Raw genomic sequence first — 83,976 nt, 5'->3', positions numbered from 1 at the left:
CTGAATAACCGGCCACGGGTAGTGCTCGACGGGTTAACTCCCCGGGAGGTAATCTCTGGTGTTATCCATGATGCAATGACCGCCTGACCCTACCGTCCGAAAAATGGCTTGAAAGTGTCATAAACTCACACAGTTTCACATCTGCAGCCCATAATTCTTGGAGTTGTCAGTTCTTGCGGCTAAGTAGCAAAAAATGTGCCCGCCAGCGATACGCCAAGCGGACACAATTTTGCTGCCTTCCCCACCCTGCCCCCCCCTGCTCAGGAACTTCCTGATCTTACGGTTTGTCTACTCCTTGCGCTTCTTGTTCTGGTAGACGATTGCGCCGGCAATGCCGATAAACACGGCGACCACTGCTACAACGGTGCCAATGACCAACGGGCTCATGCCCTCATCTTCCATGTCCGACGAGGATGCGGATGCCTGAGAATCCGTATCCGAGGAGTCAGATTCATTCGACGCATCTTCTGACGAGTCCTTTGACGTTTCCTGTTCCGACTCTCCCTTGGCCAGAATCGGCTTATCGGATGGAGTCGGGCCGTTCTTGTCAGTCGGTCGCCAGTCAGGCCCCTTAGTTGGCTTGTTGTCCAGGAGGAATGCGAGCTGGAACGGCTGATCGATGCCACTGACCTCTTCATCCGGGCGATAGTTAGCCATTCGGACAGTCGCGTAGTAGTAGCCGGCGTTGGCTACAGGTCGTCCTCCAACATTAGATTCTCGGTTGTTGTATTCGACCGGACGATCTGTTGACAAGTTCAGGTCCTCGGAATCCTGATAAAAGTGCATTGTTCCATCCGCAACGGAAACCTCGAACGGATTCAGCAGGGCAACTCCCATGGAATCGGCATTATCGCGCTCCGAATTTCCAGTGCGGGCAGCAATCACTGGTCGCTGACCCCACTCGACAGGGATCTTGTAGAACTTCTGTTCACCGGGCACGATTGTGTCAGAGATGGTATCCCCAGATTTAACTCCCGGCGCTTGGGCTGCGTTATTGCCACCGTTTACGGGCTTGGCCTCTCCAAAAGTGGCCTTTTTGTAGGCTTTGTCGCCGGTCGAAGAAGACCGCCCCTCATTTAGTTTGTCAGCATCCTGCTTCTTCAGGACTGGCTCAAACTGGACGCTAACCTCGACCTTCACCGGTTCATCACGATAGTCCGCTACTGAATCACCGTCATAGACCCACACGTTATTTGCGACGAGCCACTTGGTTTGATCGCAACTGGATTCGATGCGGTCACTATCCCATGCAAGAACGCTTGCATCGGCCGAAGTTGGAGTCCACGAATCGGCACTAGCTTCGGCGCCAGTCAGCGACCCCATACGACCGTCGTCCTGGCATTTTCCGCCAGTTTCATTGATGATTTCGTCAACTTCAGTTCGGACATCCTGCTGGCCCTTACCCTCAGCATCGATATTCGCTAACACCTTTGAGGTAACAATCGCGTTGTGTCCCTTCGGCACTGCGATTCGGTAGTAGAGCGGGGTGCGATCGTGCTGGGCAACCTCTGGCACCAGCGTCGTCTGGTACTTGCCCTCGCCGAGCCATTTCGCGCCTTCCTTAGTCTCGGAGAACTCGAAAGGAGTACCCGTGGTTTCGTAGCCCTGCACTGACCGCTGAGTCAAGAACTTCATGTGGTCTGCAAGCTGGGTAGCATCGTCCGCAGTCATGCTCTGTCCACCGGATACCTGCGCAACACACTCCAGCTCAGCGCGAGCTTCTTCATCGACCTTGAAGCCCACTGTGTGAATCGTCAGGCCAACACCCTGCCCTGCCAGTTCCTTCGCAACCTCACACACCGGTGGCGGCGCGCAGGTGTCGATACCGTCAGAGACCAAAATAATTGACCGCTCACCGTCTGGGCCAAGCTCATCAGCCGCCTTACGCAGTGCATTGCCGATCGGCGTGTAGCCCTGAGCTTCCAACCCGGCAATCCTGCTCTTCAGGCCTTCTTTGTCGACCTTTTGGACAGGCGACAGCACCTCGATGTCCTGGCAACCACGTTCGCGGTTGGATTCATCACTGGATTCGCGCTGGCCATAAACCAGCATGCCAAGCAGCGCATCATCCGGGAGGGAGTCAATCAGCTCCGTGGATGCGCGCTTTGCCGCATCGAGGCGGGTGCCTCCGGCGTCGTCGGCAAGCATCGAACCAGACAGATCCATGATTAGCTCTGCTTTTGCTTCGCCCGTACCCCCTTCGCCCGTAGGAGCGGGCTGTTCCATCCCGGACGGCGAAGGCGAATCTTGGGCTGCCGCCACCGGAGCCGGAATCGCACTAAACCCAATCGTCCACGCAGCCAACAACAGAGTGACAACGATGGTTACCCTTAGGCGCTTTGAACTACTTGACGAAAAACTATCTTTAAAAAAGTCTTGAACTACCACCATCACAGCGCCTCAAACTGTTTTCCCAACTACAAAAATCAATCGTGTTGGTAGTTTTTCACAGTGACCCCGGTCACGCTAGAGGTGTTTTTAACGACTAAACAAATGCCGTCTGAACAATTCATGAACCATGAGAAAATCGCACAGCCGTTGGGGAGCCAGCAAAGCAAAAACGCAGCCCCTGACCAGCGAATACTAAACAGGGGCTGCGAAAGTACTAATTCTAGTAACCACTATTAAATTTTTCTTAGCCGACCTACGCCGAAACTAAGCCTCAACGAGCTTGTAAATCCAACCGTGGGTATCCTCAACCTCGCCGTGCTGGATACCGGTCAGGCGCTCGCGCAGCTTCATAGTCCACTCGCCCGTCTCGCCGCCGTTGACCTCAAACTCGCCCTCAGCGGACTTCACAAAACCGACCGGGGTGATGACTGCAGCGGTACCGCAGGCGAATGCCTCGCTCATAACACCGGAGGTGGCATCATTCTTCCATTCCTCGGTGGAAATGCGACGCTCCTCGACATTCATGCCCAGATCCTGAGCAGCCTGCAGCAGCGATGCCCGAGTAATGCCCGGCAGCAGCGAACCAGACAGCTCTGGAGTCACCAGCCGAACACCCGCGTCAGCATTCTCATCCGGGTAGATGAACGCCAGGTTCATGCCGCCCATCTCCTCGATGTACTTGCGCTCGACAGCGTCCAGCCACACAACCTGGTCGCAGCCCTTTTCCTCTGCCTGCTGCTGAGCCGCCAGCGAAGCTGCGTAGTTACCTGCGAACTTCGCAGCACCGGTACCGCCCGGCGCGGCACGCACGTACTCGTGGGAGATCCACACGGTCACCGGGTTAATACCACCGGAGAAGTACGCGCCAGCAGGTGAAGCGATGAGCAGGAAGGTGTAAGAGTTCGACGGGTGCACGCCCAGGGTGCTCTCGGTGGAGAACATGATTGGACGCAGGTACAGGGATTCTTCGCCACCAGCTGGCGGCACCCATGCTGCATCGGCTTCAACCAGCAGGCGGATTGCCTCGAGGAAGGTCTCCTCCGGCAGCTGCGGCATTGCAATGCGGTCAGCGGAGCGCTGGAAGCGACGAGCGTTCTGCTCCGGGCGGAAAGTAACAATGGAACCATCCGGCATGCGATACGCCTTCAGTCCCTCAAAAATCGACTGCCCGTAATGCAGGACCGAAGAAGACGGCTGCATTTCAATCGAACCGTATGCCTGCAGCTTGGCGCCATGCCAGCCTTTGTCTGCAGTCCAGTCAATTCGGACCATGTGGTCGGTGAAGTGCTTACCGAAACCAGGGTTGGCCAAAATCTCCTCGCGCTCGGCATCAGAGAGTGGATTCGGGTTACGTTCGATTGCAAATTCCAAAGCAGACATGTCTTTCATCCTAAACCGTCGAGGATCGAGTCGTATCAATACTCGCCCCCGAAAGACCGTGTTAGTCAGGGCAATGTCAGCGTCGCGGGCACTAGGCGCGGGTACATTCCAATAGTCGTGGCGCTGGCTCGTCAGTCCGCTGTCCAGGGGTGAAGGACACGAACCGGCAAATAGGGATACGGTGGTGTACCACATAGTACGACTACAAGGAGATGCAACTACATGTCAGTCCCCGCTAACAATGATTCGGCACAGCTCGGCGCCTCTCGCAACGCCGCTGTTTTGTCCAATTACCTGCCGGCTATCGGCACTCGCGTGGTCATCGCTGCCGACAACTCTCTGCCCGCGGACGCCGACGCGGTTCTCGTCGCGCTTATCGACGGCGAGGATGGCCTCGAGCTGGTCGCACCCGAGGCCATCGGTTCGGTTGCAGAGCAGCTGCTCGCCTCCTTTGAGGCAGTCTCCGCCAGCGCTAAGGCCGAGTCCGTGACCACCATCCCGGCTCCTGCTGGCCTGGATGTCGACAGTGTCACGGGCGTTGGCGTGGGTTCTGAGGACCTGGATGCCGAGGACATCCGCCGTGCCTGCGGCGCCGCTGCGCGCCGTATGACCAAGGCCAAGGTGGTCTTTAACACTCTCGGCGCCATCGATCCGCAGGCTGCAGCCGAGGGCTTTGCGCTGGGCGCTTACGCTTACTCCGGTCAGAAGAGCGACGAAGAAAGCAACGAGGCCACCCAGAAGGTGGTTGTGTTGGGCGCTGATGACGACGTCGTAAAGCGCGCTGCAGCGATTGTGGATGCCGTTGCCACCGCGCGTGACTTCGTCAATACAGCATCGTCGCACCTCTACCCCGAGACGTTTGCTGACGCTGCTGCAGCGCTAGGCCGTGACGCGGGGCTCGAGGTCGAGGTGCTTGACGACGACGCTCTGCGCGCCGGCGGTTTCGGAGGCCTCAATGCCGTGGGTGGTGGATCCTCGCGCGGGCCGCGCCTGGTGCGCCTGATTTGGAAGGGCGATGAGTCGGCAGAGAATTCGCTGGGCCTGGTCGGTAAGGGCATCACCTTTGATACTGGCGGTATTTCGCTGAAGCCGGGCGCCAGCATGGAGAACATGATCTCCGATATGGGCGGCGCTGCGGCTGTTATTGCCACAGTCGTCCTGGCTGCTCGCCTAGGCGTATCCACCCCAGTGACCGCAACTGTTCCAATGGCGGAGAACATGCCGGGTGGTAAGGCGTACCGTCCGGGCGATGTCATTACGCAGTACGGCGGTAAGACCATTGAGATTCTGAATACCGACGCTGAGGGCCGCCTCGTACTCGCAGACGCCATTGTCCGCGCCTGCGAAGACAAGCCGACTCACCTGATTGACACCGCTACCCTGACCGGTGCGCAGCTGGTCGCTCTTGGCGAGCGCACCCCGGGCGTCCTGGGTAACGACGAGTTCCGTGACCGTGTTGCAGAGCTGTCTCAGAGCATTGGTGAAAATGGTTGGGCAATGCCGATTCCAGTTGAGCTAGCAGAGGCGCTGAAGTCGCCGGTGGCTGACCTGCGGAATGTCACGAACTCTCGCTTTGGCGGTATGAGTGTTGCAGCTGCATACCTGCGCGAATTCGTTGGCGAGGATGTTGAATGGGTTCACATCGACGTTGCCGGTCCGGCCTTCAACACCACCGGGGAGTATGGTTATACCCCGAAGCGGGGCACTGGTGTTCCGGTTCGGACGATGTTCTCTGTGATTGAGGATTTGGCAACGAAGTAGCCGGTCATCCGACTGCGTCCCGCCCGGCTGGAATCATGGCTGGAATGAGCTATTCCAAGCACCAGTCGAAAGCGGGCGCAGCCCACGGGGCAAGCAGAGTTTTCAACCTGTAAGCTAATTTGTAATAACCGTCTTAAAACGAGATTTCTTAACTTTTCGAGGAGTGCACAAACATGGCGACCTCTATTGAGATGCCGGAGCTCGGTGAATCAGTTACCGAAGGCACCATTACCACCTGGCTGAAGAAGGTCGGCGACACCGTCGAGGTCGACGAACCGTTGCTCGAGGTTTCCACCGACAAGGTCGACACCGAAATTCCATCTCCGGTCGCCGGTGTTCTCACCGAGATTCTCTTTGAAGAAGACGACACCGTCGATGTTGGCGAGGTCATCGCAAAGGTCGGCGAGCCGGGCGAAGAGCCGGAAGGCGCTGACGATTCCGCTGAGGAGACCGAGGAAGAGGCTCCGAAGGAAGACGCTGAAGAGCCAAAGAAGGAAGCACCGAAGGCCGCCTCCGGTTCCGCTACTGACGTTGAGATGCCGGAGCTTGGCGAATCCGTCACCGAAGGCACCATCACCACCTGGCTGAAGAAGGTCGGCGACACCGTCGAGGTCGACGAACCGTTGCTCGAGGTTTCCACCGACAAGGTCGACACCGAAATTCCTTCCCCAGTCGCAGGCACCCTGCTCGAGGTCCTCTACGACGAAGACGACACCGTTGACGTCGGCGAAGTCATCGCTCGCGTTGGCGATGCAGACGCTGCTCCGGCTGCCAAGGAAGAGGCTGAAGAGGCATCTGCCGCAGTCGAGAAGGACGAGGAGCCAGTAAAGGCTAACGAGGAGACTGAGGAAGACTCCACTGACGTTGACGCTGGCGACGCTACTGACGTTGAGATGCCGGAGCTCGGCGAATCCGTCACCGAAGGCACCATCACCACCTGGCTGAAGAAGGTCGGCGACACCGTCGAGGTCGACGAGCCACTGCTCGAGGTTTCCACCGACAAGGTCGACACCGAAATTCCTTCCCCAGTCGCAGGCACCCTGCTCGAGGTCCTCTACGACGAAGACGACACCGTTGACGTCGGCGAGGTCATCGCTCGCGTTGGCAGTGGCCAGCCAAAGAAGGCTGCACCGAAGAAGGAAGCTCCAAAGGCTGAATCCAAGCCGGAGCCAAAGAAGGAAGCTCCAAAGGCAGAGTCCAAGCCGGAGCCAAAGAAGGAAGAGCCGAAGAAGGAGACTCCGAAGGCTGAGGCTCCGAAGGCTGAATCCAAGCCTTCCGCTAACAAGGACGTTCCTTACGTCACCCCGCTGGTCCGCAAGCTGGCTGACAAGCACGGCGTTGACCTGACTAAGGTCGAGGGCTCTGGAATCGGCGGCCGCATTCGTAAGCAGGATGTTCTGCGCGCTGCCGAGGGCGGCCAGGAGACTACTGCTGAGTCCGGCTCCAACTGGTCCACCAAGGGCGTTCGCCCTGAGCTCGCTGAGCTGCGCGGCACCACCCAGCGTGTCAACCGCATCCGCGAGATTACCGCTGCCAAGACCCTCGAGTCTCTGCAGACTTCCGCACAGCTGACCCAGGTCCACGAGGCCGATATGACTGCCATCTGGGATTTGCGCGCTACTAAGAAGGCTGAGTTCGAGAAGAAGCACGGCGCAAAGCTGACCTTCCTGCCATTCTTTGCAAAGGCAATCGTTGAGGCTCTGGTCAGCCACCCGAACGTCAACGCTTCCTGGAACGAAGAGACCAAGGAGATTACCTACCACGAGCAGGTCAACCTGGGTATCGCTGTCGATACCGAGCGTGGTTTGCTCTCCCCGGTCATCCACAACGCTCAGGATATGTCCCTGCCGGAGCTGGCTGCTGCTATTGCGGACATCGCAGACCGCGCTCGCAACAACAAGCTGACCCCGAACGACCTGTCCGGCGGCACCTTCACCATTACCAACATCGGCTCCGAGGGCGCTCTGACCGACACTCCGATTCTGGTTCCGCCGCAGGCCGCAATGGTCGGCACCGGCGCGATTAAGAAGCGCGCAGTAGTCGTCACCGAGAATGAGGCAGATGCCATTGGTATTCGCGCCATGGTCTTCCTGCCAATTACCTACGATCACCGCCTGATCGACGGCGCTGATGCAGGTCGCTTCATGACGACCGTTGTTGATCGCCTCGAGGTTGCTAACTTCGAATCGGATTTGCAGCTCTAAGCAGCTTGCTCCCGTCCTGGGGTAGTAGCGCCGCGGGAAGCTAGCTGGCTTGCTAGCAGGAGGTTCTACCTCTTCCCTGCCCGCGTTAGTCGCACTTTGCGGCTGACGCGGGTATTTCTTTTGCCGCATTCGTCCCGCAGTTGAACCTAATCAGCGATTCCTTCAAATGCGCAGGCCCCCTATTCTTGGCTAGTGCTCAGATTTCACGTAGCCACACATAGCTAGCAAAGGCTCCATCGGCACAAAGAATTAACGTGCTGTTATTGCGCCGTTAAGCCATTAGCAGACAGCGGGAGGGTCGAACCGAAAGCAAAGCTGCAAGTAGCAAATGCGCATACTTTTTGTCCTGCCGAAATGCGAGAACACCACACACCCCCGCACACAGTTCCGGCTATCGCTTTCAGCTACACCGACGAGAGCTGAAGATAGCGATAATTAAATTCATTATTTGTTAACCTCGCCGTCACCTAGTTAGCAATTAGCCTTTACCAATCTAAGAAATCATTAGACAGCAGGCTTCTTTGGCGTGCCTATTTTTGCTCTCTGTACGTAACTTAGAAAGGTGGAGCATGTCCTCGGCTCCAGCGAATACTAGTTCGTCGACCGGGACCACATCATCTGAGCAATCGAGCTCCTCAGATAAGTGGTGGCACCTCTTCTTCGGCGGGCTTCTCGCAATCAACATCGTAATTTTTGTCTTCTGGGCTTATGACTTTGTGGGCCCGCAGGCAAATACGGCAATCCTTCTGATTACCATCGCGTTCGCCGTCTTCATGGCGTTCAACATCGGCGGTAACGACGTTGCTAACTCCTTCGGTACTTCAGTCGGTGCCGGCACCCTGAGCATGAAGCAGGCGCTTGTTGTCGCTTCAGTCTTTGAGGTTTCGGGCGCCGTCCTCGCTGGTGGCGAGGTTACTGACACCGTCCGTTCCGGCATTGTGGACCTGAACGCAATCCACGGTTTGGACCCGATGGAGTTCGCCTTCATCATGATGTCCGCGCTTCTCGGCGCGGCAGTGTGGCTCCTCGTTGCCACCCGCATGGGTTGGCCAGTCTCCACTACCCACTCCATCGTCGGCGGTATCGTCGGTGCCGCACTGACGGTCGGTTTCATCACCGGCAAGGGTGGCTGGAGCATGGTCCAGTGGAATCAGATTGGTCAGATCGCCGTTTCCTGGGTCCTCTCTCCGCTCCTCGGCGGTTTGGTCGCGTTCCTCCTGTTCGGCGGCATTAAGAACTCGATTCTCGTCTACAACGACAAGGCTTCCAAGCAGCTGCAGGCCATCCACCAGGAAAAGGCGGACCTCAAGGCGCAGCACCGCGACGACTTCGAAAAGCTCCCTGAGCACGATCAGATCTCGTACACCAACGCGATGCTTCGCGACGCGACGACGATGCGTGACAACGACTGGACTCCGGATGACCTGGAGTCTGAGTACTTCCGCAAGCTCGTCCACATCGAATCCAAGGTTGATGATGTCCGCGCTCACCGTGCGCTGGAAGCTTGGGTTCCGGGTCTAGCAGCCCTGGGCTCTATCGTCATCTCCGCGATGATGCTGTTCAAGGGTCTGAAGAACCTTCACCTAGGGCTTTCCAGCCTGGACAACTTTCTGATTATGGGCATGATCGCCACCGCAGTGTGGCTTGCCGTTTACATCTTCGCGCGTACTTTGAAGCGTCAGGATTTGGATCGTTCCACCTTCCTGCTGTTCAGCTGGATGCAGGTCTTCACCGCTGCTGCGTTCGCTTTCTCCCACGGCTCGAACGACATCGCTAACGCGCTTGGCCCGTTCGTGGCAATTCTGGATGTTCTCCGTACCAACGAGATCTCTTCCGAGTCTGGTGTTCCGCTGGCAGTCATGACCACCATGGGTGTCGCTCTCATCTCCGGTCTGTGGTTTATCGGCCGCTTCGTTATCAAGACCGTCGGTTCCGGCCTGACTGAGATCCACCCAGCATCGGGTTTTGCCGCAGAGCTTTCCGCTGCTGTGGTCGTTATGATTGCTTCCCTGCTGGGTCTGCCGGTTTCTTCCACCCACATTCTGATTGGTGCCGTTCTCGGTGTCGGTATCGTTAACCGTGCCGCTAACTGGAACCTGATGAAGCCGATTGGTTTGGCCTGGGTTATTACCCTTCCGGCCGCTGCAGGTATCTCGGCAATTACCGTTTCCATCCTCCGCGTCGTCTTCGGCTAAGCCCACAAAAGCACGCCACTTTTACCCCGGCGGTCACTTTCTAGTGACCACCGGGGTATTTTTACGTCTGGTGCTATCCAAGTAAGTCTGGCGCTATCCAAGTAACAAGGATTCTGAGGCTCACAGAATTTCGGCGTATCCTATAGGCCACCATGACTGCCCCAAGAAAACCTTTTACTCGCGCAGATAAATCCATTCGGGAATCAAGCTCCGACATCGAGATTCAACATCTCGGCCTTGTCGACTACGAAGAGACCTGGCACCTACAGGCAGACCTTGCTGCCAAGCGTGCGAAAGACCTAATTCCAGATCAGGTTCTCGTGCTTGAGCACCCGAGTCTTTACACAGCAGGAAAGCGCACCCAGCCGGAGGACCGTCCTACCAATGGGTTGCCGGTCGTCGATGTCGACCGCGGTGGCCGCATCACCTGGCACGGCCCGGGCCAGCTTGTGATGTATCCCATCATCAAGCTCGCTCAGCCGGTCGATGTGGTGGACTACGTCCGCAGACTGGAAGAAGCCCTCATTCAAACCGTTCGCCGAGCTGGCATCGCGGCTGCTGGCCGCATCGATGGCCGCTCGGGGGTATGGGTTCCCGCATCAAACGGACTGAGCGACCGAAAGATTGCGGCACTGGGAATCCGCGTGACCCATGGTGTAACCATGCACGGACTCAGTCTGAACTGCGACAACTCTATGGAGTTCTACAACTACATCATCCCGTGTGGCATCTCCGATGCTGGAGTGACCACCCTATCCCGGGAGCTTGACCGAGATGTTAGCGTGTCAGAGATGACAGAGCCGCTTCTGGCAGATTTGCAAGATGCTTTGGAAGGCCGTTTGACCGTTGCCGACCATTCCTTCGGCTCCGCGCCCGACCCCACGAAGGACCTGCCACACCGGGTGAAGCACAACTCCACCACCGGCATATTCGAGTACTCATCAACAAAAGAGTAGGATGAAACTGTGACTGTTAAGCCAGAAGGACGTAAGTTACTGCGCGTCGAGGCACGAAATGCCGAGACCCCTATCGAGAACAAGCCCCGGTGGATTCGCAACCAGGTTCGTCCGGGCCCCAGCTACAAGGACATGAAAAACCGTGTCTCGGGTGCCTCTTTGCACACGGTCTGTCAGGAGGCTGGCTGCCCGAACATTCACGAATGTTGGGAAGACCGCGAGGCCACCTTCCTCATCGGCGGCGATAAGTGCACCCGCCGCTGCGACTTCTGCCAGATTAACTCAGCCAAGCCCGACCCATTGGATAAGGATGAGCCGCGTCGTGTTGCGGAATCCGTCCGCGAGATGGGTCTTCGTTACGCCACTATCACCGGTGTCGCCCGCGACGATCTGCCCGACGGTGCATCCTGGCTCTACGCTGAGACCTGCCGCCAGATCCACGAACTCAACCCGAATACCGGAGTCGAGCTCCTTGTCGATGACTTCCGTGGCGACGAATCTGCAGCACAGCAGGTCTTCGATGCCAAGCCTGAGGTTTTCGCCCACAACGTGGAGACGGTGCCTCGTATCTTCAAGCGCATCCGCCCCGCATTCCGCTACGAGCGTTCCTTGGAACTCATCACTCGCGCTCGCGAAGCTGGACTGGTTACCAAGTCCAACCTCATCCTGGGCATGGGCGAAACCTATGACGAGATCATCTCCGCTATGCAGGATTTGCACGATGCCGGCTGCGATATTCTGACGATTACTCAATACCTCCGCCCCACTCCACTGCACCATCCAATTGAACGTTGGGTTAAGCCGGAGGAGTTCGTCAAGCTCTCCAAGACCGCTGAAGAGATGGGCTTTGCCGGCGTCATGTCCGGCCCGCTGGTCCGCTCTTCCTACCGCGCTGGACGGCTCTACGCCCGCGCACTGGCGCACCGCGGTCAGGAACTGCCGGCGCATCTGTCCGCGCTTGCCGACGACAACGACAACAACCTCGCGCTTCAGGAAGCCTCGACTCTGCTCGACCGCTATGGCGCATCGGAGGATACGCCAGTCACTTCGGCTATTCCGGCTTCCTAGAGGCTGACGGCCGCAGCGCCGTCGTAAAGCGAAACGGCGCTACGGCGCGGTCTATTGCCTAAAACTACATCGCATGCCCTAAAGTTGGTGATTATGGCGACCAATGATGCGAAAGAAATGAAGAAGGCGAACCGCGCCGCCAAGCGCGCTCAGCGTAAGCAGACTCGTAGCCAGATGTGGCAGGCGTTTAAGCTGCAGCGCTCGCGGGACAACAAGCTCGTGCCTTACATGGCGCTGGGCTTCTTCGGTCCAATTATCCTGCTGTTACTGCTTGGTCTGCTCATTGGTGGAGTCTGGCCCTGGGTTCTGACGATTATTGGTATCTCGATCGGCTTTATGGTCGCGATGTACATCTTCTCTAAGCGTCTTGAGGCGTCCTTCTACACAGAGGCGGAAGGCCAGGCCGGCGCTGCGGCGTGGACGCTGGACAATATGCGTCAGGGCGTTGGCTATGTCTGGCACGTCAAGACCGGTGTTGTCGCTAATCAGCACATGGATGCTGTTCACCGTGTTATTGGTAACGCCGGTGTTGTGCTGGTCGGTGAAGGTGATCCGAACCGCGTCAAGCAGATGATTGCTCGTGAAAAGAAGTCGCTGGCACGCATTGCGGGCGAAGCTCCGATTTACGACATGATTGCTGGTAGCGACGAGGGCCAGGTCCCGCCGAAGAAGCTGCAGCGCGAACTCATGCGTTTGCCGCGCAACCTGAATAAGGATCAGGCTAACGCTCTGAATGAGCGCATCCAGTCGATGGACCGTATTCGCGATGCGCGCGCGAACATGCCCAAGGGTCCAATGCCGAAGGGCGCTAACCCACAGGCCGGCATGAACCGTCGTGCGCGCCGTGCCGCCAATCGCGGCAAGAAGCACTAGAGGTTTTAGCTAGGTTTCACCAGGGTCGGTTGCTCGGGCAACCCACCGAGGGGCAATCTAGGTTGAAGCAGAAAAAAGGGGCTTTCGGGCCCCCTTTTTTTGTGCTTTAAAGCTTTAAAACGATGCCTAAAGCCATGTCTTCACACACAGTTATTGATGTCTTGTTGAAGTGATTGCTCTCACTTATCACGCTGTCAGCAAAGGTCGTATCCTTGCTGGAAACAATGCTTAATGAAGATTACTGCTAGTTGTGCCACCATGGGATATGTGCAACTCTTGGCTGAAAATGAACTCTTAGCGCTTCTAGTGATTTTGTTTCTTGGCCTGGCAATTGGCCAGATCAAGATCTTCGGCTTCAAGCTTGGCGTGGCTGCCGTCCTTTTCGTCGGCCTTATCCTCGCGACTATTGAGCCGGAAATTCAAATCTCCCCGTTGATTTACATCGTGGGCCTGGCATTATTCGTCTACACCATCGGGCTGGAGGCGGGCCCCGAGTTCTTCAGCTCGTTACGCTCGCGCGGCATCAAGCACAACCTGTTCGGCATTGGTGTGCTCGCAGTTGTCACCATCGAGTCTTTCCTGCTGATCAAGTTTTTGCCTATCGATCCGGTGGAAGGCGCAGGCGCCTTCACAGGCGCCCTGACCAACACCCCGGCTATGGCAGCAATCGTCGATGCTCTTCCTAGCCTCATTTCGGATAAGGGCGAGCTGGCCGCTGCGCACGATATGCCGGTGATTGGTTACTCCCTGGCCTACCCAATCGGCGTGCTGGCAGTGATTGCTTCTATCGGTATTATGTCGAAGGTCTTCCGCGTCGATCACGACCAGGAAGCTATTGACGCAGGTGTTGCCGCGCTTCCGCTGCATACTCGGGACATCAAGATTCTCAAGGACGACCTGCCTTCCATCACTGACCTTCCGTCGAAGTTCGGTTTGGACATTACGGTTTCACGCATTGAGTACAAGGGCCACCTCTACATTCCATCACCGGGTGACACTGTCTCCGTCGGCGATATTATTTCCGTCGTCGGTACAGAGGAAGAAATTGCTCGTGCCGCCGAGTACCTTGGCGAGCTTATGCCAGGCGATCCGACACACGACGGTCGCCTGGACTTCCGTCGCATCTTCGTCTCTGCATCTGACGTGGTCGGTGTCCCCATTGCGGAACTTCAGACTCGCATGGACGGCATGATCATTACGCGTATTCGCCGCGGCGACCACGACATCGTCGCAGAGCCAAACATGCGCCTAGAGCTTGGTGATCGCGTCCGCGTAGTTGCACCGCCAGAGAAAATCAAGGACGCAACAAAGTTCTTCGGCGACTCTTACAAGAAGCTTTCCGACGTCAACCTCTTGCCCCTCACCCTTGGGCTTACGCTGGGTGTCTTGGTGGGTCTCATCAAGATTCCGCTTCCGGGCGGCAGCTCGCTCGCCCTGGGGTCCGCTGGTGGTCCACTGGTTGTGGCGCTGATTCTGGGTGCTGTCGGTCGCACTGGCCCGTTGGTTTGGCCTATCCCCTACTCGGCCAACCTGGCGTTCCGCACCATGGGTCTAGCACTGTTCCTGGCTGGTATCGGCACCACTGCCGGTAAGGGATTCCAGGCTGCGTTGTCTGACCCGGCATCACTGACAGTTCTGGGGCTTGCCGCCATCATCGCGTTTAGCTCCGCACTGTTGACCCTCATTGTCGGTCACCGTGTGCTGAAGATTCCATTCGGCCAAACTGCGGGTATCCTCTCGGGCTTGCAGACTCACCCGGCAGTGCTCTCATACGTCAACGACCAGGCCAAGAACGAGTTGCCGGCAATGGGATACACAACGGTGTATCCAATGGCCATGATCATGAAGATTATTCTCGCCCAGGTCCTGGTCGTGTTGGTGCTATAGCGCTAACCCAAAATGACGGCCGTGCCAGTGGCACGGTCGTGCATGCCGCGCATATCCGAGTCGGTGATTGCTGGCGGCAGCAAGAAAAGAGTAAGCAAGCTGCGGAAGAAGGCACGAACAAAGCCAACTCGCTCGCTGGGCTTGTCCACGCGAGCGACACCCATCTTCATCATCCACTGGCCCGGAGTGCGGGCGAACAGCCAAACCGACACCGTGCCAATAATGAGGAAGACAACTGGCGAATAGGTCGCAAGGAATGACTGCCAGGCGATAAACGAATCCCCGAACTGGTCAATCTGCGCCTCGCTCGGGCCGAAGAACATCGAAAAAGCGCCGGCAATCATCAAGGAAATAATCCAGTCAATGAGAATGCCGCCGACGCGACGCATCAACGTCGCTTGCGATCCTGGGCCATCGGGGGCAAGACCCAATGCCTGGCCGGGATAGTCCGAGAGCTTGTCCGGATTATCGAACTCTCCCGGAATCTGAGGGCCATCTAGCCAACTGTGCTTTTCTTCCATGGGTTCATAGTCTAATGCAGCAATCCGGCTATCAAATCACGGGCTGGGACAGCCATTCAGCGCGTGCGGGGGTAATCCGGGGGCGATGTTGCGTCGCCTTTTCCATTTTCTTATCAGCATGGGAGCTAAAGGCGCGTCGTAAAGCGTGTGTGACGCGAATGCGCAGGATATTGCCGTGTTTCCACAAACAGATAACTTACTCCCTATTTGCGTAACCCATTCCGTATTGGCGAATTCCTCACGCGCCATGCCAGAAATTCGTGGTTCTAATTCCAGAATGAATGCGTGGTTCGTTAAGCTTGAAGGCGTCAACCGGCCAGTCCTTGACAGCGCGGCAGGTGCACGAAACAGCGTGCAAGAATTCCCTGCTGCGTACTAAACAAGGCCAACTAAGGAGACCGCACATGTCCTTCAAAACTCCCGAGGAAGTAGTCGCGTATATCAAGGAAGAGGGCGTCGAGTTCGTAGACGTCCGCTTCACGGATGTTCCCGGCATCGAGCAGCACTTCACCATCCCGGCATCCGCATTTGACGAGGACGCGATGGCCGAAGGCCTGGCATTCGACGGTTCCTCGATTCGTGGTTTCACTTCCATCGACGAGTCCGACATGGCACTGCTGCCCGACCTGAGCACCGCGCGCATTGACCCGTTCCGCAAGGCAAAGACTCTGAACGTCAAGTTCTTCGTCCACGATCCGTTTACCCTCGAGCCGTTCTCCCGCGACCCGCGTAACGTCGCGAAGAAGGCGGAGGAATACCTCATCTCTACCGGCATCGCCGACACCTGCTTCTTCGGCGCTGAGGCGGAGTTTTACATCTTCGACAACGTCAAGTTCGAGACCGACACCAACCGCGGCTTCTACGAAGTTGATTCCATCGAAGGCTGGTGGAACCGCGGCAAGGACCAGAACCCGGACGGCTCTGCAAACCTGGGTTACAAGACCCGTCTGAAGGGCGGCTACTTCCCTACCGCTCCGTACGACCACTACCAGGACCTGCGCGACAAGATGTGCCTGAAGCTCGCTGACGCCGGCTTCGACCTGGAGCGCGCCCACCACGAGGTCGGCACTGGTGGCCAGCAGGAGATCAACTACAAGTTCAACACGATGTTGCACGCTGCAGACGACCTGCAGACCTTCAAGTACATCATCAAGAACACCGCCTGGGAAGAGGGCAAGTCCGTCACCTTTATGCCGAAGCCGCTGGCTGGCGACAACGGCTCGGGCATGCACGCTCACCAGTCGCTGTGGAAGGACGGCAAGCCGCTGTTCCACGATGAGGCCGGCTACGCAGGCCTGTCGGACATCGCTCGCTGGTACATCGGCGGCATCCTGCACCACGCAGGTGCGGTACTGGCCTTCACCAACCCGACCCTGAACTCCTACCACCGCCTGGTCAAGGGCTTCGAGGCTCCGATTAACCTGGTCTACTCGCAGCGCAATCGCTCTGCCGCTGTTCGCATTCCGATCACCGGCTCCAACCCGAAGGCAAAGCGCATCGAGTTCCGCGCCCCGGACCCGTCGGGCAACCCGTACCTTGGCTTCGCTGCCATGATGATGGCCGGACTGGACGGCGTGAAGAACCGCATCGAGCCGCACGCTCCGGTCGACAAGGATCTCTACGAGCTCCCGCCGGAGGAAGCCGCCGACATCCCGCAGGCTCCGACCTCTCTCGAGGCCGCACTCGAGGCCCTGCGCAACGACCACGAGTTCCTGCTCGAGGGCGATGTCTTCACCGAGGACCTCATCCAGACCTACATCGACTACAAGTACGAAAACGAGATCGAGCCGGTTCGCCTGCGCCCCACTCCGCAGGAATACGAAATGTACTACGACTGCTAAAGTTTTCGCTTCACGACGGCCACAGCAAGCAGCCCCCATTGCTCCTAGTGGCCGCCCAACAAGCTTGGTAGATACCGCCTGACCACAGTAAATGTGGCCAGGCGGTTTTTCGTTGCGGCCATGCTGACTGCGGGTGCCTGGGCCCGCATACGCGCGCGTATGTGAGCACGAATTTGTGCGCGGTTCCGGGCCACTCCCCTGAACAGGGCCATACACCACCACAAAAGGGCCGCGACTCCTGCACGAGTAGAGTTGCACGCTCTCCGCCCCAGTCTTATCGATGCAATATTCACTTGTCGATGCGCTATAGCGTGGCCATAAGTGAACAGCGCATCGACAAGTGACAGGGTGGGGAGGATACCGTGCGCATAAGTGCCGGACAGCCGTCGACAAGTGAAGGAAAATCATCGATAGGTGCCAGAAAATTGGCCATACGTGCGAGGGTGGCGCTAGGGACAACGCAAGGGGCGGATGCGAGGGACACCGCAAGGGTCGGCCACCAAGGGTGGATGGGACACACTGCGAAGGTAGGATGCCAGGCAATCACGCCCGTTGAACCAGAAATGTGTCGCAGATTAATGACATGTGACAAAGTTCATAAACATTGATGCGTGGGAGGATAATTCACTCATCTGTAATCGTTCTCAAAAAGTATCAATTGTGCATGTCGAAGTAGTTATTACGGGCAACTTATTGACGGAAATTGGGCTCTGTCGCTGTGACCGTCGTAAAGCGGGAATGTCGTGCTGAAAACTGCGTAAACGCTCCCTACGCTGTGGTTTTTCCGTATGGTGGTACGACATACCCCTCGGAAATGGCGCCTCGAGAGCCCGCGCCGAAGCGTTTTGATTGATTCTGGAGAGCATGCATCTGGAATAACTTAAGCCCAGCCGCCGCATAGGGTGGCCGATGAACATTAAGAAGGATTTGAGCATTCTTGACTAACGAAAACGCTGCCAACCCAGAAAACTCAACTCGCATTGATTTTCTCTACCTCAGCGAACCTGACATGGTTGAAGCTGGTGTCACGGATTTCGCCAAGTGTGTTGAGACCATGGAAGAAACCCTGATTCTGCTGGCCGACGGCGACTACCGGATGGCCGGCGCTTCCGCTAACTCCCACGGTGCCCAGATCAACTTCCCGGATAACCCAATCCATGAGGGTATGCCGGCAAATGGCCCTGACCGTCGTTTCATGGCAATGCCCGCTTACCTCGGTGGTCGCTTCAACGGCGCAGGTGTGAAGTGGTACGGCTCCAATGCCGATAACCGCCAGAACGACCTGCCACGTTCGATCCACCTGTTCATTCTCAACGATGCAATTACGGGTGCCCCGAAGGCTGTCATGTCGGCAAACCTCCTGTCGGCATACCGCACTGGCGCTGTTCCGGGTGTCGGCGTCAAGCACCTTGCCGTCGAAGACGCCGAGGTCGTTGGCATCATTGGCCCGGGTGTTATGAGCCGCACCATTCTCGGCTCTGCCATGTCGCAGCGTCCGGGCATCAAGAAGGTCAAGGTCAAGGGCCGCTCCCAGGCTTCGACCCAGAAGGCTGTCGATTGGATTAAGGACGAGTTCCCACAGCTTGAAGAGGTCCGTATCGTCGAGACCGAAGAAGAGGCCATCCGCGACTCCGACATCCTCATCGCCGGCACCTCGACTTCCTCCGATGGCCCGTCCGGTTTCCCGTACTTCAAGAAGGAGTATCTGAAGCCCGGCGCGCTACTGCTCATGCCGGCCGCTGCACGCCTCGACGACGACTTCGTGCGTTCCGACGACTGCAACCTCGTCGTTGACTACACCGGCCTGTACGAAGAGTGGTTCAACGAGAACGGCCCAGACGTGACCTATGAGCGCTTGCTCGGTATTCCGGGTAACCGCTGGTGGGATATGAAGGAAAAGGGCACTCTTCCCGCCGAGAAGCTTGTCAACATTGGTGATATCGCTTCCGGTAAGGCCCCGGGTCGCCAGAACGACGAGGAAATCTTCTGCTACTCCATCGGAGGCATGCCAGTCGAGGACGTCGCCTGGGCCACCGATGTCTACGACAACGCCCTGGCAAAGGGCATCGGCACCAAGCTGAACCTGTGGCATGTTCCGCTGCTGAAGTAGTAGTGACCAGCAAGTTCGATAACACGATTAGTAAGCTCAACAAGCTAGACGCGAAGTAGGCGAGTTTTACCAATGGGTAAGTTCAAACCCAGCAGTGACCAGACAACTCCGGAAGGAATCCAACGATACATCCGGGACAATGACATTCGCTGGGTAGACGTCCAGTTCACCGACGTTCCCGGCATCGAACAGCACCTAACCGTTCCGGTATCCGAGTTTGATGAGGACTCAGCCTATGAGGGCCTCGCCTTCGACGGATCGTCCATTGCGGGTTACACCTCGGTGGATAACTCCGACATGATGCTGCTGCCCGACCTGGACACGGCTTTCATCGACCCGTTCCGTAAGTCGAAGACGCTGAACATGAAGTTCTTCGTCCATGACCCGCACACCCGCGAGCCATTTAGCCGCGACCCGCGCAATATTGCCCGTAAGGCCGAGAACTACCTGAACGAACTGGGCTTCGCCGATACCTGTAATTTTGGCGCTGAGGCAGAGTTCTACATCTTCGACTCCGTCCGCTACGACTCCAGTTCAAACAAGTCATTCCACGAGGTGGACTCGGTTGAGGGCTGGTGGAACTCCGGTGTGAAGGTAAACCCGGACGGATCGCGCAACCTCGGCCACAAGGTGCGCACCAAAGGCGGCTACTTCCCTACTGCTCCGTATGACCACATGCAGGATCTTCGTGACGAAATCGGCGAGCACCTGCAGGATGTTGGCTTCCATGTTGAGCGCTCCCACCACGAGATGGGCTCCGGCGGTCAGCAGGAGATTAACTATCGTTTCAATACCCTGCTGCACGCCGCCGATGACATGCAGACTTTCAAGTACGTGGTGAAGAACACCGCCAAGTTCAACCAGAAGTCCGCTACCTTCATGCCGAAGCCGTTGGCCGGCGATGGCGGCTCTGGTATGCACATCCACCAGTCACTGTGGAAGGATGGCAAGCCACTATTCCACGATGAAAACGGTTACGGCGGCCTGTCCGACATGGCGCGCTACTACATTGGCGGCATCCTGAAGCACGCCGGTGCAGTCCTGGCTTTCACCAACCCGACGATGAACAGCTACCACCGCCTGGTTCCGGGATTCGAGGCTCCCGTCAACTTGGTCTACAGCCAGGAGAACCGCTCGGCCGCCATCCGAATCCCGATTACCGGCGCAAACCCGAAGGCCAAGCGCATCGAGTTCCGCGCTCCGGACCCGTCGGGCAACCCGTACTTGGCTTTCACCGCCGCAATGATGGCTGGTCTCGACGGCATCAAGAACCGCATCGAGCCTGGCAAGCCGATTGACAAGGATCTCTACGAGCTGCCACCAGAGGAACTCAAAGACGTCCCCACCGTCCCGCATTCGCTGGAGGGTGCGCTGAAGGCGCTGGAAGAGGACCACGAGTTCCTGCTTGCCGGCGATGTCTTCACACAGGATCTCATCGACGCGCATATCCGCTACAAGTTCGAGCAGGAGATTATGCCGGCACGTCTGCGCCCGACGACGCAGGAGTTCGAGCTCTACTACGACTGCTAGCATTCGCCCCGTAAAGCTCGCTTGACGACGCCCACACCGCTACCCCACCTAACTGTCTTGGGGTAGCGGTGTTTTTAGCTGGGACACGCTGTTTTTAGTCGGCACATTTAGTAGAGCTAGCACCAATGCGAACTAAACGGATTGGGGCTACCCTTGATTGTTATGAACAACAAGTCACTGACCCGTTCCACCAATAACAAAATGGTTGCCGGTGTGCTCGGTGGGTTCGCTGAGTATTTCAACTGGGATGCGACTTTGCTGCGCGTTATATTTGTCGCGTCTTTCCTGATGCCTGGTCCGCAGTTTCTTCTCTATCTCGCAGCATGGATCATCATGCCGAAGGAAACTTACGTATAAGCGCGATCTACCGAAATATACTTAAATAGCCATACCTTGGAGTATTTATCTAATGAGCGACGCCGCTCCCGAAAAATCCACCAAGAAGATTTACCGCTCGCGTAATGACCGCCTCCTCGGTGGCGTCCTCGCAGGAATCGCGGAAAGCCAAGGCTGGGATATCACTTTCACACGAATGGTCTACATCATCCTTCCCTGCGTTGGATCGATGCTTGGCTGGAAGATTGGCGCTGGGTTCCTAGCTCTTTACCTCTTGGCCTGGTTCGTCCTGCCAGATGGCGAGTACACGCTTGACGACGATGCCCGCGGCTCCAACCACGCAGAGAAAGAAAATAAGCAATAAACGTCAAGCTTAATAAGATTGATACCTTTCCGTTACTCACAACGCCCTCACCAGCACTATTCCAATTTCGCAATCACGCAAATTCGGTAACAAATAGAGCATAGAGTGCACAGATTCGCGCCATTTGACTTGCACAGGCCCCAGAATTACCTAGTGTTCTTTCTGTACGGCTTTGAAGCCACACCATCTTCGAATGTCCGATATTCAAAAGAATTGTCAATTTCTCTTTGAATTTAATTCGGACAAATAGTGGAAGATGCCAATAATTGAATAGGTAACTTAGTTAGCTCTCAAGAAAGTGGTTTTGAAATGCAGAACAAGAAGATGACCCGTATCGCTACCGCAATCGTTGGCTCCGCCGCTCTTCTCGGCGGCCTGGCTGCATGTTCTTCCGATGACGCACAGGATGCTGCTAACAACGCCAAGGATCAGGCGGGCCAGGTAGCAACCGACGCCACTGATAAGGCTGGCGACGCTATGGACGGAGCTAAGGACAAGGCTGGCGAGGCTGCTGATGGCGCTAAGGACAAGGCTGGCGAGGCTGCTGATGGCGCTAAGGACAAGGCTAACGAGGCTATGAACGGTCTGGGGCTGGGCGACGCTGCTGGCGAGGATGTGGCAGAGGCTGACCTGCCTGAGTCCATCACCGAGGCAGCTTCTTCCTTCACCTCCCCGTACGATTCTGAGGCTGGCGAGTTCAAGTCCGCTAAGAAGGTCGGCGACGCGGTTGCCGCTGAATACGAGAACGTCACCTTCGTTGAGTCCCCAGAGACTAATGGTGCACAGCCGCTGATCGGTAAGATTCGCGAGACCTGGGTTGCCAACGGTGCACTGGAAAACGAGATTGGTCTGCCGACCGCACCGGAGTCGGAGATTGAAAACGGCTGGGAGCAGCCGTTCACTAAGGACACCATGAAGTGGACCTCTGAGGACGGCCAGAACTACTCCGACTCCTACGAGAACAAGTAGTTCTACACGAACCGAAAGATTTTGAGCGTGCCGGGTGGCACGCTCTTTTCTTTCCACTAGTCAAAAACGCCAGAGGCACCGCGCCGATGTGCGCCAACAATGTTGATATCGACAATCCCCACGGCAGCCATTGATGCAAAGACCGTGGTGGGGCCTACGAACTTAAAACCAGCTTTCTTCAATGCCTTGGCAAGCGCCTTGGACTCCTCGGAGTAGCTGGGCACCTCTTCGATTGAACGTGGCTCGGGAGACTTCTCCGGTTTAAACGACCACATCAACTCGGCTAAGCCGCCGTTTTCACGCAGAGCAATCGTCGCCGCGGCGTTATTGATTACCGCGGTAATCTTCCTGTGATTCCGAATGATTCGTTCATCATTCATCAATCTTTCGACATCTTCGTCATCGAAATCAGCAACCGCATCGGGGTCGAAGTTCGCGAAGGCTTCCTGAAACGCGGGCCGCTTCTTCAGCACTGTCTCCCACGACAACCCCGCCTGAAATACCTCCAGGCTGAGCCGTTCGAATAGTCCTTGCTCATCGCGCACCGGCATCCCCCACTCGGTGTCGTAGTACTCTCTCAGCAGCTCACTGTGAGCAGCCCATGCCGGTCGAGCCAACCCATCCTCACCGATGATGAGCCCATTGTTTTCCGTGTAGTCCGATCCAATTTTCATCAGTCTTTCCAATCCCCCAATTCCGGTTTGACTTAGCTGAGCACCACAGCTCTTAATTCTTATGCTTGTGTTGACGCCCAACCAGAGCGCCATACACCAGATCCAGCGTCGGCGTTTCCACTTTCGCCTTCTGCCCCATCCGGCGGATTGCGCCAATCTGGGCATCGAGCTCATTGGTAAGTCCCGCGGTGTAGTCGCGCTGCATCGACGAGGTGTTGTCGTACCCTTGATCATCAGTAAAGGCCAAGGTCCGCGACACGATGTCCTCTGGCAGCGCAACGCCGCAGGCTCGACCGACTGCCTCGGTTTCTTCAAACATCCGCGTCAAGCTGTCGCGCATTTCCGAACGCAAGTAACCAATCGGACTATCAGCCAGGGCACCTAGGGCACCGAGGTTAGCCACGAACATCGCTTTTGCCCAGATATCGCCCCAGATATCCGGGAGCTGTTCGCCACCGAGCCCAGCCGTGTGCAATGCCTCGATAACTTCCCCGACCAGGTCATTAGTAGAGCCATCGAATGTGCCGATGTTCAGGCTCATCGGTCCTGGTCGGAAGGTGACTTCTGCCGGGCCAGTGTGGATAAAGAAACCGCGGATCACACCCGGGAACACCTTGTCCTCACCGAACCGCCCCGCTGCCAAATAAGGGATTTCCACCGAGTTATGGGTGGTCACCACTGCTGCACCAGCCGGAACTTGTGGGAAAGGATCGTTGCCCCGCAGCGCCTTGGTTGCCGCGATCACAACATCGACATCGACTCCATCGGCAGTGAGTTCACCCCAATTGTCGGCTGCTTTGACGGGGATAATGCTGCGTTCCCCGTGCTCGTCGATAAGCGTGAGCCCCACCTCACGAAGACGTGTCAGGGTCTCGCCGCGGGCGAGAAAGACGACATCATAACCCGCTTGCACGAGGCGACCGCCAAACCAGCCGCCGACAGCTCCTACACCTAAAACTCCAATCCTCATAGCTGCCACCTTACGACTTCCGCACTGAGCGCGAAATAGGTTGCATGCGGTTGTCCACAGGCAATCCAGGCTATCCCCAAATGTGAAATTTGAGCTTGAATTACTACCTTGTCAAAACTATGTAAAGCGGAGTAGGGTCGAAGTTAATAGATATCAACCCAGGGTTGTTACTCTTTTGAGGCAAGACCTGAGGCTCACAGTTTGTGGCGCCTCGGGTCTTTTTGCGTTTAACGGCCCTGCTTACTGTGAAGGAAGGTCACGATGGGGTCGTCAAAAGATTCCAGCGCGAGGGCAATAGTTGAAAACCTCGGTGGACCCGGAAACATCACAAGCATGACGCACTGTGCGACGCGTCTGCGTTTTGAACTCGGTGATGTCTCCAAGATCAACGAGGACAAGATTGACAAGGTGCCGGGCGTACTCGGTGTCGTTCACCAGGGCGATAACCGCTACCAGGTCATCTGTGGCGGTGGCGTCGAATCGATGTACACGGCAATTAAGCATCTACCGGAAATGAAGGGTGCCGGCGCAGTCGCCACTAAGTCCGACGCAGACGTTAAGGCAGAAGCTCGCTCGAAGGCACGCGGCAAGTACTCCTGGCTGGACAATTTCTTCGAGTACCTCTCGGATTCCTTCCGCCCAATCCTGGGCGTGCTGTTGGGTGCATCGCTGATTATCGCGATTGCGGCTGTACTCGACGGCCTGAACATCGTCGACTTCCGCGCTGAGGATAAGTCCGCCACCTGGATTTTCGTCGATGCCATGTGGCGCAGCGTCTTCTACTTCCTGCCAATCATGGTCGCCTACAACGCAGCGAAGAAGCTGCGGGTAGATCCATGGCTGGGCGCAGCCATCATGGCTGCCCTAATGACGCCGGAGTTTATGAGTCTGCAGGATACCGATCGCTTCTCGGACACCATCAAGACAGTCAACGAGGAACTCGGTACCGAAACTTTCACCGCCAACATCTTCGGCCTGCCAATGCAGCTCAATGACTACGGCGGACAGGTCTTTGTACCGCTGATCATGGTCGCCATCCTGGCAGTGGTCTACCACGGTTTGAAGAAGATCTTCCCGGAGAATGTGCAGATGGTCTTCGTTCCGTTTATCTCCATGTTGATCATGATTCCGCTGACGGCTTTCCTCATTGGCCCGCTGGGTATCTGGCTGGGTAACGGAATTGGCTCCGGCCTGGCATGGATGAACTCGAACGCACCGTTTGTGTTCGCAATTCTCATCCCGATGCTCTACCCGTTCCTGGTACCGCTGGGTCTGCACTGGCCGCTGAATGCCTTGATGCTGGTCAATATCCAGACTCTCGGCTACGACTTCATCCAAGGCCCGATGGGTGCCTGGAACTTCGCCTGCTTCGGAGCAACTGCCGGTGTGCTGGTTCTTTCCATGCGCGACCACGACACTCAGATGCGCCAAACTGCAACGGGTGCACTCGCTGCCGGTCTCTTCGGTGGTATCTCCGAGCCGTCCCTCTACGGTATTCACCTGCGCTTCAAGCGGATTTACCCGCGCATGCTGCTCGGCTGTTTCGCCGGCGGTCTGACTATCGCCATCCTGTCGGCTCCGTTCGGTGGTGTGACAACCAACGCCTTCGTCTTCACCTCCCTCATCACCACTGTCGTGTTCAAACCGATGTGGGTCTACCTGATTTCCGTCGCCGTGGCATTCTTCGTCGCCATGTTCGCCATCATTCTCACCGACTACCGCACGCCGGAAGAGAAGGCTGAGGCCGAGGCCGCACGCGCCGCAGAGCTTGACGACGAACCCAGCGACGCCACCCCACACGCTGCCACCAGTGGCTCCGATTCGGCTCCAGCTGAGGCTTCCGGTGACGCTGGTACCAACGCCGAGGCTGCCGCACCGGCTGCTGCGGCAGCTGGCGCCGGTGGTGTCGCAACTGCCGTTGATACCAAGCCTGTACAGGTGCAGGCCCCGGTTGCCGGTGAGGTTGTCAGCCTTGCTGAGGCCGGCGACGCGGTCTTTGCCTCCGGTGCTCTCGGTGACGGTGTCGGTATCAAGCCAACCAGTTCTACCGTGGTCGCACCCGTATCGGGCACGTTGATGACTGTGGCAAAGACCGGTCACGCCTTCGGTATTAAGACCGATGACGGTGTAGAGGTACTCGTCCACGTCGGTATCGACACAGTCAAGATGGCCGGTGAAGGCTTCGATGTCCAGGTTTCCAAGAAGCAGCACGTCGAGGCCGGCGATGTACTTGCCGAGGTCGATTTCGACAAGGTCAAGGAAGCTGGTTACCCAACCACGACACTGATGACCATCACCAATACCAAGAAGCTAACCAAGGTTTCCCCGGTCACCGGCATCTCTGTCCAAGCCGGCGACATGGTCATCGAAGTTCAGCCATAATTGATTTCTAGAAGGCATACCGGCCTGAAATCCCTCAACTTATGGAGGAGTTCACGGTTACCGACATGGAAATCCTGAGAGTATTCAATAACAACGTGGTCCTGGCCAAGGACGCGACCGGTGAAAAAATCATCACCGGCCGCGGCATTGGGTTCAAGGCTCGCCCGGGACAGCCGGTTGATTCGAGCAAAGTAGTCCGAATCTTCGTCCCGGCAGAAGGCCGCGATCCGGACCATATTGCCACGATGCTCACAGAAATTCCGCTGGCTCACATGACTCTTGTGACCGATGCGGTAACCGCAGCCGGCCTGCCGGAATCAATGACGAAGAACGCTTCCCTCCTTGTGGCGTTGGCCGATCACATTGGTTTCGCCATCATGAGGGCAGCTAACGGGCAGCGAGCCGATTACCCGCTGCTCGCGGAGGTCAGCCAACTTTATAGTGAAGAATACGCGCAGGCGCAGGCGATTTTGTCGCATATCAATCGCGCCCTCAATGACCGTCGTATAGCGCCATTGCCCCGTTCCGAAGCAGTGGCTATTACGTTGCACCTGGTCAACGCCGGGTTTGCCACGGGTGATTTGAGCTTCACCTACACCATGACGGGCGTCCTGCAGCAGCTGCTCACAATCATTGAAAGTGATTTTGGCATCACGCTGGAGCCAGAGACTGTCAATGTAGGGCGCTTCATCACGCACCTGCGCTACTTGTTCGTCCGGATTGCCAAGCATGAGCAGTTGAAAGATCACTCCTCCGCTATTGGCCAGGCCATCCGTGACTCCGCCCCAGAGGCGTTTCGCTGCGCACAGCGTATCTCCGCAGTCATTGAACTGCGTCTGGGGACGGGGTTGACGGAAGACGAAGTTTCCTACCTCACCCTGCACATTGCACGCATTGTGCAGGCAGCGGCTGTATCTCCCACCGCCTCCAGGGCTTCCCGGAGCGTGCGCGACGTTGATGCTAAGCAAGCACCAGCGGGCGGCGCACCCGCGGTGGGGTGTACAGGCACTGTGCCTGAGTCAGAAAATTTCACATATTCGACCCGAAAGGATTCAACCATGATTACTCGTACCGCTACCATCGGTTCCTCCGTAGGCCTGCACGCTCGCCCGGCTTCCCTGTTCACTCAGGCTGCTGCTGAGTACGACTACGACATTGTCATTTCCCTTGACGACGAAGAGGCCGATGCCGCCTCGATCCTGGAGGTCATGACCCTCGGCGCTAAGCACGGCGACGAAGTCACGCTGAGCTGCGAGGACGACTCCGCAGCTGCAGCTCTGGACGAGCTTGCAGCCATGCTCGAGCGCGACATTGATGCCGAGTAAGCCCAGCTAGAACGCTCCTGGATAACACCACGGCACACCACGACCGACGAGTATCCCCGCAGAGGTCCCGAAAAGGAGATCGGAAGCAATGAACGAGCAGCACACTGTCATCTATGGCATCGGTGTCTCGACCGGTACGGCCAGCGCTGAAGTAGTAAAGGTACTCCCCGCCCCGGGAGTTGATACTCAAGAACCGTCGTCGACCGATCCCGTCGCCGATGGTGAGCGCGTCCGCGAAGCGATGGCCAACGTCGCAGAGTCGCTGAAGAAGCAGGCTGAGCACTCCAGCCCGCAGGCACGTCCGATTCTGGAGGCCACTGCGCAACTGGCTTCCGATAGGGCGCTCGCCAAGGCCGTGGTGAAGAAACTCAAGGCAGGCTCCGGCGTCACCCAGGCCGTTCACGATGCCGTTGAGGACTACGCGCAGCTCCTAACCAGTCTCGGTGGCTACATGGCTGAACGTGTCACCGACCTCTACGATGTTCGCGACCGCACAATTTGCGAGCTGCGTGGCCTGCCAAAACCGGGCGTCCCGGATGTCTCCACCCCAACTATTCTGCTTGCCGACGATCTCGCGCCCGCCGAAACCGTGGGTCTTGACCCCGAGTTGGTCGTAGGCATTGCCACCGCTGGTGGCGGGCCGACCAGTCACACGGCTATCCTCGCAGCACAGCTGGGCATTCCAGCCGTCGTTAAGGCGAAGGGCGTCATGGAACTCGAGGCCGGAACCTTCGTCGCCATTGACGGCGGCGCCGGTGAGGTGATTGCGAATCCGACCGCCGATGAGGTCGCCGCGTTGGAAGAGCGCGCTCGACGCCGGGAAGCAGCCCTAGCGCAGTCTGTGGGCGCAGGCAAGACCGCTGATGGTTACCCGGTGAATCTGCTGGCCAACATTGGTACCGCGGAAGATGGTGAGTCTGCGGCAGCGCAGGATAATGAGGGCACCGGCCTGTTCCGTACTGAGTTCCTTTTCCTCGACCGCGACAAGGCTCCGAGTTTGGAAGAACAAACGGAAACCTACACTCGTGTGCTGAAGGCATTCGGTGAGCGACGCGTGGTTGTGCGCACGCTGGATGCGGGTGCGGATAAGCCGCTGAGCTTTGCCGACCTAGGCGAGGAAGAAAACCCGGCGCTGGGTCGCCGCGGACTGCGCCTGTCGCAGGCTCGGGAAGATTTGCTGGATACGCAGCTGGATGCACTCGCCGCTGCGTTTGACGCCACCGGGCGCAAGGCTGACCTACGGGTTATGGCTCCGATGATCGCAACGGTCGAAGAAACAAAGTGGTTTGCGGACAAAGCGCGTGAGCGTGGCCTGCCGAAGGTCGGCATCATGATTGAGGTCCCCGCAGCAGCGATTCGTGCGAAGCAGCTGCTGTCCATTGTGGACTTTGCCTCCATTGGTACTAACGACTTGTCGCAGTACACTATGGCGGCCGACCGTATGCAGGGGGCTCTGGCGGATCTCCTATCTCCATGGCAGCCGGCTGTGCTGCAAATGATTAAGTCCGCATGCAAGGGCGGCAATGCTACCGGCAAGCCCATTAGTGTCTGCGGTGAAGCCGGCGGTGACCCGCTGCTGGCACTGGTCCTGGTGGGCCTCGGCGTGAGCTCGCTGTCCATGGCTTCCAAGAAGGTGCCGGCCGTCCGCGCCGCTCTCCGCCTCCACGACCGCGCTACCTGCCAGCAGATGGCAGCATACGCTGTCGATGCCGAAACTGCGGCCGATGCGAAGGCCGCAGTGACCGCGCTGGTGGATCCGAAGGTGAAGGATCTGCTGTAGAGCGACGGAATTAGCACTAAGCCTGGCGTACACACGCTGTCAGCGTAAACGTGTGCGCCAGGCTCTTTCTCTTATGTTCGCTGCTCCATCACAGGCAGCAAATTTTCTGGGAAATTTCTTGATTTTCCCTCTCTCGAACGCCCCATTAGGATAAATAGAGTGCCTTCGTCGGCACCACCAACGCCGTCGAAGCCCCTTAATAATTCAAATAAAGACGGATCATACAAGCCGCAACTTAATTCACGCATCAGGCTCCACCCAGCCCGTGAAAATTCACAATTTCACATTAAGAGTGTCAGTTTTCGACATCGTGGCCTTTCATCTACATGGGCACACGAACTGCAATTGCGCTGCTGTAACGGGCGTTTGCGCCACCGCAGCACCGGCAACAATGGCATCGCCACAGCAGCTTGCAGCATCGCCCTTGACCTTACGGGCGACACTAATTTAGAAAGAACACAATTCTCATGACCAAGTCGAGCGGAGTGGAGTCCCCGAAGTCTTTCGCTTCCATTATCGTTGTTACAGCTCTCATGCTGTTTTCGATGTTCTTCGGCGCGGGCAACCTCATCTTCCCGCCGAAGCTCGGAGTGGATTCCGGTACCAATTTTGGCCCCTCAATCACCGGCTTCCTGCTCACCGGTGTGGCGTTGCCAGTTCTGGCCATCATCGCTATCGCCATTTCAGGCAACAACCTGCGTGACCTAGCGTTCCGCGCGGGCCGCATCTTTTCCTTGGGCTTCCCGGTAATCGCATACCTTTCCATCGGTGCTTTCTACGCTCTGCCGCGTACCGGTGCCGTGTCGTACGAAACCGGTGTCCAGCCGATTTTCGGCAGTGATTCACTGGCCGTCGCTGCGGCCTTCTACTTTGTTTTCTTCGGTATCGCCTTAGCACTTGCGTGGAATCCGAATGAAATTGTGTCCAAACTGGGCAAGATTCTCACCCCGGCTTTGCTGATTCTCTTGGTTGTATTGGTTGGAATGTCGGCATTCAAATTCGATGCCGCTCCGGCTGCGCCAATTGAGAAGTACTCCTCTACCCCATTTGCCTCCGGCCTGGTCGAGGGCTACCTCACCATGGACTCCATCGCCGGCCTGGCATTCGGCATTATTGTGATTTCCGCCCTGCGCGTCAGCGGTGTCCCAGAAGGCAAGCGCATGGTTCGCGGAACCATGACCGCAGGACTGTTCGCCGGCATTTTGCTCGCCATCATCTACTTGGGTCTGGGCTATGTCGGCCAGGTGCTGCCGAATGCCGCCTCCTTCGATAACGGCTCGGGCATTCTCGCAGAGGCTTCCAAGCTGGCCATGGGCCAGGTCGGACAGATTGTCTTCGGCCTCATCGTTTTGCTCGCATGTATGACCACGGCTGTCGGCCTAATTGCCGCCACCAGTGAGTTCTTCAACCTGCTGCTTCCGGGCATCAGTTACAAGGCCTGGGCCATTATCTTCACGGTCATGTCCTTCGTAATGGCAACACAGGGGCTGTCTCAGGTACTGGCGATTGCCGCGCCGATCATCACCTTTATTTACCCGCCGGCTATCACTCTGATTGCACTGACTCTTCTCGACCCGGTCATTTCCTACTCCTTCAAGCTGCATTACACCTACCGCCTGGGCGTCTGGGTTGCCACCATCTGGTCGGGTATCTCAGTACTCTCCGGTTTGGGTGTCGGTGGTTCTGCTTTGGCGGACTTCCTCAGTCTCGTACCTGGTCAGACCATCGAGTTCGGATGGTTCCTGCCGACTCTGGCAGCGACGATGATCGGATACGCAATTGACGTCGTCACGCGAAAGCAGCGCGCAAATCGCCCGGCGAGTGTGCTTGCCGACGAGACCGTTGCAGAAGAGGTAGCCGAAAAGGCGTAAAACCACACCCGGTTATTTGCGTTGCATAACGTAAATACCGCACGCTAGAGAAGTAAATTCCATCCGAACAAGGATTGACTATGAGTACCCGAATGCGTTTTACGCAAACGCTCCTTTTCCGCGTTATTGTCGCGATTATTCTGGGCATTGTCTGCAGCTTTTTCTTCCCGGACTGGCTGGCTCGAATTTTTGTCACTTTCAATGGCCTCTTTGGTAACTTCCTGGGCTTCTTTATCCCGGTGCTGATTTTTGCCCTCATCACGCCGGCGATTGCTAGCCTGGGCCGCGGCGCCGGAAAGTGGCTGGGTATTACCACTGCTATCGCCTACGGCTCGACGGTGTTTTCGGGTCTATTGGCCTACGCCGCCACCCAGGGGCTCTACCCTTGGCTGCTCGGCGCTGATCAGGCCGGCACATCGGTGGATATTGATGAGGGCGCGCTGGAGAGCTTCTTCAATGTAGAGATGCCACCACCGTTTGACGTCATGACCGCCCTGTTGCTGGCTTTCACGGTCGGTGTGGCGATGACCACCGTGAAGTCGGACTCGCTCTACCGCGGTGCGACGCAGCTGCGCGACGTGATTATGAAGATCATCTCGGCGTTTATCATCCCGCTGCTGCCGATTTACATCTTCGGCATGTTCCTGTCTATGGGCATGAACGGCAACCTGACCACGACGCTGTCGATGTTCTTCAAGGTGCTGCTTCTGGCAGTCATCGGCACCGTGCTCCTGTTGGCAATCCAGTTCTCCATCGCTGGCGCCATCGCTGGCCGCAGCCCGTGGACGTCCCTGAAGAACATGCTGCCGGCTTACGCCACCGCACTCGGTACCTCCTCCTCGGCCGCTACCATTCCGGTGACTTACAAGGCCGCGCTGAAGAATGGTGTCTCGGAGAAGGTCGCAGGCTTTACCGTGCCGCTGTGCGCGACCATTCACCTGGCCGGTTCGATGATGAAGATCACCCTGTTCGCGTTTGCTGTGATGTTTATGGCGGACAAGCCGCTTTCGCCGGGCATGGCCATCGGCTTCATTCTCACTTTGGGTATCACCATGATCGCGGCTCCGGGCGTTCCGGGTGGCGCAATTATGGCCGCGGTCGGAGTGCTGCAGTCCATGCTCGGCTTCGATCAGGAGCAGGTCGCTTTGATGATTGCCGCCTACATCGCCATCGACTCCTTCGGTACCGCATGTAATGTCACTGGTGACGGTGCAATTGCCATGATTATTAACCGCTTTGCCAAGGATGATGTCATCGACCGTTCCGAAGAGCTCAGCTTCGACGCTGAAGAGGCCAATTCCGCATCTTCCACAACCGAGGCCTAACTGGCTTCGGTGCATATGTAAAAATTAAAGAAAACATCCACCGGTCAACCCCGTCGCAATCTTTCAAAAGGCCTTCTTATGGGCCGATGCGGCGGGTGTTGGCATACATGTAAGGGGCCCGCCTTGGACTTCATTTCGACTCGCGACCCAGAGCGCACGCCGCACAAGTTCTCAGACATTCTCCTGGGAGGTCTCGCTAACGACGGTGGCCTCTACCTGCCGGTCGAGTACCCACAGGTTGACGATGCCACTTTGACGCGTTGGCGCTCCGTGCTTGTCGACGACGGTTACGCAGCCTTGGTTGCAGAGGTCGTCAGCCTTTTTGTGGGCGACATTCCACTGGAGGATTTGCGCGGTATCTGTGCACGGGCGTACACCTACCCGAAGTTCTCCGATCCGGATATTGTGCCGGTGACGAAGCTGGAAGATCAGCTCTACATCGGTCACTTGTCCATGGGCCCCACAGCGGCATTCAAGGATATGGCGATGCAGCTGCTCGGTGAGTTCTTCGAGTATGAGCTGGCTCGTCGTGGCGAGACCCTGAACATCCTCGGCGCCACCTCTGGTGACACGGGTTCCTCGGCCGAGTATGCAATGCGCGGCCGTGAGGGAATCAGCGTGTTCATGCTAACTCCGGCTGGTCGAATGACCGCGTTCCAGCAGGCTCAGATGTTTGGTCTGCAGGATGCCAACATTCACAACGTCGCCCTCGACGGTGTCTTCGACGATTGCCAGGACATCGTTAAGGCGGTCTCCGGTGACTTGGAGTACAAGGCCAGCCGCCACATTGGCGCAGTCAACTCCATCAACTGGGCTCGCCTGATGGCTCAGATCGTGTACTACGTCTCCTCGTGGATTCGTGTCACTGGCGGCAACGGTGCTGAGGCGAACAACGCGCAGAAGGTCAGCTTCAGTGTGCCGACCGGCAACTTCGGTGATATTTGCGCCGGCCATATTGCGCGCCAGATGGGTGTGCCAATTGACCGCCTGATTGTGGCTACCAATGAAAACGATGTCTTGGATGAGTTCTTCCGCACGGGTGCCTACCGCGTGCGCAGCGCTGCGGAGACTCAGGCTACCTCTTCCCCATCGATGGATATCTCCCGCGCGTCTAACTTCGAGCGTTTCATCTTCGATCTGCTGGGGCGCGATGCTGAGCGCACTGCAGACCTCTTTGGTGTCAAGGTCAAGGAGGGCGGCTTCTCTCTTACTGCTGATCCGATCTTCCCGGAGGCTTCTGCCCAGTACGGTTTCCTCTCCGGTCGCTCGACTCACGCTGACCGCGTCGAGACCATCAAGGACTGCTGGGAGCGCCTAGAGGTCATGGTCGATCCGCACACCGCTGACGGCATCCACGTCGCCCGCGGCCTGGTAGACCAGGTATCCACCCCAATTGTCTGCCTGGAGACCGCTCTGCCGGTAAAGTTCTCCGAGACCATCCTGGAGGCCACCGGACGCGAGCCGGACTGCCCGGAGCGTTTCGCGGACATCATGAATGCCCCGCGCCGCGTTACCGAGCTGCCGAATGATGTCGATGTGGTGAAGAAGTTCATCGACGACAACGTGGCTTAAAACCGGGCATAGCCCAACCTCCCCCCCCCATCCGCGCAGCAGCGATGTGGAATAGTGCCCTCTTTTTTAAGGGCAAACGGCATTATCTTGGGCTATAGGGCTGTTATTACCCCCGTGATTACCTCACAATTGTTCACATGAGTTTCACTCGAGTTAATAGCCGTCCTATGCCCCACGCGCCCGCATCTTCCCCGCAGGAAGGTTCCCAAAAGACAACCACGGTCTCGCGGGCGCTGGCCGACACACTGGCCCAGCACTGCGACCACTGCTTCGGTCTCATCGGCAACGCGAACTCCCACTTCACGTCAGCCCTTACTGAATCGGGATTCGGCTACTCCTCCGTCCGACACGAATCGGCTGCTGTCGGGGCCGCCGATGCATTCCACCGTGCAGGTGGAGGGCTTGCCATCGCGACCGCCACTTGCGGCGCAGGATTTACCAATGCGCTAACCACTCTGGCCGAGGCTCGAGTAGCCCGTATTCCGCTAATTTTTGTCGTCGGCACGCACCCGGAACGCCCACGTCCCTTTGACCTTAATCAGGCGGCGCTCCTCGACGCCCTCGACGTCTGTCATCGCACCGTTACTCCCGAGTCCGCGCTTGACGACGCAAACTTTGCGGTCCAGCACGCACTGAGTTCTCGGCAGCCTGTCGTGCTGCTGCTCCCCTATGACATCCAAGAAGCACCGATTACGGCATCTGCGTCTGAAACACAGTCGACTAATCAGGAGCATCTGCACACCGGCCGACCAGAATGGTTGGAGTCAACTGTCGCGTCGCTGGCCGAGGAACTGCAAACTGCCCGTCGCCCACTCATTATTGCTGGTAGAGGTGTGTTGCTCTCTGGTACCGCAGATCTAGTTCGCCGCATCGGGGACGGTGCGGGGGCACTGTTTATGCACTCAGCGATGGCTCGTCATGTGCTTTCCAGTCCGTGGCAGATTGGCACCGTTGGCGGTTTTGCGCACGCGTGGCAGGTGGAGCTAGCTCGACAGGCCGATGTGGTGCTGTTCCTGGGAGCAAGCTTCAACGCTTTCCAAAACCGTGGCGGCAACATGTTTGCACCGGACGCGAAGATTATCCAGGTTGTCGACGAGCCCCATCCCGCTGCTCAGCCGTCGGTGACACCGCTATTGGCTAAGTTGGAGGAACTTCTGCCCGTACTGGCAGAGCAGCTGGAGAAGTCCCGGGGGGCGTCGTCAAGCACATGGCGTGCGGAGTTGAAGACACTGCCGACGACAGCGGAGGTCGAGTCCCTGACGTGCGCGGATGGCCGGTTGGATCCGCGGGCGTGCCTGCAGTATCTGAATCGTATCCTGCCCAATCAGCGCGCTGTGTGTACTGACGGTGGCCATTTCCTGGGGTGGGTTCCGAAATATCTTGATGTGCCTGGTCCGCAGCAGCAAGTGATTGTGGGCACGGCGATTCAGTCAATTGGTTTGGGCATGGGGTCACTTGTCGGCCTCGCGGCGGCACGCCCCAAGGACTATTGCGTGCTAGTCGCCGGTGACGGTGGCGGCACGATGGGTATTGCGGATTTACCTGCGGCGATTGAGCAGCTGCGGCGTGGTCGTGGCGGTTGCGTGGTGTTCATTAACGATGCTGCCTATGGCGCGGAGCTGCACCAGTTTGGCGATGTCGGGTTGGACACCTCGTCCATGGAGATTGCCGACTACGACTTCGCCGCAGTCGGACGTGCCTATGGCGCTCACGGTTTCAGTGTCGGCGAACCTGAGGACTTTGCCCAACTCGACGCCTACTTCCATGACGTTTCCAACTCCGATGAGGCTTCCGTTGCCGTAATTGATTTCAAGGTCTCACGGCTGGTGGTCGCGGACTTCGTGAAGGAAGTTCTGGCTAAGGCACAAAGGTAGTTTGCCGCAGGCATGATCGGGGCCATCTAGGCCCCGGTGCGACCCCTCTTCAGGCCGGTTGGTTGATGGGGTCTACAATGTGGCGAGTGGTAAAGCAGCGTAACGGTAAAGATCAGATTTCATCAACAGATCAGCTCGCCACCGCAGTGGCAAAGGACCCGCGCGAGCATGTCACTGGTCGCGCGATTGCCGTCTGGCTGGCGGCGCTGATTACCTACATCGTTGCCATCGTCGGCCGCACCTCCATGGGTGTCGCTGGCGTCGAGGCGCTCGATCGCTTCCATATCAACGCCTCCCAACTCGCGCTGTTCACCGCCGTGCAGGTTGGCGTCTACGCCCTGGCGCAGATTCCGACGGGCATCATCATTGACCGCGTCGGCGCCAAGAAAACGATGGTCGTGGGCGCACTGATCATGGCACTGGGCCAGGTCATCATTGCGTTCACGACATCGTATCCGCTGGCTGTCATTGCTCGTGTGTTCATCGGCGCCGGCGATGCCACGGCATTCCTCGGTGCTATGCGGCTGCTTCCCGCGTGGTTCCCACTGCGCGTCACTCCGCTGTTCACGCAGCTCACGGCTGGTCTTGGCCAGCTCGGCCAGTTCATCTCTGCGGTCCCGTTCCTCGCGATTCTGCACGCCGCGGGGTGGGTGCCCGCGTTCTTGTCGCTGAGCACCGCGGGTCTTCTCATCGCTTTCGTAGGCATGATCGCGCTTGCCGACGTCCCGGAGAACTCCTCCACAGCCAAGATGTCACTTCGTAAACGCCGCGCCGCCGAGAAGGCCGCGAAAACGGCTGCCGATGGCGGAGCCTCTGCCGCAGCCGATGAGAAACTAACTATCGGCCAGACTCTGAAGATTGTGACCACTCACCCGGTGTGCTGGCAGGGTTTCTTCACTCACTGGACTGGTTTGATGCATCAGTGCATCTTCACATTGCTGTGGGGCATGCCTCTGATGATGCTAGGTATGGGTCTTAAGCCCTCCGAGGCCAGTGTGGTGCTGGTCGTTAACACGCTGTCAGTAATTATCGCCGGGCCGTTGATGGGCATGGTCTCGGCACGCACCGGCCGCGACCGTATCAAGGTTGTTGTCGCAATCGCGTTTATCAACATGGCCGTCTGGATTGTGTTCCTGGCACCGAGCAACCCACCAGCGTACTGGGCAATTATCGTAGTCAACATCCTAATGGCCGGTCTTGGCGCGATGTCCAACTTCGGCTTTGACTCAGTGCGCGAAGAGGTCGATCGCAAGGTACTCGCCACCGGCACTGGGTTGGCGAATATGGGCGGTTTTGTGGCCACCATGCTCGCTGCACAAGGTGTCGGCTTCCTGCTGGATATTGCAGCTCCCGATGGAAACTACACCTGGGAGACCTTCCGCATTGGCTGGTTGGCTGTCGTCGGTGTGTGGGTGATTGGTTTCGTTGGCCTGCTGGTGGCAAAGCGTGCGGCGGCACGCTTTGTCGCCCAGCAGAGCCGTTTTGAGCTGGAACCTACGGAGTAGGAACTACAGGAAGTCGAGAGACGGAGCGGCTAGAACAGCGAAAGCTGCTCTGGCCCTTCCAGTCCCTCCGGGTCATCCGAGTCCTCCGCTTGCTCGGAGGAGTCTGCGTGGCCGCTATCCTCCGTGCGTTCGCTGCCATCAGTCTGAGCACCATGGGAAACGCGCTCACCGGTGTCAGTTTCGGGGGCTGCGTTCTCCGGGACGTCGTCAAGCGAAGGCGTTGGTGCTACGGCCTCACGCTCATACATTTCCTGCAGCTTCTCGGTCTTGGTAATGCGGACTAGCTCGGCGTAGATGACCAGCTTCATAGAACTATTGACCAGTGGTCCCAGCTGGGAAAACAGGACATCGACATCACCGTCAACCGCGAGGCATGCGCGACGCAGGCTCTCCTCGGAAATAATCCAGCGGGAGGTTTCCGCGCAGGTTTCGCGGTCGCCGATGAAGTCCAACGCGAGGGCAACCTGGTTGCTGGCGACGCCATCCAGTGTGGCAGCCAGGCGCTCGTTAGGTGCGGCATCCTTGAACAGGCGGGCAATCTGGACTGCCTCCGCCGTCGGCACCTGACCAGCGGCATACTCAGCGATGAGTTCGGCCATGCGCTGAGCACCGACGTGCTGATCAGTCAGCCAAATGTCGTGCAAGGCATACATGATGGCCATGGCCTGCCAGGAGGCGTGCCCATGGTAGAGAATGCCCAAGATGCCGGCCTGCTCCAGCAGCCAACCGACCATCGCTTCCCCATCGGCGCCATTGCGAGCGCAGAGGTTGTCGACATTCCAAGCCATATGCCCTTCGACGCAGCAGCCATAGAACTTCTGATCTTCCTCCAGCTGCGCGGCCAGTGACACTACTTCACGCGCGGCATACGGGTAGCCGTAGGCAAGGGTGGCATGCGACAGATCATCGACGCCCATGGTCACCCACGGAAACTCGCCGTGCCACGGACCGCGACCAACGAGGAAGCCCGCCGCGAGATACGCCCATCGGGTCGAGGCATCAGCGTTGTACCAGTACTGCAGTGCGCGCGGCGTCGGATGCCCGCTGTCAGCGTGAATCAATCCCGCGTTGACCAGCATCTCCACAATCCAGGGCGCCGCGAAAGCACTCGCCCCTATTGACGCTGCGAAGTCCTGAATCCACAGCAGGCTCGATTCCTCATACATGTGCAACGGGTCCTTCAGGCGCCCGTCGCCGCTGCCCGCAGCATCCATAAACGCCGAAGCAAACGCCACCGCAGCCACCGAAGCTTCGGTCAATTCCTTTGACTCCAGCGTTGCCGGGAAAGACTCCGTCGGATGCGGCTTACGAATCGACCACATGTCGCCCTTGAGCGCCAACGCGACTGCGCCCACCAGGCGGGCAACCACTGTCGATTCGTTGCGTGCTTCCGATTCTTGCTCAAATGTCGGCATCGCCGGTTCTTCTAGCACAGTCAGCAGCAGACGCTCTTCGGCCCAGCGCACCGCGTCAGCACGTAGTTCAGACCACATGTAGGAGGGCAAGTACTTCTCGTCGGTTGCCATCCATCGCAGCTCATTGCGAATATCCACCGGAGCTGTCATCACCAGGGCCCGCACCTTCACCGGATCGCAAAGGAAGCCTGCAATGTGCTCCACCTGGCGAGCCTGCAAATTTCGCACCGTCAGATCGCTGGCGTTCAGAGCTCGCGGTGCGCCCTCTCCCGGCGCGTTATCCGGCTCCAGCCCCATGCGCTCCATACGGCGACTCAGCACATCCGCTGGCATATTCGCCACTAAGTCGGCGACGCGGAAGCTAAGGCTCGGTTCCGCCGGGAACACCTCCGAAATATGTGGCGGCACATGCCACACGCCCGCCGGTTCCTCCCACACGAGCCCCTGGCGCTGGCCACGGCGTAGCACATGCTCAAGCTGCTGCTTGCCGACGCGACGACGCTTGCGGTCCACACCCTTCGGCGTATCGTGCGCCATCACGTCCGCATCCGACGCCCAATAAGCCACTTCCGTGAGGGTATCCAGCGATGCGGAGTCTTCCAGAATATGAACCAAGTGGGCCACATCGAGAACATCGGGATCACAAAAAGACAGCGCCGTATGCGCTGAATCCTGTGACATCAGCAATTCCACCGCCTCCTGCCCAGCAGCTGAGGTGTCAGCTGCTGGGCACGTGCGGCTCAATAAAAAACGCAGGTCGGTGCCATCGAGGTTGAGAATGAAATCCTCATACCTAGGGCGTACCGAGTAATCGACGTTGCGTTCCATAGCCCACCATTATGCCCGGTCGCCGTGCTAAGACAAAGGCTGCACCCCACTGCCACATAATCAGCCTCGCAGCGAGGTTCGGCAGACCTCTGCCCGGCCTACTCGTGGTCGGGGTTCTCCTCACCCCAAAACACACGATTGACGACACGGCTGGAGTGACGAGTCAGACGCAAATAGTGCTCAATAAAACCGTTGGAATCCGATGCTTCCCACCCCGCCGCACCTGCGACCTGAGTCAGCTGACGCCCCGGCTGTGGCAGCTGATCCGTGCGTTTACCACGCGTGAGCACCAGCGCATTGCGAGCATTCGTCGCCATCAGCCAGGCATCCCGAAGTGCGTCGGTATCCTCCTCATCTAGAATTCTGCGGTCTTTCAGCACTTCCAGACACTCCAGTGTCGACGTGTTGTGCAACTCCGGCACTTCGTGGGCATGCAGCATGATTAGCAGCTGCACAGTCCATTCAATATCGGTCAGTGCACCGGAACCGAGTTTGGTGTGGGTACGGCGATCAGCTCCGCGAGGCAGCCGCTCGGAATCAACACGCGCCTTCATACGACGGACATCGCGGACCATCTTGGCATCAGCTCCGCCCTGTGGGTACCTCAGCGGATCGATGGCCTTGAGGAAGCGGGTGCCCAGGTCTTTATTGCCGGCAATCCAGGTAGCACGTAGCAGTGCCTGAATCTCCCAGGTTTCACCCCAGCGCTCGTAGTAGGTCACATAGGAATCCAGGGTCCTGACAATCGGGCCCGAGCGTCCTTCTGGGCGCAGGTCCACGTCGACCTCCAATGGCGGGTCCTGGCTTGGCTTTGCCAGCCTACGACGCAACGAGTCACAAATCCTGGTTGCCCACTTGACCGCCTCGGAATCGTCGACAAGCGGCGTGCCATCAGCGTCCTTGCCGGGTTCACAGATGAACATCACGTCGGCATCGGAGCCGTAGCCCAGTTCAGCACCGCCGAGTCGCCCCATACCGATTACGGAGATAACGCCCGGGACCTCCGAGTCAGGATGCTCCAGCGACCATGCACGGATTTCGGCGGCGAGGGCAGCTTCGAGCACGTTGTCCCACACCATCGACAGAGAGTGACAGACCTCTTGCACATCCATCAGCCCGAAAAGATCCGCGGAGGCAATGCGCGCGAGCTCTGCACGGCGCAACGCACGTGCCACACCAATGGCCTTAGCTGGACTGTTGTGTCGGGCAGCCGCTGCGACCAGCGCACGCCCGACTGCATCGGAGTCGGTATTCAGAAGCTTCGGCCCGGATGCACCGTCGCCGAACCGTTTAATTACGTCCGGCGCACTCATAATCAGATCAGACGCGTACGGCGAAGAACCGAGCACACGCATCAGCCGTTGGCCGACGACGCCCTCATCGCGCAGCGTTCGCAGGAACCACGTTTCGTCGTGGAGCTTCTCAGAGAGCTTGCGGTAATTGAGCAGACCCGCGTCGGGATCTGGTGTCGACGATAACCACTCCATCAGCGTCGGAAGCAGCATCGCCTGAATACGCGACTTGCGCGAGGTGCCCGCCGCCAGCGCAGAAAGGTGCTCGTAGGCGCGATCCGGGTACTGGTAGCCCAGCGCGGCCAACTGGCGCTTTGCTGCATCGGCCGATAGCTGCAGGGTTCCAATATCCTGCTCCACCACGGAGTTCAGCAGTGGACGGTAGAAAAGTTTGTTGTGCAGGGAGCGGATCTGTGAGCTGGCCAGTCGAACCTGTTTGGCCAGCGGTTTGCTGGAATCGGTGCCCCCCTCACCGACGATGCCAGAGGCGCGACCGAGCCACTGAAGAGCTTCGGTGTCGTCCTCGGCAGGCAACAAATGCGTCCGCCGCATCTTCTGCAGCTGCAGGCGGTGCTCCAGTAGACGGACGAACTCGTAGGCGTTAATCAGCGCGGCACCGTCTTCGCGACCGATGTAGCCAGCCTCGACCAGTGCGTCGAGTGCCATCACAGTTGGCAGCACACGGAGGCTATCGTCATAGCGTCCATGGACCAGCTGCAGCAGCTGCACCGCGAACTCGACATCCCGCAGACCACCGCGACCGAGCTTGAGCTCTCGGTAGCGAAGCTCTTCAGGGACGTTTTGGACCACGCGGGCGCGCATGCGTTGAACATCGTCGACAAAGGATTCCCGCTGAGAGGCGGTCCACACCATCGGAGCTATAGCATCGATGTATTCGCGGCCCAGCTCGACATCGCCCGTCATCGGCCGCGCCTTCAGTAACGCCTGGAACTCCCAGGTTTCGGCCCAACGCTTGTAGTAGGCGACGTGGGAATCCACCGTGCGCACGAGTGCACCCGATTTGCCCTCCGGGCGGAGATTCGCGTCGACCTCGAAGAAGCAGTGGCAAGAAATCCGGATAAATTCGCTGGCCAAACGAGTGGCGCGGGCATCCGCCGGCTCTGCGACGAATATGACATCCACATCGGAGATGTAGTTCAGCTCTTCCGCACCGCACTTACCCATGGCGATTACGGCCAGGCGTGTTGAGACCGGCGACGAAGGAAAGACCTGCTGAACAGCCACAGACAGTGCAGCCGTCAACGCTGCATCCGCCAAATCGCTGAGCGCCTCCGAGACCTGACGGAATGGGACTTGTGGCTGTCCCGGACGGCGAGGACCCCGTGGGTACGTGCCAGCCAAGTCGTAGCACGCAATACGCATAATCAAGTCGCGGTAGGCGCACTGCATCGCAACTTCGGCCTCACGGCCGGTAAGCTTCGCACGGTACAAACCCGGGCCTTCAAGCGTGGCGGGCGCAACGACGGGCTTGCGATACTCCGGATCCTCCTGCTTTTCCAGACTGGCCTCATCAGTGAGTTCGATGACCTCGGGTACAGCCCCGACGCTGGAGAGCATCTCGCGAAACATGTCTGCCTCAGTAGGAAGCTCAGCTTGGAGCAGAACCCACTTTTCTGGGTGCGCGACCAGATGATCGCCCAGTGCACTCGAGCCGCCGAGCAGCGCAAACATACGCGTACGCAGCGGCACCTGCTCGCGCATGGCCTCATCTAGACCGGACCAGGTGGCCCAGTCCTCCAGCTTTCCCTGCTGCTCCAGCTCGTCGAGAGCGCCTTTCAGCCGCACTAGTGCCATGAGCGCCAGTTTGGGGTCGCTGGCTCCGGCAAGTCCCCACAACAGCTGTAGGGACTCCTCGTTGTACCACCCCAAATCTTCCAGGTCAGCGCGCGTCCGATCGTCGTTACGCAAGCCCAGCGCTGCGGGCCGCGGCACTGATTGGCGAGATGTGCGAGGTCGATTCATCACCATTGAAACTGGTCACCCAAAAAACAAATTAAAGACGAAAAAAGGAAGGGGGCGGTACGGGGAAACTAGTAATCCAGAGTTGTGCGCAGCTCCCACTGCGTCACCTGACGCTGGAACTCGCGCCACTCGCGCCACTTATTGAGCAGGAAGAACTCGTAGACATGGTCACCGAGAGCATCGGCCGCCAGATCGGAGCGTTCCATCTCCTGCAGCGCCACCTCCAGGGATGTCGGCAAATCGCGGTAGCCCATCGCACGTCGTTCCCGCTTGGTCAACTCGGAGATGTTGTCCTCTGCCTGCTCCGGAAGCTGGTAACCCTCCTTAATTCCCTTCAAACCGGCGGCCAAAATCACCGAGTAAGCAAGATACGGGTTACAGGCCGAGTCCAAGGAACGAATTTCCACCCGGCGCGAATGTGCCTTACCCGGTGAGTACATGGGCACACGCACGAGAGCCGAGCGGTTGGCCATGCCCCATGTCGCGGACGTCGGAGCCTCATCGCCAAATGCCGTGCGCTTGTAGGAGTTGACCCACTGATTGGTCACAGCGGAAATTTCGCTGGCGTGAGTCAGAATGCCGGCAATGAAACCCTTTGCGGTGTCGGAGAGCTGGTTTTCATCATCCGGGTCGTGGAATGCATTAGTGTCCCCTTCAAAGAGGGAAATATGAGTGTGCATGCCATTGCCCGGCAAATCCTGGAAAGGTTTCGGCATGAATGTCGCCTGCACACCGTTTTTCATTGCAATCTGCTTAATGATGTAGCGGAAGGACATCACGTTATCCGCCATAGTCAGCGGGTCAGCGTAGCGTAGATCGATTTCCTGCTGGCCCGGCGCGTTTTCGTGATGGGAGAACTCCACAGGGATTCCCATGTCTTCCAACACCGTGATCGCTTCTTGGCGAAAGCGCGGTGCGCGGTCGTAGACCGCCTGGTCAAAGTAACCGCCATTGTCCGTTGGCACCGGCGGCTTTCCATCAGTAGCCAGGCTCTCTACTAGGAAAAACTCAATCTCCGGGTGGATGAACGCGTGGAAGCCCTCGTCGGCAAGCGCCTTAATTTGGCGGCGCAGCACCTGGCGTGGATCTGCCCACGACGGCTGCCCGTCGGGCATGACAATGTCGCAGAACATGCGCGCGGACGTGATTGTGTCTTCTTTATGTAGGCGCGGCATGACCTGGAACGTCGAGGGATCCGGTTGCGCAATAGTGTCAGCCTCGGAGACGCGGGAAAAGCCCTCTACCGCGGAGCCGTCGAAACCGATGCCCTCTTCAAAGGAGCCCTCGAGCTCAGCCGGTGCGACGGCAACGGACTTCAGATACCCCAAAATGTCGGTAAACCAGAGGCGGATATAACGGATATCTTGCTCTTCGATTGCGCGGAGGACGAATTCCTGCTGACTGTTCATACTTTCCAACGTTACCCAGGTGCCCGGATTCGCGGTACACATTTTGACCATCCGGCGTGGCTAGCCAACTGCCGCGCCCGTGTCATAACCGCTGCCCTCGTGGCCTCGAATTGCGGGTGACTATGGCATGCTCTATTGACATGAGCGGAAAAAAGATTCGTCTGAATAATCTGGCCGAATGGAAGGCTGAGTCTCGCCCCTGGGCAATGCTGACTTGCTACGACTACTCCACCGCGCGCGCTTTTTCCGCCGCCGGTGTCGAGCTGCTGTTGGTCGGCGACTCTGCAGCAAACGTTGTCTACGGCTACGACACCACCACCGAGATCTCGCTGGAAGAAATGATCCCGCTTGCTCGCGGTGTCGTGCGGGGCGCTGGCAACGCACTTGTGGTTGCCGATCTACCCTTCGGCACTTACGAGGCCTCCGATGAGCAGGCCGTGCTGTCCGCCGCGAAGATGATGCGCGAAACCGGCGCACACATGATCAAGATTGAAGGTGGCGTGCGCATCGCTCCGCGCATCCGTGCGCTGGTCAACGCCGGCATTCCGGTCATGGCGCACATCGGTTTCACCCCGCAGTCCGTCAACGCGCTGTCCGGTTTCAAGGTACAGGGGCGCGGTGCGGGAGCGGAACAGCTGCGTGCCGACGCCCATGCGGTAGCCGATGCTGGTGCCGCGGCCGTGGTTCTTGAGATGGTGCCTGCGGATCTGGCCACCGAGATTACCCGCGAGCTATCCATCCCAACCTGTGGCATTGGCGCTGGTAATCAGTGTGATGGCCAGGTTCTCGTCTGGCAGGATGCCTTTGCAGTTCCGGCCGATGGCCGCAGGCCGTCGTTTAGTTCGGTGTTCGAAGAGGTCGGCGAGATGCTGACCAAGGGAGCGAAGCAGTATGTCGACCAGGTGCACTCCCGCGAGTTCCCTACTGAGGCGCAGAACTTCTCGGGTTAGCTCTTCGATTCGGGGGTAGAATTAGTGGTTATGGCATCTAAGTCTGGTTCTAAGTCCAAAACTCCAACTGCGGCGTTGGAGGTGGAATCTAAGTTCTCAGCTACCCCAGAAGTGGTAGCCCCATCGTTCGATTTCGTTCCACAGGTTGGCTCCACCACCACTGAGGTGCGAAATCTCTCCGCGATTTACCTGGACACGGCGGACCTGCGTCTGACCCGGTCCAAGCACACTCTGCGTCGCCGCACGGGCGGCCCCGATGAGGGGTGGCATCTGAAGGCGCCGGGTACCGGCGGGCGCCTCGAATACGGCGTTGGCCTGGAAGAGGGCTCTGTTAACGGTGAAGGCCGCGATGCTGACTACATCGTGCCTACTGAGTTGCTTGCCCCCGTCCGCGCAATTGTGCGCAATCACCCGCTGCAACCAATCGCGCAGGTAGACAATGAGCGCCACGTCACCACGGTGTTTGCCCTCGATGGCACACCCATGGCGGAGTTTGCGGATGATCACGTCACGGCGACTTCCTTCCTCGACGGCGGCGAAACCACTACCTGGCGTGAGTGGGAGATTGAGCTGCTCGGGGATTGGGCAAATCACCCGGACGGCAAGGCCGTAATGGCAGCGATGTCCAAGGTCGCTGAGGTGGCTGGCGCCGTGCCGTCGGAAAGCCCATCGAAGTTGGCGACGGCGTTGGGTGACTCCATCGACTCCGCTCCCCTGCCGCCGGTTCCAGCGAAGCTGCCGAAGGGCACTCCGGGGCGCACTGTGGTCGATGCGCTGGCCGCTAACGTGGCCAAGATGGTCGAGTACGACCCGAAGGTACGCCGCGATGAGTTCGACTCGGTGCATCAGATGCGCGTCGCCACTCGTGAGCTACGCAGTCACATGCAGACCTTCCACGGCATTGTTGTGGGCGATAAGGTCGCTGAGCTGGAGAGCAACCTCAAGCAGCTGGCGGGTGTTCTCGGCGTGGCTCGTGACGCTGAGGTCGTCGCTATGCGCTGGGAGGAGTTGCTGGCCAATCGTGAAAGCGCCGCTTTGGGCGAGGAGCTGCGTGCGAATCTCGTCGAGGATGTCCAGAAGGACTACGAGCGCGCCCATCATCGCGTTATTCTCGCACTCAATTCCAGCGAGTACCTGCAACTTCTCGACGATCTCGATGAATTCCTCGCCAATCCGCCAATTGCCGCAAATGCGGACGAGGCCGAGGCTGGGGAAAAGAAGTCTAAGAAGAAGGATGATTCGCTTGTCGACGGCGCGGAGAACGCAGCCGCAGAGGATTCTTCGGCAGCCGACTCCGAGGTCGCGGCTGAGCCTGATACTGCAGCAGCCGATGCAGCAGTTTCCACGACCTCAGACAAGGCCGCACCGGAGAAGGTAGCGACACCGAAGGAACTCGACACCACTGCTGTGCTGCTCGATCACCTGCGCAGCGCGTTTTCGAAGTTCCGTCGTCGCCACAACCTGGTACTCGATGGCCGCGAGGATGCTGACCTGCCAGAGGCAGATCTGGACGAGCGTTACCACGATGTCCGCAAGGCTGCGAAGAAGCTCCGCTACAGCGCGGAAGCTGCTCAGAACGCGGACCTGCCGACCGAGAAGCTCTACGCTGCCTGCAAGAACCTGCAGTCGGTTCTCGGTGACTTCCAGGACACCTGTACTGCGCGTGACTTCGTGCTGGCTCGCGCTAAGCGTGCTTCCCGTTCGGGCAGGGACACGTTCGGATACGGCGTGCTTTACCAGATGGAGTACTACGACGGCCTAAAGGCCCTGGCTGAGTACGACGATGCCGTGGCAAAGGTTTTCAAGGCCTTCCGCAAGATGGAAAAGAAGATTAAGAAGGGCAAGAAGGCCTAAAGGCGTAGCGCCTACTTCTCAGCTACGCCCCAGTCGTCATCTTCTTCATCCCAGTCGTCGGCCGCCTTGTTGCGCTCGGCGACTTTTTCCATGGCAGCGCGGGCTTCCTCTTCGGAATCGTAGGGGCCCATTCGGTCGTCCCAACCGGTTTTCTTCCCCTGAAACACCGTGCCCGTCGACGGCTGGTAGTACCACTTACTGCTGTTGTCGCTCACGATTTTTCTCCTCTTCCACATCGAGAACATGTCGAGTTATCAAGCGGTTCTGCCACCGTCAACTCCGCACATAAGCAAACTTGCAGAGAGGCAACCATTTGCCTGCCATGTGCACTGCGGCGACATAAAATCCCAGTATATAGGTTTGTCACTGTCCCCCGAGCCGGGTATTATCGACGGAATTGTTCACCTTAGAACACAAGCGTTGAACGCGAACACTGCACACCAGCACTATGAGTCCGATCTCTGGAGAGGTTTCACCCATGCCCGCCGCACCCGCTGTCGTAAACGACGTCTTCGATGCCGTCGGTTCTAATGCTTCAGTTGCATACGCCCCGGGTTCCATCAACCTGTTGGGTGAGGACTGCGCGTCCTCCGGCGGCATGCTCCTAGCCACCGCCATTCCTGCCTATGCTGCGGTCGGTATCGAGGAAATCGACGAGCAGCAGCTCGTTGTCGTGTACAAGCGCGAAACTACCAAGATGGATTTCCCGGATAGCGTCCCCGCCGCTTTTTCTCAGGTGCCGACCGCTGTCGCGGCTGCCATCGTCGCATTGCAGCACTCGCTGCATCTCGTTCCGCGCAACAGCAACGGCCTGAAGGTCACCATTGCCTCCACTATCGCGCCAGGTCGCGGTTTTGGAGAGATTCCGGCAATTCAGTGTGCTCTCGCGCTGGCTCTCAATGCGCGTTTTGGCGACCGCGATGATGTGCCCACCCGCACGCGTATTGCCACCGCTCTCCACGAGACCATGGTGCAGATTAAGGGACAGTCGTGGCCGCTGTACCCCTACACCACGGCACTGCGCAGCCGCCCGGACAGCCTGCTGTGCATCAACCACTCCGATGAAGCAGTCACGCAGACGGCTCTCCCGCAGTCGTTGGCGCTGACTGTCGCTTACTCCCCCGATGTCACCGGCGGTTCGCCCGACGAGGAGCGCTACGAATTCTTCCAGCAGGCCTGCGCCGCTTTTGGCGTGCCGACTCTCGCTAGCCTCCCCGACTCACAGGAGCGGGTCGCGGACTGGGTGCGTGCTCGTCACGAGGTGCACCCGGACGACGAAGACATCCCCACCATCGGCCGTGCCATTCAGTGGCTTGACGAAGCCGACGCATCCTCCGACCGTGCCCGCGCAGTAATCGGCCACATCCGTCACAGCGATATTCAAGCAGCCATCGCAGGGGTTTCGCGCGATGTCAGTGAGCGTGGCTCCGCGCCGTCGGCAAGCTCTGTGCTGGGGCAGATTTCCGAGCTGACCGACACCATCGATTGCGAGAAGATTGCCCGTTGTGCGCCGTGCCCGGGTGCGTCGCTGGTGATGTGGTCCCACGTCGACGATGCCGATCGGATTGCCTCCGCGCTTAACGACGGCGGTTCCGAGACCATCCGTGTGGAGAACACTGCGGCCGGCGCGGTGGTCGAGTAAAAAAGCTTGTGTGAACGAGTCGGCCTATGAGCCGGATTCTGTCCCTCGGCGCTCCTTTCGGAAAGCGCCGGGTGGCGATCATCCATCTCGGTCTGCCATTGCTGACAGCCTGAAGCAGCACACCCGCGAGTATCGGACGGGCAGCCCTCAAACACTCGCGCACGCGCACGACGAAGCATGCGCGATTTTGCCTTGCTCCTGGTGGGGTTTACCTAGCCGGTGCAATCACTTGCCCCGCTGGTGCGCTCTTACCGCACCTTTTCACCCTCACCGGATCTCCACAGCTTTACGTCAAAGACATCGGCTGTGCGCCCGGCGGTCTATTTTCTGTGGCACTATTCCCGCAGGTCACCCTGGGTTGCTGTTAGCAACCACCATGCCCAGTGGAGTCCGGACTTTCCTCGACAGCGGCCTGGACACACTCTGTAAAAGAGGCGTCCGGTTCCGTTAACTGCCGCGATCACCCGGCCGGCTCGCTCGAATGGTTAGTGTACCCGCCACAACCGCAATTCAAATAACCCGCCGTGCTCGGCTGCTAACCACGCAGGTAGCTGGTGTCGTTAATCAGCCGCACTGATGTCGGCCCATCTGCGTAGAACTCCGCGATGGAGAGGCTGGCCAGGTCCAAGTGCAGGCGAGTGAAGATTTCAAAGCCGCAGCCGAGCCCCTGGCGCAGCAGCGACTTGATTGGCGTGACATGGCTGACTACCAGCACATCCGAGGCACCGAATTGTTGAGCGATGCGCTCACGCGCGGCGCTCACTCGGCTATCGACCGTGCGGAAATCCTCCCCCTCCGGTGGCGCCACGGCCGGATCCGCAAGCCAGGAACTGTGCAGCTCAGGGGTGACGTTGTGAGCCTCGGAGAAAGTCATGCCCTCCCACTGCCCAAAGTCGGTCTCGCGCAGATCCTCTTCAACGTGGATGTCCAGCCCGAGCGCTTTGGCTGCCGCCTCTGCGGTCTGCTGTGCACGACGCTGTGGAGAGGCCACAATCGCCGAGAAACTCATGTTGCCGCTATCGACCAACGCCGCCAGGTGACGTGCTGCCGCTTCCGCTTGCTGTCTGCCCACCTCTGTCAGGTCGGGGTTCGAACGGCTTCCCGAGTACTCCCGGCGAATCGACATTGGCGACTGCCCATGGCGCAGCAGCACCAACCGCGTGGGATCTGTAGTCGCACCCGTCCAGCCCGGCGCGCTATCGCGCTTGTCTGCAGCCTGGCTCATTTACGCGCCTTTCACCGCTCCCAGCGTTTCCGCACGCACAATCATCGCGCCACATTCAGGACAAAACGTCACTTCTTCCGGCGCAAGCGTGGTGAATTCATGCACGGTTCCTACATCGAGCTCCATGAAGCAGGAACCGCAGGTGCGTCCGTTTAAGCGGGCAACGGGGATGCCGTTAGCAAGCGCTAGACGACGGTACAGCTTGGCTGCCGAACCATCAATGAGTTTGTCAGCCTCTTCGATTCGGGTCTCAGCGATGGAAATGCGCGCAATGAGGTCAACCTCGGCGTCGTTAAGCCTTTGCTTGGCGGCGACGATGTCATCGTGCGCCTCGTCGGCGTCGTATTCGTGCTCAGCGTCGACCTGATAGGCCTCCTGCATGCGCTCGTACTGCTGGAGTTCCTGTTCAGCGCGTTCGCGGCGGCGCTTGGTGGAGCGCAGGTCATGCTCGAGGTCACGGCGCGTGGATGCGTCTTCTGCGGCACCGAGCGACAGACGATCAGCCTTTTCGCGAGCCTTCAGCTTGTTGATGTCCGATTCCAGCTTGGCAATATCGCGGCCGATATCGGAGGCGCTGAGCTTGGAGCGCGCTGCCTCACTGGCCTGACGGCTGTGCTTTTTGCGCAGCTCCTGCAACTCGGCACGCTCGGGCAGAACGTTCTGGCGGGCGGTGAGCCCATCCAACAGAGTTTGGTTTTCCGCCTTTTCCAACATCGCAACTTGGATTTGTGGACTAAGCCTCATGGTCTTCACTTCCTTGCCTGTGTCGACGATTCTGCCACTGTCCAGGGATCGGTGCGCACCTCAAGGACCTCGGTCGCGACCCCGAGCCTCTCGGCCAGCATGTCTGCGGCCTGGTAGCACCAGGGGAACTCGCTGGCCCAGTGAGCCGTGTCCACCACGCAGAAGTCCGCGGTCCGCAGTGTCTCATCGACAGGATGATGCCGCAGGTCAGAGGTAACGAACGCATCGACGCCCATCTTTGCCACAGTGTCCAGGAAAGAGTCACCTGAACCAGATGCGACGGCAACCGTGCGAATCATCCGCTCCGGATCGCCTGCGCCACGCACGCCCCATGCCGTTGCAGGCAGGCGCTCAGCCACACGGGCGACGAAGTCTTTAAATGGCATCGGCGTATCCAGCGTGCCCACTCGCCCAATGCCCACAGCCTGCTGCGGATCCAAGCCGGTAGCCTGATTGTCCACGATATCGAAGGCCGGCTCCTCATACGGATGCGCTGCAACGAGAGCCTTGACAATCGCCGCGCGCACGGACCGTGGCGCGACCATCTCCAGGCGCACTTCCTCGACATACTCAATCTGCCCCTCGGCACCGATGAAGGGATTCGCCCCGCTCAGCGGGCGGAACTGGCCGCGGCCGTTAATGCGAAACGCACAGCTGTCGTAGTCGCCGATAGTGCCCGCGCCCGCCTCAAACATGGCTTGCGCAACCTTATCGACGTGATCTGCCGGAACCTTCACCGTCCAGGTATCCAAGCCGGGAGCCGGCTGCGGAGCCAGCGGCGCACCCGGTTCAACTCCGAGCACCGTGGCCAACTGGTCGTTGACACCCGGTCGGGCGCTGTCCGCGTTGGTGTGCGCTGCGAAGAGAGCTACACCTGCCCGGATCAGCTTATGAATAATCCGACCCTTCGGTGTATCCGCCGCCACGGAATTCACACCACGCAGAAGCAGCGGATGGTGCACAACAAGCATCTGAGCACCGGAGGCAATCGCGCGATCTGCAACCTCGTCAGTGCAGTCCAGCGCCAACGCGATGCGACGCACCTCATCCTGCGGGTCACCGCAAATCAGGCCAACTTTATCCCAGTTCTCCGCCAGTGCCGGCGGGTAGGCCGCATCCATCGCCGCACGCACGTCGGCAACGGTCACCACAGTGTTATTGCCCTCGGCACGGGTCTGCGCAGAGTCCGTCATACATCCATCCCTTCAACATGCATTTCTCTCCAGCTTCTCTTCCAGCGTAGTGAACTCTGCCCCGACCCATCAGTTCTGCGACAGCAAATCCGCTACTTCCGCAATAAGCCGCCGCACACTGGTCTCGTCCCGCACAGCCAGCCGCCACCACGAACCGTCCAAACCGGCGAAGGTGTCGCAACGCCGCACGGCTACTCCACGCGCAGCGAGCCGCTGTCTCAGACGCTCGTGCTTGACGACGTCAACCGCCGCAGCGCCCGGACCATCATGCGTGCTCAGGGCAACCCCCGGGCGTGCCAGCACAAAGGGAGCCTTGGAATCCAACACCTGCCAGCCGGCGGCTACTAACAGCTGTGTCATAGCCTCGCGCTGCTGACCAATCTCAGCGCGGATTTGTGGCAACAGCTCTGCCTCGCGACACGCGATTGCCGCCATAGCGGTAAGTTGCAGCGTGCCCAGTGGCCAGTGCGGACGCAGTCGCCCCAACTTCGCCAGGAGCTCAGGGGTTCCCAGTGCGTAACCACAGCGCAGGCCTGCGATTGCCCAGGTCTTAGTCATGCTGCGGAAAACGATGACATTATCGGGGATACTGTTCGCTTCCCCCGGCCTGCAATCAGCTAGCGAGCACCGCCGAATAATCTCACCATCGGCGACGTCCATAAATGCCTCATCCACGACCAAGATCCCACAACGGCTGGCGAGCCCCCGCAGGTCATCCGCTGAATGAGCAACACCGGTGGGGTTAGTCGGATTGCCGATGATGACCATCCGACCGTCAAGCTGCTGGGAATGCGGGGAGGAGGCGTTCTCGTGGACGTCGGCAAGCGTAGGCGTGAGCGTGTACGGCGACGGTAGTACCAGCGAATCCACCCCGACTCCCGCGGCGCGGAACGCGGCTTCAGGTTCGGTGAACTGCGGCTGGACGATGGTGGCGGGCAAGCCCAGGTGCGGCAAGAGCGAAAAGCCCTCGGCGACGCCGTGGAGAAGCAGTACCTCGTCGGCGCTGCGATTGTGGTTGGTGGCAATGGCAGCGCGGACGTCGGCATCGAGCTGCGCAGACGGATACGCGGCAAGTTCTCCGAGGGACGTGGCCAGCGAGTCCTGCAGCCACTGCGGTGTGGTGCCGTGAACATTGACGGCAAAGTCCAGGTCAGCGCCATGGGCGGCCTGATCGCCGTGATAGCGCAGCGGGTCGTCTAACATGCCATCCAGCCTAATGACCTTTTAGGATGAACAATATGTCCACTGGCCATCGCCCCACTGTCCTTATTGATGTCGACGGCACCATCGCCGATTCTCTCCCCGCAATCGCACATGGGTTCCGCCTTGCATTGAAGGCAATTGACCACCCACTTCCGCCCGAGAGCTTTATCAACACGATCCCCGGCCCGCCAATGGTGGAGACACTCGCATCCCTCGGACTTTCCGACGAACAGGTCGACCGAGCCTTCGCTGTGTACATGGAGCATCAACACGCCGGTGCTTGGCAGCGTGCCGAGATGTTCCCCGGCTGGCCGGAGCTCCTACGCGATTGGCGGGCAGCAGGCGTCCAACTAGCCACTGCGACTTCCAAGGGCGAGTACTTCGCCCGTAAAACCTTGGACAATTTCGGGATTCTCGACGCCTTTGACTTCATCGGCGCCGCCAGCGACGACGGCTCACGACAGACAAAGACTGAGGTCATTGAGTACACGCTCAAGGAGTTAGGCATTGAAACCGATGAAGCAGTGCGCCCGCGTGGTTCGGTCGTAATGGTCGGCGATCGCATCCATGATTTTGAGGGCGCCGCACAGTTCGGTATCCCCGCCATCGCTGTTAAATGGGGCTACGGCTCAGAATCTGAGTGGGCATCGGCAGCGGCTTTGGCGTCCTCGCCTGAGGACCTGAATCGTGTTGTGCGGGAAATGTTGTATCTTTAAGACTCGTCAACGATTAGTGACAATCCTATTTTTATTTTCCGAGAAGTTTGGTTTTGCCTATTATGCTTATGAACTCGTCGCATCGTACTGAGTCCGTGTACGTCGTGTTTGTCTGCTCCGGAAATATCTGCCGCTCCCCCATGGCTGAAATCATCGTCCGTGACGCGGTTGAAGCCAATGCGCTTGCCGACGATGTCCTGCTCGCCTCCTGCGGAATCGGCGGCTGGCATGTCGGCGAACCCGCCGACGAGCGAGCACAAGCCGAGCTGGAAAATGCTGGCTACGATCCGAACCACACCGCGGCACAGCTGGGCGATGAGCACATGGATGCAACGCTTTTCATCGCCATGGATGAATCGCACATCAATGGTCTACTCCACGCTGGCGTGCCAAAAGAGAAGATTCGCCTGATGCGTTCCTTCGACCCGGCATCCCCGAAGGGGGCCGTCGTGGCCGATCCTTACTACGGAGGCCCGGAGGGATTCGTCCGCACTCGAAACGAAATTGAGGCCGCGACGCCGGGAATCATCGCATGGTTGCGTGAGACTCTGGCGCTGGCCTCTGAGCGCTAAGGTTTCAAAACAACCTTTTCTTTTGTTTTGCTGGCATTGCCCCGGTTTCGAAACGCCCAAATCTTATTCAAGATGAAGTTAGCGGGCGTGCCCAAAATAACGCCGATAAGGTTTGCCCAGTAGAGGCGGTTTCTAAAGCCGGTGGAGTCGTCGAAAATGTCTACCGGCAGTGCCAGTGGCGAGGTGGGGTTAGTCAGCAGAGTGATGACAACCAGGTTCACAATCAGCGCTGAGATACCTGCAAATAAAAACGGGAAGAACTGCCTAAACCAATTCGGGCGATTGTCAGTTCGGAAAGTCCAGGACCGGTTGAGCTGGAAGTTCCAGATATTAGCCACGACAAACGCCAGAGTTGCATAGACGTGGGAGTAACGGATATTCCACCGCGTTCCGAACAAGTTCATAAACACGTCGTGCTCATTGGTGCCCAGACTGAGACCCAACTTGCGGGCAATAATCACGACAATCAGGTTGACAACCACACCTGTGCCGCCGACCAGACCGAACTTGATGAACTGGCGCGAGACTGTGCTGAAGCGGCGTGAAGGCGAAGATTTCGCTGTTTGCGTGCCCACCACGACACCTCTCTTTCCATCTATCCCCGGGTAGATTCCCCGTCAAATACGCTCAAACAACTTTACCCGAAGTTCACTCAATCTCCGCACCGCCAACCACCAGCCGCGCTAGTGCCATCCACACCACCGGGTAAGCTCAATGAATGTGTTTAAGAATGTGCGCCAGTTTCTGACCCCTGGATGGGTTCTCACTGCCATTGTCGCCATTGCGTTTTCCTATCTCGCATTTACTGTTCTGGCTCCGTGGCAGTTGGGTAAGAACACCGCGACGCAGCATCGCAATCAGCAGCTTGAGCACTCATTCGAGCTCGACCCCGTAGACGTCAATGAGCTAATGCCCAAGGGCAAAGGATTCGTCGAGGGCAACGAATGGCGTCGCGTTACCGCCACCGGGTCCTTCCTGCCGGATACCCGCGTGCTATTGCGTAACCGCCCGGCCAATGGAGCCCCCGCCGTCCAGGTACTCGATGTCTTCGTCGCGAACAATGGCGAAAACTACCTGGTCAACCGCGGCTTTGTACGCCCGACAGACTCCAGCACCCCCAATGTTGAGGCAGCCCCGAAGGGCACCTTGACTATCTCGGCCTTTACCCGCCGAAACGAGATTCCCGCCGAGACCGCCCCAATCCCCGGCACCCCGCCGCAGGTCTACGGAATCAACACCAAGGAAGTGTCCGAGCTAGTCGACACCGAACTCAACCCCGATTGGCTTCAACTCTCGGACAAATCCGATGCCGTCATCGAGGCCATTCCGCTGCCCACCCTGGAGTCCGGCCCCTACCTCTCCTACGGCATTCAGTGGATCTTCTTCGGCGCTCTCGTGCCGCTTGCCGTCGTCTGGTTCATTCGCGCTGAAATCGTCGAGCGCAAACGAGACCGCGCGGAGCAAGAGGAGATGGCCAAGAACCTCCGCGATGCCGAAGCCGCGGAACCAGTAGATGACGCTGATGACTCCGAGGACGCAACACCCGAATCGGACGATGCCACCACTCCCACTCCTCCGCAGGCTAAGTCCGAAGAGGATCGCGCCGCCGAGCTGCACCGCCAGCGCATGGCGCAACGCTACGGCAACACTGGCCATCGCGCCGCAGGTTACCGCGACAACCGATACGACGAGCGTTTCTAACTCTCAGCTCGCGCTTTCACGCGCCGCATACATCCGGCGATTACTGCTGCTCCGGCGCAGCTGAGCGCAACAATATTTTGTACTCGCTTGCTCAGCTCAGCCGCACGCCGAACATCTGCCACCGCAGGTCTCCGACCACCGCCAAGCATCGGGCGCATCTCCACTCCACTGGGATACACCGTCGCGCCGCCCAGCTGCAGCCCCAGCGCGCCTGCAGCGCTCGCCTCCACGACGCCTGCGTTCGGACTTGGGTGGTTGCTGGCGTCTCGTCGCCACGCTGCCAATGCTTGACGACGGTCCGGACCTGCAACCACAGTTGCGATAGCTGTAAGTCTCGCGGGGAGGAACCCGGCGATGTCGTCAAGCCGTGCACTTGCCCACCCGAACTGGCGATAGCGAGCGTTGCGGTACCCCACCATCGCGTCGAGGGTATTGGCCGCTCGATGAGCGACCACACCAGGAGCTCCTGCAATGGCACCCCACATGAGAGTGCCGGTGACGGCGTCGGAGGTATTCTCGGCGAGCGATTCGACGGTGGCTCGGGCGATGCCATCAGCGTCGAGAGCTTTCGGATCACGCGAGCACAGCCACGGCACTAGCGCACGAGCGGCATCGATGTCACCGGAGGTGAGTCGGTCAGCCATGCGTTCACCAGTGCGGCGAAGAGTGGTGCCGCCAAGCGACGCCCACGTGACAGCAGCCAGCGTGAGGCTCGGAGCGACTGTGCTGATTGCGGCTGTAAACGCTACCGGTGTGGCCACTGCGATGGTGGTGAAAGCTATCCCGCACCCTTTGGAGTCGGCGTAGATTCGGCGCTCAAGCTTACTGACAGCCTGCCCGTAGAGGGCCACCGGATGGTGATTGGTGGGATCTGCGAAGATGCGGTCAAGTGCATACCCCACAGCGATAGCCGCACCGCGCCGCCAGAGATGTCGGTTTCTGGCTTTTATACGCAATTTAATCGAACTGTCCCTGCAGAACGGCTACGACATCGAGCGGAGTGACATGTGCTGCCGGATGACGGTGCGAAGATGCAGCCATCAAGGTGTAATCACAGGTGTGCCGGATACCGAGTAGGTGCCCAAACTCGTGTGCAAGCGTGCTGCGAATTGCATCAGGATAGAGTGTGGAAGTAACGAAAACCGTCATTTCTTTACTAATTTCCGATGCAGAAGCCAAAACGTGCGAGTTCGGCTTAGGCACGTAGCGAACGCTCACGGTATCCGAATCAGCTTTGTCTTTGGTCACTTCCCGGAGCACGACCTTGCCACCGAGCTTTTCATTCCACTCTTGGGCAGCAGCGTCCAGCTGCGCGCGGTACGGAAAGTCTGGAGCAACAACGTAGTCCAGGGTGCCGTCGGCAAGGTAGGAAGGCATCTTGTCGGAGAGATGGAGAATCGATGGATCCTCCACCGGCTCGCCTGCATTTGCGGCTTTGACCATTGCCTTACAGGTGGCAGCGTCGATTACTGGTTTACCGTCTCCTCCAATTGCGTAGGCCTGTGGGCCCGCAAGTAGAGATCCGACAAAAACAATGGTGGCAAGCGATTTTGTAAAACGCACAGACCGGGAGTTTAGCACAAACAAAAATCCGCCCGGATTCTCCATTACAAGAATCCGGGCGGATTATGTCTGTGCGGCGAGAGGGTTTCGAACCCCCGACCGCTGGTGTGTAAAACCAGAGCTCTACCGCTGAGCTATCGCCGCGCTGCTGCGAAACTTTAACACACGGCAAACATAGATTGCCAATTGCGCACTACACACAGCGTTTATGCAGATTATTTCAATAGCTCGGCTAGTAGCCGATTCAAACGGGGCAGTTAACGCCGGCTAGCTAGAGCGCTGCACCAGGCAATTGCCTTGCCAATCCCCCAGACGAAGCGCCGAGGTGTTGGAGAAACCAGCCAGCTGTGCGGACTCGTCAATCACGCCAGGATCAATGGCACCCGGCTGACCAGCACCCGGCGTGAGCAACCAAACGCGGCCTTCATCCTCCAAAGGGCGGGAAGCATCCACAAGACCATCGACCAAGTCGCCGTCTTCTTCACGCCACCACAGCAATACGACGTCGACAACCTCATCCGTGTCTTCGTCGAGCAGGTCTGCATCCAGGAAATTCTCGACCGACTCACTGATTGCTGAGTCACAGTCCGTATCCCAGCCAACCTCCTGGACTAGCTGACCTTCCTTGATGCCGAGCCTGCTCGCATATTCATGAGCAGCGCCTGTGGCGTTGACCACTTCCCTTTTCCTCCTCTAGAAAAAATATCCAGCTCGATTTTTCGAGCTATGTGGGGAAATTTTACCGCTCAAATACATTTTTCACAGCTGCAAAATAAGAATTTCCCCAAAAAGGTGCAGTTTTCGCAATGTTCGTCGTAAAGCGGAGCGGATTGTTCGGTGAAAGCGTGTGCAAGAAACGGCTAGGGGCACAACAAACGATTCAGACGTAGAGTGGAGAAAAATAACCTTTGCCTTTCCTTCAGGGACTGAAAGGAGCTCACAATGTCCGATACCTCGTCGGGTACGCCACAAGCCCACTCTGATGAGTCAAACTTTGCCCTTATCCGTGATGGGGTCGCCTCCTATCTCACGGATGCAGATCCTGAAGAGACCAAGGAGTGGCTTGAGTCTCTCGACGGACTGTTAGAAGAGGCAGGTCCGGAGCGCGCACGTTTCCTCATGCTGCGCCTGCTGGAACGTGCCACGGCAAAGCGCGTGGCTCTACCGCCGCTGACCTCGACAGACCTCGTCAACACCATCCCAACTGAGATGGAGCCAGAATTCCCAGGCGATGAGGACATTGAGCGCCGCTACCGCAAGTGGATTCGCTGGAATGCGGCAATTATGGTCCATCGCGCACAGCGTCCGGGTATCGGCGTGGGCGGACATATCTCTACCTATGCGGGCGCCGCACCGCTTTACGAGGTCGGCTTTAACCACTTCTTCCGCGGCAAAGACCACCCAGGCGGCGGTGACCACGTCTTCTTCCAGGGCCACGCTTCGCCGGGTATGTACGCCCGCGCATTCCTAGAGGGGCGTCTGACCGAAGAGGACCTCGACGGTTTCCGTCAGGAAGTCTCCCTCGGCGAGGGCAATGGCCTTCCCTCCTACCCGCACCCGCATGGCATGCCAGAATTCTGGGAGTTCCCGACGGTGTCCATGGGCCTTGGTCCGCTCAATGCCATCTACCAGGCACGCTTCAACCGCTACCTGCATGACCGCGGCATCAAGGACACCTCCCAGCAGCACGTTTGGGCCTTCCTCGGTGACGGCGAAATGGATGAGCCGGAATCTCGTGGCGCCATTCAGCATGCGGCGCTGAACAACCTGGATAACCTGACATTCGTCATTAACTGTAACCTGCAACGCCTCGACGGTCCGGTGCGCGGCAACACCAGCATCATCCAGGAGCTGGAGTCGTTCTTCCGCGGCGCTGGTTGGAATGTCATCAAGGTCGTTTGGGGCCGCGAGTGGGACGAGCTCTTCGCTAAGGACAAGGACGGCGCACTAGTCGACCTGATGAATAAGTTCTGCGATGGCGACTACCAGACGCTGAAGGCTAACAACGGCGCTTGGGTGCGCGAGCACTTCTTCGGCCGTGACCCGCGCACTGCCAAGCTGGTCGAGGACATGACCGACGAGGAGATTTGGAACCTCCGTCGCGGTGGCCACGACTACCGCAAGATTTACGCTGCCTACAAGAAAGCCTTGGAGACCAAGGATCAGCCGACCGTCATTCTGGCGCACACGGTTAAGGGCTATGGCCTCGGCCATAACTTCGAGGGCCGCAACGCGACCCACCAGATGAAGAAGCTGACGCTCGATGATCTGAAGCTTTTCCGCGATAACCAGCGCATTCCGATCTCCGACGAGGAGCTGGAGAAGGATCCCTACCTGCCGCCGTACTACAACCCGGGCCCAGAGTCCGAGGAAGTGCAGTACATGCTGGAGCGCCGCAAGGAACTCGGCGGTTTCGTGCCGGAGCGTCGCACTAGCTACGAACCACTGACAACGCCAAAGCCGGAAACCCTGAAAAACCTCCTCAAGGGATCAGGTAAGCAAAAGGTTGCCACCACTATGGCGACGGTGCGTGTTTTCAGGGACCTGATGCGCGATAAGGATCTCAAGGACCGCTTCGTGCCTATCATCCCTGATGAGGCCCGCACCTTCGGCATGGACTCCTGGTTCCCGACGCTGAAGATCTACAACCCGCACGGCCAGAACTACACTCCGGTCGACCATGAACTGATGCTGTCCTACAAGGAAGCGAAGGACGGTCAGATTCTGCACGAGGGCATTTCCGAGGCGGGCTCTGTGGGGTCGTTTACCGCTGTCGGCTCGGCGTACGCCACCCATGGCGTGGCCATGATTCCGCTCTACATCTTCTACTCGATGTTCGGTTTCCAGCGCACGGCTGACTCCATTTGGGCCGCTGGTGACCAAATGTCCCGCGGCTTCCTGCTCGGGGCGACAGCTGGCCGCACGACGCTGACAGGTGAAGGCCTGCAGCACATGGACGGTCACTCCCAGTTGCTGGCGGCTACGAACCCGTCGGTGGTCTCCTTCGACCCGGCATTCGCCTACGAGATTGCCTACATCGTCTGCGATGGCATTGACCGCATGTACGGCCCGGAGCGCGGCGAAGATGTCATTTACTACCTGACTATCTACAATGAGCCGACTTCGCAGCCGGCTGTCCCAGAAGATCTCGATGTCGAGGGGCTGCTTGGCGGTATCTACCGCTTCCGCAAGGCCGAGGGCGACAAGCATGTCAACCTGCTGGCTTCCGGCATTGGCATGCAGGAGGCGCTGCGTGCCGCAGACATCCTGGAAGACTACGGCGTGGCTTCCTCGATTTACTCGGTGACCTCGTGGAATGAGCTGGCTCGCGATGGACACGAGCGTGACACTGAGCGTCTGCACAACCCGGCTGAAGAGGTCGAAGACGCCTTCGTAACCCGCCAGCTGTCCGACACCGATGGGCCATTCATCGCAGTGACTGACTTCCAGCGTGCGGTCCCGGAGCAGATTCGCAAGTGGGTTCCAGGTGACTACACCGTCCTCGGCACCGATGGCTACGGCTTCTCGGATACCCGTCCGGCCGCTCGCCGCTACTTCAACTCCGACGGCGAGTCAGTCGCTGTTGCGGCCCTGGCCGCACTGGCACGCGCTGGCAAGCTCGACAAGAGTGTCGCCCAGGAAGCAGCCGAAGAGCTGCAGATTACCGACCCAACCGCAACCACTCAGGACGCTGAATAATGACCTCTAGCCTTGGAGATCAGCTCAGCGCCCTACTGGGCACACAGGTCACCGGTGCCGGTGACGCTGACGATGCCTCACCCAATGCAGCGAACGCGGGCTCGAAGAAGGGTTCCGCCGACGCTGACCTGCCCGCAGGTCTTCACGGCGAGGTCGCGGCAATCGTCAAAAAGATGGCTAACGACGAGGTGGAGTCCTTAGAGCTCCCCACTCCGCTGACCGACTACGGCTTTGACCGCTTGAGCGTCGTAGAGTTGGCCGTCCGCTGTGAGGAAGGGCTGGGAGTCCGCATTGAGGACGAGGACATTCCCTCGTTTAAGACCCTTGGCGATGTAGTTGACTACATCGCCGCCCGGCGCGGGTAGAGCTGCAGCACGTTAGCTGCCTCTACCCCACCGAGGTCTGCGTTGCCAGCGGTCGAGTTGCCGCTGGCACTGTCGGGTCCGGCAGGGGCGGACGTCGTAAAGCACTCTTCGGGGGCGTAGCCTGCCGTCATCATGCGCATCGGCTCTAGCACGCGGTCCCACGGCCCGCCGATGGCCGCGTCTAGGGCCCCTTCGATGTCGCCGCCGCGCGCCATGATGGAACGCAGCGCATCCTCGTTGACCACGATGTTTCCGGCGGCATCAGTCTGTCCGGCAAAAGTCCCCAGCTGCGGGGTATGACAGTAGCGCATGCCATCGATGGCGTAGCCGTCATCATCCACGGCTGGGTCTTGCGCCAGCTCGAAATAGAGGCGCGGCCACCTAGCCAGGTTGTCCACCAGTGTGGCGATGGTGTCAGCACTTGCAGTGAAAGGCACCTCGGCGCACAAAGTGGCATCCTGGTCGGTCGCACGCCAAATATCCCGGCCTGGCTTAGTGCCATCGGGCATGCTGAGCCGGGCCAGCGCCCACGTGATGTGTGGTTGCAGCGGCCCTGGCATGCTGTGAATCCACAGAACGCCTGAAAGTTGGGTGCGCATAGACGAAGGTCCTCGGAAAAGTTGCGGTCAATTGGTGTAAGACGAGATTCGTCTTCCCCTACGAACTCATCCAACGACACTTGCCACACTGCAGAAAAAGCACTGCGGTAAAACAACACTTCTGAGGTTTGCGTTGCACGTGTTTATGATTGTTATTTCCGAGACGGCTGCTGGCAACCCTCAAGTTGTCCTTAATCCCCCAGATGTGATTTAGCGCTGAGACGAAAAATCGGCGCCGCAAGCGACGCCGACTTAGCTCATATCCCCTTAATCTTCAGCGTGTTCTTCCAGCTCACGCCAGAGTTCATCATTGAAATCCGTCCACAGCGGCTTAGCCCACTCGCCGAAATCTCGGTCGGTCAGCGCGATCGCCGCCCGTCCGGTTGGACGATGCAGCCACAGGAACGTGCCCGCCTGCCCGAAGTGGCCTGCGACATCCTTGGGCATCGAAGCACCAAACCACAGCCCCTGCTTGGAATCGGGGTGTCCGAAAATCTCAAAACCCAGGCCCCAATCGGCCGGACGTTGCATACCATAGCCCGGCACGACACCATTCAGGCCCGGGAACTGCACGGTCAACGCTTCGGTCACGGTATCGGGATGCAGCAGAGTCGGGGTGAAGATCTCATCGACGAAGGCCATGAGATTAGCGACGCTGCTACGCGCGCCATGCCCTGCCGAGCCATCCAGTACGGAATCCGCCATCCCCAGCGGCTCAAACACGGCCTGGCGCAGGTATTCACTAAACGGCATCTCTGCCTCCGCAGCGATGGCATCGGCGATGATGTCAAAGCCCGCGGAGGAGTAAATGCGCCGCTCCCCTGGTTCTTTTTCCAGCTCGCGGCTGGCAAACCCCACCCCGCCGGCGTGCGCCAGAAGGTGACGCACAGTCGCGCCGTGACCGGGTGGCGTGAGCTCTTGGTCGAGCTCCACCGCGCCCTCTTCGACGGCCACAAGCATGCCCACAGCGGCCAGTAACTTGGTCACGCTGGCGAGCTCAAACACGCGACCGCTATCACCGTGGGTGTGCCAACTGCCATCGTCGGCACGCACGGCAGCCGCGACCATGTCAACTGGCCACTGATCAACTTGCGCAAGAACAGAGGGCTTCCAAGAAGTCATGTTCTCAAGACTACGCAAGCGTGGCGGACTCGGACTTTTCGGCGGACTCGGACTTCTCAGCAGGCGCGTCTGCAGACTCGTCGTCCGACTCGTCGGCTGGCGACAGGTCGGCGTTGGCGCTGGCGTCCCACTCGTCCTTGTCCCAGATTCCCGCACGCTTTGCGACGACCAACGGGACCACAGCCTGACCGGTGACGTTCACCGCAGTGCGGCCCATATCCACGATCGGCTCGACAGCCAGCAGGAGACCGACGCCGGCGAGTGGCAGGCCAAGGGTCGACAGAGTCAGGGTCAGCATGACAGTAGCGCCGGTGGTGCCAGCAGTTGCTGCCGAACCGATGACGGAGACGAAGATGATGAGCAGGTAGTCCGTGAAGTCCAACGGCACACCGTAGAACTGCGAGACGAAGATAGCCGCGATAGCCGGGTAAATGGCGGCGCAACCATCCATCTTCGTGGTGGCGCCCAGCGGCACGGCGAAGGAGGCGTACTCATCCGGTACTGCCAAACGACGGGAAACAACGCGCTCAGTGACCGGCATGACGCCCATAGACGAACGGGTGAAGAAGCCGAGCGAGGTCACTGGCCAGACGCGACGGAAGAAGTCGATTGGGCTAATGCCATGAATCTTCAGCACAACTGGGTACACAACTGCGATGACCAGGAACAGACCAATGTAGATGGCAATGGCGAACTTGCCCAGGCTGCCGAGTGCTTCCCAACCGTACTCAGCGACAGCGTGGCCGATCAGAGCCGCGGTACCAATTGGTGCCAGGCGGATGACCCACCACAGCACCTTCTGCACGATGGTCAAAAGAGAGCCGGAAAACTCGATGAATGGCTCAGCCTTCGGGCCAACCTTCACTGCGGCGACACCGAAGACAATCGCGATGACCAGCAGCTGCAGGACGTTGAAGTTCAGCGATCCGGATACAGCACCGTCAGATTCGCTGATCTTCACGCCAAGGCCGAGAAAGTTCTGCGGGACAATGCTCTGCAGGAATCCCCACCAGGAGCCCACGGAACTCGGCTCTTGCGCCGCCGAGGCATCCACACCAGAGTTAACGCCCGGTTTGATGACCAAGCCCAGCACGATGGCGATGACCACCGATACAAAGGACGTAATGGCAAACCAAATCAGTGTCGAAACAGCCAGCTTGGCTGCGCCTGCGACCTGGCGCAGGTTGGCAATCGACACCACGACCGCGGTGACCACCAGCGGCGGGATGAGCAGCTTCAACAGCGTGACGTAGGTACTGCCGACCTCGTCGAGCGCTGTGCGCAGCGAGGAGTCATCGCCAGTACTGCGGGCCATGAAGCCCAAAATGAGACCAATAATCAGGCCATAGACAACTTGGGCACCGAAGCCGGTCGCCCATTTAAATTTATTCACTTTTCCTCCTGGAGTTTTATTTCTCTGAAAACACTTGTGCCGCGCCTTATGCCGTCTGACAAATGCGCGCGACGGGGTCCGGGGCCGCTGAGCTCAGCCTCGAAGAGACAGGCGCAGCGAGGCGGAAGCCCCGAAGTGTTTAGCGACAGGAGGAAGTGGAGATTCGGCCGTAATCGAGCCAACGCCGCTTTGTGAGCATTTTCATGTTGGTCATTTCTATCTAGCAAGTCCGGTTAAGAGACAAACGATAAGACTGCCACGATTGATGTTGTGACACCAATTTCCAACACGGCCCCTCACCCGAATATTCCACATCGCTAATTCGATTTCTCAGCCTGCCTGCGCAACTGCAGTACCTTCAGCGAGCAGAGGAAGCCAATAGTCAACGCGCCGACAGCGGAATACAGCGCAAACTGCGTGGCATGTGCAAGCGCATTTGTCAGCGGCACCAACACACCGTCGGGAGCACCCTGCGCACGCAGACCAATCAGCATCGAGCCAGCGGAATCCTTCAGCCCCTGCCCCATCTGCTCCAGGCCCGGCGACAGCTTCGCAATCTCACGATCCAACCCAATCGTCAGCGCCATGCCACCGAGTGCTGCACCGAGTGCCGAACCAATCTGCCGAATTGTCGACTGCGTTGCCGATGCCTGCCCCGACAGCCGCACCGGAATATCGCCAAGCACCAGCGAGGTCAACTGTGCCGATGCCAGGCCAAGACCCAGACCGTAGACAATCAATGCAAACACAACCAGCCACAGCGGCAGGTCAACGCGCTCTTCGGCCGCCAACTGCAGCGAACCAAAGACCTCGAGACCAAGGCCCACAATCACCACACCGGCCGGGGTAATCCGAGCTGCCAGATGACGCGCCATGGCACCTGCGAAGAACGCACCGAGAGCCATTGCTGCCAGGACCAGGCCGGTTGCGATCGTCGATAAGCCAATCGCCGACACCAGGTAGAGCGGCAGCACGAAGACCAGCGCGAACTCACCCACCGCGACAAGCATCGCCGTGGTATTCCCCCAGCTGAACGTGGCGTAGGAGAACATCGACACGTCCAACAGCGCAGGATCCGCGTTCTTCCGACGACTGTTTTCCCACAGCACGAAAGCGACAAGCACCACCGCACCAACCAAGAGCGTGACGACGGGTGCGGAGGGAAAAGCAAACCCTATCTTGGCGCCTTGAATGATGCCGAAGACCACGGCACCAAAGCCAATTCCAGACAACACCAGGCCAAGGACATCGAAGCCACCCGCGCCATTGGTATCGCCTGCGGTGTTCGGCACCCAACGCAGCGCAAGGACGAAAAGCACGACGGCGATGGGCACGTTGACCCAGAAGATAGCTTCCCAACCAGCAAACTGCGTAAGCACGCCACCCAGGAGTGGGCCGACTGCTGCAGCACCAGACATGACCGCACCCCAGATGCCGAATGCGGTGGCACGATCTTTATCACGGAATAGTGCATTCACACTGGACAATGTCGACGGCAGAATGCACGCACCACCAATGCCTTGAATGACGCGGGCTATGACCAACGGGGCCAATGAGGTGGAAAGCGCGGCCACGACGGAGCCGACCGTGAAGATGACCAGACCGACGAGGAAAAGCGTTCGACGGCCGAAGCGGTCGCCAGCGCGGCCAGAGGTCAGGAGTAGTGCGGCGAAAACGACCGAGTAGATCGTGGTAATCCACTGCGCGCCCACGATGTCAAGGCCCAGCTCCGAAATGATGGTCGGCAATGAAACACCGACGATGGTTCCATCCAGGACGATCATGCCGAGGCCAACCGCGAGCACGAGCAACCCCCACCACCGCTGTGGCGAGGCCCCGAACTCAGCAATCTGATCCTCGTTGGCGATTGCCATGACGGGGGTGCCCTTCGCTTTCGCTGTGGCACCGGTTTGTGCGTCGGCTGAGACGTCGGCGCTGCTCAAGGAAGGTTTTGTACTCATAGGACTAATGCTAGAAGTGTCCAAGCACTGATTCATCAACCGAAAGTCGTAACTTTGCGGAAAGATCAGCTTCGTTGAGCACAGGGATTGCCTTCGTTGGCACGGAAATACTTTGCTTCATTGAAACTGTGCAATCGCAGCCGAACCCGCTGGGTATAGGGCTTTTATCACCGCACGGTGGCAGATTGCTATGATGCTATGAGGTTTTGGACATTGGTTCATAGTGCTTAATTGTCACTTCATAGTGCCCAATCCTTGCCCCTATAGCTCAGTCGGTTAGAGCAGAGGACTCATAATCCTTTTGTCGCAGGTTCGAGCCCTGCTGGGGGCACTAAAAACTCCGGGCTCTACTCACGCCCATTTACCCGACATCCGGTTGTAACAGCTGGCGCACAGGGAGATGTACTTCGGCGCTTCGAGTGCCTCAATTTCCACGGTTTCGCCGTCGAGGATAATGCTGCCGTCCGGATTCAACCGTGCAGTAAAGATGGCCTTCTGCCCACAAGTGCAGATTGTCTTAATTTCCTCAATGGTGTGGGCAACTTCGAGCAATCGCTGGGAGCCTGGAAAGGCATGGGTGCGAAAGTCGGTACGCAGGCCGTAGCAGAGCACCGGGGTACCGCGAAGGGTAATGCCCAGCAACTGATCGACCTGGTCAGGGGTAAGAAACTGTGCCTCATCGATGATAAGGCAATCGTGGCCGTCGGCAAGCGAGGAGAGGTCATCGCCGTCGTGGACGAGGTGCGCGCGTTCCGCGATTCCGATGCGGGAGTGCACGTCACCATCAGCCAAAGTATCCACGGCTGGCTTGGCGATCAACGGTCGCATATCGCGCTCGCGGTAGTTGTGGGCGACGCGGAGGACCTCGATGGATTTTCCGCTGTTCATGGTTCCGTAGCGGAAGTACAGTTTTGCCATAGCCATCGATTGTAGGGCATCGATTCGCGGGCTCTGACGGCTGTAAACTCGGGCCGCCAACACGGATTTGAATTCCCGACTATCCTATTTTTTATGCAGCCGATTCCTGACCTGAATGAGAATCCAACAGTTGTTGTATGTGGATCTATCCACCTAGATACCCTGGTACAGGTCGATAGCGTACCCGCAGAAGGTGGCACGCTCATCGTTGATGACGGCACTAATATGCTGGGCGGCAAGGGCTCCAACCAGGCCGTTGCTATCGCTTATAACGGTGTCCGTGCGATCATGGCCGGAACTGTTGGCGAGGACCGCGCAGCGGATTTCGTGGTCGAGGAACTCAACGCACACGGCGTAGATGTCCACTCCATTCAGACTTCCTGGGATTTGCCGACCGGCAGCGCTTTCGTCGCAACGAACCGCAAGGGTCGCCCGGTGATTTTTGTCCAGCGTGGTGCCGACGCACTGACGGACCCCACCGATTTCGTCGATGAGTTCGCATCAGCGGATGTAGTGCTCGCGCAAGGCGAGCTACTACCGGAAGCAACTGAGGCCATCGCGTCCGTCGCGTCCATGTACAGCGCGCGTCTAGTGCTGAACCTCAATCCGGTCGTAACCGTTACACCTGCGCTGATTGACCATGCAGATCCGCTGATCGTCAACATGAAGGGCGCCTGGGAAACAATCCGTCGCCTGGACATCGCCGAGGGCATCCGCGCTACCGACTACCGCGCACAGCTCGAGGCGCTTCTGCAGTACTGCCCCAGTGTCGTCATGCTCCGGGGCGACCACGGCTGTCTCTTCGCACAGCACTCCGACGGTCTCGATGACGAGCCGACAATCTACGAGCACCCCGCGCTTAAGCTGCCAGAGGAGAAGATTGTCGACGGCACTGGCTCCGGTGATGCGTTCGTCGGCACGCTTACCGCGGAACTGGCTAAGGGCACCTCGCTTTACGACGCCGTCCCCCTGGCCACCGCAGCAGGTGCGGCAGCCGTACAGGCAGTCGGCGCATGCTCCGCTTTTGTCCGTCGCGAAAAACTGCTGGAGATGGTCGAGGCGGAGGATTTTCCCTCTGTGAAAGAGTACGAGGGCTAAGGGTCGTCAACGACTTGGTGCGCGAGCTGGCGCCGATTAAGTCAGTGCCAGTCGGGCCAGTGGGGCCAGCGGGAGAACCTACCCAGCATTGTCTGGCAGAACGGGCTCAAGCGCCAGCATCACCAAGTACCAACTCAACGCGTACCCGATGAGGAAGACATAGGTAGCAATCGCGTAGATTTTCGCCGGGAAAAAGAATATGGCCGCGGGCACGATGAGTAGCGCCAAAACTGCGAGCGCAGTCCGCGGCAGGTTTTTGACGGTCATGCTGGTGGCCGTTGCAAGGGTTCGGCGTAGCGACGACTGACCGTCGGAAAGCGAGCACAGCGAGTAGACCCAGGCGGTAATTCCCAGCAGTATTAGCGCCCCGGAGGTAACTCCTGCGGCGAAGATTAGGCCGACAGTGCCGAGATCCGCGCGGGAAATAACGTAAAACTCATAGCCAATGGCTCCGGCGAGAACCACGGTGAATAGCCACCACACGGTTGGTGTGCGCCAATTGTCCAGCAGTGCGCGCAAGAAGCGCTGTACGGGCCTTGAGCCTTCGTCACGGACCATATCGCGAGCGACCACTACCCCAGCGCGAGTTGCGGCGCCTGCAGTGACTATCGGGATGGATGCGACGATCATCAGCAGGTTGATGATTACAAGGTCTGCTAACAGCGACCAGGCTGCGTAGAACTTTGTATCGGTGCTGAAAAATCTATCCACGGGTTCATATCCTAATAAAGGCTGATTAACAGACGAAAGCCTCAACCTACGCGGTTGAGGCTTTCGCTTTCGTAAAACGCGGTGCTTGGCGTCCTATGCGCTAACGCTTAGGCAGCTATCCCTTAACGGCACCCGCAGCAACACCCTCGATAATGTGCTTCTGGGTGGCGACGTAGAAGATCACAATCGGAATGATTGCGAGCACCAGCATTGCCATCATCGCGCCAAGGTCACGGTTACCGTTGGAACCAACGAAGCTCTGCACGACGACCGGGATGGTCTTGTACTTAGTGGACAAGCCGATGACCAGGTACGGCAGCAGGTAGTCGTTCCATACCCACATTGCGTTCAGAATGGCGACTGTCACTGCAGTCGGCTTGAGCATGGGCAAAACGATGCGGAAGTAGTTTTGCATCGGAGATGCGCCATCAATCATCGCGGCTTCCTCGATGTCAATCGGGATGGACTTGATGAAGCCGGCAAACATGAAGACCGACAGGCCAGAGCCAAAGCCCAAGTAGAGAACCACAATGCCGATTGGGTTGTTCAAATGCAGCATGTCGGCGATCTTGACGGTCGGGAACATCACCATCTGGAACGGGATGACCATCGAGAACACAAACAGGTAATACAGCAGCGAGGTCCACCACGTCTTCACTCGCGTGATGTAGTAAGCCGTCATCGCAGAGAAGAACACAATCGCAATAACCGAGAGGATCGTGATGACAAAGGACCACACGATCGCCCAGCCGAAGCCCTCCTTCATCAGGCCGACGGCGTAGTTTTCGAACCCGACCCACATGTCACCTAGTGGCAGCTGGAAGGGGTTATCTGAAATTGCGAACTTGGACTTGAACGAGTTGAAGATAATGAACGCGATTGGCCCCAAGAACACGACGGTCAAAAACACCAGAATCGCGTAGATGATGACCTTAGATACGCCTCCCACCTTGGCCTCGTCCTGCTTAGCGGGCTTGGCCTTGGGGAGCTTGGTGGCCGTTTCAGTGGTCATTGCAGCGTCGACAGACATTTATGCCTCCACTTCCTTGCTGCGAGTAGCACGCAGCTGCAGCATCGCGATCGCTACGACCACGACGACGAAAATTACTGCCTTGGCTTGACCAACGCCCTCCACACCAATTCGGTTAAACATGGTGTTGACGATGTTCAGAGCAACCATTTCTGTCTCTGAACCCGGCGCACCATTGGTCAGGGCCAAGTTTTGGTCGAAGAGTTTGAAAGTGTTCGACAGGGTCAAGAAGAGGCAAATGGTAATCGATGGCATGACCATCGGGATAGTAACGTGCCGCAGGATCTCCCAGCGTCCAGCGCCATCAATCTCCGCAGCTTCGATGAGCTCCGGCGGGACATTCTGCAAACCGGCAATATAGATAATCATCATGTAACCGACCAGCTGCCAGTTGATGAGGATGATCAGACCGGCGTAACCGAACTTCCAGTCGGACACGATTGTCGTACCGTACGATGCCAGCACTGCGTTAATCATCGACTGCCAGGTGTAACCGAGCACGATGCCACCGATGAGGTTCGGCATGAAGAAGACTGTGCGGAAGAAGTTCGTGCCCTTCAGCTTGCGCGTCAGAATCCATGCGATCCAGAACGCGAACAAGTTCACAGTAATGATGGAAACAACAACCACCATGAGAGTGAATCCGAAGGAAGCGACGAAGCCCTCGCGCTCACTAAAGGCCTTCTGGTAGTTCTCGATACCAACCCACTGCGCATTAGTGATGGTTGTGAAGTCAGTAAATGATAGGAAGAAACCGATAACGAACGGCACCAAGAACGCGATTGCAAAGGCAATCAGCGTGGGTAGCACGAAAATTGGGAAATACTTTTTCAATGTTGCTTGCATCTACAACACCGCTCCTAAAGCTAAAGGCGGAGCCTGGTGCCTCGAGACCGGTTTAACAGGTCACCGAGCCCCGAGCTCCGCCTTGCCATTGGATGAACTCATTCCGTCGGTTGTTCATGCGCGAGAAGCTTTCGCTTCACACTCACCGATGGAATGGATCACCATTGATTTGCTGGTATTTAATTGTTCGGAGATTCCGCATTCCAGCTGTCGGCGAAAGTCTCGACAACCTTGTCCCACGGCATCTTTCCGGAAGCGTACTGCGCCAGCGCTGCGCCAAAATCATCCTTGAACTGCTGCGACGGGAAGTACTGGAAGTCCCACGGGATGGTGGTCAGGTCCTCGTTCTCAATTGCTGCGGCCACTTCCTTGGCTAGCGGGTCATTCGGAGTGTCGGCTTCAGTGAAGTTCTGGAACGGAGCGATGAATCCGAGATCCTCGACGACGTACTTCTTGCCCTCATCGGTGTTGAACAGCCAATTGACGAAGTCCTTCGTTGCCTTTTGGGAAGCCTCCGAAGCCTTGGAGTTGACCGTCAGGTAGTTCTCAGTACCAACCGAGATGCCGGTCTTATCCTCGTCCTTCAGGCCCATGTACATAGGCATGAACTTAATCTTGTCCTGCTTGACCACGTTGCCGGAGACATCGTTGATCTGGGACCATGCCCAGTTGCCATTCTGAACCATAGCGGCCTTGCCCTGGGCGAATTCCGCCATCGAGTCGGACACAGCCTTCGACGGGGCCAGAGTCTTTTCGACAGTGGAGTTATTCAGGTACAGATCAAAGAGGTTCTTGAACTCCTTGTTGTACTTGAACTTCACATCAGCGGTTTCCTTGGTGCCAAGGTCCTCGAATTCATAATGAACCGGTCCGTTGGCCAAGTGTGTCTGCCAGCGCCAATCCTCACCGGATGCGAGCGAGGTGGAAGCGAAGGTGCCGGAAATCCCCAGCTTGTCCTTCTTGGCCTGCATGTCCTCAGCAACTTCCTTCAGCTTTCCGAAGGCCTTAATCTCGTCGATGCTCTTGGCCTTGGCATCGGGCAGCGCGAAGTACTTGTCCATGATCTCTTCGTTATAGATCAGGCCAAACCCCTCGACTGCAAACGGGACGCCGTATACCTTGCCGTCCTCGCCCTTCAGCGGCTCGATGCCCTCGTTGAGGTTTTGTGCGATCTCAGTGTCAGACATGTCTGCCATGTATTCCTGCCAAGTACGCAGGCCCGCCGGACCATTGACTTGGAACAGTGTTGGCGCGTCCTTTTTACCAATCTCGGCCTTCAGAGTTTGCTCATAGGAATTCGAAGCTGCAGTAACGACCTTGACCTGGACACCAGTCTTGTCAGTGTATGCCTTCGCAATCTTCTGATATGCGGCATCCTGCTCCGGCTTGAAGTTAAGGAAGTAGACACCACCATCTGCAACCGCATCATCACTCGAGCACGCAACCAAACCAGCGGTTGCCATCAGGCCTGCTGCACACAGAGCTGAAAGGCGCTTGAAGTTCTTCACTATGTTTTCTCCCTTGAGAAGAAAGGCCACTTCAATGGCATCCTCCGAGCAATTCGGACGAATATTTGCCAGCAGCCGTGGCCTAATTGGATTATCCCGCCCTGCGGCTAGAAGTAGCCTTTCATGCGAACTTCGACGCCACCCACGCGGGTATTCGGTCTCACCAAAATCTTACTTGACCAAAACCAATTTAGGTTGGCCTTCAGCCAGCTGTGAACAAATGCAAAGGAGAAAAATAGCAAAAGCTCTCGAAAGCACACCTAGAATTTGAGCTGTTTTCGAGCTGTTTTCGCTGAACAGAGCCGCCTACCGGCACCAAAGTAAGCACCTGGCCGCGACAATCACACGCAGACCCGACAACCACCCGACCACCAAAAGCACCCCTGTTTGGCCTGAATGTATATTTTTATAATATTCTGGCGGGTCGTTTACTTGTCACTTTTGAAATAATCGTACGCTCGACAGTCTGCTTCTAGAGAGCTACTCGACCTCATCGCTCGCGGGAAGATATACGGACTCGTCGCGATGCCCGGGCAACACTCGATCCACGTAGCTCTGCACCGCTTCTTGAAGCGGCACATCCGCACGGCGTTTTTCTGCCATGTACCAGCGATGCTCCAAGACCTCGTGGAAAACCTGCGCATCCTGCAGCCTTCCACGCAGCCCCTCGGGCACAGCCAGAATTGTGGCCTCGAAAACTTCACGCAGCCATCGGTGCGCAACCTGCTCTAGCGGAACCCCTTCAAGACCTTCCGCCAACCGAAAGGTCTGCATACTATTGAGCATCCGCCTCGCTTGCCGTTCTTGAACATCCAACCCCGTCAGTCGCATTAACTGCCGATGGTGATGCCCTGCGTCAACCACTCGTGGTCGGAACACAACACGGCCACCATCACTGGTGACTTTCAGCTCGCCAACATCGAAACCGAGGTCGTTGAGCCTGCGAATCCGCTCATCGACAAGCCAAGGCTCCTCAACACCAATAGATTCTTCCCCCGTCAGCTCTTGCCACAAGTCCTCATAACGCTCAATAATGCGCCTACCCACCGCAATTACGTCCAACTCAGGATCGAGGAATCCGCCGGCCTGCAGATCCATGAGCTCTCCGATGATGTTGGTATGGGCAACGTCAACGTCGTAAAGCCTGCGGGAATCTGAGAGTGTGCCTTGCAAATCTCCCGTTTCCGCGTCGACAAGGTAGGCGGAGAAAGCGTCTGCGTCACGACGAAACAATGTGTTCGACAGTGACACGTCGCCCCAGTAAAAACCAAGGAGATGTAACCGAACTAGCAGGACTACCAGCGAGTCAATCAGGCGGACCACAGTTTCGCGGGTGACCTGTTGAGAAAAAACTGCACGATACGGCAGCGAATACTCGAGATGTTCTGTGACGAGTGCCGCAGTTAACGGTTCGCCATCTGGATCCTTGCGGCCAGTAATGACCGCAAGCGGGCGAACCGATGGAGCACCGAGCCTGACCAGGTCACGCAGCATTCGATACTCATGATGAGCAGTGAACTCACCAATTTCTTTCACTGCAATGACGCGGTCATCCAAGTTGACGAATCGAACAATGTGCCGCGAAATTCCCTGAGGTAGGGCGGCTAACAAATCGTCTGGCCACTGTTCCAGAGGTATATGCCAAGGAAGGCGCAAAAGCTTTGAAGCCACCGTTGTCGCGGCTATTTTCATAGTTTCCGACACGGTGGCTCCTAAAACTGTCTTACTGTCCCACTGCCCTACCAGCTACTCATTTCATCTAAACGAAAGAGTTTAGGCCGGAAGGCGCATACCAGTCGACTTCGAGAACAGGTGCAGCATGCCCGGACGAATCTTGCCGTAAACTACCGAGCCCAACTGCGGCGCGGTGCGCGGGGCGGTACGAATAACCACCTGACCGTGTTCCTCTTCGTCCGGGTTAGAGGAAGATCCGGAGCTCAATGCTCCGCCACCGACGAGATCGCCATACATGAATGCATCGGAGCCCAATTCCTCGACCAAGTTAACCTGCACCGGAATGACGTCATCTCCCGGGCCCTCGACCAGGTCGAATGCCTCCGGACGGAAGCCCACGATAATCTGGTTCTGATCCTCCGGCGTGATTGCAGCAAGTGTGGCGTCCGGCAGCTTAATCTTGGCCTCACCCAACGTGGCGTAACCATTAGAGACGTTGAACGTGCCCAGGTTCATCGCAGGCGAGCCAATGAAGCCCGCGACGAATTCGTTTGCCGGGGTTTCGTAGAGTTCGCGCGGGGTACCGACCTGCTGCAGAACACCGAAGTTAATGACCGCGATGCGGTCGCCCATGGTCAGCGCCTCAGTCTGGTCGTGGGTGACATACATGGTGGTCACACCCATCCGACGCTGCATGGCCGCAATCTGAGTACGGGTTTGAACACGCAGCTTCGCGTCCAGGTTCGACAACGGCTCGTCCATCAGGAACACCTGCGGCTTGCGCACAATCGCACGCCCCATTGCCACACGCTGACGCTGACCACCGGACAGAGCCTTAGGCTTACGGTCCAGGAACTGAGTTAGATCCAGGGTCTTCGCAGCTTCTTCGACACGACGGTCAATCTCGTCCTTGTCCACACCAGCAATCTTGAGCGCGAAGCCCATGTTCTCGCGCACCGTCATATGCGGGTACAGGGCGTAGTTCTGGAAGACCATCGCAATATCGCGATCCTTGGGCGAGACATTGGTCACATCACGATCACCAATGAAAATCTTGCCCTCATTGACCTCTTCCAGACCGGCAAGCATGCGCAGTGTTGTGGACTTACCACAACCGGAGGGGCCTACCAGAACCAGGAACTCGCCATCGGCAATTTCCAAGTTGAACTTGTCCACAGAAGGCTTCGTCGCACCAGGGTAAATGCGAGTGGCATCAGCAAAAGTCACAGTAGCCATGTGAATACAAACCTTTCATCGGCAGGTACGTGCCGAACGATCCGAGTGAAAGTAACCGCAGGAACAGCTCCTACGTATCTGCCTCACAAGCTTACTCTTAATCGAGCAGCCCCGTCACGAGCTCCGCAATCTTCGAGCGCTCCGAGCGCTTCAGCGTGATGTGTGCAAAAAGCTCGTTGCCCTTGAGTTTTTCAATCACCGCCTGCACACCGTCATGGCGGCCGACGCGCAGGTTGTCACGCTGCGCCACGTCGTGCGTAAGGATGACCCGGGAATTGCTACCAAGACGCGACAGCACCGTCAGCAGTACGTTGCGCTCCAGCGACTGTGCCTCATCGACAATCACGAAGCTGTCATGCAGGCTACGACCGCGAATGTGTGTCAGTGGCAGCACCTCCAGCATGTCGCGCGAGGCAATCTCATCCATCACGTTGTCTGAAACCAATCCCTCCAGGGTGTCGTAAACAGCCTGCGCCCACGGGTTCATCTTTTCGTCCTCACTACCTGGCAGGTAGCCAAGGTTCTGACCACCTACCGCATAGAGCGGACGGAACACAACAATCCGGCGATGCAGTCCGCGCTCCAGCACCGACTCCAGTCCCGCACACAGCGCAAGCGCCGACTTACCCGTACCGGCTCGGCCGCCGAGGGACACAATCCCTACCGAGTCATCCAACAGCAGGTCAAGCGCCACACGCTGCTCCGCCGACCGCCCCTTCAGGCCAAACGCCTCCGTATCGCCCCGCACAAGCTTGACGACGCCCGGGGCGCTCACCCGTGCCAGCGCAGACTGGCTACCAGCGCTGAGCTGCACGCCGCAGTGCAGCGGCTGATCCTGGATCTGCTCGAGCTCAAGGAACCCATTGGCGAAGAGACGATCAATTTCCTCCGGGTCGACGTCCACTTCCACCATTCCCGAGTACCCAGTCAGAACGACGTCCTGGGCGCGGTAATCGTCGGCAGGCAAGCCGACCGCACCAGCCTTGACGCGAAGCGGAATGTCTTTGGTGACCAGCACGACATCATGGCCATCATGCTGAAGATTGAGGGCGCAAGCCAGAATGCGGTGATCGTTTTCGGCGGTGCGGAAGCCTGCGGGAAGGATGGAGGGATCGGAGTGGTTGAGCTCAATATGCATAAACCCGCCAAGATCATTGGCGGGCACAGGCCGGTCCAGGTGGCCGTAGCGGTAACGCAGCTCTTCGAGAAAACGGAGCGCTTCTCGGGCGAACCACCCCAGCTCTGGGTGGTGGCGCTTGGCCTCCAACTCACTCACCACGACCAGCGGAAGCACAACTTGGTGCTCATCGAACTTCTTGGTGGCGTGGGGATCGGACAGCAGGACCGAGGTATCAAGCACGTAGGTACGCATGCCCTCAGGCTAAAAGTCAGAGGTAGAAATTACGTGGTTGTGAGATGAATGCTTGGTTATCAGATGAACCACAGTTGGTTACAGGCTCTAATCCTCAAGTTGAACCCTAAGGAAGTGACCGAGCACCGAGCACCACTGCCCGGCCACTCCACTGCCCTTTTAATGGCAACTAGTCGTTATGGCGAATCTGTCGACCCAGCAACTTGTGGCGAAGCGGATCAACCGCCAAGGTCACAGCGCCAACTGATACAACTCCCACGAGATACGCCAGCGCAACAACAAGGGAGCGTTGACCAAACGTGATTTCGTTCGCAATCGGTCCGAACATGGTGGCTCCCAACAGCGCACCCATGACAAAGCCGAAGATACTGGTCGCAAGCATGGGAAAGAATGTCTGCTTGAAAGTGACCGTGCGGTGGAAGTTGATTGGCGTCCCGATGAAGTCCAGCGCCTTTGTCAGCGATGCCTCTTCATAGACGGCTGAGGCCTGAGTCAAAAGCGTTGACACCAGCAGCAGAACGAAACCGATTACGAAAGTGATAGTCACACCGGTTGCAATATCGTGCGCGAATGTGACATCTGCAACCTCTTCAATCTTGTCTTCGCCAGGCACCATCATTGTGTAGCCAAGCAGCAGGGACAGGAAGGCCATGGAACTTACTCGACGCCACGATTCCTTAGCGTTAGTCGCGACTCGTCGCGTCGCCACAAAATCACTTGAAGTACCGAAGAAGCTGGAGATGCGGGCAACAAGCTGGATAAAGAAAGGCGCCACCAGGCCAATTGCCCAGACCATCAGGTACATCATCGCTGCGACACCAAGCGTGGCAGTGACGGTTCCACCCGCGATATTGGAGTTGGCAATCACGTACAGGACGATCGCACCGATAACAACGGCCACAATCATGCGCCATGCCTTCATCGACTTGGGCACTTCCTTGCGGCTAACGCCGAGTGGTGAAATCATCACCCTTCGCAAACCGACCACAGCGGCAAAGAGTGCGAGTAGCACCACGGCAACCCAGACCAGCGGGTAGCCCCACCAGGGCAGCAACATGTCCCAGGTATCCAGGTAGTCATTGTCGAACTTGATTATCGCCCAGAATGGCGCAGTGGCCACCGACAACAACGTGCCCACCACAAGCCCAACAGCTGCCAAGACGAGGGTTTCGATAACTACCATGCGTGTAACTGCCCCGTTGGAGAGACCAATTAAGCGCAGAGTTGCCAACCTCTGCTCACGCCCCGCAGCGCCAAGCACCGCCGACTGGGCCACCAGCGAAACCATTGCCGGAATCACAAACACACAGGCCACGAGTGCCAGCTGCAGGTACATCTCGCCCTGACCTTGATTCATGTAATCCTCGGGCGTTGGGTTCGGCGGCAGCTTTGGCTCAGCCTGCCAACGGCGGTAAAACATCGCCGTGCCGCCAACGACAACCAGCGCCAACCAGGTGCTCACAGTCATAGCGACCACAGACAGCGCGGACAACCAACCGTTTCCCGAGTGCGATTCGCGCCCGGCGCGCTGCAGCCGCGTGCTCAAGTCCGCTAGTGCGCCGGTAGGAATTCTCTGGGGTTTTGGTGCTTCAGTTACGGTGCTCACTTTGTAACCTCCGCTCCTGCCAGCATGCGGTCGTCGTGAATCAGGCCATCGCGGATCTCCACACGTCGACGACACCAGTCGGCCACCTTCACATCGTGCGTGACCATCACCAATGTCGTCCCAGTCTGCTCCACCAACGCGGTGAGCTGCTGCATGACCTCATGGCCTGTGGACTGGTCCAACGCGCCAGTCGGCTCATCAGCAAAGATGACACCTGGCTCGCCGGCCATCGCGCGGGCAATTGCTACACGCTGTGCTTGGCCGCCGGACATCTGTCCTGGGCGACGGCGCGTTAGGTCTTCTAGGCCCAGGCGGCTGAGGACATCGTCGGCAAGCGCGAGTGACTTCGAGCGCTTCTTGCCCTGCAGAATCATTGGCAGAGCAACGTTTTCCCGGGCGGTCAGTTCGGGGAGGAGTTGGCCGTCTTGGAAGACGAAGCCGAAGTCGTGCAGGCGGAGGGCGGAGCGGTCGGCATCAGAAAGCGAATTAATCTTTGTGTCACCGAAGATGACGTCGCCGTCGTCCGGCAGCAACACGCCGGACATGCAGTGCAGCAGCGTGGACTTACCAGAACCTGACGGTCCCATGACTGCCACGGTTTCGCCGGGCTCAATGGTCAGCGAAATGCCGGTGAGAACGGGAGCTGAATTGTAGGACTTAGTGATGTCACGAATACAAAGTCGTGCGTTTCTTGGGCTGTTGTTGTCTGTCATGGCACTCATTTCACTCGCACGGAGGCGATTTCAACACCGTGCCCACTTTCCTTTTGCGGTAGTGCTAGGTCTACTATGCCGGAAATTAATTCCTCCGTAGACAGAGCTTTCGTACCATAGGAAACTATGGAGCTGAAGGATTATTTCCGCAAATATATCGGCGCGAACCGCCGCGAAAAAGCGCATAAACGCAGCTACGAGGAATCCGCCGCCGCTCGCATCGCCGAACTTACCGCTTCACGACGAACAATTGCCGAAGCCTTCGAGATTGAACGTCGCCGCATTGAAAATGACCTCCACGACGGAGCTCAGCAATACATTGTTGCAGCTTCAATGAAATTGGGACTTGCAGAATTGGAGGCATCCAATACTGGCAATGAGGAATTAATGCAGCTCCTCGCGGAAACTCGCGGCCATTTGGAGGATGGATTACGCGCTTTGCGGCGGACAGTCCACGGAATTCACCCGCAGGTGTTGCGCGATCGCGGTCTGCAAGCGGCTGTTGAAGAGATTGCTGAAGGATACGGCCCTCACGTTGTTGTGCACACTCCCTATCCCCTGCCTGAATTGGAAGAAAGTGTGCTCGCCGCGGCATATTTTTTCTGTGCAGAAGTGCTGACTAATGCGGCGAAATATGCACCGAACGCTCCTGTTTCTGTGCTGCTCACCTCGGATCAAACACTGAATATTTCAATTACGGACCAAGGCCCTGGCGGCGCAAAATTGGGGCGCGGATTGCGGGGTATGAAAGAGCGTCTAGCCACTTTCGACGGTGCGATGACCATGCACTCTCCCGAAGGTGGGCCAACGCAGGTAATAGCCAGAATTCCTTTGATGTTGAACCGCTGGGAATCAGGTATTGGAGAAATGGAAAACGTGGAAATGAAAGGTGCGGAGAAGAAATGAAAATTGTCATTGCGGATGACTCGGCACTCCTGCGGGAGGGGGTCGCGGGGCTCGTCGAAAAGCGTGGACATGAAGTGATTGCGATGGTCGACACTGCCCACGGCCTGGTAGCGGACATCGATGACCGTTTTGATGACACGGGCGAGCTGCCAGATTTAGTGATAACCGATGTGCGCATGCCTCCAAAGATGAGCGATGACGGCCTGCGGGCGGCGGTCGAGTTGCGCGAGCGTTATCCGCAGCTGAATGTGATGGTGCTGTCGCAGTATGTGGCGCCGGCGTATGCGCGCGAGTTGTTCTCGTCGAGCGGTGCTGGAGGTAGTGCTGGGGTTGGTACTGGGGTTGGCTCGAGTGGCAGCAGCTCGAGTGGCGGGACCGGGTATCTGCTCAAAGACCGCGTTGGCCAGGTGTTGGACTTCTTGGGCTCGCTCGAAGTCGTCGCCGGTGGTGGCGTGGTGATTGACCCTGATGTGGCGACGGCATTGATGCAGTCCGGCAAATCGGGACTAGCCAGTTTAACGGCGCGCGAACGCGAAGTGCTCGAGCTGATGGCACGCGGCAAGTCCAATAAGCAGATTGCCGATGACCTCGTGCTTTCCGGGGCGGCAGTGGCGAAACACGTGTCCAACATTTTTATGAAGCTGCATCTGGAGCCCGGTGAGGAAAACCGCCGCGTGCGGGCAATTTTGGAATTTCTCACGGCGACGTCGGGGCAAATTTAGGGTCGGCAGCAATCGTATCTCTCGCAAAGTCGATGAAAAAATAAGTGTTGATTGTGGCACGAGTCACAATTTAAAGTTGGCACATACGTTTGTTGTTTCCCTATCGAAAGGAAGTGTCTACATGACTGTTTACGCCAACCCCGGCACCCCCGATGCGATCTTCACGTACAAGGAGCAGTACGAGAATTTCATCGGCGGTAAGTGGACACCTCCAGTAGACGGGCAATACATGGACAACTCCACCCCGGTTACGGGCGAGGTTTTCTGCCGGGTTCCGCGGTCTAACGAGAAAGACATTGAGCTCGCCCTCGACGCCGCACACAAAGCGAAGGACTCCTGGGCCTCGGTTCCTGCGGCCGAGCGGGCGCTGATCCTCCACCGCATCGCGGACCGTATAGAGGAAAACCTTGAGAAGATTGCCGTCGCCGAGACCTGGGAGAACGGCAAGGCCATCCGCGAGACCCTCGCCGCTGACATCCCGCTCGCAATCGACCACTTCCGCTACTTCGCCGGCGCCACCCGCACGCAGGAGGGGCGCATCTCGCAGATCGACGACAACACGGTCGCCTACCACTTCCACGAGCCACTCGGCGTCGTCGGCCAGATCATCCCGTGGAACTTCCCCCTCCTGATGGCCGCATGGAAGATCGCCCCGGCCCTCGCCGCCGGCAACTGCATCGTGCTCAAGCCTGCAGAGCAGACCCCCGCGTCGATTCTCATGCTCACCGAGATCATCGCCGATCTACTTCCGGACGGCGTCCTCAACATCGTCAATGGCCTCGGCACCGAAGCCGGTGCTGCGCTGACCGCAAGCGACCGAATCTCCAAGATTGCGTTCACCGGATCGACTGCCGTTGGCCAGGTAATCAACAAGGCAGTGTCCGACAAGATTATTCCAATCACGCTGGAGCTCGGCGGCAAGTCCCCATCCATCTTCTTCCCCGACGTCATGGATGCCGACGACGCGTTCCGTGAGAAGTGCATCGAGGGCCTGGCCATGTTCGCGCTGAACCAGGGCGAGGTCTGCACCTGCCCGTCGCGAGCCCTGGTCCACGAAGACATCGCTGATGAGTTCCTGAAGCTCGCGGTCGAGCGCGTCAAGCAGATTAAGACCGGCAACCCGCTGGATACGTCGGTACAGATGGGTGCCCAGGCGTCCCAGGAGCAGCTGGACAAAATCTCCGGATACTTGGAGTCCGGGCCGACGGAGGGCGCGGAGGTTCTCACCGGCGGCAACGTCGCCAAGCTCGAAGGGCTGGAGGGAGGCTACTACGTCGAGCCGACCATCTTTAAAGGCAACAACTCGATGCGTTTCTTCCGTGAGGAGATCTTCGGCCCGGTCCTGGCCGTGACAACCTTCAAGACTCTGGACGAGGCTCTCGACATTGCCAACGACACTATCTACGGTCTTGGCGCCGGCGTGTGGAGCCGCAACCAGAACAACGCCTACCGCGCTGCCCGCGGTATCCAGGCTGGCCGCGTATGGGTGAATAACTACCACAGCTACCCTGCTCACGCAGCCTTCGGCGGTTACAAGCAGTCCGGTATCGGCCGCGAGAATCACTTGATGATGCTCGAGCACTACCAGGAGACCAAGTGCATGCTCGTCTCTTACGACGAGAACCCGACTGGCCTGTTCTAAGAATCCGACCCCTTGGGGCTAGGCGATTTGTCGATTCCGATTCACGTCCGATGAAGGTGTCGACAATCGCCTCTGCCCCCCAAAAAAAACGCCCTCCGCGCCTGGCAGGTTACGATGGTCGGCCTTAACCTGACGCACCAGGCGCTGGCGACTCCAAAGTTAGAGGCCTAGCTCACGGCCGCCAGCTAGGTCTCTCTTTCTTTCTTCACTTGCCGGTACCACCTACGCATCCGATTAATCGCGGCACTGGCGGCCCATCCGCCAAGAAATAGTAGCGGGATGTAGAAGAACACGACATAGGCGACGGCTAGGCCGTCCTGGCCATCGGGCGGCGTGGTGAGAAATAGGAATGCCAGATCGCCAAGCGCGGCAATTCCTGCGCCGGTAGCTGCTGCGACAATGCTCCGCGCGCTGGCCATCCCCCGAGCCAACGACCGATCACCGGCGAAAACGGCTATTGCTCCAACCAGCATTACTGAGACCAACATGGACACAATCCACGACGCAATTCCTTCGTCGTAGGCGAGATTGGGCTCCGGCAAGATTAGCCCACCTAAAACACTCCACGCGACCGCGGCGAAAAAGGACGCCAGCAAGGGGCGGGCTATATTGTCGAGCCTCATGCGTCCCAGGTTACGTGAGATAACTTCCAGAAAGACCGAATCTCCCCTCCCCGGTGGAGAATCGAGTCACGCCCACAAGAACAAAGATCTCCGAGCATAAAGTGGGGTAAGGAGAGAAACTGACAACCCGAAAACTTACGGGCTGCAAATGTGAAACTGTGTAAGTTTATGACACTTTCAGGGGGTAGGGTCAGGCGGTCATTGCATCATGGATAACACCAGAGATTACCTCCCGGGGAGTTAACCCGTCGAGCACTACCCGTGGCCGGTTATTCAGC

64 protein-coding genes, 2 tRNA genes, 1 other RNA gene and 2 pseudogenes are annotated in these 83,976 nt (G+C 58.1%); 35 read left to right on the top strand and 34 right to left on the bottom strand.

From position 1 onward, the window contains the following. Positions 1–288: 288 nt before the first annotated feature. Entirely contained in the window at positions 289–2,166 is a 1,878-nt protein-coding gene (locus AB1Z34_RS07145; protein ID WP_367158124.1) for a VWA domain-containing protein, read from the bottom strand. A 489-nt stretch (positions 2,167–2,655) separates the two neighbouring features. Continuing rightward, positions 2,656–3,771: a branched-chain amino acid aminotransferase gene (locus tag AB1Z34_RS07140; RefSeq protein WP_070595626.1), complete on the bottom strand. Its 1,116-nt coding sequence runs from the start codon at positions 3,769–3,771 to the stop codon at positions 2,656–2,658. 222 nt (positions 3,772–3,993) lie between these two features. Between AB1Z34_RS07140 and AB1Z34_RS07135 the strand changes: the two genes are divergently transcribed. The 7 genes from AB1Z34_RS07135 (at position 3,994) to AB1Z34_RS07105 (ending at position 14,715) form a co-directional block, all read left to right on the top strand. After that, positions 3,994–5,532 carry a leucyl aminopeptidase gene (locus AB1Z34_RS07135; RefSeq protein ID WP_083304413.1) on the top strand — a complete coding sequence of 513 codons (1,539 nt, stop codon included), beginning with the start codon at positions 3,994–3,996 and terminating at the stop codon, positions 5,530–5,532. A gap of 173 nt (positions 5,533–5,705) precedes the next feature. Beyond that, the gene (gene sucB, locus AB1Z34_RS07130) at positions 5,706–7,736 is read left to right on the top strand and encodes a 2-oxoglutarate dehydrogenase, E2 component, dihydrolipoamide succinyltransferase (RefSeq protein ID WP_070595627.1); all 2,031 of its coding nucleotides are present in this window, start codon (positions 5,706–5,708) and stop codon (positions 7,734–7,736) included. A gap of 569 nt (positions 7,737–8,305) precedes the next feature. Beyond that, positions 8,306–9,931 (top strand): inorganic phosphate transporter, encoded by a 1,626-nt coding sequence (locus tag AB1Z34_RS07125; RefSeq protein ID WP_070595628.1) that lies wholly within the window; start codon positions 8,306–8,308, stop codon positions 9,929–9,931. Positions 9,932–10,083: 152 nt separating this feature from the next. Next, positions 10,084–10,887 carry a lipoyl(octanoyl) transferase LipB gene (gene lipB / locus AB1Z34_RS07120; protein WP_070595629.1) on the top strand — a complete coding sequence of 268 codons (804 nt, stop codon included), beginning with the start codon at positions 10,084–10,086 and terminating at the stop codon, positions 10,885–10,887. 9 nt (positions 10,888–10,896) lie between these two features. Continuing rightward, entirely contained in the window at positions 10,897–11,955 is a 1,059-nt protein-coding gene (gene lipA, locus AB1Z34_RS07115; RefSeq protein ID WP_049192902.1) for a lipoyl synthase, read from the top strand. 93 nt (positions 11,956–12,048) lie between these two features. Continuing rightward, positions 12,049–12,828 carry a DUF4191 domain-containing protein gene (locus tag AB1Z34_RS07110; protein ID WP_005511046.1) on the top strand — a complete coding sequence of 260 codons (780 nt, stop codon included), beginning with the start codon at positions 12,049–12,051 and terminating at the stop codon, positions 12,826–12,828. 267 nt (positions 12,829–13,095) lie between these two features. Beyond that, entirely contained in the window at positions 13,096–14,715 is a 1,620-nt protein-coding gene (locus AB1Z34_RS07105) for an aspartate:alanine exchanger family transporter (protein WP_180802898.1), read from the top strand. Positions 14,716–14,717: 2 nt separating this feature from the next. On the opposite strand, the gene AB1Z34_RS07100 is transcribed toward AB1Z34_RS07105, so the two are convergent. Then, positions 14,718–15,236, bottom strand: a complete 519-nt coding sequence (locus AB1Z34_RS07100; RefSeq protein WP_049192901.1) for an RDD family protein — start codon at positions 15,234–15,236, stop codon at positions 14,718–14,720. Between the two features lie 404 nt (positions 15,237–15,640). Between AB1Z34_RS07100 and glnA (AB1Z34_RS07095) the strand changes: the two genes are divergently transcribed. The 6 genes from glnA (AB1Z34_RS07095) to AB1Z34_RS07070 all read left to right on the top strand — a co-directional run bounded on the left by glnA (AB1Z34_RS07095) (position 15,641) and on the right by AB1Z34_RS07070 (position 22,386). Then, on the top strand, positions 15,641–17,077 hold the full coding sequence (gene glnA / locus AB1Z34_RS07095) for a type I glutamate--ammonia ligase (RefSeq protein WP_048732575.1): 1,437 nt from the start codon (positions 15,641–15,643) through the stop codon (positions 17,075–17,077). 937 nt (positions 17,078–18,014) lie between these two features. Further along, a complete protein-coding gene (locus AB1Z34_RS07090; protein ID WP_367158123.1) occupies positions 18,015–19,187 on the top strand; it encodes a tyramine oxidase subunit B in 1,173 nt (390 codons plus the stop codon). A 72-nt stretch (positions 19,188–19,259) separates the two neighbouring features. Next, positions 19,260–20,717: a type I glutamate--ammonia ligase gene (gene glnA / locus AB1Z34_RS07085; RefSeq protein ID WP_048732579.1), complete on the top strand. Its 1,458-nt coding sequence runs from the start codon at positions 19,260–19,262 to the stop codon at positions 20,715–20,717. Between the two features lie 162 nt (positions 20,718–20,879). Beyond that, a complete protein-coding gene (locus tag AB1Z34_RS07080; RefSeq protein ID WP_048732581.1) occupies positions 20,880–21,074 on the top strand; it encodes a PspC domain-containing protein in 195 nt (64 codons plus the stop codon). Between the two features lie 52 nt (positions 21,075–21,126). After that, positions 21,127–21,417, top strand: coding sequence for a PspC domain-containing protein (locus AB1Z34_RS07075; protein WP_070438601.1), 291 nt, complete (start codon positions 21,127–21,129; stop codon positions 21,415–21,417). A 309-nt stretch (positions 21,418–21,726) separates the two neighbouring features. Beyond that, positions 21,727–22,386, top strand: coding sequence for a hypothetical protein (locus tag AB1Z34_RS07070; protein WP_069359206.1), 660 nt, complete (start codon positions 21,727–21,729; stop codon positions 22,384–22,386). Positions 22,387–22,442: 56 nt separating this feature from the next. On the opposite strand, the gene AB1Z34_RS07065 is transcribed toward AB1Z34_RS07070, so the two are convergent. After that, the gene (locus tag AB1Z34_RS07065; RefSeq protein ID WP_016423053.1) at positions 22,443–23,060 is read right to left on the bottom strand and encodes a DNA-3-methyladenine glycosylase I; all 618 of its coding nucleotides are present in this window, start codon (positions 23,058–23,060) and stop codon (positions 22,443–22,445) included. A gap of 52 nt (positions 23,061–23,112) precedes the next feature. Then, complete coding sequence (locus tag AB1Z34_RS07060; RefSeq protein ID WP_367158122.1) at positions 23,113–24,030, bottom strand: 2-dehydropantoate 2-reductase; 918 nt, start codon at positions 24,028–24,030, stop codon at positions 23,113–23,115. A 261-nt stretch (positions 24,031–24,291) separates the two neighbouring features. Between AB1Z34_RS07060 and AB1Z34_RS07055 the strand changes: the two genes are divergently transcribed. The 9 genes and pseudogenes from AB1Z34_RS07055 to AB1Z34_RS07015 all read left to right on the top strand — a co-directional run bounded on the left by AB1Z34_RS07055 (position 24,292) and on the right by AB1Z34_RS07015 (position 37,664). Beyond that, positions 24,292–26,412 (top strand): glucose PTS transporter subunit IIA, encoded by a 2,121-nt coding sequence (locus AB1Z34_RS07055; protein WP_016423055.1) that lies wholly within the window; start codon positions 24,292–24,294, stop codon positions 26,410–26,412. 41 nt (positions 26,413–26,453) lie between these two features. Beyond that, positions 26,454–27,293, top strand: a pseudogene (locus AB1Z34_RS07050) (PRD domain-containing protein); the annotation flags it as partial. Between the two features lie 177 nt (positions 27,294–27,470). Next, positions 27,471–27,737 (top strand): HPr family phosphocarrier protein, encoded by a 267-nt coding sequence (locus AB1Z34_RS07045; protein WP_231367226.1) that lies wholly within the window; start codon positions 27,471–27,473, stop codon positions 27,735–27,737. 88 nt (positions 27,738–27,825) lie between these two features. Beyond that, positions 27,826–29,517: a phosphoenolpyruvate--protein phosphotransferase gene (ptsP, locus tag AB1Z34_RS07040; protein ID WP_016423057.1), complete on the top strand. Its 1,692-nt coding sequence runs from the start codon at positions 27,826–27,828 to the stop codon at positions 29,515–29,517. A 467-nt stretch (positions 29,518–29,984) separates the two neighbouring features. Continuing rightward, positions 29,985–31,388 (top strand): branched-chain amino acid transport system II carrier protein, encoded by a 1,404-nt coding sequence (brnQ, locus tag AB1Z34_RS07035; protein ID WP_016423058.1) that lies wholly within the window; start codon positions 29,985–29,987, stop codon positions 31,386–31,388. Positions 31,389–31,468: 80 nt separating this feature from the next. Continuing rightward, a complete protein-coding gene (locus AB1Z34_RS07030; protein ID WP_016423059.1) occupies positions 31,469–32,713 on the top strand; it encodes a dicarboxylate/amino acid:cation symporter in 1,245 nt (414 codons plus the stop codon). A 123-nt stretch (positions 32,714–32,836) separates the two neighbouring features. Next, positions 32,837–34,285, top strand: coding sequence for a threonine synthase (gene thrC, locus AB1Z34_RS07025; protein WP_042388789.1), 1,449 nt, complete (start codon positions 32,837–32,839; stop codon positions 34,283–34,285). Between the two features lie 137 nt (positions 34,286–34,422). Next, positions 34,423–36,159 carry a thiamine pyrophosphate-binding protein gene (locus AB1Z34_RS07020; protein ID WP_224784053.1) on the top strand — a complete coding sequence of 579 codons (1,737 nt, stop codon included), beginning with the start codon at positions 34,423–34,425 and terminating at the stop codon, positions 36,157–36,159. A 77-nt stretch (positions 36,160–36,236) separates the two neighbouring features. Further along, positions 36,237–37,664, top strand: coding sequence for a nitrate/nitrite transporter (locus AB1Z34_RS07015; RefSeq protein ID WP_042388791.1), 1,428 nt, complete (start codon positions 36,237–36,239; stop codon positions 37,662–37,664). Positions 37,665–37,693: 29 nt separating this feature from the next. On the opposite strand, the gene AB1Z34_RS07010 is transcribed toward AB1Z34_RS07015, so the two are convergent. From AB1Z34_RS07010 to AB1Z34_RS07000, 3 genes are all read right to left on the bottom strand, one after another. Next, positions 37,694–39,907, bottom strand: coding sequence for a hypothetical protein (locus AB1Z34_RS07010; protein ID WP_016423063.1), 2,214 nt, complete (start codon positions 39,905–39,907; stop codon positions 37,694–37,696). Positions 39,908–40,005: 98 nt separating this feature from the next. Next, positions 40,006–43,182 carry a bifunctional [glutamine synthetase] adenylyltransferase/[glutamine synthetase]-adenylyl-L-tyrosine phosphorylase gene (locus AB1Z34_RS07005; RefSeq protein ID WP_172620276.1) on the bottom strand — a complete coding sequence of 1,059 codons (3,177 nt, stop codon included), beginning with the start codon at positions 43,180–43,182 and terminating at the stop codon, positions 40,006–40,008. Between the two features lie 68 nt (positions 43,183–43,250). Further along, positions 43,251–44,591, bottom strand: coding sequence for a glutamine synthetase family protein (locus AB1Z34_RS07000; RefSeq protein ID WP_367158121.1), 1,341 nt, complete (start codon positions 44,589–44,591; stop codon positions 43,251–43,253). A gap of 140 nt (positions 44,592–44,731) precedes the next feature. On the opposite strand from AB1Z34_RS07000, the gene panB reads away from it, so the two are divergent. After that, positions 44,732–45,541, top strand: coding sequence for a 3-methyl-2-oxobutanoate hydroxymethyltransferase (panB, locus tag AB1Z34_RS06995; RefSeq protein ID WP_101687482.1), 810 nt, complete (start codon positions 44,732–44,734; stop codon positions 45,539–45,541). Between the two features lie 30 nt (positions 45,542–45,571). Further along, positions 45,572–47,395: a CYTH and CHAD domain-containing protein gene (locus tag AB1Z34_RS06990; RefSeq protein ID WP_016423067.1), complete on the top strand. Its 1,824-nt coding sequence runs from the start codon at positions 45,572–45,574 to the stop codon at positions 47,393–47,395. A gap of 11 nt (positions 47,396–47,406) precedes the next feature. Here the strand turns inward: AB1Z34_RS06990 and AB1Z34_RS06985 are convergent, their stop codons facing one another. Further along, positions 47,407–47,610, bottom strand: a complete 204-nt coding sequence (locus AB1Z34_RS06985) for an SPOR domain-containing protein (protein WP_016423068.1) — start codon at positions 47,608–47,610, stop codon at positions 47,407–47,409. Positions 47,611–47,873: 263 nt separating this feature from the next. Here AB1Z34_RS06985 and AB1Z34_RS06980 point away from each other — a divergent pair, with 263 nt between their 5' ends. Beyond that, complete coding sequence (locus AB1Z34_RS06980) at positions 47,874–49,037, top strand: galactokinase family protein (RefSeq protein WP_016423069.1); 1,164 nt, start codon at positions 47,874–47,876, stop codon at positions 49,035–49,037. Between the two features lie 11 nt (positions 49,038–49,048). On the opposite strand, the gene rnpB is transcribed toward AB1Z34_RS06980, so the two are convergent. From rnpB to cobC, 5 genes and pseudogenes are all read right to left on the bottom strand, one after another. After that, positions 49,049–49,513, bottom strand: an RNA gene (gene rnpB, locus AB1Z34_RS06975) — RNase P RNA component class A. A 59-nt stretch (positions 49,514–49,572) separates the two neighbouring features. Beyond that, positions 49,573–50,235, bottom strand: a pseudogene (locus tag AB1Z34_RS06970) (histidine phosphatase family protein); the annotation flags it as partial. A gap of 27 nt (positions 50,236–50,262) precedes the next feature. Then, positions 50,263–51,006, bottom strand: coding sequence for a zinc ribbon domain-containing protein (locus AB1Z34_RS06965; protein ID WP_016423071.1), 744 nt, complete (start codon positions 51,004–51,006; stop codon positions 50,263–50,265). Positions 51,007–51,011: 5 nt separating this feature from the next. Next, on the bottom strand, positions 51,012–52,199 hold the full coding sequence (locus AB1Z34_RS06960) for a Nif3-like dinuclear metal center hexameric protein (protein ID WP_016423072.1): 1,188 nt from the start codon (positions 52,197–52,199) through the stop codon (positions 51,012–51,014). A 69-nt stretch (positions 52,200–52,268) separates the two neighbouring features. Beyond that, positions 52,269–53,402 (bottom strand): Rv2231c family pyridoxal phosphate-dependent protein CobC, encoded by a 1,134-nt coding sequence (cobC, locus tag AB1Z34_RS06955; protein ID WP_016423073.1) that lies wholly within the window; start codon positions 53,400–53,402, stop codon positions 52,269–52,271. Positions 53,403–53,437: 35 nt separating this feature from the next. Between cobC and AB1Z34_RS06950 the strand changes: the two genes are divergently transcribed. Together AB1Z34_RS06950 and AB1Z34_RS06945 are read left to right on the top strand one after the other, a co-directional pair. Next, positions 53,438–54,118, top strand: a complete 681-nt coding sequence (locus tag AB1Z34_RS06950) for an HAD hydrolase-like protein (protein ID WP_016423074.1) — start codon at positions 53,438–53,440, stop codon at positions 54,116–54,118. 62 nt (positions 54,119–54,180) lie between these two features. Beyond that, positions 54,181–54,690 carry a low molecular weight protein-tyrosine-phosphatase gene (locus AB1Z34_RS06945; protein WP_016423075.1) on the top strand — a complete coding sequence of 170 codons (510 nt, stop codon included), beginning with the start codon at positions 54,181–54,183 and terminating at the stop codon, positions 54,688–54,690. Here AB1Z34_RS06945 and AB1Z34_RS06940 read toward each other — a convergent pair. Then, the gene (locus AB1Z34_RS06940; RefSeq protein WP_016423076.1) at positions 54,687–55,265 is read right to left on the bottom strand and encodes a GtrA family protein; all 579 of its coding nucleotides are present in this window, start codon (positions 55,263–55,265) and stop codon (positions 54,687–54,689) included. The two genes, AB1Z34_RS06945 and AB1Z34_RS06940, sit on opposite strands and share 4 nt — an antisense overlap. 139 nt (positions 55,266–55,404) lie before the next feature. Here AB1Z34_RS06940 and AB1Z34_RS06935 point away from each other — a divergent pair, with 139 nt between their 5' ends. Next, complete coding sequence (locus AB1Z34_RS06935) at positions 55,405–56,391, top strand: SURF1 family protein (RefSeq protein WP_016423077.1); 987 nt, start codon at positions 55,405–55,407, stop codon at positions 56,389–56,391. Here AB1Z34_RS06935 and AB1Z34_RS06930 read toward each other — a convergent pair. The 4 genes from AB1Z34_RS06930 to AB1Z34_RS06915 form a co-directional block, all read right to left on the bottom strand. Next, a complete protein-coding gene (locus AB1Z34_RS06930; RefSeq protein WP_081636732.1) occupies positions 56,388–57,299 on the bottom strand; it encodes a cobalamin biosynthesis protein in 912 nt (303 codons plus the stop codon). The genes AB1Z34_RS06935 and AB1Z34_RS06930 overlap by 4 nt on opposite strands. Positions 57,300–57,348: 49 nt before the next feature. Beyond that, positions 57,349–57,954: a hypothetical protein gene (locus tag AB1Z34_RS06925; protein ID WP_147580944.1), complete on the bottom strand. Its 606-nt coding sequence runs from the start codon at positions 57,952–57,954 to the stop codon at positions 57,349–57,351. 72 nt (positions 57,955–58,026) lie between these two features. After that, positions 58,027–58,098: transfer RNA gene (locus AB1Z34_RS06920), tRNA-Val, on the bottom strand. Positions 58,099–58,221: 123 nt separating this feature from the next. After that, a complete protein-coding gene (locus AB1Z34_RS06915) occupies positions 58,222–58,632 on the bottom strand; it encodes a DUF3052 domain-containing protein (protein WP_005511050.1) in 411 nt (136 codons plus the stop codon). 264 nt (positions 58,633–58,896) lie between these two features. Between AB1Z34_RS06915 and aceE the strand changes: the two genes are divergently transcribed. Next, positions 58,897–61,653: a pyruvate dehydrogenase (acetyl-transferring), homodimeric type gene (aceE, locus tag AB1Z34_RS06910; protein ID WP_016423080.1), complete on the top strand. Its 2,757-nt coding sequence runs from the start codon at positions 58,897–58,899 to the stop codon at positions 61,651–61,653. Beyond that, positions 61,653–62,018, top strand: a complete 366-nt coding sequence (locus AB1Z34_RS06905) for an acyl carrier protein (RefSeq protein ID WP_016423081.1) — start codon at positions 61,653–61,655, stop codon at positions 62,016–62,018. The genes aceE and AB1Z34_RS06905 overlap by 1 nt, the downstream gene beginning before the upstream one ends. Here AB1Z34_RS06905 and AB1Z34_RS06900 read toward each other — a convergent pair. The 4 genes from AB1Z34_RS06900 to AB1Z34_RS06885 form a co-directional block, all read right to left on the bottom strand. Next, the gene (locus tag AB1Z34_RS06900; protein WP_016423082.1) at positions 61,994–62,617 is read right to left on the bottom strand and encodes a DUF3145 family protein; all 624 of its coding nucleotides are present in this window, start codon (positions 62,615–62,617) and stop codon (positions 61,994–61,996) included. The genes AB1Z34_RS06905 and AB1Z34_RS06900 overlap by 25 nt on opposite strands. A 267-nt stretch (positions 62,618–62,884) precedes the next feature. Then, a complete protein-coding gene (locus AB1Z34_RS06895) occupies positions 62,885–63,739 on the bottom strand; it encodes a serine hydrolase (protein WP_042388800.1) in 855 nt (284 codons plus the stop codon). 10 nt (positions 63,740–63,749) lie between these two features. Then, on the bottom strand, positions 63,750–65,132 hold the full coding sequence (locus tag AB1Z34_RS06890) for a dicarboxylate/amino acid:cation symporter (RefSeq protein WP_016423084.1): 1,383 nt from the start codon (positions 65,130–65,132) through the stop codon (positions 63,750–63,752). A gap of 317 nt (positions 65,133–65,449) precedes the next feature. Continuing rightward, the gene (locus tag AB1Z34_RS06885) at positions 65,450–67,093 is read right to left on the bottom strand and encodes a DHA2 family efflux MFS transporter permease subunit (RefSeq protein WP_016423085.1); all 1,644 of its coding nucleotides are present in this window, start codon (positions 67,091–67,093) and stop codon (positions 65,450–65,452) included. Between the two features lie 257 nt (positions 67,094–67,350). Between AB1Z34_RS06885 and AB1Z34_RS06880 the strand changes: the two genes are divergently transcribed. After that, a tRNA-Ile gene (locus AB1Z34_RS06880) sits at positions 67,351–67,424 on the top strand. Positions 67,425–67,444: 20 nt separating this feature from the next. On the opposite strand, the gene AB1Z34_RS06875 is transcribed toward AB1Z34_RS06880, so the two are convergent. Next, positions 67,445–68,011 (bottom strand): thymidine kinase, encoded by a 567-nt coding sequence (locus AB1Z34_RS06875; protein ID WP_042389409.1) that lies wholly within the window; start codon positions 68,009–68,011, stop codon positions 67,445–67,447. 93 nt (positions 68,012–68,104) lie between these two features. Between AB1Z34_RS06875 and AB1Z34_RS06870 the strand changes: the two genes are divergently transcribed. Further along, the gene (locus AB1Z34_RS06870; protein WP_367158120.1) at positions 68,105–69,109 is read left to right on the top strand and encodes a PfkB family carbohydrate kinase; all 1,005 of its coding nucleotides are present in this window, start codon (positions 68,105–68,107) and stop codon (positions 69,107–69,109) included. 78 nt (positions 69,110–69,187) lie between these two features. Here the strand turns inward: AB1Z34_RS06870 and AB1Z34_RS06865 are convergent, their stop codons facing one another. The 9 genes from AB1Z34_RS06865 to AB1Z34_RS06825 form a co-directional block, all read right to left on the bottom strand. Then, entirely contained in the window at positions 69,188–69,820 is a 633-nt protein-coding gene (locus AB1Z34_RS06865) for a DUF624 domain-containing protein (RefSeq protein ID WP_016423088.1), read from the bottom strand. A gap of 115 nt (positions 69,821–69,935) precedes the next feature. Next, the gene (locus tag AB1Z34_RS06860; RefSeq protein ID WP_042389412.1) at positions 69,936–70,832 is read right to left on the bottom strand and encodes a carbohydrate ABC transporter permease; all 897 of its coding nucleotides are present in this window, start codon (positions 70,830–70,832) and stop codon (positions 69,936–69,938) included. A gap of 18 nt (positions 70,833–70,850) precedes the next feature. Continuing rightward, positions 70,851–71,696 (bottom strand): carbohydrate ABC transporter permease, encoded by an 846-nt coding sequence (locus AB1Z34_RS06855; RefSeq protein WP_016423090.1) that lies wholly within the window; start codon positions 71,694–71,696, stop codon positions 70,851–70,853. A gap of 179 nt (positions 71,697–71,875) precedes the next feature. Further along, on the bottom strand, positions 71,876–73,204 hold the full coding sequence (locus AB1Z34_RS06850; protein WP_042388805.1) for an ABC transporter substrate-binding protein: 1,329 nt from the start codon (positions 73,202–73,204) through the stop codon (positions 71,876–71,878). Between the two features lie 480 nt (positions 73,205–73,684). Next, positions 73,685–74,896: a DUF4032 domain-containing protein gene (locus AB1Z34_RS06845; protein WP_172620277.1), complete on the bottom strand. Its 1,212-nt coding sequence runs from the start codon at positions 74,894–74,896 to the stop codon at positions 73,685–73,687. 81 nt (positions 74,897–74,977) lie between these two features. Beyond that, a complete protein-coding gene (locus AB1Z34_RS06840) occupies positions 74,978–76,114 on the bottom strand; it encodes an ABC transporter ATP-binding protein (protein ID WP_070602974.1) in 1,137 nt (378 codons plus the stop codon). A 97-nt stretch (positions 76,115–76,211) separates the two neighbouring features. Beyond that, complete coding sequence (locus tag AB1Z34_RS06835; RefSeq protein ID WP_042388806.1) at positions 76,212–77,486, bottom strand: PhoH family protein; 1,275 nt, start codon at positions 77,484–77,486, stop codon at positions 76,212–76,214. A gap of 169 nt (positions 77,487–77,655) precedes the next feature. Beyond that, on the bottom strand, positions 77,656–79,092 hold the full coding sequence (locus tag AB1Z34_RS06830; RefSeq protein WP_049189608.1) for an FtsX-like permease family protein: 1,437 nt from the start codon (positions 79,090–79,092) through the stop codon (positions 77,656–77,658). Next, positions 79,089–79,805: an ABC transporter ATP-binding protein gene (locus tag AB1Z34_RS06825; RefSeq protein ID WP_042389415.1), complete on the bottom strand. Its 717-nt coding sequence runs from the start codon at positions 79,803–79,805 to the stop codon at positions 79,089–79,091. The genes AB1Z34_RS06830 and AB1Z34_RS06825 overlap by 4 nt, the downstream gene beginning before the upstream one ends. A 126-nt stretch (positions 79,806–79,931) precedes the next feature. Here AB1Z34_RS06825 and AB1Z34_RS06820 point away from each other — a divergent pair, with 126 nt between their 5' ends. The 3 genes from AB1Z34_RS06820 to AB1Z34_RS06810 all read left to right on the top strand — a co-directional run bounded on the left by AB1Z34_RS06820 (position 79,932) and on the right by AB1Z34_RS06810 (position 83,075). After that, positions 79,932–80,711, top strand: a complete 780-nt coding sequence (locus AB1Z34_RS06820; protein ID WP_083310560.1) for a sensor histidine kinase — start codon at positions 79,932–79,934, stop codon at positions 80,709–80,711. Beyond that, on the top strand, positions 80,708–81,433 hold the full coding sequence (locus AB1Z34_RS06815) for a response regulator transcription factor (RefSeq protein ID WP_005511017.1): 726 nt from the start codon (positions 80,708–80,710) through the stop codon (positions 81,431–81,433). Before AB1Z34_RS06820 ends, AB1Z34_RS06815 begins: the two co-directional genes overlap by 4 nt. Positions 81,434–81,554: 121 nt before the next feature. Next, entirely contained in the window at positions 81,555–83,075 is a 1,521-nt protein-coding gene (locus AB1Z34_RS06810) for an aldehyde dehydrogenase family protein (RefSeq protein WP_070602968.1), read from the top strand. A gap of 185 nt (positions 83,076–83,260) precedes the next feature. On the opposite strand, the gene AB1Z34_RS06805 is transcribed toward AB1Z34_RS06810, so the two are convergent. Continuing rightward, the gene (locus AB1Z34_RS06805; RefSeq protein WP_367158119.1) at positions 83,261–83,698 is read right to left on the bottom strand and encodes a hypothetical protein; all 438 of its coding nucleotides are present in this window, start codon (positions 83,696–83,698) and stop codon (positions 83,261–83,263) included. Positions 83,699–83,976 lie beyond the last annotated feature (278 nt).

The organism is Corynebacterium sp. 045007, from assembly GCF_040743205.1.
Lineage (GTDB): Bacteria > Actinomycetota > Actinomycetes > Mycobacteriales > Mycobacteriaceae > Corynebacterium > Corynebacterium jeikeium_D.
This window is presented reverse-complemented; position numbering and strand designations above follow the sequence as displayed.

Coding starts and splice junctions, on each gene's coding strand:
- AB1Z34_RS06845 (WP_172620277.1), bottom strand. CDS start 74,896: ATGAAAATAGCCGCGACAACGGTGGCTTCAAAGCTTTTGCGCCTTCCT.
- brnQ (WP_016423058.1), top strand. CDS start 29,985: ATGACCAAGTCGAGCGGAGTGGAGTCCCCGAAGTCTTTCGCTTCCATT.
- AB1Z34_RS06945 (WP_016423075.1), top strand. CDS start 54,181: ATGCTTATGAACTCGTCGCATCGTACTGAGTCCGTGTACGTCGTGTTT.
- AB1Z34_RS07075 (WP_070438601.1), top strand. CDS start 21,127: ATGAGCGACGCCGCTCCCGAAAAATCCACCAAGAAGATTTACCGCTCG.
- AB1Z34_RS07010 (WP_016423063.1), bottom strand. CDS start 39,907: ATGGAACGCAACGTCGATTACTCGGTACGCCCTAGGTATGAGGATTTC.
- AB1Z34_RS06825 (WP_042389415.1), bottom strand. CDS start 79,805: ATGACAGACAACAACAGCCCAAGAAACGCACGACTTTGTATTCGTGAC.
- ptsP (WP_016423057.1), top strand. CDS start 27,826: ATGAACGAGCAGCACACTGTCATCTATGGCATCGGTGTCTCGACCGGT.
- AB1Z34_RS06885 (WP_016423085.1), bottom strand. CDS start 67,093: ATGAGTACAAAACCTTCCTTGAGCAGCGCCGACGTCTCAGCCGACGCA.
- AB1Z34_RS06935 (WP_016423077.1), top strand. CDS start 55,405: ATGAATGTGTTTAAGAATGTGCGCCAGTTTCTGACCCCTGGATGGGTT.
- AB1Z34_RS07000 (WP_367158121.1), bottom strand. CDS start 44,591: ATGAACAGTCAGCAGGAATTCGTCCTCCGCGCAATCGAAGAGCAAGAT.
- AB1Z34_RS06840 (WP_070602974.1), bottom strand. CDS start 76,114: ATGGCTACTGTGACTTTTGCTGATGCCACTCGCATTTACCCTGGTGCG.
- AB1Z34_RS07125 (WP_070595628.1), top strand. CDS start 8,306: ATGTCCTCGGCTCCAGCGAATACTAGTTCGTCGACCGGGACCACATCA.
- AB1Z34_RS06805 (WP_367158119.1), bottom strand. CDS start 83,698: ATGAGGCTCGACAATATAGCCCGCCCCTTGCTGGCGTCCTTTTTCGCC.
- AB1Z34_RS07005 (WP_172620276.1), bottom strand. CDS start 43,182: ATGAATCGACCTCGCACATCTCGCCAATCAGTGCCGCGGCCCGCAGCG.
- AB1Z34_RS07135 (WP_083304413.1), top strand. CDS start 3,994: ATGTCAGTCCCCGCTAACAATGATTCGGCACAGCTCGGCGCCTCTCGC.
- aceE (WP_016423080.1), top strand. CDS start 58,897: ATGTCCGATACCTCGTCGGGTACGCCACAAGCCCACTCTGATGAGTCA.
- AB1Z34_RS06990 (WP_016423067.1), top strand. CDS start 45,572: ATGGCATCTAAGTCTGGTTCTAAGTCCAAAACTCCAACTGCGGCGTTG.
- AB1Z34_RS06905 (WP_016423081.1), top strand. CDS start 61,653: ATGACCTCTAGCCTTGGAGATCAGCTCAGCGCCCTACTGGGCACACAG.
- glnA (WP_048732579.1), top strand. CDS start 19,260: ATGGGTAAGTTCAAACCCAGCAGTGACCAGACAACTCCGGAAGGAATC.
- AB1Z34_RS07020 (WP_224784053.1), top strand. CDS start 34,423: ATGAGTTTCACTCGAGTTAATAGCCGTCCTATGCCCCACGCGCCCGCA.
- AB1Z34_RS07015 (WP_042388791.1), top strand. CDS start 36,237: ATGTGGCGAGTGGTAAAGCAGCGTAACGGTAAAGATCAGATTTCATCA.
- AB1Z34_RS06855 (WP_016423090.1), bottom strand. CDS start 71,696: ATGCAAGCAACATTGAAAAAGTATTTCCCAATTTTCGTGCTACCCACG.
- AB1Z34_RS06815 (WP_005511017.1), top strand. CDS start 80,708: ATGAAAATTGTCATTGCGGATGACTCGGCACTCCTGCGGGAGGGGGTC.
- AB1Z34_RS06835 (WP_042388806.1), bottom strand. CDS start 77,486: ATGCGTACCTACGTGCTTGATACCTCGGTCCTGCTGTCCGATCCCCAC.
- AB1Z34_RS06965 (WP_016423071.1), bottom strand. CDS start 51,006: ATGAGGCTTAGTCCACAAATCCAAGTTGCGATGTTGGAAAAGGCGGAA.
- sucB (WP_070595627.1), top strand. CDS start 5,706: ATGGCGACCTCTATTGAGATGCCGGAGCTCGGTGAATCAGTTACCGAA.
- panB (WP_101687482.1), top strand. CDS start 44,732: ATGAGCGGAAAAAAGATTCGTCTGAATAATCTGGCCGAATGGAAGGCT.
- AB1Z34_RS06820 (WP_083310560.1), top strand. CDS start 79,932: ATGGAGCTGAAGGATTATTTCCGCAAATATATCGGCGCGAACCGCCGC.
- AB1Z34_RS06980 (WP_016423069.1), top strand. CDS start 47,874: ATGCCCGCCGCACCCGCTGTCGTAAACGACGTCTTCGATGCCGTCGGT.
- AB1Z34_RS07030 (WP_016423059.1), top strand. CDS start 31,469: ATGAGTACCCGAATGCGTTTTACGCAAACGCTCCTTTTCCGCGTTATT.
- cobC (WP_016423073.1), bottom strand. CDS start 53,402: ATGTTAGACGACCCGCTGCGCTATCACGGCGATCAGGCCGCCCATGGC.
- AB1Z34_RS07045 (WP_231367226.1), top strand. CDS start 27,471: ATGATTACTCGTACCGCTACCATCGGTTCCTCCGTAGGCCTGCACGCT.
- AB1Z34_RS06895 (WP_042388800.1), bottom strand. CDS start 63,739: ATGACTTCTTGGAAGCCCTCTGTTCTTGCGCAAGTTGATCAGTGGCCA.
- AB1Z34_RS07070 (WP_069359206.1), top strand. CDS start 21,727: ATGCAGAACAAGAAGATGACCCGTATCGCTACCGCAATCGTTGGCTCC.
- AB1Z34_RS06875 (WP_042389409.1), bottom strand. CDS start 68,011: ATGGCAAAACTGTACTTCCGCTACGGAACCATGAACAGCGGAAAATCC.
- AB1Z34_RS06810 (WP_070602968.1), top strand. CDS start 81,555: ATGACTGTTTACGCCAACCCCGGCACCCCCGATGCGATCTTCACGTAC.
- AB1Z34_RS06900 (WP_016423082.1), bottom strand. CDS start 62,617: ATGCGCACCCAACTTTCAGGCGTTCTGTGGATTCACAGCATGCCAGGG.
- AB1Z34_RS06870 (WP_367158120.1), top strand. CDS start 68,105: ATGCAGCCGATTCCTGACCTGAATGAGAATCCAACAGTTGTTGTATGT.
- AB1Z34_RS07145 (WP_367158124.1), bottom strand. CDS start 2,166: ATGGATCTGTCTGGTTCGATGCTTGCCGACGACGCCGGAGGCACCCGC.
- AB1Z34_RS06950 (WP_016423074.1), top strand. CDS start 53,438: ATGTCCACTGGCCATCGCCCCACTGTCCTTATTGATGTCGACGGCACC.
- AB1Z34_RS07060 (WP_367158122.1), bottom strand. CDS start 24,030: ATGAGGATTGGAGTTTTAGGTGTAGGAGCTGTCGGCGGCTGGTTTGGC.
- AB1Z34_RS06960 (WP_016423072.1), bottom strand. CDS start 52,199: ATGACGGACTCTGCGCAGACCCGTGCCGAGGGCAATAACACTGTGGTG.
- AB1Z34_RS07065 (WP_016423053.1), bottom strand. CDS start 23,060: ATGAAAATTGGATCGGACTACACGGAAAACAATGGGCTCATCATCGGT.
- glnA (WP_048732575.1), top strand. CDS start 15,641: ATGTCCTTCAAAACTCCCGAGGAAGTAGTCGCGTATATCAAGGAAGAG.
- AB1Z34_RS06860 (WP_042389412.1), bottom strand. CDS start 70,832: ATGACCACTGAAACGGCCACCAAGCTCCCCAAGGCCAAGCCCGCTAAG.
- AB1Z34_RS07055 (WP_016423055.1), top strand. CDS start 24,292: ATGGGGTCGTCAAAAGATTCCAGCGCGAGGGCAATAGTTGAAAACCTC.
- AB1Z34_RS07080 (WP_048732581.1), top strand. CDS start 20,880: ATGAACAACAAGTCACTGACCCGTTCCACCAATAACAAAATGGTTGCC.
- lipB (WP_070595629.1), top strand. CDS start 10,084: ATGACTGCCCCAAGAAAACCTTTTACTCGCGCAGATAAATCCATTCGG.
- AB1Z34_RS07110 (WP_005511046.1), top strand. CDS start 12,049: ATGGCGACCAATGATGCGAAAGAAATGAAGAAGGCGAACCGCGCCGCC.
- AB1Z34_RS07140 (WP_070595626.1), bottom strand. CDS start 3,771: ATGTCTGCTTTGGAATTTGCAATCGAACGTAACCCGAATCCACTCTCT.
- AB1Z34_RS07100 (WP_049192901.1), bottom strand. CDS start 15,236: ATGGAAGAAAAGCACAGTTGGCTAGATGGCCCTCAGATTCCGGGAGAG.